This window comes from Niallia sp. Marseille-Q9988 (assembly GCF_976954375.1).
This window is the reverse complement of sequence record NZ_CDRJSZ010000005.1, coordinates 346,028-429,802: the sequence shown is the minus strand read 5'-3', so window position 1 is coordinate 429,802 and position 83,775 is coordinate 346,028. Positions and strand designations below refer to the sequence as shown.

General features: G+C 35.6%; 78 protein-coding genes and 2 pseudogenes (1 of these 80 running past the window's edge). 6 read left to right on the top strand and 74 right to left on the bottom strand.

Going from position 1 to position 83,775, the window contains the following annotated elements; genetic code table 11:
* The 21 genes and pseudogenes from ACWNMZ_RS11900 to ACWNMZ_RS11800 all read right to left on the bottom strand — a co-directional run.
* The coding region (locus tag ACWNMZ_RS11900; protein ID WP_449598633.1) for an SIR2 family protein at positions 1 to 1,600 on the bottom strand (1,600 nt) is incomplete at its 3' end.
* A 420-nt stretch (positions 1,601 to 2,020) separates the two neighbouring features.
* On the bottom strand, positions 2,021 to 2,218 hold the full coding sequence (locus ACWNMZ_RS11895) for a hypothetical protein (RefSeq protein WP_449598632.1): 198 nt from the start codon (positions 2,216 to 2,218) through the stop codon (positions 2,021 to 2,023).
* Positions 2,219 to 2,401: 183 nt separating this feature from the next.
* The gene (locus tag ACWNMZ_RS11890) at positions 2,402 to 4,096 is read right to left on the bottom strand and encodes a DUF262 domain-containing protein (protein WP_449598631.1); all 1,695 of its coding nucleotides are present in this window, start codon (positions 4,094 to 4,096) and stop codon (positions 2,402 to 2,404) included.
* A 206-nt stretch (positions 4,097 to 4,302) separates the two neighbouring features.
* Positions 4,303 to 4,395 (bottom strand): annotated as a pseudogene (locus tag ACWNMZ_RS11885) (helix-turn-helix domain-containing protein); the annotation flags it as partial.
* A 382-nt stretch (positions 4,396 to 4,777) separates the two neighbouring features.
* Positions 4,778 to 6,055: an IS110 family RNA-guided transposase gene (locus ACWNMZ_RS11880; RefSeq protein ID WP_031536138.1), complete on the bottom strand. Its 1,278-nt coding sequence runs from the start codon at positions 6,053 to 6,055 to the stop codon at positions 4,778 to 4,780.
* Positions 6,056 to 6,227: 172 nt separating this feature from the next.
* Entirely contained in the window at positions 6,228 to 6,695 is a 468-nt protein-coding gene (locus tag ACWNMZ_RS11875; RefSeq protein ID WP_251627274.1) for a hypothetical protein, read from the bottom strand.
* Positions 6,696 to 6,714: 19 nt separating this feature from the next.
* Complete coding sequence (locus ACWNMZ_RS11870; protein WP_251627275.1) at positions 6,715 to 7,479, bottom strand: hypothetical protein; 765 nt, start codon at positions 7,477 to 7,479, stop codon at positions 6,715 to 6,717.
* Positions 7,480 to 7,481: 2 nt separating this feature from the next.
* A complete protein-coding gene (locus tag ACWNMZ_RS11865; protein ID WP_251627276.1) occupies positions 7,482 to 8,228 on the bottom strand; it encodes a hypothetical protein in 747 nt (248 codons plus the stop codon).
* Complete coding sequence (locus ACWNMZ_RS11860; RefSeq protein WP_251627277.1) at positions 8,228 to 9,739, bottom strand: dynamin family protein; 1,512 nt, start codon at positions 9,737 to 9,739, stop codon at positions 8,228 to 8,230. Before ACWNMZ_RS11860 ends, ACWNMZ_RS11865 begins: the two co-directional genes overlap by 1 nt.
* 213 nt (positions 9,740 to 9,952) lie before the next feature.
* Positions 9,953 to 10,750, bottom strand: a complete 798-nt coding sequence (locus ACWNMZ_RS11855; RefSeq protein WP_251627278.1) for a hypothetical protein — start codon at positions 10,748 to 10,750, stop codon at positions 9,953 to 9,955.
* A 60-nt stretch (positions 10,751 to 10,810) separates the two neighbouring features.
* A complete protein-coding gene (locus tag ACWNMZ_RS11850) occupies positions 10,811 to 11,554 on the bottom strand; it encodes a hypothetical protein (RefSeq protein ID WP_449598630.1) in 744 nt (247 codons plus the stop codon).
* The gene (locus ACWNMZ_RS11845; protein WP_251627280.1) at positions 11,496 to 12,680 is read right to left on the bottom strand and encodes a nucleotidyltransferase domain-containing protein; all 1,185 of its coding nucleotides are present in this window, start codon (positions 12,678 to 12,680) and stop codon (positions 11,496 to 11,498) included. The genes ACWNMZ_RS11850 and ACWNMZ_RS11845 overlap by 59 nt, the downstream gene beginning before the upstream one ends.
* Positions 12,681 to 12,954: 274 nt before the next feature.
* Positions 12,955 to 13,167, bottom strand: a complete 213-nt coding sequence (locus ACWNMZ_RS11840) for a YdbC family protein (protein ID WP_251627281.1) — start codon at positions 13,165 to 13,167, stop codon at positions 12,955 to 12,957.
* A 14-nt stretch (positions 13,168 to 13,181) separates the two neighbouring features.
* The gene (locus ACWNMZ_RS11835; protein ID WP_449598629.1) at positions 13,182 to 13,892 is read right to left on the bottom strand and encodes a hypothetical protein; all 711 of its coding nucleotides are present in this window, start codon (positions 13,890 to 13,892) and stop codon (positions 13,182 to 13,184) included.
* A gap of 65 nt (positions 13,893 to 13,957) precedes the next feature.
* The gene (locus ACWNMZ_RS11830) at positions 13,958 to 17,206 is read right to left on the bottom strand and encodes a type I restriction endonuclease subunit R (protein WP_251627283.1); all 3,249 of its coding nucleotides are present in this window, start codon (positions 17,204 to 17,206) and stop codon (positions 13,958 to 13,960) included.
* 130 nt (positions 17,207 to 17,336) lie between these two features.
* Entirely contained in the window at positions 17,337 to 18,635 is a 1,299-nt protein-coding gene (locus tag ACWNMZ_RS11825) for a restriction endonuclease subunit S (RefSeq protein ID WP_251627284.1), read from the bottom strand.
* Entirely contained in the window at positions 18,622 to 20,142 is a 1,521-nt protein-coding gene (locus ACWNMZ_RS11820; protein ID WP_251627285.1) for a class I SAM-dependent DNA methyltransferase, read from the bottom strand. Before ACWNMZ_RS11820 ends, ACWNMZ_RS11825 begins: the two co-directional genes overlap by 14 nt.
* Before the next feature lie 17 nt (positions 20,143 to 20,159).
* The gene (locus ACWNMZ_RS11815; RefSeq protein WP_251627286.1) at positions 20,160 to 20,810 is read right to left on the bottom strand and encodes a helix-turn-helix domain-containing protein; all 651 of its coding nucleotides are present in this window, start codon (positions 20,808 to 20,810) and stop codon (positions 20,160 to 20,162) included.
* 148 nt (positions 20,811 to 20,958) lie between these two features.
* Entirely contained in the window at positions 20,959 to 21,222 is a 264-nt protein-coding gene (locus tag ACWNMZ_RS11810; protein WP_251627287.1) for a hypothetical protein, read from the bottom strand.
* Positions 21,223 to 21,507: 285 nt separating this feature from the next.
* The gene (locus ACWNMZ_RS11805) at positions 21,508 to 21,720 is read right to left on the bottom strand and encodes a hypothetical protein (RefSeq protein ID WP_251627288.1); all 213 of its coding nucleotides are present in this window, start codon (positions 21,718 to 21,720) and stop codon (positions 21,508 to 21,510) included.
* A 51-nt stretch (positions 21,721 to 21,771) separates the two neighbouring features.
* Positions 21,772 to 22,230, bottom strand: a pseudogene (locus tag ACWNMZ_RS11800) (HNH endonuclease family protein); the annotation flags it as partial.
* Between the two features lie 108 nt (positions 22,231 to 22,338).
* Here ACWNMZ_RS11800 and istA point away from each other — a divergent pair.
* Genes istA through ACWNMZ_RS11785 form a run of 3 tightly spaced genes read left to right on the top strand, consistent with a single transcriptional unit; the run spans position 22,339 to position 24,698 of the window.
* On the top strand, positions 22,339 to 23,628 hold the full coding sequence (gene istA, locus ACWNMZ_RS11795) for an IS21 family transposase (protein WP_251627289.1): 1,290 nt from the start codon (positions 22,339 to 22,341) through the stop codon (positions 23,626 to 23,628).
* Positions 23,621 to 24,388 carry an IS21-like element helper ATPase IstB gene (istB, locus tag ACWNMZ_RS11790; RefSeq protein ID WP_251627290.1) on the top strand — a complete coding sequence of 256 codons (768 nt, stop codon included), beginning with the start codon at positions 23,621 to 23,623 and terminating at the stop codon, positions 24,386 to 24,388. Before istA ends, istB begins: the two co-directional genes overlap by 8 nt.
* A gap of 1 nt (position 24,389) precedes the next feature.
* Positions 24,390 to 24,698, top strand: coding sequence for a hypothetical protein (locus tag ACWNMZ_RS11785; protein WP_251627291.1), 309 nt, complete (start codon positions 24,390 to 24,392; stop codon positions 24,696 to 24,698).
* Between the two features lie 22 nt (positions 24,699 to 24,720).
* Here the strand turns inward: ACWNMZ_RS11785 and ACWNMZ_RS11780 are convergent, their stop codons facing one another.
* Positions 24,721 to 26,007: a DUF262 domain-containing protein gene (locus ACWNMZ_RS11780; RefSeq protein WP_251627292.1), complete on the bottom strand. Its 1,287-nt coding sequence runs from the start codon at positions 26,005 to 26,007 to the stop codon at positions 24,721 to 24,723.
* Between the two features lie 181 nt (positions 26,008 to 26,188).
* On the opposite strand from ACWNMZ_RS11780, the gene ACWNMZ_RS11775 reads away from it, so the two are divergent.
* The gene (locus ACWNMZ_RS11775) at positions 26,189 to 26,497 is read left to right on the top strand and encodes a helix-turn-helix domain-containing protein (protein WP_251627293.1); all 309 of its coding nucleotides are present in this window, start codon (positions 26,189 to 26,191) and stop codon (positions 26,495 to 26,497) included.
* Positions 26,498 to 26,643: 146 nt separating this feature from the next.
* Here the strand turns inward: ACWNMZ_RS11775 and ACWNMZ_RS11770 are convergent, their stop codons facing one another.
* The 6 genes from ACWNMZ_RS11770 to tnpB all read right to left on the bottom strand — a co-directional run bounded on the left by ACWNMZ_RS11770 (position 26,644) and on the right by tnpB (position 32,533).
* On the bottom strand, positions 26,644 to 27,900 hold the full coding sequence (locus ACWNMZ_RS11770) for a tyrosine-type recombinase/integrase (RefSeq protein WP_251627295.1): 1,257 nt from the start codon (positions 27,898 to 27,900) through the stop codon (positions 26,644 to 26,646).
* 39 nt (positions 27,901 to 27,939) lie between these two features.
* The gene (locus tag ACWNMZ_RS11765) at positions 27,940 to 28,332 is read right to left on the bottom strand and encodes a hypothetical protein (protein ID WP_251627297.1); all 393 of its coding nucleotides are present in this window, start codon (positions 28,330 to 28,332) and stop codon (positions 27,940 to 27,942) included.
* Complete coding sequence (locus tag ACWNMZ_RS11760; RefSeq protein WP_251627298.1) at positions 28,325 to 29,326, bottom strand: helix-turn-helix domain-containing protein; 1,002 nt, start codon at positions 29,324 to 29,326, stop codon at positions 28,325 to 28,327. Before ACWNMZ_RS11760 ends, ACWNMZ_RS11765 begins: the two co-directional genes overlap by 8 nt.
* Complete coding sequence (locus ACWNMZ_RS11755) at positions 29,301 to 30,389, bottom strand: site-specific integrase (protein WP_251627300.1); 1,089 nt, start codon at positions 30,387 to 30,389, stop codon at positions 29,301 to 29,303. Before ACWNMZ_RS11755 ends, ACWNMZ_RS11760 begins: the two co-directional genes overlap by 26 nt.
* A 95-nt stretch (positions 30,390 to 30,484) precedes the next feature.
* The gene (gene tnpC, locus ACWNMZ_RS11750; protein WP_251627302.1) at positions 30,485 to 32,077 is read right to left on the bottom strand and encodes an IS66 family transposase; all 1,593 of its coding nucleotides are present in this window, start codon (positions 32,075 to 32,077) and stop codon (positions 30,485 to 30,487) included.
* Between the two features lie 102 nt (positions 32,078 to 32,179).
* Positions 32,180 to 32,533, bottom strand: a complete 354-nt coding sequence (tnpB, locus tag ACWNMZ_RS11745) for an IS66 family insertion sequence element accessory protein TnpB (RefSeq protein ID WP_251627304.1) — start codon at positions 32,531 to 32,533, stop codon at positions 32,180 to 32,182.
* Positions 32,534 to 32,602: 69 nt separating this feature from the next.
* Between tnpB and ACWNMZ_RS11740 the strand changes: the two genes are divergently transcribed.
* Positions 32,603 to 32,728, top strand: coding sequence for a hypothetical protein (locus ACWNMZ_RS11740; protein ID WP_285846370.1), 126 nt, complete (start codon positions 32,603 to 32,605; stop codon positions 32,726 to 32,728).
* Between the two features lie 51 nt (positions 32,729 to 32,779).
* On the opposite strand, the gene ACWNMZ_RS11735 is transcribed toward ACWNMZ_RS11740, so the two are convergent.
* From ACWNMZ_RS11735 to ACWNMZ_RS11560, 36 genes are all read right to left on the bottom strand, one after another.
* Positions 32,780 to 33,970 (bottom strand): hypothetical protein, encoded by a 1,191-nt coding sequence (locus tag ACWNMZ_RS11735; RefSeq protein ID WP_251627306.1) that lies wholly within the window; start codon positions 33,968 to 33,970, stop codon positions 32,780 to 32,782.
* A 1-nt stretch (position 33,971) separates the two neighbouring features.
* Positions 33,972 to 36,305, bottom strand: a complete 2,334-nt coding sequence (locus ACWNMZ_RS11730) for a hypothetical protein (RefSeq protein ID WP_251627308.1) — start codon at positions 36,303 to 36,305, stop codon at positions 33,972 to 33,974.
* A complete protein-coding gene (rnhB, locus tag ACWNMZ_RS11725) occupies positions 36,305 to 36,886 on the bottom strand; it encodes a ribonuclease HII (protein WP_251627310.1) in 582 nt (193 codons plus the stop codon). Before rnhB ends, ACWNMZ_RS11730 begins: the two co-directional genes overlap by 1 nt.
* Before the next feature lie 333 nt (positions 36,887 to 37,219).
* Positions 37,220 to 37,474, bottom strand: a complete 255-nt coding sequence (locus tag ACWNMZ_RS11720; RefSeq protein ID WP_251627312.1) for a WavE lipopolysaccharide synthesis family protein — start codon at positions 37,472 to 37,474, stop codon at positions 37,220 to 37,222.
* Positions 37,475 to 37,695: 221 nt separating this feature from the next.
* A complete protein-coding gene (ylqF, locus tag ACWNMZ_RS11715; RefSeq protein ID WP_031534453.1) occupies positions 37,696 to 38,547 on the bottom strand; it encodes a ribosome biogenesis GTPase YlqF in 852 nt (283 codons plus the stop codon).
* Between the two features lie 27 nt (positions 38,548 to 38,574).
* On the bottom strand, positions 38,575 to 39,111 hold the full coding sequence (gene lepB, locus ACWNMZ_RS11710) for a signal peptidase I (RefSeq protein WP_031534451.1): 537 nt from the start codon (positions 39,109 to 39,111) through the stop codon (positions 38,575 to 38,577).
* Between the two features lie 163 nt (positions 39,112 to 39,274).
* A complete protein-coding gene (gene rplS / locus ACWNMZ_RS11705; RefSeq protein ID WP_031534450.1) occupies positions 39,275 to 39,619 on the bottom strand; it encodes a 50S ribosomal protein L19 in 345 nt (114 codons plus the stop codon).
* Positions 39,620 to 39,813: 194 nt separating this feature from the next.
* Positions 39,814 to 40,560: a tRNA (guanosine(37)-N1)-methyltransferase TrmD gene (gene trmD, locus ACWNMZ_RS11700; RefSeq protein ID WP_251627314.1), complete on the bottom strand. Its 747-nt coding sequence runs from the start codon at positions 40,558 to 40,560 to the stop codon at positions 39,814 to 39,816.
* The gene (gene rimM / locus ACWNMZ_RS11695) at positions 40,560 to 41,078 is read right to left on the bottom strand and encodes a ribosome maturation factor RimM (RefSeq protein ID WP_031534446.1); all 519 of its coding nucleotides are present in this window, start codon (positions 41,076 to 41,078) and stop codon (positions 40,560 to 40,562) included. The genes trmD and rimM overlap by 1 nt, the downstream gene beginning before the upstream one ends.
* A gap of 11 nt (positions 41,079 to 41,089) precedes the next feature.
* Positions 41,090 to 41,467 carry a YlqD family protein gene (locus tag ACWNMZ_RS11690; protein ID WP_235247690.1) on the bottom strand — a complete coding sequence of 126 codons (378 nt, stop codon included), beginning with the start codon at positions 41,465 to 41,467 and terminating at the stop codon, positions 41,090 to 41,092.
* Between the two features lie 297 nt (positions 41,468 to 41,764).
* Complete coding sequence (locus ACWNMZ_RS11685) at positions 41,765 to 41,995, bottom strand: KH domain-containing protein (RefSeq protein ID WP_031534442.1); 231 nt, start codon at positions 41,993 to 41,995, stop codon at positions 41,765 to 41,767.
* Positions 41,996 to 42,006: 11 nt separating this feature from the next.
* The gene (gene rpsP, locus ACWNMZ_RS11680; protein ID WP_031534440.1) at positions 42,007 to 42,279 is read right to left on the bottom strand and encodes a 30S ribosomal protein S16; all 273 of its coding nucleotides are present in this window, start codon (positions 42,277 to 42,279) and stop codon (positions 42,007 to 42,009) included.
* A gap of 175 nt (positions 42,280 to 42,454) precedes the next feature.
* A complete protein-coding gene (gene ffh, locus ACWNMZ_RS11675; protein ID WP_251627315.1) occupies positions 42,455 to 43,807 on the bottom strand; it encodes a signal recognition particle protein in 1,353 nt (450 codons plus the stop codon).
* 12 nt (positions 43,808 to 43,819) lie between these two features.
* Positions 43,820 to 44,152 carry a putative DNA-binding protein gene (locus ACWNMZ_RS11670; RefSeq protein WP_031534436.1) on the bottom strand — a complete coding sequence of 111 codons (333 nt, stop codon included), beginning with the start codon at positions 44,150 to 44,152 and terminating at the stop codon, positions 43,820 to 43,822.
* Positions 44,153 to 44,691: 539 nt separating this feature from the next.
* Positions 44,692 to 47,454, bottom strand: a complete 2,763-nt coding sequence (locus tag ACWNMZ_RS11665; protein ID WP_235247691.1) for a VWA domain-containing protein — start codon at positions 47,452 to 47,454, stop codon at positions 44,692 to 44,694.
* A complete protein-coding gene (locus ACWNMZ_RS11660) occupies positions 47,438 to 49,210 on the bottom strand; it encodes a BatA domain-containing protein (protein WP_235247692.1) in 1,773 nt (590 codons plus the stop codon). Before ACWNMZ_RS11660 ends, ACWNMZ_RS11665 begins: the two co-directional genes overlap by 17 nt.
* Before the next feature lie 34 nt (positions 49,211 to 49,244).
* Entirely contained in the window at positions 49,245 to 50,105 is an 861-nt protein-coding gene (locus ACWNMZ_RS11655) for a DUF58 domain-containing protein (protein ID WP_441993810.1), read from the bottom strand.
* A complete protein-coding gene (locus tag ACWNMZ_RS11650; protein ID WP_251627319.1) occupies positions 50,102 to 51,112 on the bottom strand; it encodes an AAA family ATPase in 1,011 nt (336 codons plus the stop codon). The genes ACWNMZ_RS11655 and ACWNMZ_RS11650 overlap by 4 nt, the downstream gene beginning before the upstream one ends.
* 8 nt (positions 51,113 to 51,120) lie before the next feature.
* Positions 51,121 to 52,701: a hypothetical protein gene (locus ACWNMZ_RS11645; RefSeq protein ID WP_251627320.1), complete on the bottom strand. Its 1,581-nt coding sequence runs from the start codon at positions 52,699 to 52,701 to the stop codon at positions 51,121 to 51,123.
* An 8-nt stretch (positions 52,702 to 52,709) separates the two neighbouring features.
* Positions 52,710 to 53,555: an ABC transporter permease gene (locus ACWNMZ_RS11640; protein WP_251627321.1), complete on the bottom strand. Its 846-nt coding sequence runs from the start codon at positions 53,553 to 53,555 to the stop codon at positions 52,710 to 52,712.
* Positions 53,552 to 54,484, bottom strand: a complete 933-nt coding sequence (locus ACWNMZ_RS11635) for an ABC transporter ATP-binding protein (protein ID WP_251627322.1) — start codon at positions 54,482 to 54,484, stop codon at positions 53,552 to 53,554. Before ACWNMZ_RS11635 ends, ACWNMZ_RS11640 begins: the two co-directional genes overlap by 4 nt.
* The gene (locus tag ACWNMZ_RS11630) at positions 54,481 to 56,826 is read right to left on the bottom strand and encodes a hypothetical protein (RefSeq protein WP_251627323.1); all 2,346 of its coding nucleotides are present in this window, start codon (positions 56,824 to 56,826) and stop codon (positions 54,481 to 54,483) included. Before ACWNMZ_RS11630 ends, ACWNMZ_RS11635 begins: the two co-directional genes overlap by 4 nt.
* 396 nt (positions 56,827 to 57,222) lie before the next feature.
* Entirely contained in the window at positions 57,223 to 57,489 is a 267-nt protein-coding gene (locus ACWNMZ_RS11625) for a hypothetical protein (protein WP_031534420.1), read from the bottom strand.
* Positions 57,490 to 57,645: 156 nt separating this feature from the next.
* Positions 57,646 to 58,635, bottom strand: coding sequence for a signal recognition particle-docking protein FtsY (gene ftsY / locus ACWNMZ_RS11620; RefSeq protein ID WP_235247697.1), 990 nt, complete (start codon positions 58,633 to 58,635; stop codon positions 57,646 to 57,648).
* Positions 58,636 to 58,826: 191 nt separating this feature from the next.
* A complete protein-coding gene (gene smc / locus ACWNMZ_RS11615) occupies positions 58,827 to 62,396 on the bottom strand; it encodes a chromosome segregation protein SMC (protein ID WP_031534416.1) in 3,570 nt (1,189 codons plus the stop codon).
* A gap of 66 nt (positions 62,397 to 62,462) precedes the next feature.
* Positions 62,463 to 63,203 carry a ribonuclease III gene (gene rnc / locus ACWNMZ_RS11610; protein ID WP_031534414.1) on the bottom strand — a complete coding sequence of 247 codons (741 nt, stop codon included), beginning with the start codon at positions 63,201 to 63,203 and terminating at the stop codon, positions 62,463 to 62,465.
* 395 nt (positions 63,204 to 63,598) lie between these two features.
* A complete protein-coding gene (locus tag ACWNMZ_RS11605; protein WP_016201082.1) occupies positions 63,599 to 63,829 on the bottom strand; it encodes an acyl carrier protein in 231 nt (76 codons plus the stop codon).
* A gap of 140 nt (positions 63,830 to 63,969) precedes the next feature.
* Positions 63,970 to 64,713 carry a 3-oxoacyl-[acyl-carrier-protein] reductase gene (gene fabG, locus ACWNMZ_RS11600; RefSeq protein WP_031534413.1) on the bottom strand — a complete coding sequence of 248 codons (744 nt, stop codon included), beginning with the start codon at positions 64,711 to 64,713 and terminating at the stop codon, positions 63,970 to 63,972.
* The gene (fabD, locus tag ACWNMZ_RS11595; RefSeq protein WP_235247698.1) at positions 64,714 to 65,658 is read right to left on the bottom strand and encodes an ACP S-malonyltransferase; all 945 of its coding nucleotides are present in this window, start codon (positions 65,656 to 65,658) and stop codon (positions 64,714 to 64,716) included.
* A 61-nt stretch (positions 65,659 to 65,719) separates the two neighbouring features.
* Complete coding sequence (plsX, locus tag ACWNMZ_RS11590) at positions 65,720 to 66,706, bottom strand: phosphate acyltransferase PlsX (protein ID WP_251627397.1); 987 nt, start codon at positions 66,704 to 66,706, stop codon at positions 65,720 to 65,722.
* Between the two features lie 16 nt (positions 66,707 to 66,722).
* Positions 66,723 to 67,286, bottom strand: coding sequence for a transcription factor FapR (gene fapR, locus ACWNMZ_RS11585; RefSeq protein WP_031534407.1), 564 nt, complete (start codon positions 67,284 to 67,286; stop codon positions 66,723 to 66,725).
* 237 nt (positions 67,287 to 67,523) lie between these two features.
* Positions 67,524 to 69,572 (bottom strand): ATP-dependent DNA helicase RecG, encoded by a 2,049-nt coding sequence (recG, locus tag ACWNMZ_RS11580; protein ID WP_031534404.1) that lies wholly within the window; start codon positions 69,570 to 69,572, stop codon positions 67,524 to 67,526.
* Positions 69,569 to 70,456, bottom strand: a complete 888-nt coding sequence (sdaAA, locus tag ACWNMZ_RS11575; protein WP_031534402.1) for an L-serine ammonia-lyase, iron-sulfur-dependent, subunit alpha — start codon at positions 70,454 to 70,456, stop codon at positions 69,569 to 69,571. The genes recG and sdaAA overlap by 4 nt, the downstream gene beginning before the upstream one ends.
* 16 nt (positions 70,457 to 70,472) lie before the next feature.
* Positions 70,473 to 71,135, bottom strand: coding sequence for an L-serine ammonia-lyase, iron-sulfur-dependent subunit beta (gene sdaAB, locus ACWNMZ_RS11570; protein ID WP_031534400.1), 663 nt, complete (start codon positions 71,133 to 71,135; stop codon positions 70,473 to 70,475).
* Positions 71,136 to 71,621: 486 nt separating this feature from the next.
* A complete protein-coding gene (locus ACWNMZ_RS11565) occupies positions 71,622 to 73,301 on the bottom strand; it encodes a DAK2 domain-containing protein (protein WP_031534398.1) in 1,680 nt (559 codons plus the stop codon).
* 16 nt (positions 73,302 to 73,317) lie between these two features.
* Positions 73,318 to 73,680, bottom strand: coding sequence for an Asp23/Gls24 family envelope stress response protein (locus tag ACWNMZ_RS11560; protein WP_031534397.1), 363 nt, complete (start codon positions 73,678 to 73,680; stop codon positions 73,318 to 73,320).
* Positions 73,681 to 74,052: 372 nt separating this feature from the next.
* On the opposite strand from ACWNMZ_RS11560, the gene rpmB reads away from it, so the two are divergent.
* Positions 74,053 to 74,241 (top strand): 50S ribosomal protein L28, encoded by a 189-nt coding sequence (gene rpmB, locus ACWNMZ_RS11555; RefSeq protein ID WP_016201071.1) that lies wholly within the window; start codon positions 74,053 to 74,055, stop codon positions 74,239 to 74,241.
* 163 nt (positions 74,242 to 74,404) lie between these two features.
* On the opposite strand, the gene spoVM is transcribed toward rpmB, so the two are convergent.
* The 10 genes from spoVM to ACWNMZ_RS11505 form a co-directional block, all read right to left on the bottom strand.
* Positions 74,405 to 74,485, bottom strand: coding sequence for a stage V sporulation protein SpoVM (spoVM, locus tag ACWNMZ_RS11550; protein ID WP_016201070.1), 81 nt, complete (start codon positions 74,483 to 74,485; stop codon positions 74,405 to 74,407).
* Between the two features lie 89 nt (positions 74,486 to 74,574).
* A complete protein-coding gene (locus ACWNMZ_RS11545) occupies positions 74,575 to 75,219 on the bottom strand; it encodes a thiamine diphosphokinase (protein ID WP_031534396.1) in 645 nt (214 codons plus the stop codon).
* A 169-nt stretch (positions 75,220 to 75,388) separates the two neighbouring features.
* Positions 75,389 to 76,270: a ribosome small subunit-dependent GTPase A gene (rsgA, locus tag ACWNMZ_RS11540; protein WP_251627324.1), complete on the bottom strand. Its 882-nt coding sequence runs from the start codon at positions 76,268 to 76,270 to the stop codon at positions 75,389 to 75,391.
* Positions 76,271 to 76,376: 106 nt separating this feature from the next.
* Positions 76,377 to 78,383: a Stk1 family PASTA domain-containing Ser/Thr kinase gene (gene pknB / locus ACWNMZ_RS11535; protein WP_251627325.1), complete on the bottom strand. Its 2,007-nt coding sequence runs from the start codon at positions 78,381 to 78,383 to the stop codon at positions 76,377 to 76,379.
* Positions 78,380 to 79,138 carry a Stp1/IreP family PP2C-type Ser/Thr phosphatase gene (locus ACWNMZ_RS11530; protein ID WP_109766205.1) on the bottom strand — a complete coding sequence of 253 codons (759 nt, stop codon included), beginning with the start codon at positions 79,136 to 79,138 and terminating at the stop codon, positions 78,380 to 78,382. Before ACWNMZ_RS11530 ends, pknB begins: the two co-directional genes overlap by 4 nt.
* 6 nt (positions 79,139 to 79,144) lie before the next feature.
* A complete protein-coding gene (gene rlmN / locus ACWNMZ_RS11525) occupies positions 79,145 to 80,242 on the bottom strand; it encodes a 23S rRNA (adenine(2503)-C(2))-methyltransferase RlmN (RefSeq protein WP_251627327.1) in 1,098 nt (365 codons plus the stop codon).
* A complete protein-coding gene (gene rsmB, locus ACWNMZ_RS11520) occupies positions 80,239 to 81,591 on the bottom strand; it encodes a 16S rRNA (cytosine(967)-C(5))-methyltransferase RsmB (RefSeq protein WP_031534386.1) in 1,353 nt (450 codons plus the stop codon). Before rsmB ends, rlmN begins: the two co-directional genes overlap by 4 nt.
* Positions 81,578 to 82,537, bottom strand: a complete 960-nt coding sequence (fmt, locus tag ACWNMZ_RS11515; protein ID WP_251627329.1) for a methionyl-tRNA formyltransferase — start codon at positions 82,535 to 82,537, stop codon at positions 81,578 to 81,580. Before fmt ends, rsmB begins: the two co-directional genes overlap by 14 nt.
* Entirely contained in the window at positions 82,530 to 83,018 is a 489-nt protein-coding gene (gene def, locus ACWNMZ_RS11510; protein ID WP_031534382.1) for a peptide deformylase, read from the bottom strand. Before def ends, fmt begins: the two co-directional genes overlap by 8 nt.
* A 359-nt stretch (positions 83,019 to 83,377) precedes the next feature.
* Positions 83,378 to 83,775, bottom strand: partial view of a glycoside hydrolase family 2 protein gene (locus tag ACWNMZ_RS11505; protein WP_251627331.1) — the end only. 1,414 nt of this gene lie beyond the right edge of the window; the window shows 398 of its 1,812 coding nt (coding positions 1,415-1,812); its start codon lies beyond the right edge, outside the window; the stop codon is at positions 83,378 to 83,380.

Below are 83,775 nucleotides of genomic sequence, written 5' to 3'. Positions count from 1 at the left end.
ATTTAAAGCTCTCTTTCTCACTTGAAGTCAATTGATTAAAACTTTCTCTTATCTCTGTATTCATTTCGATAACGCTTTTTAACTCATTGATATATTCCTGAGAAAAAGGTTCTGCAAGATGTCCACTCAGTAGCATGGCCGGAGATTTTAATAACTTTGTTATTACTAGTTTGTTAAAGTTTGATAAATAATACATATTGTATTTCTTCTCTTTATAAGCCTTTAAAGAAATATTTTTTAATTGTTCATTGGCGCTAACAAATTGGTTGAGATGAGCGTATGCATAGCTTAAAGATAAATTTTCAAAGTAAGATAAGTTAGGGTTACGTAATTTAATCTCATTTATTGTGTTTTCTAATTCAACATAACTATTATCTTCAATATGTTTTACAACTTTAGGTTTCCAATCTTCCTCTTTTGTTTTCACTTCAAATGTTTCTATTTCTCTTTTAAAATTATTACCTCTTTTAATAACTGTTATTGTTTTTATATCAGCTTTAGATAGAACTTCTTGTATATACATATAATTATTTATTTGAGAATTAGATAATGATTCTTCTAAATCCTTTTTTATACTGTTCATTTCTATTATAAATCCCATAATAAATAAATGTTCAGTAAATGAAGGATGTAGTGTTATTTGTAAATGATGATCATTGAATTCATAACTAATATTTGTTATGTTCAATTTTTGAAACAAGTCACTTACTCTAACAGCGTAGACATCCTTGAAAGAACTCCACTTTTCCACAAAATAATCTAATGAATTTTTATCATCTGCTTCGTAACTATTAATATAGTCCAATAAATTTGAAACATTGTTACCAAAAGAATTTTCTAAGCGATTCCTTTTCTCATAGGAGTTAGGTATACAATTTATATCAATAATATTTATTCCAAATTTCTTAAAATAACTTCTTTCAAAATTATCTATATTTGGTGAAGCATTAAGTAAATATGCAGTTCTAAAATCATTACCAATTGTAGATTGAAGACGTTTTATAATCAGCTTTAAATCATAATCTTGTACGGAATAACCAATAAACAATACAGTATGATTTATAAAAATAGATTCTATGTAGTTTTCAATTAATCGAAAATCTCTTGAATAATTCAAATAATCATCTTCTTTTAAAACAATATTCTTTTTAAGGATATCCCCATGCATTTTTATATATAATCTATTGTTAGCAGCATAAGGTAAATCTTTATCTTCTACTACCTTATTATAAAATAAATAATGTTTTTCTAAAGCTTGTTCAATTAAATCATCATAATTAGTTGTAATAATATGTTTAGGATTTAATGATAGGAGCTGATCATGTAAAATATTTGGTGAATACTTCCCAGCAAAAACACTCTCTATTAATTGATAGTATTCCAGTTTATTTCTCTCATTATAAAAGTATTGAGGAATCCTTAAATAATCTTCAGAGCTTAAAGTTCTATTAATACCCAATCTTTTAGCGAAATTATTAACTAACTCTCCCCAAGAGGGTAAGCCTGAATTTGCAGATACACCTGCTCCAATAAATACTACAAGCTGATTTTTTTCTTTGGCTTCTAAAATTGCCTCTATATCAGCATTTTTTATATTCAAAATGTTATCCTCCGAGTATATTATTTATTTCGCAAACTAGCAAAACTCCCCCTATGGAATTATCTGCGATAGAAACATTATATAATAAATATTCAAGAGATATATATTCAACACATAAAAACTCTTCTCAACTAAAAGACAGAAATACATTCGTGTAATTCTGTCTAAAAGTATTAATTAAAGTAATGATAATTAATGATTGACTTTTAATTTAATAAAATTTTCTTACCAAACTGTGGTAAAAAGTATGTTAGCGCTGGTACTTTTCATTGGCTGTAATCAATTCTAACAGACAAAATTACTTTATTTATGTTATTGTCAATTTTCAACAGTCCAAAAAGGTGAAATAAATAAAGCCCACCAAAAGGCAGGCTTGGTTAATCCACTTTATGGCGTGGAATGTTTATGGCCCTTGTGTCCTCAATCCAAAAATTGATGACACTTGTCCTTCCTCACGAAGACAACAAGGGTAGTTAAGAAAATCGGTGTTCCATTTAGCATCATCCAAATCACTCCAGAAAGTTTAGTTAATTCAAGTAAATTAGCGATATTGGTGGATAATAAACCAGCCCATAGGACTCCGGCAAACCATCCATTTCCACTTAAATGCATTGACAACGATTTGAGGAAGTGTGGTACCGCCCCACAACCAATAAATTGGCAATCATGGTATTAAATAGAGTAATATAAAACACAATTATTATCAACAAATAAATTAAAGTGCTTCTTGATGATTATTAAGCATTAATTCAATTATTTAAAAGGAATCTAAATTCATTTTTACCCACACGGAAAAAGGTATCATCCTAACAACTCACGTATCTTTTCTGCAAGTATTGATTTTCTTGCCTCATAAAACTGTTCGAAGTGTTCTATATCAAGTGAAACATCTTGCGGAATCATAGCTTGTTTATAAAATTCCACCTTTTGTTCATCGTTCATATCGTTGTAATAATCAACGAGTCGCATATCATTTTTACTACCATTACTTCTGCCTTCTAGCAAATGTAGATTAGGTAGTCGATTTCGCATTCCGTGCCATCTTTTCCAATCTGCTATACTAACAGATACTGGCTTACTTCCGATAAACCTGTTGTCGGGGTGAAGATGATCTTGTTCATATTTATAGTTCTTACTTGTCCAGTCAAGATTCAAATAATATAGAACCTCGCCAGCAACTCTGCTACCTTTTTCCGAGTTGAGTACGTCTTCAATTTTACCATCTGTAACTCTCAAGTCATTCATCTGGTCGAGCATCTCAATTGTAATTTCATAGTCAAAGCTATTGATGTTACTTTTCATCTGTTGCAGCTTGCCTGTAGTGCCGGATTGGAAATAAGTAAAGAATATTGCCCTAAGTAAATAAGCACGAACACCCTTGATGTTTTTGCCGTAATCATCAGGATTATAATAAATGTAATAAATAATTGGCAACAGTACGTTCCAGCTACTCGAGAAACGACTTACGTCAATATTCATTTCCTTCAGAAGACTTTCTGTATTTGTCAATGCTTTCTTGAATCCGTTCCAATCGTTTTTCAATTCCTCTGCAATCTTTTTGTTAATGTTGGATTTTACAACATCACCATATAGCATCAAAGCTGCTCGGATAATAAAGTCCGTATCAAAACGCGCATACGAGTCAACGAGAATTTTCCCAAACTCAGTTTTCGCACTTGGCCAGTATGCCTCTAGAATTGACATCGTTATTTCAGATTTACGCAGTGCCTTGCCACCACTATTGAACCTTACAAACATCTCAAGAGCATCGTCTTGTTTCATGTCAATAATTTCAGTATATCTTACCAGCTTTTCAACAAAAACCTTATTATACAACTTTTGTAGAATGTTTCGTGCGTAATCCTTGCTGTCTGCTGGAACATGAACAATGGCTTCTTCAATTGCTTTTTCTCTTGTAGTTTCATCTTGAAATTTCTCATAAAGGATATTTTTTATCTCAAATTGGGTTGGACTCAATCTACCAATCTTTTCACTAAACTTAATATCAAATTTCTTGCTATTATACTCTCCCTCAACCACTGATATCTTATTCTTGTTCAGCTCTATAAGTAATTTAGTTACAATCCTATCTCCAGATTTCTTTCTAGCGTAATTCGGACGTATGTATGCTTCCCCAAACAACGATAAAAACAACGATGTTAGCCTTTGCTGTCCATCCAATACCGCCGTATCAGTATCATGAATATTAATGCCTGTTAAATCGTAATTAACACTATCAGCTTGTTTTCTGCTATCAAATGTAACATCTGATAAAAAGTTACAGAAATATGTATCCCATGTTACATTGGAATCATCAACGCGCCAAAATAGAAATGTAGCAATAGGGTAATCCAACAAAATAGAATCCCACAGTTTTTCAATCTGCTCCATCCCCCATACAAATTGCCTTTGAAATGCTGGCATTACATATTTTCCGTCTTTGATGTTTTGTAAAGCCTCATATATTGATATACTATTATCTATTAATTTGCTCATTATCGCACCCCTCAGCCACAAAAACTCGATTTGTAATTTAAATCTGCATCCCGACTCCTCAACGACTAACTTTTTCATTATGCAAAAAAGTTTGTTATATCACTCTTTCCCTATCTAATTTTACACTTCTATGCAAGCAAATTCTATTTCATATAAGAATACCCTGCATTATTAAACAATCGGACCTTATAATTAAATAGAGAAAATTATTTGTCTCCTTCTGATAACCTTCTATATAATGAAGTTCTAGACACATTTGTAATTTCGCAAATTCGATTTACAGTCATATTTCCTTCCCTCTATAAATATTGATTTATCAACGGTTTGAGCCGTTGTTGGGGTGTCAAAAAAATATTTTTCGACACGATTCCTAACAGAATTTATATATTATGTGTAATTATTCCAACCTACGGGTACGCTACGCGGTCACTACTGGATAATTATAGAAAGTAGTGATAGGGAATTATGCGATGCACAATGGATCTCTGCGTAGCTTATGATGACGTACCCTCCCATGTCTCTGGGCATCTATGTGCCTACATTCCTTCGTTCGGTCTAGTCATAAGGCAGAGGCTAGCGAAGCTCCTTTAGGGACTCAAGGTCGAATGGAAAATATATTGCCAGCTTCTCCGTGTCATCCTGTTGTCTAGGTCTTATTGTCTTATTAAGGGGATGTAGGGTTTAAACAGCCTCTGCGAGACCTGGAATATCCCTCATCATTCGCTGTGCGTCAAACGCTTTGTGCTTGGTACTAATTCCATGTAATACTTTTAATAGCTTACCGCATAAAACCACGATAGATTGCTTCTTGCGTAATGGATTAACCTGACGGTTTGTGTAATACTCGTGCAGCTTTCTAAAGGCTTCATTATGGCGAATCATAGGCATCATAACTCGGAACAGGAGGGCACGTAACTTTCGTCTGCCCCGTTTAGAAATACGTTTTTGTCCTTTATGCAGACCAGAGGAATTTTCACGTAACGTTAATCCCGCGAGTTTGATAAGTTGGCGTGGATCTTCGTAGTGTGAAAAGCTTCCAATTTCGGCTAATAAGTCAACAATGGTGGTATCTCCAAGTCCTTGGACGGTTGATAGCCATTCATACTCTACAGACGTTTTTACAAGTTCAACTAAGTGCACCGTAATGTTTTCGATATCTTTCTCTAATTGATGGTAACGGCGAACGAGCGTGGCGATTTCAATGTGGGCCATCTCACGTCCTTCTGTTACCCCGATAGAGTTAGCCGCGACTTCAATAAGGCGCACTGCTTTTGGTCTTTGTGGGGATTTTAGCCCCTCGACCTTTCGATAAAGGGTTAAGACTTCATCGGGTTGTTTTTGGTGAAAATCACTCGGAAATGGAGTACATTCAAGTACAGCTAAAGCCATTTTTCCGAATGAAGGAAACACCTGAGTAAACTCTGGGAAATAGCGATCTAACCAGCGAATCATCATGTTTTTGAGAGAGCCTAACTCCTCTACCAACTTGCTTCTAAAAGTTGAGCCAACACGAAGTTCTGCTTCCATTTCCTTTAAAATACGCGGATAACTGAAACGACCGTCTTTAATAAGACGAGCAATTACTAGCGCATCTTTTCGGTCATGTTTAGTTGGAAGATTGTCGTCTAACTCCTTTGAACGTTTGACGTGCATCGGATTTGTCATTACTAAGGGGATGCCCCGTTCCTCAAGGAAATAAGCTAAATTGAGCCAGTAATGGCCAGTAGGTTCAATCCCAACAATAACCTCTGTTTTTTCATTTTCTTTCATTGCGGTCAAAATACGTTGATAGAAATAATTAAAACCGCTATTAGACTGGGAAACAGCAAAAGACTTTTGAAGCACACGACCGCGATCATCTACAAAGCAAGCGTAATGCGTACGCTTGGCAATATCGATTCCGACCACAAGTGTTTTCTCGGTGACTTGATTTATTTTCTGATTTTGTTTAAAATCCATTATGGAGTCCTCCTTGGTTACAAATTAGGGGTCATTTCGTCGACGATTTGACACCCCGCATCATACCAAGAGGGCTCTTTTTGTTCAAGTCCCCGAAAATCCTTCTAACAGGAATGCTCCTTAAAAAAATAGCGCAAGTCTAATTCCTTGCACTACTAATTATATAATCTTTTTATTTTGTTAATTCCTTATCAATTTGCTGACTCAATTGTACTAACCAAACTGATTGCATTGATTTTACAAGCTCTTCATTTAACTTTTCTAGATATTTTAACTGTTCTTCCATCTCTTGAACTTTCAAATTTTGAGCATTTAATGTCTCCACTGTGTAACTATGGTTCTGTTTAATTAATGATTGTAACTTCTTTAGCTGATTTTCTTGTTTACCAAAATGCTCTTCAACAAATAGTTTATTTGCATCGTTTTGTTTCTCTATTACTTTAGCAGTATTAGTCAACAGACTAGTAACAGAAGAATTTAACTCTTCGATGCGTTTTAAGCCTTCATAATTTAAGTCTTTTTGTAAAGTATTATTCGCATCTATTTTATCATTTAGCAGCTCTCGGAGTTGCTCTACTTGAGCAACTAATTGATCGTTATCTTTTTTACTAGAAAGTCCAAAAAAGTTCCAAAACCCCATTATTAAGTTCCTTTCTTAGCTATGCTAATAGCTTTTCTAAATGATTAATACTTTGCAACATAATCGCTGGTTTTAACTTAGCTACTTCTTTATCTACTAAATCTCCTTCAGCCTGCAAAAGCATTTCGTTAAATTGATTTTGTGTTTGGACTAATTCTTTTTCTTGCTGTTCAAGTAATTGATTTAATAATTCTTGTAACTCATCATTATATTTATTAACGGTCTGCTCAATCTTCTCAGCTAATTGTCCCAGTCCTTCTTTCAAAACCTTTTGACCGAACTTATCCATTTTTTTTGATTTTTCAGCCCCTGCTGGCAATCCTAAAATATCCAAACATTCTTTATCATCAATAGATACACGCTTAGCCAAATGTGATTTTAATTGTCCCTTAATTTGTCTCTCTGTTTGTGTCATTGCTCTGCGAAACTGTTTTGTTTGCACAGGTACACCTGAATCTTCGATTTGTGAAATCACATCTTCAAAATAATCTCGAATTTCATCTAAAGCATTCTTCTCTAGCTCGTCTGCTTGATCTTTTAACTTTGTGCTGAATAACGTTAAAATCTCATTTATATTTGCTGTATCTGCTGCTGAAGCTGTCTCTTTCTTATATGAACGATACTCTCCAACCTCACCACACCAATCCTTTAGATTTCGCCCGAAGTTTTCCAGTTTCTCATTATTAGTCCATCTACCAGCCGTTTCAACAACAGTTCCAACAGCTCTACCTACAGATTTTGCTGCTGAAGAAATAGCACTTCCAATTCTACTAAAAAGACCCATATTTATTCCTCCGTATCTAGTAATACATCATCCACTTGATTTATAGAATGGATAATCAAAAGGGATCTTACTAATTGTCTCTCTTTATTTTCAATATCCTGTAAATCTGTACTTTCTAATTCATTTAAATTTGTTATTACTTGATTTGCTTGCGACTTTACTCTCTCTAGCTGTGCCACAAGATTTTCCTCAACCATCTCTATTAAATACGTTACTTCATCTTGAAAAAAATCCGTGAAATTACTTACCGCATGTGTCAATGAATCCTGAATAAAATGTTTAATAGCTTCTTCTTTTTTTTGGCCGGGTAACATCATTAGAATTTCCTTTAATTCAGGATTTAGTAAATTTAAATTTTTAGACACCTCATTACCAATAAATCCAATACACTGTTTTTTTATACGTCGTACTTCACGCTCAAACTTAGAAAATTGAAGTTCATATTTATTTAACAGAGAATTATTAGACGATAATATGAATTTTAATTGTGCAAAGTATTCATCAACTTCCAAACTTATTTTTTGCTCCAGCTCTTTCGAAGATGCCTGTATATCTGAACTTATTTGCGTCAGTAAAACTTGTATCGATTGAAAATCAGCCGTTGAAGAATCCGCAGTCAGAGGTTTGTTATTACCAGCCTCTTTTATCCTTTTTTCAATCCAATTATTGACTAATTCATAAGCTTTCTTAGCAACTTTCACTACTAAATTCACAGCATCAATTGGATTTGGATATGGGAACGGTCTCATTATTGTACCGCCATCCCTTTGATTGCCTCAGTTAATTCCTTCACTCTTGATGACGTTGTTTGCTTTATTAATGTAAGTAGTGTCTCTAATTCCTTTTTATCCGTTTCAATTTCTAGTAATTCTTGCTCGCGTTCAGCTTTACGTTCTTGAATTTCATGGATATTTTTTTCACTATATTCAATAATTTCTAACTGACCTTGTTTCATTTTACTAGTTAACTCTCGAATATCCTCTTTACATAGCAAATACGTTTCTCGAATATCTTGAATCAATAATACTCTGTGATTATTGATTACTTCTTTTTCAATTTGACGTTTTAAGCTATCAACACCTGTAAAATCTAATAACCTTTGTGCATGTTCTCCTACATTTTGTGGCATAATTCTAAATTTCATTAGAATAGAGGCAAGCTCAAAGTATTCATCGCTACCTTCTTCAATTGCATCGTAATTTTTAATAAGTGAATACAGATAGCCGGAGACAGGAACTAAATTGCGACTTGCTAGTTGTGGATCACCATAGGCACCTTCGTCTGTTATATATTTCAACCATTCAACTCGTTGCTCTTTCCAATTTTCCTCCGGACGATTTAAGGTATCAAGTTGCGTCGCAATAATATAAACCTTTTCGGGATTATAACGTGTATTAGCAAATACACTATAAATTGTTGCCATCTCTGGGCCTGTTAAAGAGTCAGATTTCACACATACAAGCACAGCATTAGCTCGGTTGATATAATCTCTTGTAATATCAGAACGATAAGAAACTACATCATCTAAACCCGGTGTATCAACAAAAACAACACCTTCAGGCATATCAAAATCAACTAGTCCAACTTCAACTTCTTTTACAAAATAGTGTGTAGCTGTTTTAGAAGAACTCCATTTATGTATTTCTTCTTTCAACGATTCAATGGACTCACATTGAATCGTGATTGAATCTTGATTTAACCAATCATTTTTAATATTCTCTGCATCTAACTTTGCATATTCTTCAAGGAATACTTTCGCTCTTGATTCTTTAGCACTATTCCATAGTCGTTGCCATTCATCCGAAGTATAAAAAGAAACTTTAACAAAATTATTCTCTTTTGAAGAACGGAATTTAGTTAGAGATGCTGTCTCTGGCGTAACACGAGTTGATGCAAGATTATAACCTAATAATGCATTGATTAATGTAGATTTACCTGCTTTAATAGCTCCAACTAATGCAATATGAAATTCGGCTGATTTGCAGCGCTGCAAAAGATTATCCATATCTTTAAATGTTTTGGTTGCCACTTGATCTTTTATGAGATCTGTTTGTAAAATAGCTTTTGCCTTTTCAATTTTTGATGCATACAAAGAAACAGATTCATCCCAAGTGTATTCAACCGATGGTAAAACATTTTCAATAACCTTATTTAAATCGTTTAATTTTGATGTAAATTGAGCTTGTAATTCACTATTCTTAAAAACATAGAATTCATTTAAAGTGTTACAAGATGAGCAAAGAAGATCTGTAGGTGACAAGCTTTTACCACAATTTTTACATTCCATAAAATTACTCCTTTAGGTTTAATTTCTTTTAGATAATAGTACCATATAACTACTTAAAACATAGTATATTTTGTTATAGGAACTTTATAAACTAAGCAACTTCTAGACTAAAAGTCTAATTCATATTTACCTATTAAAGTTGTAGGATTGAGGTCCCACTTAAAGTACCCCACAATTTGAATTTAACTAAAGTACTTTATGTTCCTCAGTAAAACTATAATCCTCTCTATTAGCTTGGTATACTGTAATATTTTTAAATCCTGTTCTATTTCCATTTTTAAAGCATTTCGTAATAATTGCTTCATTATGGTTCGTATTAGTTGTAGAATAAATATTCACTTTCATAAAAGTTCTGCTATATAAATTTGTTTTTTCTCGTATCATTTTTACAAATTCAGGATTAAAAAAACGATGCCCCCCAAAATCATTCCCATTTTGAATAATGACTGTTGGTAAATTTATTTTATTTAACGGAATTTGATCCTCTGTAATTTCATAAGTATCCATCAGTATGAGGTTTAGTTCATCAAAGGGCTGTTCCATATTTTTTTCAATGACATTAACATCTTTTTCTTTGTTTTCTACATCACTGTCAACTTGAATATTTGGAAAAATATGCGCTAAAAGTAGTTTATATTGAAGATATATCGGTACTCTTACCAAGGTTACTTTTCCATATCCCAGTATCTTACCAGCTATCCAATAAATCACTAACGGATAATCATTATAACCATTACCTGTATTAAATAATTTTTCAGTATTAGCTCTTTTTATCCAAAAATAAAAGAATACAGATAAAATTATTCCGCAAATAATAGAGATTATCTTTTCATTACTAGTTATACTTTTTATTGCAATGTCTATATTTGTTGTATCAATTGTAAGCAACGATAAAAAACCATACACAATTTTTTGCAGTGGATAAAATATACCTACCAATAATGGTGACAATATTAAAATACACTGAATTATAACTTTAGACACCTATTTGCTCCCTTTTATAATCTAATAGGTCATTATTTATAACGACTTAGGCTAATGGTATTACCTTCCTTTTTTCTTCTCAATAGATTCCTTTTTCCAAATATCAAAAGCTAGAGAAATTAATTTTCTTTCTTCTTCATATTCTTTTCTAGTCATAACATTTCTATATTCTACTATTTTTTTATGGAACGAACATTTAGTTACTATACGATTACATCCACATGGGCATTCTTTTTTATTTCCTTGATTACTTTTCAAACTTAATATCTCTAGCAATTTAATCACTTGTTCAATAGAAGACAACTCAAAAACTCCCATATAGTCTTGGATGATTCCTACTAATCCGTGGCTTAATTCACCAAATACAAAGCACTCCTTACCTTGAAGATACAATGTAATCGCATATAAATAGGGAACAACGCAGCTATGAATAAAACCTTCTAGAGTAGGCGTTTCTTTTATTCGTTTTTTCAGACTCATCTTGGAGCCTAAGCACAAAGATGAGTCCGGATTAGTATGATAATCCGAAGTCTTAGGAAACCTATCTTCTAATTCATAAACAGTAGGAATATCCACTGGAAAGTTTTCCGGAATAACTATTTTTATAAAAAAATCATCTTTTATCACGCCATATTGATCATCAATATCTAAAGATAATACCCCCTGTATAATATGCTCGTCCTTATTTGAGGGAGCTAAAGACATTTGAGGGTACTTTTCTAAAAACAATTCCAAATCATTTGTTTTAATATCCATCACTCCAAGGTTTTGGTGGATTTGACGGTAATACTCTTGCAAAAGCATTTTGATTCTCTTGTGAATAATTGTACTTTTCACTGAGTAAATGTTTTTCAACTTTCATAGAAAATTTGTTATTTAATATTAAACTAGCAGTTTCATAATTATTTGTTTTTAATAAGTTTTTGAAATCAATTTTCGCTTGCATTAACCAGTTCTTGAAATTACCTTCTAAATCTAATTTTGTACCTTCTGGCATGTCCCAACGGTCTGTAAAATCCTCATTAGGATTTACTGGATTTGGCACCCGCGGAATACTATTATTAATATACTCCCGCATTTTTTCAAGTATATTAATTAAAGCTTCCTCCAAATTCTGTTCACCATTATATGCCCTAGCAGCTAAAGTCGTAATAATGATTGAAATAGGCTTTCTTTCATCATCACCAAACATATTATCTCGATGTCTTTTCATTAATTGAATACATCTTTGAAGTATCGTTTTTCGAGCATATATAGGTACTGGTTTGACAGAAGCACGTTCATTAAATACCCCTCTTTGGTCCTGAATCATTCTATCCTCAAACCATTTTAAATAGCCTTCTGGATTACTGATTTGCCAGTCTAGTGAAATAATAGAATAGTTTTCAAGGCGATCATCGGTTATGTTAATTGCTAAATTAGCCACTGCCTCATTTAAAGTTGAGTCATACTGATAAGCCTCTTGAAGCTGCTGTTTATAATGCGCTTGGTTATCTGTATGTAGTGGAATACACGGTACAATATCCAAATGAAATTTAATTTCATCTTTGTATTCTAATCTCCAGCAACGATGCTTTTCATCAAGATCTTTTTCGATCCCTTTGGCAATACGATATTTCTCCAGTTCTTTTCCAACCATCTTTTTCAAATCCTCTTGTGAAAATTGATTTTTAAATTGGGGTACATTCACTTTACAACCCATATCTAAATCATATTCCTCTTGATCATTGATTGGCTTAATTGTAGTACCTAAAGCAAAAGAACCTTGTGGAAAAATGTCTACTTGTATGTCTTTAAAAGCACTATTTTCACGGTCAAACCATTCCCCTAAAGATTCATATCGTCTAATCGTTTGTTCGATAACATATTCTGGTAAATCCAATTTTTCAACCATTTCATCTAATATACTTTTATTTATTGTTTGTTCCATTTACGTTACTCCTTCCTATTACTCTATTATTAATGTATCTGCACAAGTGTAATTTCAAAAAACGTTGGTAATGTTTGAAAGTGTATAGTATAGAAAAAAATAATCCACCCCTACACTGTGACCTGTTAGGTGGATTATTCTGCTCAACGATCCACAGTTACCAAAAACCGCAGACATACTACTTGAGTTAAAGTGCTACCAACACTTCAACTCATCAATAATTATAACAATTTTCAACATATAACGCCTATGACTTGCAATAGAATATAATTTTTTAATTAGCCAATGCTTGCTTCAACTTCTCCAGCTCTTCATTACTTAAAGTAACACCTTTTCCCATCTTTTCATGGTTAGGGGACCAATCCCGAATGTCATACTTTGGCTCACGACCATTCCAGCTAATGAGATTTAATTCTTTAGTCCAACCCTTTGATGATTCGGAAAGTACGGCTATATGTTCTGTGATTTCATATTTTAATTCTGCCACTTAGATACCTCCCATCATTTCGCCATGTTCGTATAATCGGCTTTCAAGTAAATTTTAAATTCACTTACTTTAAAATCAAATTCCTTCAATAGCTTAATAATTAAATTTCTAAATCCATTACTGTTCATATGTGTTTCAACATAGATTTTCCCGTTAACTAATATTGGTTCTGCCATGCTGGATTCATCGGTTGAAAAATATTTTCGTTTCCGTCCATTCATGCGATTTAGATTTTCAAACCCCATAATTTTTTCTTCATCTACAGCCATAAGAAGTTCACAGGTTCTGATAAGCATCTCTTTCCATGTACTAACTTGAATAATATTTTGTTCATTCATACGAAATGCCCACGGTCGTTTATGAGTATAGTCTTCATAAAGAGTATATTCCACATTCGTATCAACGTAGTAATCGGCATAATTAGGGAGAACTCTTTTTTCAGATTCGTCATCCATTTCACCAATAATATGCTCTTCGTCTACCACCTCTAAATTGGAAAGGAGCTTTTCAATTTCGCTCTCTAAAGGAATAACTTGATCAATTAGCTGATTAAGCTCGTTTCTTTTAGAAATATCTCTTTCTTGAAATGCAACATTACTTTTATGATGGATTTCATTTATCGTGTCTGAAACCGTCTCTTTTAATAATTCCAAGCTTTCTGCTAGATCAATTGCTTTTTTAGGAACTTCTTCTTTTATTAAAGAAATAATATGATTTAAGTCCATAATTACACCTACTTCGCTGATAATTTATGCCGATTCATAGGTGTCAAAGATTAGTTACTCATATTTTAAACGTTATAACCTTCAGGGCTCTCTGCTGCGAGATTAGCTTGCATATCCTCTACCTTAACATTTCCACACATTAGCTCTGCCTGTCTCATAACCACTTCTAAAGCGTTCTTCACCTGTTTTGGTGGATAGTCATACTTTTTAAGTAGTCGTTTGATAATTCGCCTCATTCCAGCTTGAGCGCTTGTTCTGACATGCCAATCGATAGATATATTACGTTTAATTGCTAGAGTCAATTCATTGGCAATTTTCTTTAGTGTTTCATCATCCATTAGATCTTTCACTATTTGATCAGATGTAAGTGCATCATAGAAGGCAATTTCATCCTCATTAAGCCCAAGATCCTCTTCTTCCTCACGAGCCTTTTTCATATCTTTCGCCATACGAATTAGCTCTTCCATCACTTCTGCATTTGTAATTGCTTGATTCCTATACTTATTTAGTGCTTTTTTAAGCTTATCAGAGTACTTTTCTGACTTTACGAGATTACGCTTCTCCATCGATTTTATATTGCCCTCTAAGAGCTTCTTCAGCATCTCTACAGCTAAGTTTTTATGCTGCAGCTCTTTTACTTCTTGTAAAAACTCTTCGGACAAAATAGACACCTCTGGCCTTTTCATTCCCATCGCATCAAATACGTCAATTACTTCTTCAGAAATAATAGAGCGTTCGAGTAATTGGTTAACCCTTGCTTCAACTTCTTTTTTTGTTTTCTTCTGTGGTTGCTTTACTTCTAATTTTGCTAAACTGGCTTTTACGGCTTTAAAGTAACTTATTTCAAAGGCTACTTTCTTACCTTCATCGGTTGCTGCACACAGAGAATGAGCTTTTGCTAGCTCCGTAGCAATTTGTTTGAAATCTTTTTGTTCCTTTTCCGGTTTTCCAAGTATAAAATTCATACCACTTGTGATAGCACGAATACGTCCAGCTTGTGATGTACCCATATATGCAGAGTAATCTAACCCGTGCATCATATCACGAAGAATTTCTAGTTTTTCAACCATAACAGCAACTGCTGCTGATGTATCAATACCTGTGCTTTTCTTATCACTTTCTGTATATTGATTTAATGCTTTTTTTAGAGCTTCAAGTATACCCAGATAATCAACTACCACACCGCCAGCTTTGTCCTTGAAGACACGATTTACCCTTGCAATAGCCTGCATAAGATTGTGACCTTTCATCGGCTTATCAATATACATAGTATGCATGGACGGTACATCAAAACCAGTAAGCCACATATCACGTACAATAACAATTTTTAATTCATCGCTGTTGTCTTTCATTCTCTTTGCTAGCGTGTCTCTTCGTTGCTTGCCCCCAATATGAGGCTGAAGTTTCTCCTCATCTCCAGCACTTCCAGTCATAACAACTTTAATCTTACCTTTATTTACATCATCACTATGCCAATCCGGTCTTAGAGCTACAATCGCATCATATAGTTCCACACAAATTCTACGGCTCATACAAACTACCATTGCTTTTCCATCGATTGTTTTCGATTTTTCTTCATAGTGGTCAACGATATCTTTTGCTAGCTCTTTAATACGATTTGGTGACCCAACAATAGCTTCTAATCTAGACCACTTTGATTTATATTTTTCGCGATCATTTTCTTCATGACCTTCCGTAATTTCTTCAAATTCGTCATCAATTTTCTTTAATTCTTCATCATCGGTCTCAAGTTTTATGATTCGGTTTTCGTAATAAATCTTGACAGTCGCTTCATCTTCAACAGCTCTAGTCATATCATATATATCAATATAATTTCCAAATACAGCTGGAGTTGATTTATCCTCTAACTCAATTGGTGTACCAGTAAAACCGATGAAAGAAGCATTCGGAAGCGCATCCCTTAAATATTTTGCATAACCGAATTTCACTTCACCCGTCTTAGTGTTTGTCTTCGCTTCTAATCCATATTGGCTACGATGGGCTTCGTCCGCAATAATGATTACATTTCGGCGATCAGTTAATACTGGCATTTCTCCCTCTTCTGGTTTGAACTTTTGAATCGTTGTAAAAAATATACCTCCAGACTCCCGATCATTTAATAAATCATAAAGACCATTCAATTCTTTCGAGTTATTCTTTGCCTGTTGCTTCTTCTGTTCATCGGTTAATTTGCGAACATGGGCTTGTTTAGGAGTTTGTCTTAATACATCACGCGATTTCCAAAATGTTTGAAATAGCTGATCATCTAAGTCATTACGGTCGGTAATTACAACTATAGTTGGGTTATTGAGTTGATGGACAAGCTGGGCAGTATAAAATACCATCGAAAAACTTTTCCCTGAGCCTTGTGTATGCCAGATTACCCCAATCTTTCTGTCACCAAATTCACTGGAAGCCTGTTTTGTTTCCTTAACAGCCTTTTTCACAGCAAAGTATTGATGGTAGGCTGCTAATATTTTTGCAATAGTTTTCTTATCTCCAATCTTCTTACCATCTTGGTCTTTTTCTTCTTCTTTTGTCTCTTGAAAAAGAATAAAGTTTTGAATAATATCTAGTACACGTCTTTTCCCAAGCATTCCTTTTAGCATTACTTCATACTGGGGTACATCTAGGGATTCAATATTTACCCCATCTATGGTTCGCCAATTCATAAATCGTTCTTGATTAGCGGTGATTGTTCCTGCTTTTGCATTGATCCCATCTGATAATACACAAAATGCATTATAGTTAAATAAAGAAGGAATATCTCTTTTATAAGTTTGAATTTGTTCATATGCATTATCGATGCCAACATTCTCATCAGTGGCCGATTTTAATTCAATTACAACTAAAGGAATACCGTTAATAAACAGAATGATGTCTGGTCTGCGCTCTTCATGCTCCACAATGGTAAACTGGTTGATTGCTAAGAAGTCATTTGTTTCAGGGTGTTCAAAATCAACTATAAAAACTCTTTTTGTACGGTTAATCCCATCCTTACGAAAAGATACTTCAATCCCCTCAACTAAAAGCTGATGAAAATGTCGATTATTTTCCTCTAGAATTGGGCTATTAAAAGCAATAATCCTCCGATAAGCCTCATCGAGTGCTTCCTGTGGAAGATCACGGTTAATTTGAAATAAGGCATCTCTGACACGTTGTTCTAGAATAACCTCCCGATAATCCTTTCGCTCAGGACGTTCACCATCACTACTTATTTCAGGTGCAAATATATAGTCATAATCTAGTTCTTGCAGTATTTCAATTGCAGCTTCTTCTAATTTATCTTCTGTAAAATTTTCTAAGAGGCTCATTTGTTTCACCCTCTCCACTAACCAAAATTTAATAGAAATAATTTCTCCCATACCTTTTTACGTTTTTAAACCAAAACTTATTAATTCATTTTAGCTTGTTCTAACAAAGGTTAAGGTTTATACTTCCCATTCAACCTCCATTAAGAACAACATCATCCATTTCCAATGGTAACTGAATTTCTCCAGACATTAGTTTAGGTAATAAAGTATCACGGATCTCTTGCAACTTATCATTTTCCTTTTCGTTTAAGTATACTTTTTTTAAACAGCCATCAAGTAATTCTGTAATTTTATTTTGTAAATCCAGTGGAGGAATAATAATAGGCACCTTCCTTAACTCTGCTTGTCTTATTCCTGTTACTGTAGATCCTGTTGCTCTATTTTTAATATTTTCAATAATTCTTGTTGAATTTAAACTAAGATACAAAACTGAGGGGGAAATAATATTTGGATTAGCTCGAATACCGAAAAGCCTTTGACTAAGACAGAAATTTTCTAACTCACCTAAATATAAGTATTCTCCTAATGGTGCCTCGGAGGTCATGAGTATATCCCCTTCATTTAACGGATCTTTCATCCATTTACTATATAGATCATGGTTTATGAATTTAATATCATCTTTTTTTACTATTCGATTATTCTTTATGTTTTTTGCAGATATAGCAGGGAATCCGCTTTCTTCCCATTCTCCCCCAAGCTTCTTAGGAGTTTTTCCACGGTGATCTATGATTAAAGATGTTATCTCATCAATTGTTTTTATACTCCACCCCTCCGGGATCATACCTAAAACACTTTCAATCATTTTCCCGCCACAGGTCTTATAAGGATTGCCATTTTTATTTGGAAAATCAAAGTCCACAAACCACTTCTTAAAAATGGCTTGGGACATCTCTTCAAGTTTTTGGTTTATTTGATTGTTTGTTTTTATTTTACTTTCTATATTTTCTAAAAAATGGGAGATGTTTTTTTGTTCAATTATACTTGGTAATTTTATTGTTATATTCTTTAATTCACTAAAAGTAATTTGGGGAAAGGTACCAGACCTTCCTTCAGCTATCATTTGTAAATAATTTAATGTCTTTTCAGAAGTCAAAAAATGATATAAAAATTTCATGTCAGCATTATTGGACTTTTGCCTTAGTACCATTAATTTTGTTGATACTACATAGTCATCGGCTTCTATTTCGACAAAAGCGAATCGTTTATTTTTTGGTCTTATTTCACTAAAAAGAATATCGCCTTTAGAAATACTTTTTTTTGCTTGTCCCGGCATTTTATCTACATCAGAATATTCTTCATGCAATATCTTACCTTCTAAAACATCTGAAGTATTAAGAAAAATAAGTTTATCCTTATCAAATCTATGTTTAATTGAAATACTTTCAATTAAATCTCCTAGTTTTACCTCTTTCCAGTTATTCAATGCCATAACCAATCCTCCCCAAATCTTTTCTTATCTCATTATCTAGGTTTCTTGATTTGGCAAAAAGCTCGTTTAATTCACTAGTTAACGTCTCCATTTTATCTTCAAAAGTAATACCATCATCTTCAACCTCATCCATTCCAATATATCTTCCGGGTGTTAATACATATTCTTGTTCCCGCAAATCATTTAATGTAGCCGATTTACAGAATCCGTTAATATCATCATAGTTACCATCTAAATTTCTCCATGAATGATACGTTTCAGAAATTTTTTGAACATCCTTTTCACTTAATTCTCTATGTCTTCGGTCAACCATTTCCCCCATATTTCTTGCATCTATAAATAAAATCTCATTTTCCCGATTTCTATACTGAGGATTATTCTTTTTATTTCGATTTAGAATCCATAAACTTACTGGGATACCTGTTGAATAGAAAAGTTTTTCAGGGAGAGCAACAATAGCATCAACTAAATCAGCTTCTAGTAAATTTTTTCTAATTTCCCCCTCATTGGAAGTATTAGAACTTAAAGATCCATTCGCCAAAACAATCCCCGCAGTACCATTCGGTGCTAAGTGATATACCATATGTTGAAGCCATGCATAGTTAGCATTTCCAGCTGGTGGTGTTCCGAATTTCCAGCGAACATCATCAGTTAATTGTTCGCCACCCCAATCACTGATATTGAAAGGAGGGTTTGCTAGGATGTAATCTGCCTTTAATGTTTTATGCTGGTCGTCATGGAATGTATCAGCATGATGATCCCCTATATTTCCCTCAAGGCCGCGAATAGCTAAATTCATTTTACAAAGTTTCCATGTGGTTGAGTTTAATTCTTGGCCATAAATGGAAAGGTCGCCTATTTCTCCTTGATGTTCCTCCACAAACTTTTCACTTTGAACAAACATACCACCACTACCACAACAAGGGTCATAAATTCTTCCCTTGTACGGCTCGATCATTTCAACTAATGTTTTAACCACGCTTGTAGGCGTATAGAACTCACCGCCACCTTTGCCCTCTGCACTGGCAAATTTACCAAGAAAGTACTCATAAACCCTTCCAAGTAAGTCCTTTTCACTCTTATCATGAAGTTTAATTGTCGAAATTAAATCGATTAACTCACCTAAACGTCTTTTGTCCAGTTCAGGTCTGGCATACCTTTTATCTAATACCCCCTTCAAACTAGGGTTTTCCTTTTCAATTTCAATCATTGCATCATCAATATACTGCCCTATTTTTGAGTCCTTTGCATTGTCTTTAATAAAGCCCCATCTCGCCTCTTTTGGAACCCAAAAAATATTTTCATAGGTATATTCGTCTCGATCCTCTTCAAAACCGTCTCCTTCTTCAAGAAGCTCATTATATTTTGTTTCAAATTTATCAGATATGTATTTTAAGAATATAAGCCCTAGCACAACATGCTTATACTCACCTGAATCCATGCTCCCTCTTAATTTATCTGCTGCTTTCCATAGTGTTTCCTCGAAGCCAATGTTCGCTGTTGCCATGCTTTTGTTCCTCTTTTCTAATAGTTATTATCATCTAACACTTCAAATAGTTCACTTTCAAATTCGTCCTGTTCAGGACCTGATGAAACCCACTCTGGTAAAACTTCCAGATAATGTGCCAAAGCTTCAATTGTTTTATGCAGTATTGTTTCGTGTTGCGATTTTTCCAACAACTCGATGATTAATTTAAACGTATCAAGTTTTGGATTATCATCAACCACTTCAATTGTCTGTTTGAACCTCGATATTAGCTTTGCTTTCTCAATGCTACGTTCGATAGTATTTATTTCTTCTTTATCATAAACAGGCACTTCAACAATATCATTTACATCCCCAATCAAGAACTGTTGTTCATGATTTTTAATGACAGGCTTTAGGTCTTGTTTTAGTTTTTCCTTTTGAATCTCTAATTTTTCTACTTCTGTTAATTCCTTGATGAAATATTCCTCTTCTATACCAAAAAGCCCTGATAGGATCGGAAGATATTTTTTTGGAATGTTTTGCTTCTTTTTAATCCATAAGTTAATATTTTGTTTTTTTATTCCTAACTTCTCAGCAAGATCAATATGCTGCATATTAAATATGCTTAATATATACTCAAGTCCAATCAATGAACCACACCCTAAAATATTGTCTTGGTCAATATAATGTAATTTTAACTCTTTCAATTGTCTTAGTCAATAAACAATTATTCTTTCTTTAACTAGATTTCTTTATTAAAAAACACCTGCAAAATATATGCAGATGTTTTTAATCATTAATTTGCCCTTTGCTTTAATTTCACTAATTTTATCAAATAAGCCAGTTGCTATATCATTATCCCCCAAATCCTTCAGGCTTAATTTTAAAGGTATTTACTATCCCTTCTAAGCAATCTTCGCAGAGGTCAAATATCCACTTGTCCATGTCGAACTTGCTTCCATAACCAAAACTACAAGAGAATGATTGAAATTCCTCTGAGTTCCACGCTTTCTGATAATCTTCACCACTTAATTTCTTTGTTTTACCACATTTATTACATGTAACTGATATCAGTTCATTTTCCCTTAAATTCTTTTCAACTAGTTCATACTCTCTCATTTAATTCACCCATCCCTTAAATTTTACTTACGCTTAATAAACATTTTAAACCAATTTCTATTTTGGTTTAAGGAAAAAACAATGAGATTCACTAAAGAATAGCAATATAGCCATCACATAAAAATTATTCCTATTTATGCTTGGTTCCATAATTCATACTTTTAAAAAGGGATTATCAATAAAAAACAGCAGTCCTTTTGTTATTAATCGGACTACTGTTTTCTGCAAATTACCGTGTACTCGTACTCTATTTTACAAACTATTTTCATTTTTTAAAATTTACTATTACTCAATTTCAATCATTGGTGAAACCAAAATCGTCAAACCTATTTCTCCATCATCCCACATTTTTAGCCACGGAAAACTGCCTTCTGGTAGTTCAAATAGCCTTTCTTCCAAATGCTTAATAGGTTTTTTATCAACTTTACAACCATGAGTCGTTGTTGCAGGATGGATTCTCACCAATCTTGTCGTATCATTAAAAAAGATAAATTGCATAGAACTTTCATCCTTTCTTTTAAACAGTCTACGATAGAATTCTTTACTAACTTATAAAAGATTTTTAAAGTTCCAGATTTTTTTTGCTACGCTGGCAAGCTGCTCACTTCTGTTTTCAATTTCTTCGAATGTCCACCTCTCTTTCTGACATATCTCTTTTGTAAGGTGAATAACTGATTTTTCGTATTTCTTTTTCTTCTCATTAAAAGGATTATTACTTGCAGTAATATTCAGCTCACTTCCTAAAAGGGTCAAGTTTCCAATCCGATTAACAAATAAGGAGTATTCAGAAGCGCGCGGACCCAATTCAATCTTCCATTCATATTCAATGTCGCTCGGTCTCTTTCTAATCAACTCTCTCGGCATTATGTGTTCAATATGAACATCAGTACGAGAATTTATCATTTTCTCTTTAGTGTTATTTGTTAATTCGTTTTCAATCATTTCCAGTATATATTTCGTTTGTGAGGATCTAGTAAAGTCCCTACTTTGAAAATTAAGATAAAACTCTGTATCGCTAGGGGTTTATAAATGCTAACTTAAGAGTGTACAGAAATGATTGTTTAAGGATGTACAGTTTTGATGGTTAACTGCATAATATTCTTGAGGTGGAATATTATGCATATGCAAATTAATGTAAATTCAAGTATTGAAATTAATAGTCTTGCAGATTTGCCAAAATTTAAATTATTGATGGAGAGTCTAAAAATGAAAATCAATAAGAGTCAATTAGCTCGTGATATGGGTGTGGATCGGAGGACAGTTGAAAAATATCTACAAGGTTATGAGCCGAAAAGCAGCCGGAACCGAAGATCGAAAATTGATAAATACTATGAAGTCATAGCGTTGCTTCTTTCAGAAGAATCTAATCAGAAATTCTATTATAAACGAGTACTATGGCAATACTTGAAAGATAATCACGGCCTAGATTGTGGGCAATCATCGTTTAGAAGATACCTATCAAGTAAACCAGAGTTTCAACGATACTTTGAAACAGAGAAACGTAAAAAATTAACCAGTGAGGTTATTCGTTTTGAAACGCCACCAGCTGAACAAGCACAGTTGGATTGGAAAGAAAATATCCAATACATCACCAAAAATGGAGAAATCCTTTATGTGAACGTATGTGTACTCTTACTTGCCCATTCAAGATTTCGAACATTCAACCTATCAATCTCCAAGTCTCAGAGTATATTATTGTCTTTCCTTACGGAAAGTTTTGAGGTGTTTGGAGGAGTTCCAAAAACGATTTTGACGGACAATATGAAAACGGTTATGGACGAGCCTCGAACAGAATATCAAAAGGGAAAAGTAAATGAGCGATTTTTTCAGTTTTCAAAAGATATGGGGTTTGAAGTAAGAGCCTGTATAGCTGGGAGACCGCGGACCAAAGCAAAGGTAGAAGCTCCGATGAAATTACTCGATGAGATTCACGCTTATCAAGGAAAATTTGATTATGAGGAACTGTATAAGTTTGTTCAAACACTCTGTAATCGTATCAACAATAGTTACCATCAAGGAACAGGGAAAATCCCAATACTGGCACTAAAAAAAGAAAGAAATCTCTTATCTCCATTACCACATGAACGAATAAGAGATTCCTATAAAATTGATCGTATACTTGTGAAAGTAAATCCATCCAATATGATTACCTTCAAATCCAACCAGTATTCAGTACCACCTGGATACATCGGGAAAACGCTTAGTTTACAAATATACGATAACCATATCTTTGTCTATTATAACACGGATTTAATTGTCGAACATCCAATTCGCCCGTTGAAAATCAACTACAAGCCGGAGCATTACGTTGATACTCTAGCAAGAGGGCTACCAGATTCTACAAATATAGAAGAGCTGGCAAGGAAAAATTTAGAGGCAATTAATGAGGTGTATAAAAATGAATAGCAGTTATAACAAACTCGTACAGAATTTAGAGTATTTAAAGTTAAAACAGATGTTAGTTCATCTAGATGAAACCATTGATTTTATGACCAATAATCAACTGTCATTTACCGACACATTAGTCAAACTGACAGATTACGAGATCGACATGAAAGAAGTAAATATGGTGAGATCTATGGTTAAGGTAGGGGCCTTCCCTCATTTGAAGGAAATAAAAGACTTTGACTTTGATTTTCAACCATCGATTAATAAACAAAAAATATTGGATTATACAACGTTACGGTTTATTGAGCAAAAAGAAAACATCGTATTCTTAGGAACCAGTGGCGTAGGTAAAACTCATTTAGCAACCGCAATTGGAATCGCAGCTGCCAAAAAAAGAACGAGTACTTACTTCATCAAGTGTAATGATTTGATCCTCAATCTCAAAAAAGCAAAACTTGAAAATCGATTGGAAACCAGGCTTAAACATTATGCGAAATATAAACTCCTTATTATCGATGAAATTGGCTATTTACCCATTGACGCAGAGGATGCCAAGCTGTTTTTTCAGCTCATCGATATGAGATATGAACAGAAAAGCACGATTTTAACGACAAACGCTAGCTTTAAATCATGGGGTGATATATTTCAAGATACTAAAATAGCGAATGCCATTTTAGACCGAGTTCTACATCATGCCACAGTGGTCAATATTATTGGGGATTCCTATCGCCTAAAAGACCATTTTAATAAAGATAATTCTAAACAAGGAGAGCACTAAGATGAATACGACAGCAGCCATAAAATTCTTTCGTTCATATGGGGTAAAATGTGAAGTTAAATTGGTTGAGGAGTGGCTTAATAGCTCCTCTTCCAATCAAAAAGGTTTAAATGAAAATTTTTGTGAAGAAGATCTTTATGATTTTAATGAATGGTGTAGATGGAAAGGTACTGGGTATGAAGAAGGCATAGATGATAAAACGAGAATCGAAAGATTTATCAAGGAAATAAATGAGCTTAAAAGTGAAATAGATCGTTTAAATACAGAAAAAGCATTATTAGAAGAACAGCTAGGAATAGGAATTTTTTAATATAATAGTCCCCCAGCCGTAGTTAGGTTGGGGGAGAATATAAGTCCACTGAATCAAAAATGTACATTCTAAAATGAGCGAAAATGTACATTTGATAGTTGACATTTATAGGGGTTCGCTTATTTAAATAATCTATAATGTACTTCACTGGATTATCTTGCTTAAATGCTTCTAGTGCTAAGTGATTGTAAATCCTATCAATATCTCTCGTAGAAATACTGCAAATACTTCTTCTTAAAGTAAAAATTTCAATTGCCTCAAGAACCTTGATTAGATTTTCTTTTTGAAGATTTTCCGAAAGGCATTTCAGAAGAAGCGTATAACTCGTTGTAGCCTCGATCCGTACAATTGTATTCAATTTTAAATCCACTTCTTTAATCCCTATAATACCGTTGAACAACTTTACATATAATTCTGACTTAGCCCAAATATCTTCAATTAGATTTATTATATTTTCTGTACTGTCTATAAGTTTTTGATATCGTGGATACAGTTTAGGAATGGGGACAATACCCGGTTCAATCGAAAATAAGTAATGTCTAAAAAACCTTACCTTATCATGTCGTACTGACTCAATTTCTTCTATGTTTTCAATTATGCTATCCCATATTTCAATACATTCTTCAATCATTACTTCGTTGGTAGAAATCCTACTTAATAAGTAATTCTTAATTAAATCGACTGAAGTAAGAGAAAGTCCACGAGTATTTAAGGTTTCGAAGAGTCTAAATGCATCATAGTATGAATCAGTTACCATCAAGACCAGATCAAGAGAGTCCAGTAATCTCGCATAGATAATTTGCCATTTGAAATTACTATTTTGAAGTTTATCCTTAAAAAAATAGTAGGCTTCCACTATCTTTTCATTTTTGGCCTCATCCATAGTGACCTTTTTTTCTACCAACCGTTTAAAAACTTTATTGTCCTTTCTTCCTAAAATAAGCTTGGCTTCAGTTTCATCGATTGTTGAACTCTTTAAGAAATAGTTATTAATATACGCTGCACGATCTTTATCCATTTCTTCTGCCATATCACGAATAGCAGTCAACAATATTAAAATTGTAGTAATCCGTTGTTGCCCATCGACTACTTCAAAATAACTAAATCCTTTATAACGCTCTTGGCTAATAGTAATTACAGAACCTAAAAAATGAGTTTCCTCTCCTTCAAGCCTAATTATGTCCTCCCACAAATCATTCCACTGGTCTTTCCCCCAGTTATATGGCCTCTGATATAAAGGAATTCGGTATACCTCATTAACGCTACCAAGCAGCTTTCCTATACTTAATCTTTTAGTATCTATAGACATTAATACCCACCTCATCCTAATATACAGTCTCAATACACTTCATTTTAATCGTACACGATAAATTTTAAACATATATTATATCGTTTACGATAATTTTATTTTTTTTGATTCCATTTTTGCTATTATTTCAACAAATACTATTAGAAATTAATTATAAAGATAGTAAATGAGGGTATTCTAAATGATAAATATAAGTGAAAAATTGAGGTCAATAAGAATAGATAAAGGGCTTTCAACTAAAGAGCTTGAACTTATATCTGGCGTTAGCGTAACTACGATTTCAAGAATTGAAAGTAATACACAATCTCCTACTATAGAAACCTTATTAAAAATTACCCAAGCATTAGATATCTCTCTAACAGATCTATTTGGAGAATCAGCAAGTCTTCCTACTGATTTAATAAGTCTAATAAATACTGCTAAAAAATTGTCTCCTACCCAGAGGAAAAAAGTCACTGAAATGCTTAATTCATTTATCCATAAAAACTAATATAATTTTGATTCATATATAGACTAAGGCTATCTCAATTATCGAGATAGCCTTTCCAATTTGGACACTTATTCTGCAGGATTGAACACCTTATTTGCACACTTCTTAGGTACAATCATCCGAAATTTTTATAGATGCTTTCTTAGCTAAAAATCATTATAGTTTTTCAAAAGCTTTAAATATTTCTTTGTTGACAGGTCATCGAGAACATCTAATAATCCATTATAAAAATAACGATTTACCAAATGAACATAATGTTTATATGTAGTTTCAATATTCTCATGCCCCATCCATTCACGCAATTCAGTATCTATTATGGCATTATAAACATAAGCTTTTCCTAATAAATCATATTGTTCTAGTCTATCCAAAATAAAATATGTTGCAAAAGCATGCCTGAACATTTTTGGAGTAATTTTCTTCTCAGGACATCTTGGATCTTGGGCTACTTTTTTAAAGCTGTCTCGAAGCATCTTTGGTGTAACAATTGTACCATTCTCTGATAAAAACAACGCATTATTTGGTGGCATTTTACCGTTATTTCTTTCTTGGTATCTTACAGCACGTTTAACTCGTTCGGGCATCCATTTTCTACATATTACAGCCCACACATCGGGTGGAAACTTGATGTCCCTATCTTTTCCTTTAGATTCAAACCGAAACAAGATTTCTTTTAGATCTGATAGCTCTTCATCACGATAACGTTTTAGTCCAGCATTTAACCCTGTACCCTTATATGGTAATTGGAATAACTCTTTAGGTCTTAGTGCCGTTTTCCATAATATAAGTAAAATGAAAGCGTATACAACATCATCAAATAATTCCACAATTCTTGGAATATTTTCTCTGTGAATAAACTTATCTTCCTCACGGTCAACATGCGTGGTTGATCCATTTCCTACACGCGCTCGCTTTTCTACTTGTTTTTCCGTTTTAACCATTGCCGAGCTACCCTTGATATGAACGGTAACTTTCTTTAAATCCATTTTCCAATAATGTTTATATCCTTTTTCTGTTGCCCATTTAAAAAAGTTACTCAATATTGCTATATAATCCTCAATGGTTTTATTACTTGGTCTTCCCTTAATATCTCTATTATTTATTAAATATCCGATATAAGCGTTTATTACATCTTCATCTGTCAATTGCCAATTCGTTGCTTTGATCCCTTTATCATCTCGCCATTGAAGGAATCTTGTTAAAACTGTTGTATACTGCTTTAGAGTTTCTATGCTTCTAGACCTTTTTTGCGCTAAAGCAATTGCCCAATAACTCGGTCCTTCGATAACTCGAAAGTCGTCATCTAAGAATATTGGAACAGTATCTTTAGGATTTACATCAGTATTTTTCAAGCCATCAGTATTAAAAAGATGCATATTACCTTCCACTACCTTTTTTAACATTTAATCCAATGAGAAGTTACAATCTGTTACTAAAATGGTTCAATTTAATCTATCCAATTTCAATTGGTATAGAGTAATCATCTTATCAACCATATTTATACTATCTTTTAGTTTCATTAACTCTCCATCATATGATTTAACAAACTCTTTCTGGTCAGGATAATTAAAATCTTCCAGCTGCAAGTATTTATTTCTTAACATGCCTTTTTGCAGTAAATCCAACTCAAGATTCTTTAACATATCTTTAAGCAATGGATTTTGTCTCAAGGCACTTTTACTAAAACCACATTCTTCACATATTTGTAATCTTATTAACTTTTCTTTACTATTGTTAAGGTAATTGAGCCAATCGTCTTGTTGATAATGTAGCTTAATAAATTCCTCAAATGCCTTTACGTTGTTAGCCCCTTTTATCCGTCCCGATTCAGACATTACTCGACCCCCTGATGATGATTTCATCGAATCCTTCTTTAACAGAGACCTCTTCAAAAATCTCATCAAACCTAATAATTAAGTCTCTAGGAATAGTGGTATTAAGTCTAATCCTGCTCTCGCTTGCATTTCTTTTAATACATTCTCTCGTATCACACAAAACTCTTACACAAACAATCTTGCAATCAGCATTTAGGTTTCTTATATACTTCAAAATCATTCTCCTTATTGATTGAGTATGATTTGTTCCATCAAAGTACACTACAGAACCTGCAGTATGTGGTTTGTGATTTGAAATCCAAGAAGATTTACCACTTGCAAAGTTTCCACATAATACATAAACGATACTTGGCGGATAACTTTTACTAAATAATTTATTTAAATTCAATAAAGCATCGTAAGTTAAGTCAATAAAATCCAAATTAATAATGTTTGTTCTTTGAGTTTCTGAGTACACATCAACTATTTCTTTTTTAACAAAGGGAATCATATTGGTATTACGACCTGAATCAACTTTTAATCTTTTAATCTCTGTTTCATAGAATTCACAACGTTCTTTTAGTTCTTTTAACTCGATAAGAGTATTGGTTTCTCGTTCTATTTGTTCAGGTGTTTTTTTAGCAAGGTACATATATTTATGAAGTTCATCTAGGAGTTTCTGGAATACATTATCAGCCTGTCCACTTATGAATTCCAACTTTTCTTGGCAAATTCTTAATTCATGTTCAAGTCGTTGAGCTTCTATTTGCCACTTGGTTTGTTCATATTTTTTTATCGAAGCTAGCTTGAGCTGCGAAGAGGGCTTATTGCTTTTTATGACATCACGTACTTCAGCCCAATCGGGGTGTTTCGAGTAGATCGTTGCACGACTAACCTCAGAGATTTCAGCTACCTCTGTAATCGTTATTTTTTCCTTTCCACTTTCTCGTAAAGAAGCAATTACAGTATAAACTAATTTAAGTGCTTCATCATGCTTTAATATTTTGTTCGCCATAATTATGCCCTCCTGCCTCCGAATTCAGGAAATTTTCTCTTGCAAAATCAGGAAAACATCTTTTTACATAATCAATTCCTTTTAATTCGTACAACCTTTCAATGCAATCTCTTATAGTTTTGTTCGAAAAACGCTTCTGACTCTCACTACAATATTCATCTTTTATAAAATTCGCATGAAATTTGATAGTATCTTCAAGGTCTTCTATCGAGTTATAGGTGAATACAGACCAATTGCAATCCGTAACATTGCAATTACAAGATTCCGGCGCTAAATGAACTAATCCAGAATGAGTATTTGTACAAATTGCTCCAAAAGATGTCCGATGCAAAATGTTTAAACCGTCCTGTAGTAAAATTTGAATATACTGCTCAAGCCCCTCCCAACCGTCATCATTCAATTTGGCCTTAAATATCGTTGACTCATCAGCTAATCTTTTAATCCTATTTCCTGCTATACCACCAATACATTTTTTGTCTAAAGCCTCAAGTAACTCGCTAAGTAGCTCTTTATTTTTTTCAATAACAGCTAGTTTAATCTCTTCAGCCATCCCGGGCATTTTCACGATATATGATAGCGTCATTGCTAGACTCTTGTGGGAAAATAGTCTCCTGATAACACTGATGTTGTTCGGATTTTGATAAATTGCAAACATAGCAATTGTTTTACGAAACTGATGAGGATGGATGTGTTCTATTCTAAGTTTCTTACACCAACTTGTAAGAAATTGATTGATACTTCGAGCAAGTATCTCTTTTCCGAAATTTGAAGTAGGGCTAATCATCAGCTTATTTGATTTCCCCCATATACGTGCCTGCTCAGTTAACGCCTCTAAGCATTTAAACGCTTTATATGCTATTTCCGGTACTGGAAGGACTACAGGATCACCAGTAGATCCTTCAGAAGTTTTAGAAACTATTATTCTAATCCGAAAATCATCTTCTGAGCCTTTAACTTGCCAACAATCACCGGCTTCAAGAAGGTACATTTCACTATTTCTCATTCCTGTAACCAAAAAAAGAATGGCTACACATGAATTTCTTATCTCCGTTACAAGTTCCATAGTAAGCCCGAATTATAAAAATAGCGTACCTTTTCGGTACGCATTACAAATAGCCGTGAATTCTGATTTTTTTAATCGAATTACGGCTATTTCATTTATTTGCTACATTCTCCCTGAATTATTTTTGACCAGGGCATGTATTGATCTAATATCTCAGGGTTTTGTTGGATGCTGAGATTTGGTAGATCCGTAAAAAGTTTTTTTATATATTTATAGAAATCAACGCCGTTACTTTTGGTAGTTTCAGCGATACTCAAACAGACGGCATTCGCTTTTGCACCAGCTTCACTTACACTAAAAAGCCAATTTTTTCTTCCTATAACGTTGGGACGAATGGCCTTCTCGGCCGGATTATTATCTATTTCAATTCGCCCATCATTCAGGAATGCTTTAAGTCCATTTGCCCTGTTCAATGTGTATTCAGCTGCTTTAGCCAAAGCATTTTTTCCGTAGAATGGTGACGTTTCAACCCACTTAAAAAATTTATCTACAATTGGCTTTGAGTATTTTTGGCGTTCTTTCCTTCGTTTACTCGGAGACAAATGTTTAAATTTCCTTTCGAGTCGATATAATTCGTCGCAATAGCTCACTCCGATTTGGCCATTTTTGCTTTCTGCTTTAAGCCAGTAACGCCTAACATGCGCCCAACAATTTGCGAAGGTAACGCCTTCCAACTTATCATAGGCGGAATAACCATCGCAAATGATCGTACCAGAAAAGCCTTTAATGAAACTTTCAAGGACAGATCGAGCTCGAGATAATGCACTTTGAAAGAGAGTCATTGTTGGCCCTTGGCTTGGCACACTTCGAAACACCCAATTATAGGCATTGGCTTGGCCTGATTTGCCATCCGATCGGTTGATAATTTGTCCATATGTTTCATCGACATGCAAAACTGATTTAGACATCATCAACTCTTTCATTCGTTCGTAAACAGGTAAGAGCCAATCGTGTGCTGCACGGATAACCCAATTCGAGAGATTTTTATCATTGGTATCCAATCCATAGCGATCCCATTCTTTTACCTGACGGTAAAGAGGTAAGTATTGTACAAATTTATCGTAGATAACTTTGGCAAGTACGCTAGGACTTGCCATGCTACGCTGAATCGCTGGTTGAGGTGCTTTCCCGCGTTTAATTTGTGCTGGCTGTGATGAATCCACTTTACAGCCTTTACATTCATACGCATGTTCAACGTGCTGTACTTTCATCATTTTGGCAGGAATAAATGTTGCTTCTTCACGTACGATTGTACTGCCAATTTCAATCATTGGCTCTTGGCAACAGTCACAGATTGTATTTTCCGGATAATGGTGAATAGCTTCTACTTCAATACCATCATGCAAGGAATCATTTCGTTTTTTTGATGTAACTTTTCGTACAACAGTATAAGAAATTGTCTGTTGGCTTTGTTCTTCTGTGTGCTCAGGTTCGCTAAAATCCGGGTCATCATCAAATAATGAGCCTTGCCCATCTGGTAGGTTATATTTCGATTTTTCGGTTTTTGATCCATATAAAAGCTTAGTTAAATGGCGTACTTGATCGGTTAACGCTTCAATCTGTTTAGTTGATCGATCTAGCTTTTTCGATAAATCTTTGTTTTGTTGATTGGAATGAGCCAATTGTTCTTCGAGAAGTCGAATTAATTTCTCATATGGATTATTGTTATTGGAAGAAGCATTAACCATTTATTTCACCACTTTTCGTTCACATAAGTTATAGTTATATTATAACATTTTCAACATGAAAAAAAACTTAAAAATAGCTTTAAATCAACATTTCTAGCAGGTTTAGAATACTCCTTTTTGTGATTTTTGAATGGCCTTTGGTTGCTGAATCGATAACCCCTCAAGCAGCCACCTAACCTCCTGTTGGGAAAGTTTTCGCACCTCATTTTCGTCTTTTGGCCATTGAAGTTTGCCTTTATCCAAACGTTTATAAAGCATGGCGAAGCCATCACCATCGAAATACAAACATTTATACCGATCCTTACTCCATCCTGAAAATAAGAAAATGGAATCACCATATGGGTCCAGTTCAAAAGAATCTTGAATCAGTGTCGCTAATCCATCAATCCCTTTACGCATGTCAGTTTTTCCACAAATGATATATATATTTTTAACACTTGTATAGTCGTGTTTCACAGATGTTTCAGCTCCCTCATAACCGTTTGAATGATGTGCTGATCCACGCCGTTGTTGAAGGAGATTTCTATGCTTGCCGTTTTGATCGTGCAAGCGTTACTGGAAGAGGCTGCTGATGACGTGGATGAATATGAAACCTTATTTTCGGAATGTAATGTAACGGGGACGATTGTTAGTTTTTGTTCTGGCATATGAAAAGCACCTCCTTAAATTGATACATTCATCGTACCAGGAGGCACTGCGTGTTTATATGCGTTGTTTGATTGGGGGCTTACGTTCCATAGCCTTTATCTTTATTTTAAATAGATCATATACAATAGTAGTGTCTATACTCTCTAATTCAATCCCAAGTTCCAAAGCTTTATTTACTATTTCACTATTTTTCATTTTCCTAATATTAGGAATATAACTTAGATTAGACTTATACCAATTTTGGTGAACCTTAATAGCATTTATAAGTTTATTTTTTGAGTCTTTGCTCAATGTAATTTGAGTAGAATCTGTGAATTTATAGTTTTGAAGATCTAATATTTTCAAATCCATTTTCAATAAACTGTAAATAGCCTCACTCCATTCAAAGGACTGACTTTTAGCTATTTCCCCACCAGCAATAGTGGGCCAAAGGATACTATAGAGTTTTAAAATTTCGGAAGACTTATTTTCAATTAAATCTATGCAATAAGGTACTAGCACCGAAAGTGTATCCATTGAAATAGGTAAATACTCACGCTTATTATCTTCAAATTCTCTAGCAAGTTTTAAATACATATCAGCATCGAATGGTTTAAAATTCAAGCGATAATTTACCGGAATCAACTTACTTATAGATAATTCTTCCCAATGTTTAACTTGTTTTGCGAATTCATAAATAACACGAGGTTCTTTCAAATCTTTATTGATAAAATCTATAAAATGTTCTTTTGTTAAGTAAAAAGTGTTAGTAAAAGACCCATTTCCATGAATATCAATAAAAAGTCTATGTTTATAAAGAAATTTCCCTAAAATTTGAAGCTGCTCTATAATTACTTTCGAGGTATTAAAAGACTTTATATTTTGTAAACAAGCATTTTGAGGCAAGGAATAAAATGCTATCATTTTGAGCAAACGGCATAGGTATTTGTTTTCATCTGAAAGTAGGTAAACACCCTCCGCAATTTCTTTGTCCCAAGAATAATAGCAATTATCTTTATAAATAGGGCTTCCTTCTTCCCTCCAATCCCATAGATTATCTTTAAACGTGCTTAGCTTACTAACCTTAAAATCTTGTACCTTATCAATTGGGATCTCTGATAGGCTATAGAAATTAGCATACATCTCATCTAAAGTATCTTCTTCATGTTGAGGATTAACAGTATCAATATCTTCTTCAGCCATAAGTTCTGCCTTATATTTTTCTGCTATTTGGTCAATGGCTATGTCATACAGACTATTCCCCATTCTAAACACCTCTCATTATCTGTGGTAATACTACAAAACCCATCCTAGCCAATTCCCATGCATTTTTTACTTGGTCCTTATTGTTCCAATATTCTAAAATTTGATTCCATGCATCATACTCATCACCGTATTGAAGTACCCAATCAGAAGAACTAAGTGACTTTTTTAATTTATCCAAATCTAGGATTCTCCGAGCAATATATGGCAGAGTCTCCGGGAAAACAATAGCTTGTTTACACAGAGCGCACTTATTGAAATACTTACATTTCTTACCTTCACCAACATAATCACCGCACCCCGGCCACGACGGGTTCATAGCGTCTTCACAAGCTAGAATATACTTTTGCGAACCTGCATCTAGTAAGTGAACTATCGTTTTTTCATTCAAGTGGTGATTAACGGCTTCTTTTTTTATAAGTTGCAATTTTTCTTGCTCTGTCTTTGCCTCATTGATAGCGTCACGTAAAGATCGAAGTGAGGTTGATTCCACTACACGAACTTTTAAATTGGTCAGGTCTTTAACAAATTGCTTTTGAATCTCCTTTATCTTTGAATTAAGTACAAGATTGGTACTTTCATCAGATATATAATGATTGATAGTACCTAGTTCATTATGACTTAGATCTTCACTAAGTTTATGTTCAGTGTCACCTAAAAGTTGTTTTATTGTTACATAACCAGATCGAACCTTGGGATGAGAAATCCCGGTTGTATCTGAAAAATATTTAAAATTGTGACGATTAACAAACCTTTTACTAATTAATGTAAGGGAAGGGTGTTCATTGAATGAAGAAATAAGATCTTTTTTAGCTTCTGATATAGTAAATTGCCATAAATGCCCCGGCCTGTAGTAAGGGCTATCCTTATATTGGGTAATTATGCTTTCAACATATTTGAGTAGCTGATAAGTGTCTAACATTTTGTTTTTATTCGAGCGACGTGTCACCTTTGAAAATTCACTGCCATTTGAACCACGGACTTTTCTTCCATGAATTATTACATAATTTTCAGGATCTATTAAATCCGGTGTTATATGTGCATCCACATCATCACTTATTGAGAGTAAACTTTCAACATTCCATCCCGTATTTATTAGGGCTAGAAGGAAAAATGGATACAAGGTATCGGTTACAAAATGCTTCGCAGCGTACACTGCCATTTTCCCCAAGGTTCCCTTCATGAATTTAATTTTACGACTACTATAAGACACAGCATTGTTAGCCATATATGCCAATGGACTTTTAGACCTTTGAATTGTAAGACTGTTTTCATTTAACAGACCCTTAGCCTTGTCAATAGGCAAATAATAAGGAAATAGTGGAAACTGTTTCTTTAATGTGCCTAAAGCTAAATTAAATTGTGATATGGCTCTTTCTCGGTCAGGTCTTTGGGATATTCGGGTCGCAAATGGATAACGTCCACGGTCAGCTAATTCCGGTCCCCTTCGTATGTATAAATCTTGTAGCAACTCAATTGTGTAACCTAGTTCTTCCATCGCTTTCTGAGCATTTGGGCTTCCACTAATAAGTTTTTTTATAATCCCTCTTTTAGATGGCTTTTTCTTAGCAGAGCTTTTCTCACTTCTCAATACACCCTCATGAAGATAATACATAAAATTTTCTATATTCCATTCATCTGTTACAAGTTCTTCATCAAGACTTAGATAGGCCTGATGAAAACTCTTTATGTCCCTTATATCCTTTATACAAGCATCAATTAGTACTTTCATTTCTCTGGGGTGATATCCCTCTATTGTACCTTCCTTTTTTCCCGGACCATTTGGCCAAGGAAAACCAACTCCTATTGATGGTTCTTTTGGATATAACTCTTGTAATCGTTGCACATTTCGTCTAATTGACGCAAACCATTTACGACTACGGCTTTCATTAGGATAGGTACTTCGTAAGTAATTAGAGAATGATTTAGCAACTATTATGTTAATGTCATTTACATTTGTAACAGAATTATTACTCAAATTTTTGTCGCTATTTAGAAACTCAATAAAAATTCTAATTCCTATAGCATTTGCATCAATAGTAGTTCTGCTACAATCTGGTACTATACATTCGTTCATACCTATTATAAGTTGCTCAATTAAAGACTTATTTTTTGGATATTTATTTACTAATTCAGATAAATCGACTGTATATACAGCCACTTTTCCTCTATCTTTTGTCTGATAGTTATTTACATATGTTACAGAAGGCAAATACTCTCTTGCAGCAGATCTTGATAGAATGGTTTCCTCAGAAACATCAAGTAAAGGAGAGCCTACACCCTGTTGTTCTTCAGCCTTTTTTTTCACCGTTTTCTTTAACTGAGCCTTTTTTGCCATCAGAACAGCTCCAATTGTTTATCCATTAACTCGCGAATAGGACTATATGTTTTTCGATGGATAGGGCAAGGTCCATACTCATGTAAAGCCAACATATGGGCTTTTGTTAAATAACCTTTGTGCTTATCAAAGCCATATTGAGGGTAAATCTCATGTAACTCCTTAATTGCTTTATCCCGTTCTACTTTAGCTAAAATAGAAGCTGCACTAATTGCAGGGATCAAATCGTCACCCTTCACAATAGCTTCAGCCGGAATATCAATATTAGGTAATCTATTCCCATCGACAAAGACTTTATTAGGCATAATATGCAACCCTTCTATGGCCCTCTTCATCCCAAGAAGAGTAGCGTTCAAAACATTAAGGGTTTCTACTTCCTCAAGAGATGCTATTTCGATACTCCAGCAAAGTGCTTTATCTTTAATTTCTTCAGCCAGCTCTTCCCGTCGTTTAGCAGACAGTTTCTTTGAGTCTCTTAACCCCTCAATAGGTTTGTCTGGATTAAGAATACACGCTGAAACCCATACTCCTGAAATTGCCGAACCTCTACCTGTTTCATCCACTCCACAGATAAACATCATTCATACTCCCCTTCTAACTGCTTATTACCAATTTTATATATCCTGAATGCTTTAAATTATATCTTCTTTAAATCTCTTAATAACTCTCATATATTTAATCATATCTATCCAGCTATAGTTTTCTATAATTACTAAAGTTGTATAGTTCAGAGTCTAAATCTTTCACTAATACAGAACTTAGTTCTATTTCTCCCCGACCTAAACATCCCACTAAATAAAAAAAATCACCTCTTCAGGTGATATATATAACTATATTCATTCTAGATAATAACCTATAGTTAGTCAAACAAATTATTGGTAACATATCTTTTAGTTAGACACTCTTTTCTAAAGTCACATAACTCTGCCTACTTCATCAATGCCTGCAATATATGTATATCCCTTGCTTCTTATTTCTATTTCATAACGATTCATCTTGACGAAATGGTCATGAAGCTTCTGTTCCTTTACGATACGCTTCTCCCATGCTTCTAGAAGCTTCTGAGCCCCTTTTCTCTCGTCCTTTCGTAATTCAAGGATAAAAGGGTCATTAACTTCCTTTATCCCTTCTAGCGTCTCTTTTATTTCTTTCATCGTTGCTAATTTCATTTTTTACACCTCGATATTTATATCGGTTTATGGATGATTTTATTTATTTTAATCTGTTCGGTATGCTTTTACTTCGCTTCCGAAAATGTTGGCCGTTATTTTTCCATTTCAGACACAAAATTTCTTCTCTCCTTATAACTATGAAAATTAGAAATTTATCTCCTACTCTTTACATAGAAAAGAGAAGTGTCTGATTTTAGCCACTTCTCTTTGAGAGCTTTTTACATATCTTCTGTTTTTTCAAATGTCAAAGGTCCAAATTTTTCACTTCTGATATCACGGATTATTAATTCTGTCACTTTATCATAGTCAATCATACCGCCGCCTGATAATGCTCCTCTAAATGTGCCGATTTTATCAAACAGTTCAACCGTATCCTCTGGAATCGTATCTAAATCATATCTTTCTTTTAAACGTTCTGGATATTCTTTTTCCAAAAAGCGTAGTCCAAAGATAGCAATATCTTGTAAATTTAAAATAGTATCTTTAATTGCTCCCGTTAAAGCAAGCTTTAATCCAACTTCTTGGTCTTCAAATTTCGGCCATAATATTCCTGGTGTATCTAATAGCTCCATTTCTTTGCCTACTTTAATCCATTGCTGTGCTTTCGTTACACCTGGTGTATTTCCTGTTTTGGCAATGTTTTTTTTCGCCAATCGATTAATCAGGGTAGATTTACCTGCATTCGGAATTCCGACAATCATTGCTCGAATTGCTCGTGGTCTAATTCCTTTTGCTTTCATGCGATCAAATTTTTCCGCCAAAACTACTTTTGCTAAAGCAGTAATTTCCTTCATTCCTACCCCTGCGTGTGAATTAATCGCAAGCGCTTGTATACCTTGCTTTTTGAAGTAGTTTATCCATTCTTTTGTACGTTCTTTATCTGCCATATCTGCTTTGTTCAATAACACAATTCTCGGTTTATGCTGGATGATTTCATCAATCATGGGATTTCGAGATGATTGAGGAATTCTCGCATCCACTAATTCAAATATAATATCTACCAGCTTTAATTTTTCCGTTACCTGTCTTCTGGCTTTCGCCATATGCCCCGGGAACCATTGTATAGTCATCTTGCACCTCTATTTCTTCCACTTACATTATTCTACTATTTTTAAATCGGAAATCGGCCAATATACAACACTTGTACTGCCAATTATTTTATCATAGCCAATTGTACCAATATGGCGGCTATCTTTGCTATTTCTGCGGTTGTCACCCATTACAAATAACTCATCCTCTGGTACGGTTGCAGTGAAATCCTCCGTTAGTAGTCCATTTAGCCCTTCCTTATTATGTTCCAAGTAGGGCTCTTCATAAGCTTGTCCATTGACATATAACACATCATCTCGATACTCAATCGTATCTCCCGGCAAGCCAATTACTCTTTTTATATAATCTTTGCCTTCTGGCGCGTGAAAAACAATAATATCAAAACGCTTTGGTTCACTTACTTTATAGTTTATTTTATTTACAATCATTCGATCTTGGTCAAGCAATGTTGACTGCATAGACTCTCCATCTACTACAATGGGAGCAAATAAAAAATATCGAATGACAAAGGCGAGTAAAACAGCGATAATTAATGCTTTACTCCATTCCCATACTTCATTTTTCTTCTTCTTTTCAGTTGCCATACCTTTCACCAATCCTTAACTGAACAATATAGGTAGTTATTTATGTATGATTGAACGCTTCACTAACATGATATATTTTAGCGGAATTTCTGGATGAAGTAAAATTGGAAAGTAAGATATAAAAAAGAACTTGTTACAAGAACAAGCTCTTTTTTGGTAACAATTATCGAATTTCTTTAATACGAGCTTTTTTACCACGTAGGTTACGTAGGTAGTAAAGTTTCGCACGGCGTACTTTACCGCGACGGATAACTTCTAGCTTCGCAATTTTAGGTGTGTGAACAGGGAATGTACGCTCAACGCCAACTCCGTAAGAAACTTTACGTACTGTAAAAGTTTCGCTGATACCACCACCACGACGCTTAATTACAACACCTTCAAATAACTGAATACGTTCACGAGTACCCTCAACAACTTTCACGTGTACACGTACAGTGTCACCAGGACGGAACGAAGGAAGATCAGAACGAAGTTGTTCTTTTGTAATTTCTTCTATTAATTTTTGCATCGTTTTCAACTCCTTCCAACAGACGCTCTTGCACTCATAATGGAGACCACTTGCAGCGGAACATCGTTATAAGACTCTTCACAGAAATCCATCTGTTTAAGTCACAAGTGTTATCTTAACATAAAACTATAATAACAGCAATATTTTTTCTAAAAATAATAGAACTTTGCTATTTTTAATATAATTGTATTATGTTAACTTGGATGATGTTGCTTTTTTAACTCCTTTACAAGCTTTTTCTGCTTCTCTGTCAGCGGATAATTATCTAGTAAATCCGGACGTCTTTCAACCGTTCTTCGGAAAGATTCCCTTTCTCTCCATTCATCTATATGAGCATGATTTCCAGATAACAGTGTATCCGGAACCTTCATACCACGAAAATCAGCTGGTCGAGTGTAATGAGGATGCTCCAACAAACCAGTGCTAAACGAATCATTTACATGGGATGCTTCTTTCCCCAGTACACCTGGCAATAGCCGTACAACACTGTCAATGACAACCATTGCGCCCAATTCACCGCCAGTTAGGACATAGTCACCAATGGAGATTTCATCTGTTACCAAATGCTCTCTGATTCTTTCATCATATCCTTCGTAATGACCACAAATGAAGATTAAATGCTCCTCTTTGGCCAGTTCTTCCGCTTTTGCTTGCGTGTATCTTTCTCCCTGAGGACACATTAGAATGACACGAGGCTTGGTTCCTTCCTTTTTTGCTGTTAATGCACCAACAGCGTCAAATATCGGCTGGGGCTTTAATACCATTCCAGCACCTCCTCCGTACGGATAATCATCAACGGTTTGATGCTTATTATCAGCGTAATCGCGAAAATTCACGACATTGTACGCAGCTTTTTCGCCTTCTTCTGCCTTCTTTAAAATAGAACTATGAAGAACCCCTTCGAACATCTCTGGAAATAATGTAAGTACATCAATCTTCATTAAGAAAACAGCCCTTCCATTGGCTCTATTACAACTAGTTTTTCTTGCACATCTACTTTCATCACTACTTCTTCGATATATGGAATCAAGATTTCATTTTTATCTTGGCCTCTCACAACCCACACATCATTCGCTCCCGGTGTTAAGATTTCCGTAATTTCTCCAAGCTCTTCCCCTTCTACGGTTACCACTTTACAACCGATAATTTCATGAAAATAATACTCATTTTCTGCAAGTTCTCCAAGAAAGCTCTCTGGCACCTTTAAAAGGCCGCCCTTCATAAATTCCACATCATTCACATTTTCATAGCCTTCAAATGTAAGCAGATTGAAGTTCTTATGTTCTCGATGGCCTTTAATTTTCAATTCAAGCGGATTCGCTTTATCTGTCTGAAAAAAATAAATCGTATTCCCAATTTTGTAGCGTTCTTCTGGAAAATCAGTACGAGAAATAACACGAATTTCTCCTCTTATCCCATGTGTATTGACAACTTTACCAACATTAAACCATTTCTCCATTGCATTCACCTCTATCGAATATCAACCACTGTTCCATCTTTTACAATAATTGACTTATTTGTATTTTCCCAAGCCTGCCCCACCTGAACATCAACAACAGCCATTACTTCTTGCTCCTTGATTTCTGTCCCTAATGGTAGTATATGTAATTGATTTAATTGAAACTCTATCGTTTTTTGTTTCTCTAATTTATTTGTAACTTCCTTTCGAAAAAAACGTTTAATTTCCGAACCAGAAGGGTGATTTTTCAATTGTTTTCTTTCTTCAAAATGAAGCTGTTGTACTTCTTTTTCTAGTTGCTCTATTTCTTGCCGATATCGTTCAGAAATGGACTTTCGCGTTTTCTCTGTTAAAACTTGTTTTACTGTTACAGACTGAAGAATCTTCATATACTTCCTCCTAACAGATGACAACCTTTGTACATACTACTAACAAGGTAACATATATTGCATTTTTCGTCTAAATACAAGTAAATTATCAATCATTTTACCAACACTACAGCTACTTCTGAAGAAATGCTAGCACTTAAGTTTAATATATCAGCCAATGTAACATGTTTATCAGCCAAAATAATTATTTATCAGCCAAATCTCCATCGATATCAGCCAAAGAAGCGCACTAATCAGCCAAACCCATATTTCTCCTAAAAAACAAAGGAAGGAGGGTTCCCCCTCCTTCCTTTTCATTTAATCTCTAATATCAACAATAATTTTCTTTTGTTGTAATGATCCTGCTGCATAAACAATCGTTCGAATGGCTCTCGCTACTCGCCCTTGCTTCCCTATTACCTTTCCTATGTCATTCTCGTTGACAGAAAGCAAGTAAGTGATACGATTATCCTCTTCTGTTACAGTTACGGCCACTTCCTCTGGAAAATCAACAAGGGGCTTAACAATCGTTTCTATAAGCTCTTTCATTGCATCAAAAATTATTTAGCGTTTTTGATATTGTGGAATTTTTCCATAATACCTTGGTTAGAGAATAGGTTACGTACTGTATCAGATGGTTTTGCACCATTTTGTAACCATTGTAGAGCTTTATCTTCGTTGATTTCCACGATAGCTGGGTTTGCTACCGGATTGTAAGTTCCTACTGTTTCAATGAAACGTCCATCACGTGGTGAACGAGAATCTGCTACTACGATACGATAAAAAGGAGATTTTTTTGCTCCCATTCTTTTTAAACGAATTTTTACTGCCATTTAATATTGCACCTCCGAATAGTTTCACACAAGATAGTATATTATCAGATACTCCAACACTTTGTAAAGTGTTTTTTCTTGTCAGTGTTAAAAATCTTTATTTACGCCCTCTAACAGTCTGTTTTCGCCCAATTTCAATGGACAAACGAAGCCAATTTTATATAAAAAACTGTCGTTAGAACGGGTTGAAAGGTAATTTTAATTTACCTTTTTTCTTGCCCTTTTGACCCATATTGGTCATTTGCTTCATCATTTTTCTCATGTCATCAAACTGTTTTAAAAGTCGATTTACTTCCGGAACGGTTCTACCGCTTCCTTTTGCAATACGCTTTCTTCTGCCAGAATTGATGATCTCTGGATGTTCTTTTTCTTGCTTAGTCATGGACTTAATGATTGCCTCTACATGTGCAATTTGCTTTTCGTCCACTTTCATATTGTTTAAGCCTTTGATTTTGTTCGCACCTGGCATCATTTTAATTAATTCGTCAAGTGGTCCCATGCTTTTCACCTGGCTTAAGGAATCAAGAAAATCGTCAAAGGTAAATGAATCTGATTTCATTTTCTTTTCTAATTCTCTCGCCTTTTCTTCATCCACGTTTATTTGCGCTTTTTCGATTAAGCTAAGCACATCACCCATTCCTAGGATTCTAGAAGCCATTCTCTCAGGATGGAATGTTTCAAGCGCGTCCATTTTTTCTCCCAAACCAACAAATTTAATTGGTGTGTTTGTAACAGAACGTATGGAAAGCGCAGCACCCCCACGTGTATCACCATCAAGCTTTGTTAAGACAACTCCCGTTAATCCTAACTGCTCGTTAAAGCTTCCGGCTACATTGACAGCATCTTGCCCTGTCATTGCATCGACAACTAGTAATATTTCTTCTGGGTTTGCAAGTTCTTTGATTTGCTTTAATTCATCCATTAGGGCTTCATCTACATGAAGACGACCTGCTGTATCAATTAATACATAATCATGATGATCTTCTTTCGCTTTTTCAATCGCTTGCTTTGCAATTTCAACAGGACTAACTTGGTCTCCTAGTGAAAAAACTGGAAAATCAAGCTGTTTTCCTAATGTTTGCAATTGCTTAATCGCAGCAGGACGATAAATATCTGCAGCTACTAATAGTGGATTACGATTATGTTTTTTACGCAGTAAATTTGCAAGCTTACCAGTGGTTGTTGTTTTCCCCGCCCCTTGAAGTCCGACCATCATAATGACAGTTGGAGGACGTTTATTCACACCAATTTTGCTTTCTTCTCCACCCATTAATTCCGTAAGCTCTTCTTTTACTACTTTAATAACTTGTTGTCCAGGAGTTAAGCTTTTTAGCACTTCCTGTCCAACTGCACGTTCACTTACTTTTTTGACAAAGTCTTTTACCACTTTAAAGTTTACGTCTGCCTCAAGAAGCGCAAGACGTACTTCACGCATCATTTCTTTTACATCCGCTTCATTTACTTTCCCTTTTCCACGGATTTTTTGCATCGTGTTCTGCAGTCGGTCAGCTAAACCTTCAAATGCCATACGTCAGCCTCCTTAATCTAATTTCTCTAGTTCCTCTACTGCCTCTCGCAACGCAGATATAGATAAGGTATCATGTTCTAGCATTTTTTTCATCTTTTCAAAAAGAACTTGACGCTCTTGAAATTTCTGAAGTAATAATAACTTATTCTCATATTCTTCTAGCATTGCTTCTGTACGTTTAATGTTGTCATACACCGCTTGACGGCTTACATTGTACTCAGCAGCAATCTCCCCAAGAGAGTAATCATCCAAATAGTAAAGAGACATATAGCTTCGTTGCTTCGGTGTTAACAACGACTGATAGAAATCAAATAAATAATTCATTCTCGTTGTTTTCTCAAGCATCGAATAATACCCCCGTGTTAAGTCAAAAGCCTTTACATCGACTATTTTACACACCAGAAAAAAAGATGTCAAGAAAATATCTTTACAAATTGAAAAGCGGAGGGTGCCCGTTTAGGGGCGTGTGGGGTGGAGCGATGATTCCTGAGATATAGGAAACACAGTGAACGGCAGTGAACTGATGTTGACTTATCGTAGGGTAGCATCGTGAAGCCCATCAGCCCCTGGGCACCCGGAGCTGGACTAATTGAAAAGCGGAAGCGCCTGGTTATCGTTGTACAAACTAGTAGGGGGGCTGACTGAGATACTTTTAAAAATGCGACAATTTAATGTTGTCTCTTCCCTAGTTTGTTTTTAATAAATACAAATGGGCTTTTATAAGGTTTCTATGTTACCTTCTCCTCTTCTTTTCCTTACGGTTCGGGCTCAAAGAACGCTCCTCTGTTACTTATAAACCAGTTTATAACCTAAACCGCTGCTTCCATAAAAAACTGCAGATAACTTTTAAAGTATACCCGCAGTTCGTATCATACCAACCTATCTCATCGTTTTTTCTTCCGCTTCATCTCTAACAATTGATCCAAATGGTTTTCGTTCTCTTCCTTTGTATTTAGCTTTTTCGTCTTTTTCGGTGGTTTTGCTTGTTTTTTATTTGTTTCTCTATTAGAATCCAGCTGTGCCTCTTTCCCTATAGATACTGGTGTCTCTCTAGGTGCTGAGCTGATCTTTTGCTTAAAGGTCTTTTGCCGTTTAACACCTTCTTTTTTTTCAAACACAGCAAGGAATTTAACTGGTAATCCTAATCTTCTAATGGCAATTTCTATCAATAGAAGCAGGAAACTAATGAACAGCAAAACTTCTGTAATCTCCTGCTTTTGTTTAACTGGATTCTTTAGCGGTCGAAATGCTTGTGATTCTTTTTCTAGCTGAGAGCCGTCAGTTATTGCCAGAAGCTCGTTTACCTTTTCTTCATTGGCTCCGGTAATTAAATATTCATCAGAATAAGGGACGGTAAAGCCTGATTGGTAAACGGTGACATTTCCATCCTCATCCGTCTGTTTGACATGAATAAAATAAAGACCTGGATCATTGTCAACATCCACCTCATATTTTCCAGGGGCAATCATTTTTGTATTTCCTTCAACCACTTCTCCTCTTTCTGAAATAATGGTTGTTTCAATCGGGAGCATCGATAATTTATCTGCTGAAACGGATAAATAGGTTCGATCCTGCTCTTTTTCGACAGATAAAGAATACGCTTCTGAATCGTACTGTGGCAAAGTATTCGCGACCACTTTTGTAAAAAAGCTGCTCCATTGGTTCCAGCGAGCCCAATCCCCGTTCCATGCACCATTTACGTCAGAAGTGAAAGCTATCGTCTTACCTAAACCGTATTGCCATTCTGCTAATATCGGATCTTCCTTTGTGCTTTCAATCGGAACGGTGCTTTCTGCTTTGGGTGTTGTTGCGATATAGGCATTCATCTGGGGAATTCCTTGACTAAACAACGAATCCCATCCATAGCCAGATTTAATATTAGGATAAAATGGATTGTCTTCAATATAGGTTCTTGTCGCCATAACAGTTTCTCTTGATAAAATGGAAGGAATAACCGTTGAATCCTGTACATCATAAAAACGCCCTGCCCCAAGCTTTGCTAATTCCTCCAACAAATTTCGGTCCGCATCTGCGCCTAAAGCTACCGTTGACATCGTAACATTTTTCTTACTGCCTTCATTAATTAGCTCTTCGTAATCATTATTCGTCGCAGATTGTCCATCGGTGAGTAAAATGATATGTTTTCTTTTTACATCTAAATCACTGATTTGATCATAAGCTTCCACTAATGACCCATATATTTCAGTTCCTCCACCAACTGGAACAGAACGAATTTTATTTACTACTTCTTCTTTATTTTTCAAAGGCTTAGGCTCCACTATCACCCATGGTTTATCATCAAAAGCAATAAACCCTAACGTATCTGTCTCTTGAAGCAATTCAACCGATCTTGCTGCCGCTTCTTTCGCTAACGAAAACTTTTGCCCATCCATACTTCCAGATCGATCTAAAACAATCATTAACGCCATTGAAGGCATTTCTTTTTTTCCTTTGATGTCCATATCTACTGGGAGAAGCTTCTCTATAGGTGTTTGAAAATATCCCCCTAGCCCGAAGCTATCTTCCCCACCTGTCATGAGAAAACCGACACCAAAGTCTTTGACACTTTTTTCGATAAGACTCATTTGATTTTCCGTAATATCTGTTGCAGCAATATTATTAAAAATAATCGACTGATAATTCAAATAGCCAGAAAGTACGGTTGGCAGCTGAATCGATGAACGTACCTCTACTTTATACCCTGCTCCTTCCATGATTTGTACGAGCGCTTTATTTGAATCATTTTGAACCAAGAGAATTTGCGGAATCGTTTTAACCATATTCACGACCTGCAGCTTGTTATTTTCAGCGTAAGCATCATTCGTCAATTCTAGTTCCGCTTTATAGGTTACTAATCCAGCCTGTTCCACTGGAAACTGGATTGGGATAACATTTGTTCCTTCTTTTATTTCAATTGACTTGGAAACAATTTTATTATTATTCTCATAAAAATGAAGCAATCCACTCTTTGCAATATTACTCTCAATCGTTACAGAAACCGACGCTTGTTCCCCTTCATATAAAGTGGAAGGCACTTCTATTTCACTAACGGCAGTATCTTCATAAGAATGCGATTGGAGCAAAACAGTATCTAATTCGATAGAGCGATTTTTTAATAACTTCGCAGCTTCGGTGAGATTCCCCATCGTCTCGTTTCCGTCCGTAAATAGAATAATTCTTCCACCACTATTATTCGGAAAAACACTACTGGCAAGATTAATGGCCCCTTCAATATTCGTATGATCTTTTCCTGTCTCCTCATTCCATTTTGGAAAACGGAGACCTTCTTTTCCCATCATTTGTTCAATGGTTGCTTTCTCTCCAAAGGAAAGAACACTATATTCATCTTTTTCGTTCTTATTTTGCACGCTTTTTTCCAGCCATTCGAGTTGCTGGTCTCCTGAATCTTGTACACTTGCACTTCGATCCATTAGAAATACAACTTGTGTTTCTTTTTGCGGCAAAACTATTTGAGGAATAGCAAGCGCAATGATTAATAGGGAAAAAATACATGTTCTTAAAAAGAGTATAACCTGACTTTCCTTTCTATTTGTCATCAGCTTCATCTGCTTCCAATATCGGTAAAGAAGAAAAGCAACAGGAAGGAATAGTAATAGAATGAATGGGTATTTAAACTCTATTTGCACGGCGATAAACCTCCCATTCCAGACATAAAATGATAAGAACAAGTAAACATAAAACATACCATAGCCAATCACTTTCCGTTTTTGTAACCTGATTTTCCTTTAGTTGGGTCTCGTTTAATATAAACGACTTTTGCGATTCAATGGTCTTCTCTCGGTCATCTAAATTCACAGAAAAATAAAGGAGCTCAGAATCATTTGTAAGCTGATAAACACCTGGTAGCTTCGGTGCCTGGAAGCCATCTTCCATCGAAAAGGAGTCTACTAATTGGTCATTTTCATTATATATATCCCAATCGGATTCTTGATTTGTTAATGAAATGGTTCTTGATTCTAAAGGCTGAAAATCTCCAACATAATTGGATTGTGAGGAAAGCCATTGATACATATTGTATAAAAGAATCGGAAAACTTGGGTGTAATGGCCAATCACTATCTTTTAAATCAAATTGAATGAATATGGCTGGCTGATTATTTACTTCCCCTTTTTGAATCAACGGCAGCTCTCCACTTTTAACAATCGGTTTCATACTTTCCATCGTTTGCTTTATAGCACTTGCGATAAAAACATCCTTCATATCTACATGTAATAATAATTCATCTTCACTTTGTTCTATCTCTGTTTGTAATTCTTCTTTTTTTCCATCCGTAAAAAAGAATACAAACGGAGCCCCAATATTTTCAGGTAGCGTAGAACCAGATAATAGGAAAATACTGTCCTGTTTCGTTAAAAATTCTGTTTTATCCTCCATTTGGATGACACGAAGACCAATCGCCTCAAACCCCTTTACCAAAAAAGGATTCATTTCCTTATCTGTATACATAGTTGTAATCTGTCTATTAAATACAGCGGTTTGCCTATTATCGATTACATAATCATCTGTAGCAGTAAGTTTGGCATTGTAATAAGATTTCTCGGGTAAATCGTTTATTGCGATTATTTTTCTTTCTTTTGGCTGTAGCTCAATCTCTTGCTGATAAAGCACTGTTTTTTCGCTTTCAACTTGAAAAGGTATTGTCTTAAGGGAATCTGATTGATTTTCCACCATAGCAATCCCTGCTACTCCATCACCATTTTTTGATACACCAAAAGATAAAATCGAAATATTATCTGGCTTTTCCTGTTCTTGATTATGTACTTCTACGTAGAAGGAATTAATACTCTGTATCCTTTCCTTCTCTACTCCGTCAGAAAAAATATGAATAGCCGTTTTTCCCTCTTTTGCTAGGCTTGCGGTTAGTTCTGTGGCACTTTGCCAGTCTTCATGGGTATAGGAAAGCTCTATGTCTTTAATCGCTGCACTTACTTTATATCGGTCTGACTCATCATGTAGAAGTATTTTAGGATGATCATTTACCTCGAGAACCGTGACAGATTGGTTTTGCTGAATACGTTCCATCATTTCTAACGCAGCAGCTTTGCTTTCTTCTAATCTATTAGAGGCATTTTCCTTTGCGGCCATCGAAGCCGATGTATCAAACATAAAAATGATTTGTTCCCCTTTAATCGCCTCTTTAGCAAAATATGGCCCTACAAGTGCTAACATCAGCAAAAGTAAGCAAATAAGCTGCAGCCAGAATAAGACGTTATTTTGCCATTTATGTAACCATGAGGATGCCTTCATTTCCTTAAGAACTTCCTCCCAAAGTAAATTGGAAGGGATGATTTGTTTAGTATATTTCTTCCGAAAAAAATATAATAGGATAAATAATCCAATTAAAAATAGCAGCAAAAAGTAGTATGGATTTGCTAAATGCATTTTTTCTCTCCTTTTGGCTCGAAATGAATAAGAATTATTGAACCAATCCAGTAAATGCTAGTTCACGTAAAATGATTGTTTGTATATCTAATTTATCGCTGATTTGACAATAACGGATTCCATGTGTGGCACAAAGAATTTCTAGCTCCTGATTATGCTGTGTTAGTCTTTTTTTATAAAGCGTTTTAATCGAATTATTAAGACTTACATCTACCATTTTTCCATTTTCACTATCAACTAACTGTATATCGCCAGAAAGATGCGGATTTATTTCCGTCTCACTTAGTAATTGAATCAGCCATACTTGTTGATTTCGACGGTTTAACCGTTTAAAACTTTCCTCAAAAAACGACAATGCTTCCAAACCGTCAGTTATCAAAACAATCATTTGTGACGGCGCTGATAAAGAACTAATTAATGATTGTGTAAAGCTTTCATTTATTGTCTGCTCCTTCATATCGACAATTTCGTAAAAGGTTCTTTTATTATGAACCGATCCTTTGCGATGAAAGGAAAGCTTTGTTGAAACAGCAGCAAAACTCAATCGATCCTCATGAGACAGTGTAATATAGGCTAAGCTTGCTGCTAGCTCTCTTGCTAACTCCCATTTAGAAGGGACTTGTTTCATCGAAGAGGTAGCATCAAGGAGTATTCTAACAGAAATCTCTTTTTCATCTTGAAATCTTTTAATATATGGCTTATTCGTGCGACCATAGACATTCCAATCAATTTGGCGGATATCATCACCAGGATGATAGATTCTATAATCAGCAAAATCCAGGGAAGTGCCATGGATATGAGAATTTCTTCTGCCATTTTGCATTCCTGTACCCTTCATCAAAACTTGCAGGCTTTTTCGATTCATTCTTGCTAATAAGGAATGATAGTTCTTCATCGACCCTTTCCTGCTTCAATACGTAATGTTTTTTCCAAAATATCTTCGATGATCTGATCTGGAGTAACCCCCGCAATCTCCCCTTCAAAATTAAGCAGAATTCGATGTCTAAGAACAGGCAGTGCCACATATCGCAAATCGGCAATAGAAACATGCAATCTTCCAGAGGCTAACGCTCTAGCTTTTGCCATCGTTACTAAAGACTGTAGCCCCCTTGGTCCACTGCCTGCCTGAATATAATTGTTTCCTAATTCTGTCACATCCTCTGAGCCTGGATGAGTAGCAGAAACAATGTTTACTGCAATGTCTAAAATATCGTCAGCCACAAGAATTTGTTTAACAAGACTTTGCAAATGAATAATATTCTCTACAGTGGCAACTTGATTCAAAGTGGTTGAGTCTGTTCCTGTAGTCCGCTTAATAATTGCTTTTAATTCCTCTTTTGAAGGATAAGTTACATGTAATTTACATAAAAACCGATCCAATTGGGCCTCAGGCAATGGATATGTTCCTTCCATATCGAGAGGATTTTGAGTTGCTAATACAAAAAATGGTGCTTCTAATCTTTTCGTTTCTCCCATAATGGTGACCGTTTTTTCTCCCATTGCTTCTAATAAAGCACTTTGCGTTTTCGGTGTTGCTCGGTTGATTTCATCAGCAAGGACAATATGCTTGAATAAAGGTCCCTCATGAAAATCAAATTGCTGTTTGCCTTTCTCATCAGGCTGTAGCACCATCGTACCAGTAATATCTGCAGGCATTAAATCTGGCGTAAACTGAATACGTGCAAAGGTAAGGTTCATTACTTCCGAAATTGTTCGAATCATCATCGTTTTTCCAAGACCAGGAAGTCCTTCTAAAAGTACATGTCCGCCTGCTAGCATACTCCAAAGTACCTCATCAGTGATTTTTTCTTGGCCGACAATAAACTTGCCAATCTCTTCTTTCACCTTTTTAAGTAAAGACTCTGCTTGGATAAAATCTTGTTCTACTGGTTCTTTTTCCATCTTTTCCCCTACTTTTCATTTGGTTTTATATCAGTAAAATAATTCTTCACAATTTTTTCCAAGTCATGTGGTAATGTATATCTTGATGTACTTTCCCTATAAGAAGCTTCATATTCTGAAAATACTTGTTCATATGGACGAACACTCCCTTTCAGAACTGGACCTTCCCCTTCTATCACCTGACCTTGCTTTCCATTCCCTAATTCACCTGAATCCACTTCGATGTTATCTTTGCCATCTACTTTTTCTGGGACAGTTAATAACTCTCTGCTTCCGCCCCCAAATCCTGCTCCAGAGCCATTTCCACCTCCAGACCCACTACCATTCCCGGAACCTGAGCCATTTCCTGAGCCTGAGCCTGAGCCTGAGCCCGATCCTGAGCCCGACCCTGTTCCTGAACCATCCCCATTCCCTGAGCCGTCACTACCATCATTTCCATTAGTAGAGCCGTGATTGTCCTTCTGCCCTTGTTGGCCATTAGCATTTGCATTTTCTGGTGAATTCTCACCATCATTACTTGATCCATCAGCAACTGTGCTAGAATTAGGTACTGTTATTCCATTTGCAAGACTTTCATTTTTAAGAAGATTTTCTACTTGAGCTAGTTCAGTCTGTACAGATTCCAATTGCTCAAGAAGCTCCTCATTATTTAATAAATCTTCCATCTGGTCTAATAGCTGCTGTAACTGTTCTTCTGTTAACTGCTTATTTCCACCAGTCAATTGATTTAGGGCATCTTTTTGTTTATCTGTTAACTGATCATATTGCTCGTTTGCTTTTTGTAATTCCTTCTTGACTAATTCTTGATTCTTCTCTGAAATGGCTTTAGAAAGAGACATAAAGCCAGCTTCATTCAGCTTTGCTTCCGCTTTTTGTCGTTCATTGCTTTTCTCTTGAAGCTTTCTTTTTTTTAGCTGTAGCTCTTTCGCTTGTTTTTCCAATTCCGCAAAGGTTTTTTCGACCGTATCCTTCTTCTCTAATTCCTTTTGAACCTGTTTAAGTTCTTTTTTTACTTGTTGATTTGTTTCTTTTTTTATTGCTTTTTCTAATTCTTTTTCCGCTTTAGCCATTGTTTTTATCTCATTCTCTTTTTCCTTCGCTGCTTCCATATTAATGGATGGGAAAAGCTGCAACAGGACACAAATAACAAGACAAGCAACTCCTGATAAAACAAATTTCGGGGAGAAATAGCTTTTCTTCCGTTTTAATACAGCTAATTGCTTCTGTTCCATTTCCGATATCGCCTGTTTTACAACTAACTGTTCTACAGCGCCCTTACTCTGTAAATAGGCATAGGCAGTCGTTGCATAATCATCTGAAACGAACTGATTATATAGTTTTACAGCCTGTTTTTCAGTTGGCCACTTTCTCCATAATCGAAACAGAAAAAGAAGGACACCAATACAAGCTGTTAGAAAAAGAATGGATGATAAAAACGGAAGCACAAAAAAATAGGCAAAAACATAGAGAAGGAGATAAACTCCTCCTAAAACCGCAAGTAAAAAACAGAACTCTTTTGCAATCAATTCTCTTGCTAGGGACTGTCTTACCGGTTTCACTAATTCCTTATATTGTTTGTGGTTTTCCATACGATTATCTACTTCCCTTTTTTCATATTGGCCCGTAATTTACGGACACTAATTGTCAGCGAAAGCGCAATGACTACACAATAACTAATGACATGTGCCGCCCATATAGGAAATTTAATTCCTGTCCATTCCTTTATTTGATCAGAAACGGTTGGTTCAAATATATCTGCTAGCACAATACCGGGATTAAACATCGCGCTAAAATAGACGGAAGGTACTTTTTTGGGTACTGAACTAGAATAGATATCTGCCATTTGAAAGAGAATGAGCGATATCACGACCGTTCCACCGACAATAAATAAGGTAACACTGTAGGTTGTAACCATGCTGACAATCGTTTTGCGAATCAGCGTCGAAAATAAAACACCAAAGCTACCAATAACTAAGATTGTAAATAAGCTAAAGAAAAATACTTGCACTAGCTGTGTCGGGGAGATACCACCATATAGAAATACAAAGCTATATATTGGTAGACTCGCAAGGATTAATAAAACCAAATATGCAACAGAAGAAAGTAATTTTCCAATAATAATCGTAAAACTGCTTTGCGTTGTCGTTAACAAAATGCTTAAGGTTTGCCTTTCCCGCTCACTACTAATTACTCCACCAGTAAGACCTGGAGTAATAAATAAAACTAAACCTAATTGAAAGAAAGCCAAAAACATGAACATCATACGACTTTCCTGCGGTTTGAAAAAACCAACTGGGCTCGATGTTCTTAGTACAAACATAAAAGCAACCATCAGCAAGGAGAGAGCAAGGAGATAAAACAGGATTCCAAGAAATGTTTTCCCTGAACGAAAGCGTAACTTTAACTCTTTATTTAATACAGGATTCATAAAATAGGTTTTCAAGAGAATTCAACCTCCTTTGTAATTTCCATAAATACATCCTCTAAATTACTTTCCATTTCGGCGAAGCTAATGATCGGAATCTCCATATTAACTGCTGTTTTTAAAAGGCTCAACTGTTCCTCATCTCCGCCTTTAAACAGGAATTGAATCGTTTTAGCATTCTCCAAGACTTCCAATTTTGTAATTCGTGGGTTTTCTTCTAAAAATGCAATCGTTTTTGGCATATCCAGTGTTTTTACACTAATCATTTTTTCACTTTGCAATTGCTGCTGAATTGCTGATACCGTCCCTTGTGCGACTAGTTTCCCTTGATCCAAAATTCCAATAACATCACACATTTCTGCTAGCTCTGGCAAGATATGTGAAGAAATAAGAATAGTTTTCCCCATATTTTTTAATTCTTTTAAAATCTCACGCATTTCAATTCTGGCTCGAGGGTCCAAGCCAGAAGCAGGTTCATCTAGAATTAGAACCGCCGGATCATGAATTAAGCTTCTAGCAAGACAAAGTCTTTGTTTCATTCCTCTCGACAAAAGATCCACATAATCCTTTCGCTTATGAGAAAGATTTACTAGCTCTAATAGCTGTGGGATTAATTTTTCTCTTTTTGCTGCCGGAATCCCATAGCTAGCGCCATAGAAATCTAAATATTCTTCTGCTTTTAGCTGATCATAAACACCAAAGAAATCAGGCATATACCCTAATTGTTTTCTTACCTCTTTCGGCTGCTTCATGATATCCGCTCCATTAATAGTTGCCGTGCCAGAGGTAGGTGCTAATAAAGTAGCAAGAATGGAAAATGTCGTCGATTTACCTGCCCCATTTTGACCAACAAACCCAAACACACATCCTTCTTCAATCTGAAGTTCTAGCGGTTCAAGCGCTGTAAACTTTCCATACTTTTTGGAAAGACCTTTAATTTCTATCATTCTTTTATCTCTCCTTTAATCTTAACAGATGGCAGCTGAATATATGGATCTCCATTCGTTGCTTTTACTACCTTCATATTGATTATTTTATTTTCATCTAAATAGGCAGAAACTTTATCTTTATCTACTTTAAAAAGACTAGTTATTTTTTCATAAGAATCTGTTTCTTTATTATAAATATTGTATGTGACACCTGGATTACCATTTGGATGAACAGTTAATGAATCAAACGATAGCGATTTTATATCATACGATTTAGGAATTTGAAGTGTATATAAATACTCGCCATCTTCTAATGAAATATCATTATTTTGGTAGTTCTCACTATAAATGGCTCCTTCGATAACGGTTAATTTTTGTTCCATATTTCCTTCATTTATCGTAAATGTTCCTGGAAAATGATTGGTTAAAATAATCGGCTCCATGATTAAATTAGTGCTATTTTTCGTTTCCTTTTCGCTAGCAATCCCAACATCCACGATATCTTCATTCGTAATCGCAACTAACACCGGCTCTCCAGTAGATATGTTTTTAAAGTAATCCGTACTTAATACCATGCTTTCCACCACTAATTCTCTAAACTCCTTTAAATCATGGCCATTATAATCGTAAATATAATAACCATTGCCATTTCCACTTGGTCTAGAAAAGTATTTATTGCTATGTGTGACTTGAACATTCTTTGTTTCACCAGATTTAATAGGACCTAGTTCGATTTTTTCATTACCTGACCAGATAAAGACTTTTGAAAAATCAAATGGATACAGATTCGTTATCGTTCCTGAAATATCTTTTTCTGTTACAGCAAAATCATGGCTAAATCCACCTTCTATTGGCATAGAGGATTTTCCATACATGGTACGGCTAGACCAATATTCTACTTCTGGAAAAATGATTTCACTATTTTTCACTTTTTCATTTTTAATAGCTTTAACTTGCAGCTCTCCATATCCTAAATAAGGAAAAGGAGTATATGTATCTTGATCAAAGGTTAAAGCAAAATCACCGGATTTATTCGATAAAAGGGTTGTTGCTTGGTAGCCAGATAAATAATTATTGCTATATTGGTAGATACCCATTTCATTTATCTGCGGATTTTTTATTTTATCTTTTGCCCCAGTAATAAACATTCCTAATGATAAAAGAATCGAAAGACTCGGAATAATCCACCAAGCATGCTCTCTTTTATCGTATTTTCTTAGTACAAAATACAATATTGGCACAATAACTAATAAATAACCTGCCAGTATTATTAATAAACGACCAGTTGTAATCGTTGAGCTTTTAAAATACTCATTTGATTCGACAAATTGATAGTAAAGATTACTTAAAGGATTCCCACTATATTGATAATTTGCCGTTATCCGTGTATTCTCTGTTTGCAATAGATTCTCCATCCAACTATTAAAGCCCTGCCAATTCAGTAAGGTAGAATCACTAAGTGAAAAAGAGGTTTGAATAATTTTCCCTTCCCCAAGATTTTTTTTCGCAACCAGTGGATGCTCATTATGTATCGTTATGGCGTCAGAACCGTCTGTTAGCGAAGACCGATAAGCAGTTATCTTTTTCTGTTCTTTCGTTTTTGTGTCAATTCCAGACAATGGAATCTCTTCCTCATTTCCAAGAGCCAATGGCATTAGTGATTCTAAATTGCCATATGCTTGCTTTCCATTTGTCGTTGCACCGGTAATTAAGATTCCTCCTTTTTCTATCCATTTCTTAATCGCCAGTTGCTGTTCTTCTGTTAATTCTGTTAAGGAGAATTGATCGACCATTAAAAAGCTTAGCGTTTCAAGGCCTAATGCTTGATCTGGTATATCTTCTTTAAGTAGATCCGTCGTAATAATGGAACTGCTTGAAAGCTTTCGCAAATTTTTAAATTTGTCATACTGATCGGTAAGAATGCCTAAAGTCTGATCTGAAATTAAGTTTAGCCTTACTTCTTTAACACCAGTAAAACTTACTTCCTCGTCTTTTTGCCAGCTATCTCGATATAATTTCATTTTATTACTAGTATAGTTAGAATCCGAAGACATCCCTGGTATTGTTACAGTATACGTTTTCTTGCTGTTTGCTGGTATATCGACAGGTACTAATGTTTGTCCACCGATATCATAACTAGGAGAATAAGGAATAAGTAAGTCACCTTTGAAATCCTTCTCTTTATTCTCAATCGTGACCTTTAGCATAAATCCTTTGCCATCCATTACTTTGCCATCCAAACCAGCTTCTGTTGTAATTTTTATGCCGGATGTACTTGCTGCATTTGCTTCTTTCACAATAAAAGTGGTGGCCAAAAATAAAATAAAGCAGATGATTAAAACTTTTTTGACTTTTCGCAAACTGTGTTTCCCCCATTTTTTATTTTTTCATTCTATTTAATAGACGATTGGTAATAGTTTTCACCCTACACCAAATTAGAAAAATTTCATAATGTAATTTTACAATATACTATACTTTTTATACATATTTTTTGTAAAATTTTTCTTCTTTTGTTATTAGACGAAGGAAATGGTCGAAAGGTTTTATATGCCAGAAACTATTTTTTAGTATTTTCGAATCAAAAACTCCTGTTTGTGAAAGTTAACAGGAGTTTTAGTATATATCCGTTATTGATTTGGTTACTTTTCGGACGAATTGATAGCAAAAGCATCCTTATAATCAAACAAAAATCTAATTTATATGTCATCTAGCCATTTTATCAGCCACTCTTGCTCTTTTTTCAGCCAAACCAAAAACTAATGAATATGAAATAAAATTAGAATACTTGCTGGAATCGCAATTAAAAGCGCGCCGATTATTTTCATGCGCATGCCTGATAAACTATTTAGAAATAGATTTTCTTCTTCTAAAGTAAGCAGATTTCCCCAGTCTGCTTCCTCCATTTTTTTAGCTGGTAAGGAGTCTCCAAGTTGAACATAGGCATGATGTTCTACAAGATGTCCTTTTATCATTAAGGCAATTCCTCCAATAAGAACAAGTAAAACAACGCATTGAATAATCATACGTTTTCCCTCCGAAAAATAAAGTAATATGCTACTTTTTATTGTTCTACTTATTCTTATTTTTATTACGCCTTTGCAAATATTTAACAATCAAAAAAACAGCCAATAAATAAATGCCGCAAAGTTTCCTTTGCGACATCTATGTAAATTCACTTTTTACTCTTCACTTTCTTCTACTAATGTTGAAAACAAGCCATATACATATCTTTCTGGATCAAAGCTTTGGAGATCATCCATTTTTTCTCCTAAACCAACAAATTTTACTGGAATATGCAACTCGTTGCGAATTGCAAGCACGATACCACCTTTAGCTGTGCCATCCAATTTAGTTAAGACAATCCCACTTACATTTGTTGTTTCTTTAAACGTTTTCGCCTGTACTAATGCATTTTGTCCAGTTGTCGCATCTAGCACGAGTAGAACTTCATGGGGAGCACCTGGAACCTCTCTCTCAATAACTCGTTTTACTTTCTCTAGCTCTTTCATTAGATTCACTTTGTTTTGCAGTCTTCCAGCTGTATCACAAAGAAGAATATCTGCTTGACGAGATTTTGCAGCCTGTACTGCATCGAACATAACTGCTGCTGGATCAGAGCCTTCAGTATGCTTAATGACGTCCACTCCGACACGATCTCCCCACACCTCTAATTGTTCAATAGCTCCAGCGCGGAAAGTATCTCCTGCAGCAAGTAAAACCTTTTTGCCTTCTTCTTTAAACTTATGGGCAAGCTTACCGATTGTCGTTGTTTTTCCTACTCCATTGACACCTACAAAAAGAATCACCGTTAAGCCGTCTGCTTGCATATTAATTGTAGAAGATTCGTCTTCTCCGTTCTGATAAATAGCAACGAGCTTTTCTGAAATAACATCCTGGACTTCTTTTGGATCTTGGATGTTTTTTCGCTTGACTTCATTTTTTAATTCATCAATTAGCTCCATAACTGTTTCAAAGCCAACATCTGCGCCAATTAATATTTCTTCCAGCTCTTCAAAGAAATCTTCGTCTACTTTACGATAACGAGAAACGAGATCATTGACTTTTTCGGAAAAATTATTTCTTGTTTTCGATAATCCCTCTTTAAACTTCTCGGTTACTGTACTCGTCTGCTGAGACATTTTTTCTTTTAACTTTTTAAAAAAACTCAATTATTATCCCTTCTTTCATTTAGGTTTTTTTTTATAAAGTTTATTGATATGCCCCGTGGTTATGTAAGTTTTCTTTCTATTAACGATTTAGGATTAAATTTCACAAGGCCAATTACTAAGCTATTCTGTAGGAGGAATTGGCCTTGGAAACTAAAAATTATTAACTAGAAGTATTAGTGTCTGCAAAAGGATTATGCATTAGCTACTAACTCATTCGTTTCACTTAAGCGTACGGAAACTAGCTTTGATACGCCAGATTCTTGCATCGTTACCCCATAAAGAACATCGGCTTCTTCCATTGTTCCTTTGCGATGGGTAATGACAATAAATTGGGTTTCATGGCTATATCGTTTTAAATAGGAACTAAATCGAAATACATTCGCTTCATCCAATGCTGCTTCGACCTCATCCAAGATACAAAAAGGAACAGGTCTCACTTTCAGAATCGAGAATAATAAAGCAATAGCAGTTAGCGCTCTTTCTCCACCAGATAACAGACTTAAGTTCTGTAGCTTTTTCCCTGGTGGCTGGGCAACTATCTCTACTCCTGTGTTTAAGAGATCTTCTGGATTTGTTAAAACTAAATCTGCACTTCCTCCACCAAATAAGCTTTGAAAGACAGTTTCAAAATGCTCTTTTATGCCTTCAAATGTTTGTTCAAAGCGATTTTTCATTTCTTCATCCATTTCATCAATTACTTGATAAAGAGTATCTTTCGCTTCTTCTAAATCTGTTTTCTGCTCCAGAAGAAACTCATATCTTTCCGAAATTCGTTCATATTCCTCGATAGCACCAAGATTGACAGTGCCGAGCTCTTCCATCGCTAATTTAATAAGCTTCACCTTTTTACGCGCTTCCTCTACTTCTAACGTTAAAGGATAATCTAACTTTGCTCCTTCATACGTTAATAAGTATTCCTCACGTAAATTAGTTAATCGTGTATCTAGTTCTACATCTACACGGTTCAATTTTACTTCTTCATCTTTTAAAGCCTGGACGATACCTCTGTGAAGTCTGCGCTGCTCCTTCGTTTCAAGCTCCAGCTCTTCTAATCGCATTTGCTTTTGCAATCTTTCCTCTCTACGCAAAGAGATTAGCTGGATAGTTTCTTGCTTTTCATGCAACTTTTGCTCTGCTGCTTCTTCTAGCGTCGCTTCTCCAGAATGCGAATTGCTCATTTCAGAAGAAAGCAAGCGAAGATCTTCACTGACAAGCTTCCATTTTTCTTCCGTTGCTTGATGTTCTTGCAAAATGGTCGCAAGCTTCTCTTTCTCATGTCTAAGCTTTTCTTTTTTTGCCGCAGACTGGATCCTTAGGTCGCTAATTGCATTTACTACCGATTCTTTGGAAACAGATTGTTTATTCTTTTGCTCTGTTAATAAGGCAATCTCTTTATCCAATTCAGTAAGTTTTTTATTCTGTTCTTCAAGCTCTTTTTGTAAATCCGTTCTTCTTTTTAGAAGAAGCTCTTGCTCTTGATTAGAATCTGCCTTATTCCGATCATATAGCGACAATTTATCATTCATGGCTCTTTCTTCAAATTCAACTTCTTTTAAATCATCTTTCCATGTTTGAATTTGGAAACGAAGATCCTCGACTTTTAATCGAGCTTCTTCCATGGTTGATTCTTCTGTTTGCAATGCCGCTTTTCCCTTTTTCAGCTGTTCCTCAAGCTTAAGAGATGTTTTGTCCATTTCAAAAATCTTTTTCTTCAGCTCTTCCAATTCACCTTTTCTGGTGATGATAGATGCTTGCTTTTGCTTGATTGCTCCCCCTGTCATGGAACCACCAGGATTAACAATTTCTCCGTCTAATGTAACAAAGCGGGAACGATACTGAAGGATTTTCGCCATTTCATTGGCACCCTTTAAGTCCTTGGTTATAACGACATTTCCAAGTAAACTGCGCATAATTTCGCGATATTGACTATCATAGTTAATCAAATCTGCCGCAATGCCAATAAACGCAGGATGACCTTGAATTAGCCTTAGTTGCGAATCGGAAAGGGATTTTCCTTTAATAACATTCATTGGTAAAAAAGTAGCTCGTCCATAACCGTTTTTCTTCAAATACGCAATTGCCTCGCGACCATTTTGTTCTGTTTCCACAACAATATGCTGCATCGAACCACCTAAAGCAATTTCCAAGCTCACACTATATTCCTTTGGCACTTGCATTAATTCTGCAACTGCTCCTCTAATGCCGTGCAAAGACTTGCCTCTTGCTTTAAGAACTTCCTTAACTCCTTGGAAAAATCCAGAATAATCGTCTTCCAATTCCTCCAACATTTCTTTTCTCGATTTTGCCTGCTGGGCAAACTGGTAGGATTGATAAAGAGACTTTTCCACTTGTTGAACTTTTGCCTCTATTCCCGCAAAATGACTTTGTTTTTCTTTCCAAGCTGTCGACCATCTCTCTAGTTCGTCAGAAAGCTCCTTAAGCTTTGCTGAAATACTTGTCTTTTTTTCCTGAATACGGACACGCTCATTTGTATAATTAACATTTTCCTCATCAAGCTGAGATGTTCTCTTTTCCTGATTCTCTAATTGCTGGTTAACCGAATTTAGTTCATTTTTAGATGCTGCTTGATTGCTTACTATGTCTATATAGTCACTTTTTAACATTTCAATTTTCTCTTCTAAATTCTCGTTAAAAAGGGCCAGATTTTTCTCGTTAACCTTTAATGTGTCTTCAATTTCCTTTGATTCTGCTTGTAATTCATAAACAAGCTTTTGTTGAGTTTCTTTTTGCGAAACGAGTGCTGCTACTCTTTCCTGTAACTCCACTTTACTTTTTTCAAGCTGATCGCGATTTTGTGTAGCATTCTTTTTTCTTTCTTTTAATACTTCTTTTCTACCTTCAAGCTTCTCTAGTTCCTCACTGACTAAAAGAAGTACTTGCTGTAGATCATCAATCGATTCATCAAGAGCTGCTACCTCGTTTTTCCCTTCCTCCATTTTTGCTTCTTTACTTTGGAGCAAAGAGGATAACTTTAACTCTTCTTGTTTATAGGCCTCTAGCTGCTTGGAGATTGCTTCAAATCGCTCATGTGCCTCTTCAATATCATGAACCATTAAGGCTACCTCAATTGATTCAAGATTTTCTCGATGATGCAAATATTCTTTTGCCATGGAGCTTTGAATTTTTAATGGCTCCACCTGACTCTCTAATTCGTGTAATATATCATTTACACGATTAAGGTTATCTTGTGTTTCAACAAGCTTCCCTTCTGCTTTTTTCTTACGTGTTTTGTATTTTAATACACCTGCTGCCTCTTCAAATATAGACCTGCGATCCTCTGCCTTACTATTTAAAATTTCCTCGACTTTCCCTTGACTAATGATAGAAAAAGCCTCTCTTCCCAGTCCAGAATCCATAAATAAATCAACAATATCTTTTAAGCGACATGATTGTTTATTAATTAAAAAGTCACTTTCTCCTGAACGATAAACACGTCTTGTTACACTTACTTCATGATAATCCAATGGAAGAAAATGATCCTCATTCTCTAACGTTAATGTTACTTCCGCAAAGTTAACTGCTTTTCGTGAGTCACTCCCTGAAAAAATAACATCCTCCATCTTACTTCCACGCAAGGATTTAGCTGACTGCTCGCCAAGAACCCAGCGAATTGCATCGGTAATATTACTTTTCCCACTTCCGTTGGGGCCAACCACTGCCGTTACACCAGGCACAAAATCGACTGAAATTCGATCTGCAAATGACTTAAATCCGATAATATCCAACCGTTTTAAGAACATACCCTCACCCCGATTCCTTCTTGTTTCTCTAGTTGCATTAATCGTCTATGCGTAATATCAAACACTTTATTTTTCACTTTCCGCCTTTAACATCAATAATGATTTTTGCGCTGCCTGCTGCTCCGCTTCTTTCTTCGAGCGTCCCATACCAGTACCAAGCTCACGATTATTTAAAAACACTTGGGAAATAAACTCCCTATTATGAGCTGGTCCCTTTTCAAGAAGTATTTTATACTCGATTGTACCAACAGCATCTCTTTGAACATATTCTTGCAGTTGACTTTTAAAATCCATCACATGAGAAAAAGCACCGTTATTAATTTTCGGAAAAATTACTTCCTCTAAAAATACTACCACTGAATCTAATCCTTGATCTAAATAAAGAGCACCAACAAACGCTTCAAATACATCAGCAAGTAACGCTGGTCTCGTTCTTCCCCCAGTCATTTCCTCGCCTTTACCTAATAGCACATAGTTGCCAAAGGAAAGTTCATTAGCAAATGAAACTAGCGATGGTTCACAAACAATTGCTGCACGCAATTTGGTTAGTTCCCCTTCACTCATCATTGGGAATTTCTTAAAGAGAAATTTAGAAACCGTCAATTCTAACACGGCATCACCAAGAAATTCTAATCTTTCATTGTCTTCATGTGGTTTTCTTCGATGCTCATTCACATATGATGAATGGGTAAAAGCCTGCTTCAATAGTTTTTCGTCTGTAAAATGAATCCCTATTTTATCTTGTAGTTCCTTCATTTTTTTTTCATTTGGTCGAACGGTTCTTTTGTCTTTTCGATTGCCTCGCATTTTGCCTCCACCTTAGCACTAAGTTTACAATTCATTTCAAGTTTAAGTAAAAAAGATAAAAAACGCAAAGAAACTTGGAAAGTTTTTTCTCTCCAAGCCTTTTCTATGACAGAAATCGGGCTACCACTAGGGAAATAACCCCGCTTCACATAAGAAAAACTATTTTATCCATTTTATCCGCTTATTAAAATACGTTTGAACAGCTAAAAACTAGTCTGTTCCATTTAACTTGAACATACCTTTATATTATAGGCATTTAGTTATTAGTATACATCAAACAAACGGAGATTGTCATCTATTCTTAGGGGTAAAAAACCCTACAGTAGTTGTTTTTTGCTGATAATCTACTATACAAAATTAAAAGCCCCGTGGTTAGCGGAGCTTTTAAACATTGACTAGCGATTACTTATGTAATTCACAGCATCACCAACTGTAGAAATCTTTTCAGCATCGTCGTCAGAAATTTCCATATCGAACTCATCTTCTAATTCCATAACAAGTTCAACTACATCAAGAGAATCAGCGCCTAAATCATCTTTGAAAGAAGCTTCTAGAGTTACCTCAGATTCTTCTACGCCAAGACGATCTACAACGATTTTTGTTACACGCTCTAATACATCTGCCATTTATTTCACCTCCCCTCAAATGCATTATAGAGTATTTTAACGAAATAATAAATGAGAACTTTTTTAACTTTCGCTGTTCCTTTTATCTGCTAGCGTTCTCCTATTATTTACGACTAGTTTTTCCCATAGTAAAGGAAAAATTACATATACATGCCACCATCAATATGCAATGTTTGGCCAGTGATATAGCTGCTGTCTTCAGAGGCTAAAAACACAACTGCATTCGCAATATCTTCAGGTCGACCAAATTGACCGAGTGGAATTTGGGTAAGCATGCTATTTTTCACTTCTTCTGTTAGCTTATCCGTCATATCTGTCGTTATAAATCCAGGTGCAACTGCATTAACGGTTATATTTCGTTGTGCAAGCTCTTTGGCAGTCGTTTTTGTAAATCCAATAACACCTGCTTTAGCTGCAACATAATTGGCTTGTCCAGGATTCCCTGTTACCCCAACAATGGAAGTAATGTTAATAATTCTTCCTTTTCTTTGCTTCATCATTGGTCTTGTTACGGCTTTTGTACAAAGGAAAACACCTTTAAGATTTGTATTAATAACATCATCCCATTCAGAATCTTTCATACGCATTAATAAATTATCCCTTGTAATCCCCGCATTATTGACTAAAATATCAATGCTGCCAAACGCTTCTAAAGCCTCTTTCATCATCGCATTCACAGAATCACCATCGGATACATCACATTGAATACTAATTGCTTTTCTGCCTAGAGCTTCAATTTCCTTAACGACTTCATTGGCACGATCGACACTTCCTGCATAGTTAACAACAATGTCTGCACCTTGCTTCGCTAACTCAATCGCAATGGATCTCCCAATTCCTCGAGATGCTCCAGTGACAACAGCAACTTTACCAGCTAATTTCACTTACATATCCCCCTTTAGTTCTTCTGCAACCTTCTTACTTGTTTCGATATCATTAACAGCATATACTTTCGCTTTGCGATCAATCTTTTTAATTAAACCTGAAAGGACTTTACCAGGACCGATTTCAATAAAAGTATCTACTCCTAAATCAAGCATTTTACGAACAGAATCCTCCCATAATACAGAAGAATACAATTGTTCTACAAGCTTTGTTTTTATTTCTTCCTGATCATGAATTGGCTCTGCCGTTACATTGGCGATAACAGGAATTTCCGCATCTTTTAATGTTAATTCATCCAATACCGCAGCAAATTTTTCCGCCGCTGGCTTCATTAAGGCTGAATGGAAAGGACCACTTACTTCTAGTGGAATTGCACGCTTTGCTCCTGCTTCCTTTGCTTTTTCTCCGGCTAATTCAACCCCTTTTGTGGAACCTGAGATTACAATTTGACCAGGACAGTTAAGGTTTGCTAGCTGTACAGAATCACCAGCATCAGAAACTTTTCTTGTCACAGCTGTCAATTGCTCTCTGTCTAAGCCCAGCACTGCTGCCATCGCACCTTCACCTGCTGGAACTGCTTCTTGCATATATTCCCCGCGCTTACGAACTGCATATACCGCATCTTCAAAAGACAGCACCCCTGCTGCCACTAACGCAGAATATTCACCTAAGCTATGTCCTGCTACATAATCAGCTTCTATATGAAACTGTTTGAAATGCTCATATATTGCCATACTCGTTGTAAGCAATGCTGGCTGTGTATTATGCGTTAGCGTAAGCTCTTCCTTTGGTCCTTCAAAAATTAATTGCGATAAATCAACGTTTAATTTTTGATTAGCTACTTTAAATAAATTTGCTGCCGGTTCAAATTGTTCAAATAAATCTTTTCCCATTCCCACTCCTTGGGAGCCTTGTCCTGGAAAAACAAAAGCAATTTTAGCCATTTATTTCTACTCTCCTTCTTCTTCCTATTCGAGACCTGTGTTTACGTTGCTTCTATATAATTTACGCTTCATGCTCCATTGCATCCTTGATCTGATTTACTACACCAGATTGCACAAACTCTCTTGTTTGTCTGATTGCACTGAAGATTGCTTGGCTGTCAGATGAACCATGTGCTTTGATTACTGGAGCATTTAAGCCAAATAAAGCAGCTCCCCCATACTCCGAATAATCCAATTTATTTTTTATTTGTTTTAAATTCGGCTTTAATACAGCTGCAGCCATTTTTGAAGTAAAACTGCTCATTAACTCTGTCTTAATCATTTTAAACATCGACATCGCTGTACCTTCTACTGTTTTTAAAATCATATTTCCTGTAAATCCGTCTGTAACAGCAACATCACATACTCCATCAAGCAAATCACGTGCTTCCATATTTCCGATGAAATGGATATTAGTATTTTGGAGAAGGTCAAAGGTTTTCTTTGTTAATTCATTGCCCTTTTTTTCTTCTGTACCAATATTCAATAAGCCAACTCTTGGTTTTGAAATTCCTCTAACCTTTTCTGAATAGATGCTTCCCATCATTGCATACTGAACTAAGTTTTCTGGTTTGGCGTCTACATTTGCACCAACATCTAATAAAAGAAATCCTTCTCCACCAATAGTCGGTAAAGTTGGAGCAAGTGCTGGTCGATCTATGCCTTCCATTCTACCGACTACAAATAATCCAGTTGCCATTAGCGCACCTGTATTACCTGCAGAGATAAATGCGTCTGCTCTATTTTCCTTTACTTCTGTTGCACCAAGAACCATACTCGCTGTTTTTTTTCTGCGTACTGCTCTTACTGGTTCGTCTGTTGCTAAAATTTGCTCTTCTGTATGTAAAATATGGATTCTTTCTTTATTGGTAAGAAAAGATTGAATCTGCTTTTCATCTCCAACAAGAAGTATTTCTAAATCTGAAAAAGCTTCAATTGCTTTTTGAGCACCAATTACTATTTCTTTTGGGGCATTGTCTCCGCCCATTGCATCGATTGCAATTTTCATCATAACGATTGCTCCTTTATTTTTTGGCACGGTACATATCAAATTCACCTTTAAAAACTAGCTCCGTGTTCACGTAACTATTAACTTCTACCGTTGTTCTTCCCGTTATACTATCTATATGACTTACTTTTGCTTTTGCAATAATTCGTTCACCTAAATTTACTGATCTTGTAAAATGAATATTGGCTTTAGCTGTAAGTGCAAGTTCATCGTTTATTACAGCAACAGCAAGAGAATTAGCTTGTGCAAAGAGATGATGTCCCCTTGCTATTCCATTCCTTGTAAAGACATGTTCTTGTTGTACCTCAAAGATAGATATAGCTGAATGATCTAATTCCATATCGATTATTTCGCCAATTACTTCTTCAATCGGCAATGCTTTCACTTCATCTTCAAGTGATTTTTTTGCCACATTTTTAATTCGCTCTCTAAGCTCTGGAATGGATAATTCTAACCGATCTAATCTTATTGTCTGTACACTAACAGAGAATTTTTCCGCTAATTCCTCGTCTGTAATAAAAGGTGTTTCTTTAATTGTCTCCACTAACAGCTGTTGCCGTTCTCGCTTGTTTCTCTTCATTTATTAACACCACCGCACTATTAAGACTAGGTACTAATAGTAGTATATAATTTATGAAGTTGGAATGCAAGCCGAAGTTTTGGTGCCAAATTGCTAGTGGAGATTTTGGAAATGCCACTCTCTCATAATCCCAAAGTATGCCCGTTGATTTCCACTTAAACCTACTGAGAGTTTGAATTAGAATTTGTAAGACTATCCCATCAAATTGCTAGTTATTTACTGGGAAATATTGTTCTGCTAATCTAATTTTCCGCCGTTTAAGACACCTGTTTCTTTCAAAGTATCTCTTAGTGCTTTATAGTCGTCATTTTGCCAAAATGCAACAGATTCAATTAAGATGGTTGCGTCATTTCTAGCTGTTTCTAGGATGCGATAATCGTGCACCATATCTCCCATTTTAAATTCTGGCAGTCCGCTTTGTTTTTTCCCAAAGAAATCGCCTGGTCCTCTTAATTCTAAGTCCTTCTCACTTAACACGAAACCGTCGCCTGTTTCGGTCATGATTTTCATTCGTTCTTTTCCAACATCTGTTTTCGGATCTGCAATTAGGACACAATAGGACTGTGCATCTCCTCGTCCAACTCTCCCTCTAAGCTGATGCAATTGCGATAATCCGAACCGTTCTGCATCATACACGAGCATAAACGTCGCATTTGGAACGTTAACACCAACCTCAACAACCGTTGTACTTACAAGAACTTGAATATCATTTTGACTAAACTGTTTCATCATTTGATCCTTTTCATCTGCATGGAGCTTTCCGTGCATCAATCCAACCTTATATCTTCCGTGGAAAAATGTGGATAGCATTGCATGAACATCTATGGCATTCTGGACATCTAGTTTCTCCGATTCCTCGATTAATGGACAAATTACATAGGCTTGTCTTCCTTGCTGAAGCTCTTTCTCCATAAACTGCAAAATTCTTGTTAACATATCATGCTTTACCCAATATGTTTCAATATTTTTGCGCCCTGCAGGCATTTCATCAATAATACTGACATCCATTTCTCCAAATACAGTAATGGCAAGAGTTCTTGGAATGGGGGTTGCTGTCATAAACAGAACGTCTGGATTTTCGCCCTTTTCTCGGAGTATTCTTCTTTGCTCCACGCCAAAACGGTGCTGCTCATCTGTGATAACTAACCCTAATGATTGAAATTCAACATCATCTTGAATTAGTGCATGTGTACCTATTAAAATATCGATCTTTCCCTCTTTTAATTGGGAAAGCAACTCTTTTCTCTTTTTTCCTTTAACAGAGCTTGTTAACAATCCGCATGTTACCCCGAAAGCAGAAAAGATTTGATGAAGAGAATCTGCATGCTGCTCTGCAAGAATTTCCGTCGGCGCCATTAATGCACCCTGATGACCAGAAAGAATAGATGCATATAAAACGATGGCAGCAACAATTGTTTTTCCCGATCCTACATCTCCTTGCAAGAGGCGGTTCATTCGCACCTCTGCTTTCATATCTGTTAAAATTTCGTTTACGACTCTTTTTTGAGCATTTGTTAACGGGAAAGGAAGAGCTTCTATAAACGTTGTTAGTTTCTCAAGAGAATAACGCTGACTTTTTCCGCCTGAATGCTCTCTTTCGTATTTTCTTAATGCACTCATTTTTAATTGGAATAAGAGAAATTCCTCGTATACAAACCTTCTTCTTGCTTGGGTTAGGTCTTCCCTTTTTTCAGGAAAATGGATAATTTGCAATGCTTCCTTCCTTGGAAGAAGCCGATATTTTGTTAGCATCGAAGCGGGAAAGTTTTCTTCGATTAGATGGGCATATTGACTTAAGGCAGACGAAATATATTTCCGTAAATTTTTGACGGTCATATTCCCCTTAACCGCATAAACTGGTTCAAATAAATGCCCTTTTTGGTTACTGCCAATTTGCAAATGATTTGCCGTTATTGTTTGGCGATGCTGATCCCATTTTCCTGTTACGGTAATCAATTCTTGGACAGCTAATTTGCTTTTCAAATAGGGTTGATTAAAGAATACGACCGTAATTAAATAATGTTCTACCAATAGTTTTATCGTTAATCTCGATTTCTTTCTTCCATAAAAAATAAGGGACGGTTCACTATGAACCTTCCCTTCCACCGTCACTTTTTCTTCATGCTTGATTTCTTCGAGGTTTTTCAGACGATAATCCTCATAGCGATAAGGAAAATATTCTAGCAAATCATTAATTGTATGAATATTCATTTCTTCTAATTGTTTTTTTGTTCCAGGTCCGACGCCCTTTATCTGTTCAACGGATTGCTGTAAAGACTCATTCACTTGTTAGCGGCAGCTGTGCTACCAAAGATTTCAGCTTCCAGTCTGCGACCAGTTGGTGTTGCTGCCAACCCTCCCCGTGCTGTTTCTTTCAGTGCTGTCGGCATTGCCTGACCAATTCGGTACATACTATCAATTACTTCATCACAAGGAATGCGGCTTTTAATACCTGCAAGCGCCATATCCGCTGCAATCATTGCATTCGCGGCACCCATTGCATTTCGCTTTACACAAGGAACTTCCACTAAACCAGCCACTGGATCACAAACTAAACCAAGCATATTCTTTAACGTAATAGCCATCGCATGTGCTGATTGTTCTGGGGTTCCCCCCGCCATTTCTACAATTGCGGCAGCAGCCATTCCAGCAGCAGAACCAACTTCTGCCTGACATCCGCCTGCTGCACCAGAAATGGATGCGTTATTTGCTACTACAAATCCAAAAGCTCCAGAAGTAAAAAGAAATGAAATCATCTGCTCTCTTGTTGGATTCAGCTTATTTTGCACGGCAAATAATGTCCCAGGCACAACACCTGCAGAACCAGCTGTTGGAGTTGCACAAATCATTCCCATGGCAGCATTTACTTCATTTGTTGCAACAGCTTTACTTACTGCGTCTAAAATAATTTCTCCAGACAGAAATTGGCCTTTTTTAATATAGTTTTGGAGCAACACAGCATCTCCACCAGTTAATCCTGAATGAGAAACCACTCCATTTAATCCTCTTTCGACCGCTTGCTCCATAACCTGAAGATTTGTTTCCATCTGGGATACAATTTCTTCTCTTGTTTTTCCAGTTACTTTCATTTCTTGTTCTATCATCATTTCGGAAATCGGTAAATTTCTAGTTGTTGCTATCTCTACCAATTCTGCTACGTTACGAAACATATTTACCCCTCCCTCTTTATTCCACAATCGTTGTGACTTTTTCAATCGAATCCAATTGTTCAAGTTCTCTTAATATCGATTCTTCTATATTTTGGTCGACTTCAATTGTCATCAAAGCCAATTTCCCTTTTTCTTTACGGCTAACCTCCATATGACCAATATTTATTTCATATTTAGCCAATACATTTGCAACCTTTGCAATTGCTCCGAAGCGATCATTATGGACAACCAATATCGCAGGATGATGCCCAGAAAGCTTTAACTGAAAACCATTAAGCTCCGTAATTTCAATTTTTCCACCGCCAATCGAAATGCCAACTAGCTCCATTTCTCCATGTTCGTCTCCTAGGTGAATTTTAGCTGTATTCGGATGCTCTGGGATGGCTTCTTCTATATGAAATGCTACCTGTATTCCATGCTGTTCTGCAATTTCTAATGATTCTTTAATGCGTTCATCAAATGTATCAAAATCAAGAATTCCGCCAATGATAGCTACATCTGTACCATGCCCTTTATACGTTTCAGCAAATGAACCGTATAAATGAATATTTACCCATTTCGGTTCTCTTTCAAAAAGATTTCGCGCCACTCTTCCAATCCTTGCTGCGCCAGCTGTATGAGAACTGGACGGACCAATCATGACCGGACCAATGATATCAAAAACACTTTTATATTTCATGGATTTTATCTCCCCTTAAATGCCCTAAAATCATTTTCAGTAATATGCTGTTTCAATTCATTACACTATATAATATCATACTATATTAATATATGGTTCTAATTCTTATCGTTCTCTTTATTTTGATGAATGGGACGGTAAAGGCTTTATATATATTGATTGATATGAAAAGTTAATATAGCTGGGATTTGTTTGCTTTGGGGATTATAGGGAGGAATTTCTCTGTTACTTTAAGAGGCTTTTTCTTCCTTGCTCGGGCTTAGAGACCGCCTCTCTGTTATCTTAAGGTGCTTTTTCTGCACTGCTTGAGCTCTGAGACCGATTCTCTGTTACCTTTTCGTTCAACTACTCCCCTTCAAAGTAACAGATACCTTCTCAAGCGCTCTTCTTCAAACAAAATTACCAATCCATCCCGACCATTCTACCTCCAAAAATAAACAAAAAAGGGCATACCTCTCCTAAGGCACACCCTTTTTTAGCTAATGATTATTCGATTGAAAAGATGAAGGAATATAGTGGCTGTTTTCCGTCATGAACTTCTACTTCCACATCTTCATAATTTTCTTCGATAAAGGATACAAGCGTTTCAACCTCTTCTTGCGTCGCTTCTTCTCCCTTAATTACCGTTACAATTTCTGATTCGTCATCAATCATGGACTTTAAGAGTTCCATTGCAGATTCTGTTTTATCCTTGCTTTTCACAACGATTTTTCCTTCTGCTAATCCCATAAAGTCGCCTGTTTCGATTTCCAGACCGTCAATGCTTGTATCTCTTACCGCATACGTAATTTGACCTGTCTTCACATGCTCAAGCGCCGCTTTCATATTCTTCTCATTTGTTTCTAAATCGCTAGAAGGATTGAAAGCAAGCAATGCTGACATTCCTTGAGGGACGGTTTTAGAAGAAATGACCACAACATCTTGTTCCAATACTTCCGCTGCTTGTTCTGCTGCCATAATAATATTTTTATTATTTGGTAAAATAAAGACCTTTTTCGCATTTATATGGTTTACAGCATTGACAATATCTTCCGTACTTGGATTCATCGTTTGGCCGCCCTCAATTACATAGTGAGCGCCAATGCTTCTGAAAAGATCTGCGATTCCGCTTCCCATTGAAACTGTTACAATTCCATACTCTTTTTGTTCTTCTGCAGAAGGTGCTGTTGGTTCTTCTACTCCTTCAGACCCATCCACTAAACTACTATGCTGTTCGCGCATGTTTTCAATTTTCATTTTTACTAAGTTACCGTATTTTTGACCAAATGTTAATACTTCACCAGGCTGATTAGAATGTATGTGAATTTTAACAATCTCATCATCTGCGATAACTAATAAAGAATCTCCATATTTGCTTAATGCTTGTCTAAAATCTTCTTCTGAAAAAGGTTTGTTTCCTAGTTTTTCCTGTTCTAAACGAACCATAAATTCCGTACAATAGCCAAATTCAATATCCTCTGTATTGATATAGCTGTGAACATTTTTATGATGCTCTGCATTTACCAATTCGTTCATTGAAACAACATTTTGTACAGCATCAGGAAGTTTTTCACCTTTTAACTCAGCTAAGAAGCCTTCATAGACAAATACTAATCCTTGCCCACCACTGTCTACTACACCTACTTCTTTTAAAACAGGTAATAGGTCAGGTGTTCTATTTAAAGATGCTTTTGCTTCTTTCACTGTATCTTCGACGATAGCAATAATATCATCATTCGTTTCTGCAGATTGAACCGCTTTCTTCGCAGCATCTTTCGCAACTGTTAGAATGGTTCCTTCTACAGGCTTCATTACTGCCTTATATGCTGTTTCCACACCAAATTGTAAAGCATCTGCAAATTCTTGACCAGTTATCGATTCCTTTTGCTCAATATGTTTGGAAAATCCACGAAATAATTGAGAAAGAATAACCCCTGAATTTCCTCTAGCTCCCATTAATAAACCTCTTGATAATGAGGTTCCAACTTTACCGATATGTGATTGAATATTCTTTTGAACTTCCTTCGCACCAGAAGTCATCGATAAATTCATATTCGTCCCTGTATCTCCATCTGGCACTGGAAAAACATTTAACGCATCTACATATTTAGCATTAGAGGATAAATGGTTTGCACCTTGGATTACCATTTCGGCAAAACGCTTTCCTTCTAAAACTGTAATTGACACTGTGTTTCCTCCTCTACTACGGGTTCGTCACACGAACTCCCTGAACGTAAATATTAACCGAGTCAACGGCAAGTCCAACTGTCTTATTGAGTGTGTATTTTACTTTTGATTGAACATTGTGCGCAACCTCGGAGATTTTCGTTCCGTAACTTACAATGATATACATATCAATATGTACTTCTTCTTCCACTTTTCGAACGATTACACCACGTGTAAAGTTTTCTTTTCGCAAAATATCTGTTAGACCGTCTTTAATTTGACTCTTTGACGCCATTCCAACAATACCATAGCAGTCTATTGCTGCCCCACCTGCGATTGTAGCGATCACTTCTGTAGATATATCAATCTGTCCGAAATTCGTTTTTAGTTCAATGGACATGAGTTTTCCCCCTTTGGAATTGCTCCTTGACTACTGACATTTTACTATAACCACTACTTTTTTGAAAGCTATAGTTAAAAAGCTTATTAATATTATATAACAAAACAATACTTCTATTAAAGCATTGGCATAAATTCAGAAAAAAGTTACTAATTTTACTATTCCCATAAAGACTTGGAATAAACAACTTAGTTTTGATGTCAAGGAAATTTTCTTGAAAGCTTTTAATCCAACTATTGCATTCATTTAAGTTGTATGATAAATTATTAAGGTATCTGTAACGAGGATTATTTAGCAGACTATAAGTAAATTGCTATCTATGACTTTTCAAACTCATTTTAATGAGTTTCTGTAATAAGGAGGGAAATATACATGCCACGTAAATGTGTTATCACTGGAAGAAAAACAACTACAGGTAATGCTCGTTCCCATGCTATGAACGCTAACAAACGTACTTGGGGAGCTAACCTTCAAAAGGTTCGTATTTTAGTAGACGGTAAGCCTAAACGTGTTTGGGTATCTGCTAGAGCATTAAGATCTGGTAAAGTAGAACGCGTTTAATCAGATCGCAATAAAAAAGGACATGTCACATGTCCTTTTTTATTTTGTCTTTCTAACTCTAACCAACTCTAAAAGCTAAACCATATAAGTACAGTAAGTTTTCGATATTCTCCGCCCTATTCACGAAAGGTTGTCTTTACAAAAAAATCCGCAGAATTTTTTGTTAGTCCTTCTTAAAGGTTCCTAACATTGCTCGGACAAGTCCCCCTAAAAATTTCGGCAATTTAATGGTATAAAATCTCATGAATACTGTCCCTCCTTAATCAATAAACATCCCTAGCACTTACATATCCTATTCAGATAAAACAAATTGGTACCATGATTAGTCAAATTTTAATCACAACTTCTTATTACCATTAATATGCCTTCATCAAAGGAAAAAGTACCAGTTTCTCGAATTAGTTCATTACTTATACATAATGTGCTGCTAGCAGGAAGGTTTCTCCTTACTAAAGGGTATTTAAAACCTTCTAAAGTTAGACCTACAATCTTTGTGCTATAAGGGAAAAATGAAATATACTTATACTCACTCATTCTGTCAATAGTATAGGCGCCCGCTTGGACAACCGCTACACTATTTTGTTTATCGATTATCTCCACTTTTATATTTTGATTGTCGATAGCACCTCTAAGTAATAGCTGGAGATTAGCTATTGTATGATCAAGTCTCCCACCCGTTGAACCGAATAGTCTAATAACAGTTGCTCCTTCTTTAATCGCCCATAGAAGTGCAAGCTCCATATCTGTTTCATCTTTTTCTGGTTTGAAGCGTTTAATAATCCCTGTTTTTTCTTCCATCTTGTGTAACTCTTCTTGTGAAATAGAATCAAAATCACCGAAAGCGGCATATATGGGGATAGATTTTTCCATCAAATACATAACGCCTCTATCGACTCCAATCCAACAAACATCTTTCGGGAATTTTTCTAAATCAGGAATATACTGCTTAGGACCACCGGCCATAATATGGACAATCATTGTTCTCCTCCTTTATTTTTCTTTCTATCTATTTCTATACAAAAATGCAGACTCTTTTATATAACCCTTTGTTTACTTTGCTTGTATGGCCAAACTGCCAATCAAACAATTCCTACAAATAGCTATAGAAAGAATCTGCTTTATCATGGACATAGAAAGTCCAGTTACCCTAGTATCTAGGTTTTCTATCTTTAATTTCTTGAAGGAAATCTTTATAATGCTCATAACGATATGCTGGAATTTCGTTGTTTTCCACAGCTTCTTTGACAGCGCATTTAGGTTCTGAAAGATGGAGGCAGCCTCTAAATTTACAGTCTTCGCTTACTTTTTCTATTTCAGGAAAACAATAATTTAAGTCTTCTGCTTCTATTTCAAGAAATTCAAGTGAGCTAAAGCCTGGTGTATCTGCGATAAGTCCATCACCAATGGAAATAAGCTCTACATGTCTTGTTGTATGCTTTCCTCTACCTAAACTTGAAGAGATTTCATTTGTCTTTAAGTCTAAATCTGGTCTAATTACATTTAATAAGGAAGACTTTCCTACACCTGATTGTCCGGCAAACACGGATATTTTATCTTTTAAATAGGGCAATAGCTGTTCTATCCCTGCTTCGGTTTCAGAAGAGGTTAAAATGACAGGATATCCAACAGCTTCGTATTGTGCTGCAAATTCCTTCATTTTTGCTACTTCATCGCTGCTTGCTAAATCCATTTTCGTTACACAGATTAGCGGATCAATTCTGTTGTATTCGATTAGCACAAGAAAACGATCTAATAATACTGTGCTAAACTCAGGCTCTACGCTTGAGAATACAAGAATCGCCTGATCTACATTTGCAATTGGCGGTCTTACCAGTTCATTTTTTCTATCTTTCACTTCTAATATATAACCATCTGTCTCGTTCTCCGCCTGAAAAACTACTTCGTCCCCTACTAAAGGGGTCACCTTATTTTTTCGGAAAACTCCTCTTCCTCGGCATTGTATTAATTGCCCTTCACTTAATACATAATAAAATCCACTTAATGCTTTAATGATTTTGCCTTTAGGCATACATATAACGCTCCTTACTACTTTTAGCCTCTTAAACCATTTTTATATATGTCTAAAAAGAAGCATTCCCTTTTACCAACATTTCAAACCAAGCTCAACTTATCCATTAGTCTGGGTAGGGAACTTCTTCATCAAGGATAACAACACTATCAATTTGCACACGATAGTACCCTTTTTGCCCTTCTGGAATCTGAAGATAGATTGTTTTTTTCGTATTTTCAGTGATCGTAAACGTTTCAGCAGGTTCTGTCATGCTATTATTAAAATCACCTATATAAATTCTTACTGTTTGTTCAACTGGCTTTCCATCAGGTGTCATTTCAGTTGGTTCATAAGGGATCGAAATTTCTTTCATTACTTCTTTCGGCTGTACTTCTTTCTTTCCTTTAGACAAGACAACGGAAATTTCCGCCCCTTTTTTCAAGTTCGTTCTAGGCTCTGGTGATTGTGAAATGACCAATCCTTTTTCTACTGAATCACTATATTCTTCAGTAAACGTTACCTTTAATCCAACATCGTCAACGTAATCATTTACTTCTTTTTTCGTATAATCTGTTAAATCTTTTATGCTAATTAGCTCTGCACCTTTACTGATAGTAAACTCGATGGATGTCTCCCCTGGAACTACTTCCTCATTTGGTTCAATACTTTGAGCTAAGATTGTTCCTGATGGTTCGTTCTCATCAAATTCTTCTACACTATCGACATCTTTAAACCCTTCTAATAGTTTAACAACATCTTCATAATTTCTACCGACATAATCACTTAAGACCACTGTCTCTTTTCCTAAGCTTTCGTAAACGGTAATTTCTGTCCCTTCTCTCCGGGCACTACCAGCACTTGGACTTGTTTTAATGACATGTCCTTTTTCGATATCCTCACTATTTAAGGTGATGGTGTCAGACACGACAAACCCTTTTTGTTCGAGCTCTGTCTTTGCTTCATCTACTTCTAGATTAGTTACATCTGGAACTTCAATATCTTCTGGTTCAAGCAAGTCTGGCAAGACAAATATCACTAAACCCATTAGTAATACTAATACAATAAATGTCGAAACAATAATTGCAGCTATTTTCTTACCTTTTTTCTTGTCTTTTTTCTTGGCTTTTTTCCCTTTCTTTTCTAGCTTCTTCGGCTTTTCTTCTACTTGCTGCTTCCCAGGTTCTTCTTTATCATATTTATGAACAATCGTTTCATCAAAATTTTTATACAAACCATCATTGGTAATGACAGGGATTGCTTTTGTTGCTTCATCATCAATTGGAATCGCAAACTTAGGTTCATCCATTCTTTCCAGATCAAGTGCAGTGCGCAAATCATCAGACATTTCTTCTGTACTATTATATCGATAAAAAGGATCCTTCGCGGTAGCTTTTAGCACGATATTTTCTACACTTTGTGGAATTCCTTCATTCCATCTTCTAACACTAGGTGTTTCAGACTGCAAATGCTTTAAGGCAATCGAAACCGCAGATTCTCCTGAAAAAGGAAGTCTTCCTGTTAATAATTCAAACATCACAATCCCAAGGGAATAGATATCAGACTTTTTATTCGCCATCCCGCCACGCGCCTGCTCTGGTGATAAATAATGAACAGAACCTAGCACAGAATTTGTTTGGGTAATACTTGTTGCACTTAATGCCATGGCAATTCCAAAATCGGTTACTTTTACATTCTCATCTTTATCTATTAAAATATTATGAGGTTTAATATCCCGATGAATAATATGGTTCTGATGGGCATGTGCGATTGCCGATGTAATTTGTTGCATAATTGCGATAACTGTCTTTACAGAAAGCGGTGAATTTTTATGTATATATTGTTTTAATGTATCGCCTTCCACATACTCCATTACAATATAATAGATGTCTCCTTCTTCCCCAACATCATAAATACTAACGATATTTGGATGAGCTAAGCTTGTTGCTGATTGTGCTTCCCGGTGAAATCGTTTAATGAATTCTTCATCATTGACATAATCAAGTCTTAGCATTTTGACTGCTACATCTCGATCAAGAATCATATCATGCGCAAGATAGACGTTTGCCATTCCACCTCCGCCAATCATATCTAATACCTTATAGCGACCACTTATTCTTTTCCCAATCATCATTGCTTGTCACCTGCTTGATGATCATCCTGATGCTCTAATATAATGACAGTGATATTATCTTCCCCACCATTTATATTAGCTGTTTCAATTAAAGTAGAAGCTTTTTCTTCAAGCGAATACTCTTTTTCAAGGACTTCTTTCATTTGTTGATCTGTTACTTTATTTGATAATCCATCGGAACAAATAAAAATAATGTCCCCTTCTTCAAATATAATCGTCATCACATCAATATCTAACTGGGCATCTGTTCCTAGTGCTCGTAATACGACATTTTTTCGCGGATGATGTTCAGCATCCTCTTTGGAAATTTGGCCCATACGAACTAATTCATTTACTAAGGAATGATCTTCTGTTATTTGCTTAAAGCCATCTTCATTATATAGATAGCATCTGCTGTCCCCCACATGTGCAATCGTCGAAAAATTCTCTGTACTGATGACACCAATAATGGTTGTTCCCATGCCTTCACATTCTGGATGGGTCGAAGCATAGTCGAAAACATATTGATTGACCTTTAATATATTGGATTTCAACCAGTTTTCTGCTTCATCTGCAGTTTGAATTTCTTCTACCATTGCCCAAAGCTCTGTCAATTTTTCAACAGTGAGAGAGCTTGCAACATCACCTGCACGGTGTCCGCCCATGCCATCTGCTACGATGGCAAGGCGTTGACCGCTTTTATTTCTAATAATTGCTCCACTATCCTCATTATGTTGTCTAACTTTCCCCTTATCAGTCATAAAAATTTGACTCAAAGGTGATCACCTCGTCTCTTCTTTTCTCTCCTTCGCACGAAGCTGTCCACATGCAGCATCGATATCTGAACCTTGCTCACGGCGAATTGTTACATTTACACCATGTTTCTTTAACGTTTTTTCAAATAAAAAGATTTGATCTTTCGGTGTTCTTACATAATCTCTTTCTGGTACATAGTTTACAGGAATTAAGTTAACATGGCACTTTATTCCTTTTACAAGCTCAGCTAGCTCTTCTGCATGCTCCACTTGATCATTTACATTGCCAAACAGACCATACTCAAAGCTTACTCGTCTTCCTGTTTTATCCACATAATAACGAATTGCTTCAATTAAATCAGGTAGTTTATAAGCGCGGTTGATCGGCATTAGTCTGCTTCTTAGCTCTGTATTTGGAGCATGTAGAGAAACAGCAAAGTTTATTTGCATATTTTGGGCTGCAAATTCATAAATTTTCGGGATAATACCACTAGTTGAAACAGTGATATGTCTTGCCCCAATATTTAACGCTTGTTCATGATTAATAATTTTTAGGAAACTTAACATACTAGCAAAGTTATCAAATGGTTCGCCAATTCCCATAATAACAACTGAACTTACACGCTCACCTAATTCATCTAATGCCTGTTGTACTTTTACGACTTGAGCAACGATTTCTCCTGCTTCTAAATTTCTTTTTAATCCACCTAATGTAGAAGCACAGAATGTACATCCGATTCTGCAGCCTACTTGTGTTGTTACACATACAGAATTGCCATATTCATGGCGCATTAAAACGGTTTCGATGGAATACCCATCATGTAATTCAAATAAAAACTTAATGGTTCCATCATTAGATGTTTGCTGAATAAGCGTGTTTAATGTTGTAATCGTAAAATTTTCTTGCAGCATTAGCCGTAGATTTTTTGATAAGTTAGACATATCTTCAAAAGAGGTTACTCTCTTTTTATATAGCCATTCAAAAATTTGGTCAGCACGAAATGCCTTTTCATTATGTTCTGTTAGCCAATCCTTTAATGCTTGTAATTCCATTGAGTAAATCGAGGGAATAGTTGGTTCTGCCTTTTGTCTTCTTCTTGATGATGTTTTTACTTGTTCCATCATTGCACCTTCTTTCTTAATGCTGCAATATAAAAGCCATCGGAGCCAAAATACTGCGGTAAAATCTGTAATTCGTTTCCATCTGTATATTGTTTAATGTCGGCCGGTAATCGTTCCCCTAAAGTTAAATCTCTTTCAAAATGGGAATTGTCCGCCAAAAATTTTTCTACCACTTCTTCATTCTCTGCTTTATCAATCGTACATGTACTATATACTAATAATCCACCTTTTTTTAAGAGGGAAGAGACAGAAGCTAATAAATCCAATTGAATTTTTTGCAAACGATCAACATCTGCTTCTGTTTTTGTATACTTCATATCCGGTTTTCTTCTCATTACGCCAAAACCTGAACATGGTGCATCAAGAAGAATACGGTCAAAGCTTTCTTTCTCAAGGCTGCTATCTAGCTTTCTTGAATCCATTGCCTTTGTTTCAATCGTTGATAAATCCAAACGTTCTGCATTTTGCTTAATAAGCTTTACTTTATGCTCATGAAGATCAATGGAAAGAACTTTTCCTTCCTTATTCATCTTCTCCGCAATATGTGTCGATTTACCACCAGGAGCGGCGCAAGCATCCAATACAGAATACGGCTTGTCTACATCTAGTGCATAAGCAACAATCATAGAGCTTTCATCTTGAATTGTTAACATTCCTTTTTCAAAAGCAGTTGAATGGGCTACATTTCCTTTTAATACCTTAATCCCTTCTGGAATTACCCCACTAGCTTCAACTTGGAATCCTTCTTCTGTTAAAAGGGATATGCATTCTGAGACAGAGATTTTTGTAGTATTTACCCTAGCTGTTTGCATTGGTGCTGTTAAATTAATTTCACACATCTTCTTCGCTTCTTCTAGCCCTAGCTGCTCCACCCATCTTTTTACAAGCCAGCGGGGATGACTTGTTTCAATAGCAAGTCGCTCTATTTCATCTTGAATTCCGCTAAAAGCTGGCAAGCCCTGTCTAAGGATATTCCGTAAAACAGCATTTACTAGGCCGCTAATTCCTTTATGACCCCTTTTTTTCGCAATTTCTACCGCTTCATTGATTGCAGCATGATCTGGAATGCGATCCAAATATATTATTTGATACAGTGTCATCTGTAAAAGAATATGCACCCAAGCTTCCATTTTCTTTCCTTTATTAATAAAAGGATGAAGATAAAATTCAAGCGTCATTTTTCGTTGAAGTGTCCCATATACGATTTCCGTTAGCAAACCAATATCCTTTGAGGGAATCTCATTTTTTTTAATCGTTGTATTTAATAATAGATTACTGTACGCTTGATTTTTTTGAATACTCTCCAAAATATCCAACGCTGCTTCCCGAACATTTTTTCTAGTTTTCTTCATTTGTTACTCCTAATACTTCATTTACTTGCATCTTGCTGCCAGCGCCGCGTAAAAATTGACCAATATCCATTTTCTTCTTCCCTGCTGGTTGCACTTCTGTTAATTGAATATAGGTGTCATTGCCCGTTGCTATAACTGGACCTTGATCTGTGATTTCTACAATTGTTCCAGGAGCCGCTTCTTCCGTTTTCGCTACTTTCTTTCCTGCCCATACTTTCATCACTTTCCCTTGATATAGGGTAAAGGCTACTGGCCATGGATTTAATCCACGAATTTTATTATAAACTTCTTCTCCAGAAGTCGACCAATCGATTTTCTCATCTGAACGTTTCAAATTCGGTGCAAACGTTGCCTCCTCGTCCTTTTGAGGAATAGGAGTAATTTCTCCTGCTAACAGTTTAGGCAAAGTTTCAGCTAATAAATCACTTCCAACAACACTTAATTTATCATGAAGTGTCCCTACTGTATCTTCTTCTTCAATTTTCACTTCTGCAACGGAGATAATGTCACCAGCATCTAACTTCTCTGCCATATACATAATGGTAATACCGGTTTTTTCTTTTCCTTGTAAAATACTATAGTGAATTGGTGCTCCTCCTCTTAATTCAGGAAGCAAGGATGCATGAACATTTACACAACCGTATTTTGGTGCATCTAATAGCTCTTTTGGCAAAATTTGTCCAAACGCAGCAGTCACGATTATATCTGGATTTAGGGAAATAATTGTCTTTAACTCTTCTGATTGACGAATTTTTTCTGGTTGATATACAGGGATATTATGCTTTAGCGCTTCTATCTTTACTGGTGGCGGTGTTAGCACTTTTTTTCTGCCAACAGGACGATCAGGCTGGGTAACAACAGCAATCACATCATACTTTTCTTCTAATAATCTTTGTAATACAGGAACAGAGAAGTCTGGAGTTCCCATAAATACTACTTTAGTCATTTGCTTCCACTCCTTCTAGCTCATCTTCCTCTAGATAGCGAATTACTTTAGAAGTAAATAATACTCCATCTAAGTGATCCATTTCATGCAAAATCGCCCGTGCTAAATATTCTTCTGCTTCTATTATATATTTTTTTCCTTTTCTATTTTGAGCCTCTACTTTAATTGAAAACGGACGATCAACATCCCCGAATAATCCGGGAAAGCTTAAGCAGCCTTCTGGTCCGACTTGAGAGCCGTCTACTTCTAATAAAATAGGATTAATTAATTCCAGTGTACCCATTTCATCATCAATATCTACTACGGCAATGCGTTTTGATATCCCGATTTGCGGTGCAGCAAGGCCGACACCATCAAATTCAATCATTGTATCATACATATCGTTTAGTAGCTTTGCTAATTTCTTATCAAATACTGTAACTTCCTCACATGGTGTTTCTAACACCGGATCTGGGAACATTACAATTTGTTTTACTGCCACATTATTTCCTCCAAACATTGAGCGCAATTTCAGTTTAAATAATTTTTAACCTCAGACTATTATCAAATTTATTGTTCCTTTTATCTAAATAAAGTTCTTACAAACAGCCTATGCAAAAATTCATTCCTTTTTGTATTTTATCAAACCCTGCTACTAAATAGCTATGTATTCCTTTTGGAAATTAATAAGTTCCTTCCTATTTTGGGCTAACAAAATAAAAACCCATGTCAGAAAAACTCAGGATAACTTTAACCATCCATCATTTTCGCTGTCATGAGCCTTGAACATTTTAACATATTACCATGCAAAAAGAAAGGAGCGGTTCCCCGCTACGTCCATTATAATTGCTAGTAAAACATTTACCCCTTTATCGCCAATCTTTCTGGGAAAAACAGATTATTAAGCTCTTTAATTTTCGCTAAATCGCATTTTGGAACGCGCTCATATGTTAGAATACCGTTAATTTCTTGTTCGACATCTGTAAGTTGTGTATAGCAATAGCCCCATAGTCCTTTTGATTGGAAAATTGCTTCCATAATCTTGCGGTATTCTGTTATATAATCCTCTGCGTTCTCTACGGAAGTATAGCCCCAGCCGCTTTGATCACCCATTTTAAAAGCAATTCCTCCGAATTCTGTTAACAAGATTGGTTCTCCTTTATGAGCGTGATTTGCTGCATACACATCCCATTTACTATGAGCATGGGTAAGTAAATTTTCAACCGTTGAAATAGACTCCTTGAAATATTGATATTTCT

Coding starts and splice junctions, on each gene's coding strand:
- ACWNMZ_RS11650 (WP_251627319.1), bottom strand. CDS start 51,112: ATGGAAAAAGAACCAGTAGAACAAGATTTTATCCAAGCAGAGTCTTTA.
- ACWNMZ_RS11625 (WP_031534420.1), bottom strand. CDS start 57,489: ATGATTATTCAATGCGTTGTTTTACTTGTTCTTATTGGAGGAATTGCC.
- lepB (WP_031534451.1), bottom strand. CDS start 39,111: ATGGCAACTGAAAAGAAGAAGAAAAATGAAGTATGGGAATGGAGTAAA.
- ACWNMZ_RS11775 (WP_251627293.1), top strand. CDS start 26,189: ATGATAAATATAAGTGAAAAATTGAGGTCAATAAGAATAGATAAAGGG.
- rplS (WP_031534450.1), bottom strand. CDS start 39,619: ATGCAAAAATTAATAGAAGAAATTACAAAAGAACAACTTCGTTCTGAT.
- ACWNMZ_RS11720 (WP_251627312.1), bottom strand. CDS start 37,474: ATGAAATTAGCAACGATGAAAGAAATAAAAGAGACGCTAGAAGGGATA.
- ACWNMZ_RS11880 (WP_031536138.1), bottom strand. CDS start 6,055: ATGGATTTTAAACAAAATCAGAAAATAAATCAAGTCACCGAGAAAACA.
- ACWNMZ_RS11875 (WP_251627274.1), bottom strand. CDS start 6,695: ATGGGGTTTTGGAACTTTTTTGGACTTTCTAGTAAAAAAGATAACGAT.
- ACWNMZ_RS11545 (WP_031534396.1), bottom strand. CDS start 75,219: ATGATTGTCCATATTATGGCCGGTGGTCCTAAGCAGTATATTCCTGAT.
- rnhB (WP_251627310.1), bottom strand. CDS start 36,886: ATGATGTTTATCTGTGGAGTGGATGAAACAGGTAGAGGTTCGGCAATT.
- ACWNMZ_RS11805 (WP_251627288.1), bottom strand. CDS start 21,720: ATGCAATTTATCTTTTTTAATGATACGACAAGATTGGTGAGAATCCAT.
- rpsP (WP_031534440.1), bottom strand. CDS start 42,279: ATGGCAGTAAAAATTCGTTTAAAAAGAATGGGAGCAAAAAAATCTCCT.
- ACWNMZ_RS11810 (WP_251627287.1), bottom strand. CDS start 21,222: ATGAGAGAGTATGAACTAGTTGAAAAGAATTTAAGGGAAAATGAACTG.
- sdaAB (WP_031534400.1), bottom strand. CDS start 71,135: ATGAAATATAAAAGTGTTTTTGATATCATTGGTCCGGTCATGATTGGT.
- istA (WP_251627289.1), top strand. CDS start 22,339: ATGCATATGCAAATTAATGTAAATTCAAGTATTGAAATTAATAGTCTT.
- ACWNMZ_RS11660 (WP_235247692.1), bottom strand. CDS start 49,210: ATGCATTTAGCAAATCCATACTACTTTTTGCTGCTATTTTTAATTGGA.
- plsX (WP_251627397.1), bottom strand. CDS start 66,706: ATGAAAATTGCAATCGATGCAATGGGCGGAGACAATGCCCCAAAAGAA.
- rlmN (WP_251627327.1), bottom strand. CDS start 80,242: ATGATGGAACAAGTAAAAACATCATCAAGAAGAAGACAAAAGGCAGAA.
- trmD (WP_251627314.1), bottom strand. CDS start 40,560: ATGAAGATTGATGTACTTACATTATTTCCAGAGATGTTCGAAGGGGTT.
- ACWNMZ_RS11830 (WP_251627283.1), bottom strand. CDS start 17,206: ATGAGCCTCTTAGAAAATTTTACAGAAGATAAATTAGAAGAAGCTGCA.
- ACWNMZ_RS11690 (WP_235247690.1), bottom strand. CDS start 41,467: ATGAAGATTCTTCAGTCTGTAACAGTAAAACAAGTTTTAACAGAGAAA.
- ACWNMZ_RS11770 (WP_251627295.1), bottom strand. CDS start 27,900: ATGTTAAAAAAGGTAGTGGAAGGTAATATGCATCTTTTTAATACTGAT.
- fabD (WP_235247698.1), bottom strand. CDS start 65,658: ATGGCTAAAATTGCTTTTGTTTTTCCAGGACAAGGCTCCCAAGGAGTG.
- istB (WP_251627290.1), top strand. CDS start 23,621: ATGAATAGCAGTTATAACAAACTCGTACAGAATTTAGAGTATTTAAAG.
- ACWNMZ_RS11780 (WP_251627292.1), bottom strand. CDS start 26,007: ATGTCTATAGATACTAAAAGATTAAGTATAGGAAAGCTGCTTGGTAGC.
- ACWNMZ_RS11735 (WP_251627306.1), bottom strand. CDS start 33,970: ATGGGGAATAGTCTGTATGACATAGCCATTGACCAAATAGCAGAAAAA.
- ACWNMZ_RS11740 (WP_285846370.1), top strand. CDS start 32,603: ATGCTTGCCGTTTTGATCGTGCAAGCGTTACTGGAAGAGGCTGCTGAT.
- ACWNMZ_RS11645 (WP_251627320.1), bottom strand. CDS start 52,701: ATGGAAAACCACAAACAATATAAGGAATTAGTGAAACCGGTAAGACAG.
- ACWNMZ_RS11850 (WP_449598630.1), bottom strand. CDS start 11,554: ATGCTTTTGCAAGAGTATTACCGTCAAATCCACCAAAACCTTGGAGTG.
- rnc (WP_031534414.1), bottom strand. CDS start 63,203: ATGCGAGGCAATCGAAAAGACAAAAGAACCGTTCGACCAAATGAAAAA.
- fapR (WP_031534407.1), bottom strand. CDS start 67,286: ATGAAGAGAAACAAGCGAGAACGGCAACAGCTGTTAGTGGAGACAATT.
- ACWNMZ_RS11825 (WP_251627284.1), bottom strand. CDS start 18,635: ATGGCATTGAATAACTGGAAAGAGGTAAAACTAGGAGATTTAATTGAA.
- ACWNMZ_RS11865 (WP_251627276.1), bottom strand. CDS start 8,228: ATGAGACCGTTCCCATATCCAAATCCAATTGATGCTGTGAATTTAGTA.
- ACWNMZ_RS11560 (WP_031534397.1), bottom strand. CDS start 73,680: ATGTCCATTGAACTAAAAACGAATTTCGGACAGATTGATATATCTACA.
- smc (WP_031534416.1), bottom strand. CDS start 62,396: ATGTTCTTAAAACGGTTGGATATTATCGGATTTAAGTCATTTGCAGAT.
- fmt (WP_251627329.1), bottom strand. CDS start 82,537: ATGACTAAAGTAGTATTTATGGGAACTCCAGACTTCTCTGTTCCTGTA.
- ACWNMZ_RS11635 (WP_251627322.1), bottom strand. CDS start 54,484: ATGATAGAAATTAAAGGTCTTTCCAAAAAGTATGGAAAGTTTACAGCG.
- ACWNMZ_RS11845 (WP_251627280.1), bottom strand. CDS start 12,680: ATGGAACAAACAATAAATAAAAGTATATTAGATGAAATGGTTGAAAAA.
- ACWNMZ_RS11835 (WP_449598629.1), bottom strand. CDS start 13,892: ATGGACTTAAATCATATTATTTCTTTAATAAAAGAAGAAGTTCCTAAA.
- ACWNMZ_RS11870 (WP_251627275.1), bottom strand. CDS start 7,479: ATGGGTCTTTTTAGTAGAATTGGAAGTGCTATTTCTTCAGCAGCAAAA.
- pknB (WP_251627325.1), bottom strand. CDS start 78,383: ATGATGATTGGGAAAAGAATAAGTGGTCGCTATAAGGTATTAGATATG.
- rpmB (WP_016201071.1), top strand. CDS start 74,053: ATGCCACGTAAATGTGTTATCACTGGAAGAAAAACAACTACAGGTAAT.
- ffh (WP_251627315.1), bottom strand. CDS start 43,807: ATGGCATTTGAAGGTTTAGCTGACCGACTGCAGAACACGATGCAAAAA.
- ACWNMZ_RS11890 (WP_449598631.1), bottom strand. CDS start 4,096: ATGAGCAAATTAATAGATAATAGTATATCAATATATGAGGCTTTACAA.
- ACWNMZ_RS11685 (WP_031534442.1), bottom strand. CDS start 41,995: ATGAAAGAGCTTATAGAAACGATTGTTAAGCCCCTTGTTGATTTTCCA.
- ACWNMZ_RS11760 (WP_251627298.1), bottom strand. CDS start 29,326: ATGGCGAACAAAATATTAAAGCATGATGAAGCACTTAAATTAGTTTAT.
- ACWNMZ_RS11670 (WP_031534436.1), bottom strand. CDS start 44,152: ATGCTTGAGAAAACAACGAGAATGAATTATTTATTTGATTTCTATCAG.
- ylqF (WP_031534453.1), bottom strand. CDS start 38,547: ATGACTATACAATGGTTCCCGGGGCATATGGCGAAAGCCAGAAGACAG.
- ACWNMZ_RS11655 (WP_441993810.1), bottom strand. CDS start 50,105: ATGAAGAACTATCATTCCTTATTAGCAAGAATGAATCGAAAAAGCCTG.
- tnpC (WP_251627302.1), bottom strand. CDS start 32,077: ATGGTTAATGCTTCTTCCAATAACAATAATCCATATGAGAAATTAATT.
- sdaAA (WP_031534402.1), bottom strand. CDS start 70,456: ATGTTTCGTAACGTAGCAGAATTGGTAGAGATAGCAACAACTAGAAAT.
- rsmB (WP_031534386.1), bottom strand. CDS start 81,591: ATGAAGAAAACTAGAAAAAATGTTCGGGAAGCAGCGTTGGATATTTTG.
- rimM (WP_031534446.1), bottom strand. CDS start 41,078: ATGGAGAAATGGTTTAATGTTGGTAAAGTTGTCAATACACATGGGATA.
- ACWNMZ_RS11785 (WP_251627291.1), top strand. CDS start 24,390: ATGAATACGACAGCAGCCATAAAATTCTTTCGTTCATATGGGGTAAAA.
- ACWNMZ_RS11730 (WP_251627308.1), bottom strand. CDS start 36,305: ATGGCAAAAAAGGCTCAGTTAAAGAAAACGGTGAAAAAAAAGGCTGAA.
- spoVM (WP_016201070.1), bottom strand. CDS start 74,485: ATGAGATTTTATACCATTAAATTGCCGAAATTTTTAGGGGGACTTGTC.
- rsgA (WP_251627324.1), bottom strand. CDS start 76,270: ATGCCTAAAGGCAAAATCATTAAAGCATTAAGTGGATTTTATTATGTA.
- ACWNMZ_RS11755 (WP_251627300.1), bottom strand. CDS start 30,389: ATGGAACTTGTAACGGAGATAAGAAATTCATGTGTAGCCATTCTTTTT.
- ACWNMZ_RS11820 (WP_251627285.1), bottom strand. CDS start 20,142: ATGGCAACAGCGAACATTGGCTTCGAGGAAACACTATGGAAAGCAGCA.
- ACWNMZ_RS11765 (WP_251627297.1), bottom strand. CDS start 28,332: ATGTCTGAATCGGGACGGATAAAAGGGGCTAACAACGTAAAGGCATTT.
- ACWNMZ_RS11605 (WP_016201082.1), bottom strand. CDS start 63,829: ATGGCAGATGTATTAGAGCGTGTAACAAAAATCGTTGTAGATCGTCTT.